Source organism: Nitrosospira sp. TNL200 (assembly GCF_055386305.1).
The window spans coordinates 1,551,670-1,667,012 of sequence record NZ_AP041003.1 but is presented as its reverse complement, the minus strand read 5'-3'; the positions used below and the strand labels follow the sequence as shown (position 1 = coordinate 1,667,012).

The window sequence follows — 115,343 nt, the reverse complement described above, 5'->3', positions numbered from 1 at the left end:
AAACGATATGGATACTGGCCCTTGTCCATGCGGCTCGACAGTGGCCGCAAGTACGTGAGCAGAAGCGAATAGCCTGAATACGATTCATTTTATCAAATTTAACATAATATACATTATGAGCAAAATTGACCTGTGTTATTCCGGCTATCCGGGTGCGGCAAGCATATGCCCCAGCCATGCAAGACGGGCCTGTGCATGCGTTATGTTAGCCGCCGTACAGAAGTCAGATCCATCTCATGGAAAAATGTACCCAGGTATCCACTTTTTCTCCCTCTTGTAGTGGATATCACTGACCCGGCAAAGGCCAACTACTCCTTGCCGGGTCTTTTTACATGGCGGCATTCCCTTTAAGGAATTTCATGAATGCGCATAACACCTCCCGCCTTGCCGCCCAATAATAATCCTTGAGACGTATTGCGGCGGAAAACGTGATTGCTTATCATACCAAGTGGCAATACAGGGCTAGTGAATACCTCCTGGTCCAGGATAGCGGATAGCCGGCTTCCCGAAGATGATCGACATGGCGCCCGCTACGAGATCTCTTTCCGAGACTGACTTGATTAAAAAGGAGAAGACGTGAACGTCATTGCGGCTATCTTCATGACACTGATTGCAGCCACCGCGCAAGCCAATTCCATCTACGACACCCCTGATGCCGAAACCCGATTCAAGGAAGCGCAGCGACATGTAAAAGAGCTGATGGATGCGGGAAGATTTCAGGAAGCCTCAAAATACATGAGCGTCTACAAGACCCTGGCATGCGAGGCTGCGGAACAAAAGGCAGGAAAGAGTGCTGAGGAAGGCGCGGCGGCCTGTGCGAGTAGAAGCACTCCAATTGGCCTCGCCTCAGGCGCCACCGCCCATCCTGTCGACTCAGGCGCGAACTCGCTGCTGGGTCCCGGCTTCACCGTTCGCCAGCGCCCCATGCCAGGCTCCTCCACCATGCTGGACGGTTCCACGCCATCCTTGTTTGTTTTTGACCCCCGAACCGTGCCCGGCTCGGACTCAGGTTCCAGCTCCAACCCCAGCCCCGGCAAGAAAATGGACGCATGGACGAGTTCCCCTTAGGGAAGCGCTGAACAAATCTCCGCTGGCGCAGCGACGCCCGGTTCTAGATCATTTTTCGGTTGGAACTCCCGGTGATTGGGGTGTATGATGCTGCCCTGCTCATAACAACCGGGCAATCCCGACCAGACTGGAGGCAGTTTTGAGAATAGCGAGAATAGTGTATTTCGCGTTGGCTGTTTCTCTCGGTATCGCGTATCTAGGCCCATTGCAGGCAACCGCTGCAGATAATGCCGGTTCCGGTGCTGCGAGCGCTGCGGGAGGAATGCCCAGTAATGAGGGCAAGGTGCTCTCCACGCTGGATGCGCCAGGATACACCTATATGGAACTGGCGAATACGGAAAAACGTTTCTGGATCGCTGCTCCCACCACCAGGGTAAAAGCCGGAGACCGTGTCAGGTTCGAGCAAAGCCTGGTGATGAAGAATTTCAACAGTAAAACCCTCAACCGGACCTTCGACCAGATCATCTTCGTCAACTCCGCGACGGTAATCAACTGAATTTCATAGGTTTGGTTAAATTCCAACAAAGGTACGTAAACTCTCATAGGTTTTTTCATAATCGCCGGATCGATATGCGATTCTTGGCATTTTGCAGCTCCTAATTGGAAGGCCTATTTAATCGGTAAATTTTGGGGGCTGGATTCCATCGGAATCCAGCTGCCTTCGTCCGACAAATCATACCGCTCTAGATAAGGTAGTCACGAGATTTTGAGCCAGAGGGCAATGCATCTGATCTGGATGGCAGCAAGGAATGAGGCACTGTTTTTAGCGTATCGGGTGATCGGGTGGCGATGCCTCGCCAGCGTTTCAGGTGGAGAAAGGCGTTTTCCACCAGATGGCGGATTTTGTAGAGATGCTCATCATACGGCCTTTGTTTTTCCCCGTTTTTCCTGAGTGGAATAACAGGTTTCATGCCCCGCTTCATAGCCTGCTCGATGATCGTATTGCTGTCGTAGCCGCGATCTGCAATCAGGCATTCGGCAACGATCCCCTCCATCAGGTAGCCAGCCTGTGTGCAATCCGCTGTGGGACCTTGTGTAACAAGGACTCTGACCGGCATACCATGCGCATCCACGGCCAGATGTACCTTGGTATTGAGCCCCCTTTTCAAGTTAATTGCCGCTTTGCAAAGCTTACTTGTAAGTGGTAATCCAAGGCGGATTATTAAGTGAGGTAAACCCCCGGCTTTGCCGGGGGACTCCGAAAGGTTTGACCTTTGCGTCGGTCGGAGATGGTTTTGAATCGGTGCATGGAACTGGAGAGGCCCTATGATCGAAGTAATGTTTGCAAGAGAGATCAACTTTGGAGCTGTACGCCTCACTGCGCCGCGAAGCGGCTCACGGTTTTGAGACCCCTTTGAGGGGTTCACCCAATAAACCACCGGCTTTGCCGGTGGTAATTTAATTTGTCCATATCCTGTTTCAAGCGCTTTTTTTGTGGCGTTATCTGTAGCCAGATAGACTTCTTCGCATATTGCGAGATAGACATTGACAATCATTTCAAGGAGTTCTAAATTGCTGAGGTTGAGCATAGGTAGCATGGCATAACACTATTCCATCGTGTCCCGTAAAATCAGAAGAACTTCGCGATCTGATTGAACAACACCCCCCATCTAAATAAACATAACGGAAATTTTATGACGTGCAATTTGCGCTGGATTAGCATAATCGTCGCGAGCCTCTTGTGGGCTAACGCCCCTGCTCATGCGAGCGGTTATATTTTTTCATTTCTGAACGATTTTCTCGGCCACGGTATGAACAATTCAGGCCAGGTAGCAGGGTACGCATTTAATATTCCTTCAGGAGGAGTCTGGAGTGAAGGAAGTATTAAGTTGATCTCTGACTTAGAGCCCACTGATATTAACGACAGCGGACAGTTGGTGGGGAGAAGCAATTTTCTTACCAGTATTCAACCACATGCTATTTTGTGGAATGGGACTGCAGCAATTGATCTTGGGACCTTCGGTGGCGCTTATAGCGCTGCAAATGGCATAAATAATTTTGGCAAGGTGGTCGGTGAAGCGAGTACGGCAGATGGGGAAACTCATGCAGCACTGTGGAATGGGTCTAAAATTACAGACTTGGGGCTTCCAAACGGGGTGTCCAGTGCGGGCGGTTACAGTTCTGCCAAAGCTATCAATGACAGCGGGAAAGCGGTGGGTTTATGGACCGATGTTCTTTCAGAAACCCATGCTGTGTGGTGGGATGGCAAAAATGTAACGGAACTAAAATCACTGGGCGGGATATACCGTAGCGCTCATTCCATCAATAATTTTGACCAGATTGTAGGAAGCTCGCAAACATCCAGCGGGGAATATCATGCCGTTCTATGGGAGGGTACGAAGGTAATTGATCTTGGTACATCTGGCACCGTGAGCGCTGCCAACGCGATTAACAATCTAGGTCAAGTGGTCGGTAACGTAGGCATTAGTGGTGAGCAACCCCATGCTACTTTATGGAACGGTACTGTTGCAACCGACCTCAACAGTTTTTTGGATCCGCTCAATAGGGCTAATGGCTGGGTATTGGCTTCCGGTTCTGACATCAATGACAAGGGGTGGATAATTGGGTCTGCAGAAAATAGGCAGGCGGGGATAATTCAAAGCTTTCTGCTGATTCCAAACCCCGGTGCCAGTCCCGCCAATCCCATCATGCCCATGGTAGAGCTGACGGATGGTTGGGCGTTCGTATTTACGTATGAGGGTGGCACTATCTGGATTGATCCACTTGTAGCCACCGGTTATGACTACTTGCTGGATTCCGGCCCGAACTTTACTTCTGTATTGCTTCCGAACGTTGGTGATAACCAATTCAGCCTGTATTTATGGAACGGCACTGAATGGACCTTTGATTCAACATTGCATGCTGGCATAGAGCACGCATTTACCGGAGCAGGAGTAGACAGGTTCCGAATCACAGGCATCGAGACCAGTGCGGGCCTGGACCCGAACTCCCCTACGGCATTCGTCACCGGCCTGACTTTTGCCGGTACTGGCCATGCCAGTATGCACATGAACCCCTTGGTTCAGGCCGTACCGGAACCTGAAACCTACGCCATGCTGATAGCCGGTTTAGGTCTCCTGGGATGGAGAGTGCGTAAAGCAAGGAGCTGAGCTACTCATCTGATAAAATTCTGCTTCAGGTTCGATGATTACAATGAGTATCAGCTTATTCGCTTCCCTGATGATCGTGTCAGGTTTGCTTTCTCTAACCGGCTGCACCACTCCTATTCCACGGCATCCATTTCAGGCTCAAGCGCAAGCCCAAGCATACTATCAACAGGGTTTTAAATATGAGGCTGGGATGGGTGTTCCCAAAAATATTGAAGAAGCTCGAAAGTGGTATCAGCTATCCGCCCAGCTCGGAAATCCTGCGGCACAAATTGGTCTGGCTCGGCTTAATCAGACGTCTGCTCAAAATGGGGCGACACAGAATACGTCGGCTGCCCGCCCCTCGTTGCAAAACGTAAACCCTGCTCCTGTCCCAGCAACAGGGTTTTTGCAAAAGCCGGAAGTACCCGGGGTGGAAAAATCATTCTCATTTACATCGCAAGCAGATCCTGTCTCGGATTTAGTAGAAAAGAAAATGTTGGAGTACCGTTCCAGGAACGACGTGGTGATGGTTATATTTGAAGCTAAAAAGGACGTAAATTCCGCTCTTGCCAATATCAAGACAGCTATGAGAACCCGTGACCCTGAGGGACTGTTCAACCCCTATTGGATCATTGGTTTTGGTGACGAAAAGACAAACATGGGAACCAATTGCGGCGTGATTATTGGTCAATGGTATGCCTCAGGATTTCCCTCTCGTGTTCAATGGGAAGAAATAATGCGTCGATCTTTGTGGGATGAGACAAAATCAGGTGCTTATTTATATAGTCAATCTGGAGAATTTAGAATAAATGAAAAAAAGGAATCCCAGTTTGAGATGGATGCCCTTAAAAAGAGTTGCTTCAAAGGCAGTAAACTTGCCCAGAGTAATTTTAACAGCCTAGCTGTAGGCAGTCCTTATTTTGGGCGAAACGATGCCGCTAATTTAAATGCAATTGGCGCGATTCTATTTTATGGTCAATTTGAAGATGAAGATGACAGGATCGCAAGAAATAAGGCAGAAAAAGAACGGGTGGAGCAACAGAGGAGACATCTGGAGATAGACCAGAATAGGAGGGAGATGAGATAAATATATGCTGTAGTAATAGGCAGGTTATCATTCTCCTCCCGTACTCACCTTTAAATTCCCACCTTCGTGAGAGATGACCCAGGTATTCATCCAGCGTATTTCCGGTTCAGGCTGGAAATAACTCCAACGATATCCAGTTGACTGTTTTACCATCACTTTCCATCACTTTCCCGCCCTCCTCCGGCGTTGAGGTTTTTTCGCTTTCTCCTCATTTTCCTCAGAAACAGGATCAATAAATCCTACGAAGAGTTTGTTTTTAATCTTTTTTAGCTCGTCGCGATACCCCGCTGCTTTTTCGAATTCCAGATTTTTCGCTGCCGCCAGCATCTGCTTCTCCAGCGCCTTGATTTCCCTGGCAAGCTGAGTCTCGCTCATCGCGTCATACCGGGCCTGCACCTGTGCGGCCTTGAGTTGCTGCTGTGCCGTTTCCATGCTGTAGACGCCGTCGATCAGATCCTTTACGCGCTTGTGCACCCCGCGCGGGGTGATCTGGTGAACCTTGTTGAACAGGATCTGTTTGTTGCGCCGCCGCTCGGTTTCATCCATTGCGCGGCGCATGGAATCGGTAATCCTGTCGGCATAGAGCAGCGCAGTACCATTGATATGGCGGGCCGCGCGGCCGATCGTCTGTATCAATGAACGTTCCGAACGCAGGAAACCCTCCTTGTCGGCGTCGAGTATGGCCACCAGCGACACTTCGGGGATATCCAGCCCCTCCCGCAGCAGGTTTATCCCCACCAGCACATCGAATTTTCCCAGCCGCAAGTCGCGGATGATTTCCACGCGCTCCACCGTATCGATATCGGAATGAAGATAGCGCACCTTGATACCATGATCCGAAAAATAGTCGGTCAGGTCCTCGGCCATGCGTTTTGTCAACGTGGTGACGAGCACGCGTTCGCTTTTCGCCACGCGCAGGCCGACTTCCGACATCAGGTCATCCACCTGGGTGACCGCGGGCCTTACTTCGACCTGGGGATCCACCAGACCGGTAGGCCGCACCACCTGTTCCACCACCTGCCCGCTGTTGACGCGCTCGAATTCCGCCGGCGTGGCGGAAACGAAGACGGTTTGCGGCATCATTTTCCTGAATTCGTCGAACCGCAGCGGACGGTTGTCCAGCGCCGACGGAAGGCGAAATCCATACTCGACCAGGTTTTCCTTGCGGGAACGATCGCCCTTGTACATGCCGCCCACCTGCGGAACCGTCACGTGGCTTTCGTCGATGACCATCAGCGTGTCCGGCCGCAGATAATCGATTAGTGTGGGTGGCGGCTGCCCCGGTTTTTTCCCCGACAAGTGGCGTGAATAATTTTCGATGCCCTTGCAGAAGCCCAGCTCGTTGAGCATCTCCAGGTCGAAGCGCGTTCGCTGCTCGATTCGCTGCAACTCCACCAGCTTGTGGTTCTGCTGGAAAAAATCGATGCGCTCCCGCAATTCCGCCTTGATGGTCTCGATCGCCCGCAGCGTGGTGCTTCGCGGGGTGACATAATGGCTGGAGGGATAAACGGTATAGCGCGAGACTTTTTTCTGGGTATGCCCGGTGAGCGGATCGAATAGCACCATGCTTTCCACTTCGTCGTCGAACAGCGATACCCGCACCGCGGTTTCCGAATTTTCCGCGGGAAAAATATCGAGCACATCTCCCCTCACCCTGAAGGTTCCGCGCGCGAACTCGAACTCGTTACGCTGATACTGCATTTCAGCCAGACGCTGAATGGCTTCCCGCTGGGTCATCTTGTCGTTTTCGCGCAGATGCAGGATCATGCCGTGATAGTCCACGGGATCGCCGATGCCGTAGATGCAGGACACTGTGGCGACAATGATGGCGTCGTCCCGCTCGAGCAGCGCCTTGGTCGCGGACAGGCGCATCTGTTCGATGTGCTCGTTGATGCTGGAATCCTTCTCGATGAAGAGATCGCGTGAAGGCACGTAGGCTTCCGGCTGGTAGTAGTCGTAATAGGATACGAAATACTCCACGGCGTTTTCAGGAAAGAATTCGCGCATTTCGGCGTAGAGCTGCGCTGCCAGAGTCTTGTTCGGCGCCATGATGATCGCGGGACGGGCAAGCCGCGCAATCACGTGCGCCATGGTGAAGGTCTTGCCCGAACCGGTCACGCCGAGCAGCGTTTGAAACGCCAGGCCGTCATTTATGCCCTCGACCAGCTTGCCGATAGCCTCGGGCTGGTCGCCGGCGGGGTTAAAGGATTGATGCAACTTGTATAAACTATTGGGGTAGGTAATGATCACGGGTATAATGCGCGGCTTGATTATTTTCCGGTACACTGAAATCCATACTCCGGCTTATCTTATCACGCAGCAAAGCCGGCATCAGTGCAAGACACCAAGGACATCATCGTGGAACTTTCATCGCGCGTTCGGGCTATCAAGCCCTCCCCCACTCTTGCGGTAACCGCCCGGGCTGCCCGGCTCAAGGCCGAAGGCAAGGATATTATCGGGCTGGGTGCGGGCGAACCGGATTTCGACACGCCGCAGTACATCAAGGATGCCGCGGTTGCCGCGATCAACAAGGGATTGACCAAATACACGGCGGTGGGAGGCACGCCCGGACTGAAAAGCGCGGTTATCGCGAAATTCATTCGCGATAACGGCTTCGACTATACACCCGCACAGATCCTGGTTTCATGCGGCGGCAAGCAAAGTTTTTTCAATCTGGTGCTTGCGACCATCAATGCGGGCGACGAAGTCATCATTCCGGCTCCCTACTGGGTGTCATATCCGGATATCGTCCTGATCGCGGAAGGGAAACCCGTCATTGTCGGGGCCGGCATCGAACAAGGCTTCAAGATAACGGCGGCGCAACTGGAAGCAGCCATCACGCCGAGAACGCGAATGTTCGTCATCAACAGCCCCAGCAATCCCTCGGGCAGTGTTTATTCCATGGATGAGCTCAAGGCCCTGGGCGAAGTCCTGAGACGGCATCCCGGCATTCTCATTGCCACGGATGACATGTATGAGCATATCCTGCTGTCGGGCGGAAGGTTCGTCAATATCCTCAATGCCTGCCCCGACCTTTATCCCCGCACCATCGTGCTCAACGGCGTATCCAAGGCTTACGCCATGACTGGCTGGCGAATAGGTTATTGCGGCGGCCCCGAGCGCATCATCACCGCCATGGAAAACATCCAGTCCCAGAGTACCTCCAACCCTTCTTCGATCTCGCAGGCCGCTGCGGAAGCGGCGCTCAATGGCGATCAATCCTGCATGCTGCCCATGGTGGAGGCATTCAGGAAACGCAACCGGTTTGTGGCCGATGCGCTGAATGCCATTCCCGGCGTCAGGTGCCTGTTGTCGGAAGGCGCATTTTATGCGTTTGCCGACACGCGCGAGGCAATTTCGCGGCTGCATGCAAGAGGTTTGCTGAGCGATCTCAGCGATATCGCTCTCAGCGAATACCTGCTGGAGCACGGCGGGGTCGCGGTCGTACCCGGCTCGGCTTTCGGGGGAGATGGTTATATCCGTCTTTCGTTCGCTACTGCCATGGCCAACCTGGAAAATGCGCTGTGGCGCATCGAGAAGGCGTTGAGTTAGTGGATAAACCATTCTTGATGGATCGTGAAATCATGTCCAGATTCAGCAAGCGTTATGCGTGCCAAAAACAGGAATGAATGGCGATCAACATCAAACCAACCATGGCAATGCGGACCGGCTCGCGTAGATTCCGCCTATGGATGCCGTGGTGCAGATTGCCGTGAGGCCCATGCCCACCAGAATGGATGAGGGTAAGCATCAGCGATATATCTCCGCGCGATGCCCGACTGCTATCACCAGCACGCAAAGCTTGCTATCCTGCACCTGGCAAATGACGCGGTAATCCCCTACCCTGTAGCGCCACAATTCGCCGTGGCTGCTTTTCAGGGGCTCACCGATACTGCGGGGTTTGTCCAGCGCGGCTACTCGCTTTCGTAAAAAAGCCGTGATGCGCTTGGCTACCTGCTTGTCCAACCTCGCCAGATCATCCTGGGCGCCCTCGCTCATTTCAATCGTCCAGGCCAAGGGCACGCTCCACTTCATCCAATGTCAGCGTGCCACTGCGCCCTGCCCTGATATCCTCCAACCGCTGCTCCGCGATATAAATATCCTCTATATCTTCAAGCTGTCGAAGTACCGCCTCCTTGACGTAGAACGCCTTGCTGCGTCCTGTTTTCCGCGATACGGTTTCCAGCCGTGCAAGAATCTCGTCAGGAATGCGGATCGAAAGAGTTGCCATATAGCCTCCATATGTAGTACATGTAGTACACGTACTACACTATAACATCAAACCTCCTTGCTTTTTCATGTAAGCGCAGATTACGAAAAACGTGGTTCCGCTTGTCTTTGCAGGAGCGACCGTGGGTCGCGAACCTGCCGTTGCGAAAGCTCATGCTATCGACAAGATTGTCTTACCTGCGGGTACCGCAACAATGGACGATTGCTGCCGTATTACCGAGTTGCTTTATGGCGGAGTTCCTACCTCGCCCATGCCTCTCACCGTCGGCTTCCGTGAGATTATCAGTGATCAGGAGTTGCACGTAACAGCCGGCTATACAACCTCTGACCCGAAGGGTAACGGTCTCAATCTTAATGTGAAGACCATCCCCTCCAGATTGATTTAACCTCACATTGACCCCAATGTTGTGGCACGCGGCGCCTTGGACATGTCGCCGCGTAGCGTGCCGATAATGACATCCAGCTTCTCACCGACCAAAGGCGGGGGGTTGCCCGCGCTGCCAAGCGGGCGGAGAGTGTAATCATTGGATCGGAGGGGTCGCGGGCAATCTCACTGGCTATGCGTACTTCGCCGGTCGGTGTGCCTTCCACTGCCAGCCTTCCGAGTTCGCCCAGATCGAGATCGCGGAACACATGCCACCGGCTTTGCCGGTGGTATTTGACTTTAGATTATAGTCAGTGCGGATAGGCTGCCTGGATACACTGGAAAACACGGCCTTTCGCACAAGCCCTTTTGGAGGGATCTTTGATCAGGGGGTAAGACGTTCCAGGTTGACCTCTACGCACGGGTCTCCACCCAGAACCAGCAGACGCCGCCCATGCAGCTCGCCGCCATGCACGACTAAGCCAAGCGCCTGAGGTGGGCCGTGGCCACCGAATCCAAAGAGGTAAGATCGGGCGCCAAGATGCAGCCGTTCCGGGAGGAACTCCAGCAAGCAGGAGATTGCCAAACGACTGAAGATTGCTCGCACACCTGTTCGAAGACTGCTGGAAGCATCCCGAACGCGCCATGGACTGGTGCTCGCTCGTCCCCAGAAGGCTCTTGAAGGCACCCGACGTCTCAAATCGTGTGGGACTTTACGTACCTTTGTTGGAAATTAACCAAGTATTTACTTCAGGAGTTGCAAATCATCCGTGAGTTCATCCCGTCGCCGGCGAATAATTGCTTATAGTTCGACTGCCTGAGGGAGCTTGAACTTTTCAGGAGAAAAGCCGGAAGGAACCTGTCAACGTGGCAGAGTTGCGCGCTCAGGAAAATCGCAAACGCAGCCGGAGGCGCGTACTTGCTAAAAGTTTATTTTCCCGGCGCATCAATGGGAGTGCCGGGAAGATGGGCAAGTTCCGGGTATTTCTCCAGCGCCCGCGGACGGTCATAATCAACCAGTTTTTGCGCGGCGGCGGTAAAAGCCTGCTGGCTATCCGTCTGCACCCGGGTATCGGTGGCGGGCTTAAGTTCCACGGAACTGGTGATGGCGTCGGCAGGCGGCTGCGGCACATCGGTGCGCGGTTGCGCAAGCGCCTGGGCCAGCACTTGCGATACGCTTTGAATGCCCGCTTCCCTTCTCCGCTTGACCTCTTCGTTATAATCCGGGGTGCCGGCAAACTTTTCCGATAGCAGTTGCAGGATGGAGGTGTGGTCCATCGCACCCTTGAACACAGTGCCGGATGCGATCCACGGCGATACCACCAGCGCCGGGACCCGAGGGCCGGTACTCGTGAATTCCTCCGAAAACAACGCGCCCGGCGCCAGGGCGGCGGAAATCGGCAAAGGCGGCACATGATCGAAAAACCCTCCATGCTCATCATGGGTGACGATCAGGACGGTGCGGCTCCATTTTTCGGAATCCTTGCTCAGCAGGTCGTATATGTTGCGCAGGAAATGCTCCCCCGGACCGATGGACGTGGGCGGATGGTTATCGTTCGGGATCCAGCCGAAATGCACTGGAGAATCGGTATATTCGGGCTCTATGAATATCACCTGCGGCATCTCGGAAGGCGATTCGGAGGCGAAATCCCCCGGAAACTGCCTGAAGCTGCGGAAGTTCGGGCCCAGCACCTCGTAAAACCGGTCGAACAGAGCGAAGAATGAGATACCGCAGTGGTACACGCGCCAGCTGACGTTGCGCGCATTAAGCCACTCGAAGATGAAGCTATCCGCGACCGTGGGTATGGGGCGCGCCTTGGTATCGTCGATCAGCGAATAGCCGCTGTAGGCTATCGAGCGGTTGGGCTGGGTGTCCGTCGGCAGAGGCGCGAACCAGTTATCGCATACCGCGTAGTTCATCGCCAGGAAATTCGACATTGAAACGTCCCCTGGAGAAAGAAAGCCCATCGATGGCGGATCGGCCACCTTGCTTCCGGTCGCGTCGAAATACGCCTCGACGAAGCCGCTCATGGTAAAGGCGGCGCCAGCCTGGCCCAACTGGGTGCTCACCATGGGCCGGCTGTGAGGCAAGTCATGCAGCAACGGACCATCCTTCAATTCGAAAGGCTGGTATCCCTGCCCATCCAGGAAGTTCGTGTAGGCTGGATTCTGCTCCGGGTCGATCAATCCCGCCACATCCTGGCGGTTGTTGAAGCGCTTCATGCTCAGATGACCCAGTACATGATCAAACGAGCGGTTTTCCATCATGACGATGACGATGGTCTGGATCTGGTCGAGCATTGCCATGGCCTGTTCTCCTTGTTCTCTTTAGTTTTTTTGCTCTGCGCAGCTCATCTGCATATTGACGGTCAGGCGGCGTGCAACTGCCGCAAGGGCGCTCTCGCACGTTTCTTCAGGGGCGACAGGGCTGGCTATTGTCCATGTTCCCATTGCAGGGACGTTTTTGAAACGGTCTGTCCCGTCTTTTGGCGGAATCTCCACTTCCACATCATCCTTGCGGACTATCAGCGGCCGGGGATAGCTGTTGGTGACCAGTTCGGCATGAATGCCCGGGGAAGTGTCCTGTTGCTGGATGGTGAAGGAAACCGATATCGATTGCGGCTGGCCGCTGCACTCTGCAATGCCGCCCCAGGTCCTGGCGCTTTCTCCTGGGACCACCTGCACGTCCCATTCACGCTGCACGCTCTTCAACACCCCAGGCACCTTGAGGATAAAGCGCGTGCTTTCCACTGGAGTCACCATCCTTGAACCTTCCGCGGGCACTTCCCCAATGCCCGTGAGCGGCGGAACCGCATCCAGCATGACGCTGGCATTGTTGCCGGAAGCGGCCCAGTCGATTTTCACCGTCTCGCCAGGGCAAATGGTGCTGGGGGCCACGTTGAAGGTTTTTATCTGGGCGCAACCGGCGAGAAACGGCACTGCCAGCAGCGCGGCCAATATGAGCGGACGGTCAGGCAGACTGGATGCCGTTTTCGCCGGACTTATTCCTGGCATCGCGGAAGCCCGTTGTTTCATATAAAGAACGGAGGTTCGCATGGCGGATTACCAATAGCCGGGCGGCACCATATACAGGCCCGTGTCCCATTTCCATTCCCGGATCGGGTTTTCTGTCATGGCATCCTTGTCATCCGGCTGTGCGGTCCAATGAAAATCGCACACTTTTCCATTATGGCCCACAAAAGTATGGATGCCGCCATTGGCCACCCCCACGAAAAACGGCACATTTTCCAGTTTTTGCAGCTGTGCTTCGGTTTCGCTATCAGGCGCCATTCCCCGATAACCGGTGATGACGGCATCGCAGCGCACGCCATCCGATCCCGCGATGGGAGATTTCCATACCCGGGAACCCGCCTTGGCCATGTTGAGGGCACCCAGTTTCTCGCGCTCGCCCGCTCCGGCAAGGTCGTCGGCGGTTCTCGGCGAATAGAAAATCGCGGTCCAGCCATCCTTCTGCAATTCCTCGCACAGAACCGTGCCTCGCAGGTCGGCCTCCTTGACTCTCTGGTTTATTTCATCGGAGCGCCCGCCATGATCGGCTCCCCCATACGCAGCCCTGACGTTCTGCATCACCCAGCCGATGCACGAGCTCTCCTGCAACCGAACCGACTGCCCGGAGGAATTCTCGATTTCAACCGCCCCCGGCTCCAGTGCGCCGAGTCGCCAGTTTCCCGCGCTCATGGCATCGATCTCGCCCTGGAGGGTGGAACGGTTCCCCCGAAGAATATCCTCATGGAAGCGCGAATGGTCGCCATAATAGAGGCCAACCCCAATGCGATCGATTGCTGTTTTGTGGGCAGCGGTTTTCTCCGTGATGCTCCTGTCGCCCGCCTGGGCGATCTTTCGCCAATCTCCGGCGCTTCCCGTAGCCTGGCCATTACCCGCCCGGGTGAAGAGCCAATTGGCAATGGATAAAGCCGCATCGTCCGAGAGGGTATTCACATTTCCATCATGGTCGAAGCTGTCGACGATCTCCCACAATTTTTCAAGATTCTCGGTCGTGCCGGCGATAACACCGTTTCCGGGTATGCTTCCCGTATCCAGCTCGGGGTGCGCGCTTCGTAATTCCGCGGCATTTATTGATCTCCCCTTCAATCGAGCAATGAAGGTCGCGTGATCCAGTTTTGGCATTCCTGTCACTCCCCTGTAATGGCAGTTGAACAAAACGAAGCAGATAAAACAAAACAGACAAAACGAAACGTTGCCAGTAGTCGCCGTTACGCCGCAATCCGAACTGATTCGCCATGTCTGTATTTTACTTTAGCAGTAATTCTGAAAAGTTCAATCTCGGCACAGCGGGAAATACTGCAACGGGAATATCAACCATGTTGTCATGGCAGCGTGGGATAACACACTGTTTAACGGTATTTTTATCGGACAAGCGGCTTCTGGTGTGTATATTCGGCCGGACCAGGACGGCAGGAAATGATGAATTGATATCACTACTTATCATGGGTTGAACTGGTTGACGCAAAAAAATCCGCACTATAAGATTCACGCGGATACTGAAATTCCATTTGAGAGAAGAGCTGGACATATCTCCGTCAATGTAATAGCAGCTTTACGGGATGGGATACGGGAATGATGCGACCACGGAGGACGGAGCAGTGTCTTCCGCAGGAAGATCGACCAGCAGCGGACTCTCTGCAGCGGGCTGCTGGCGCCCCAACAGCCTTTTAGCGCGGTCCGATATCCCCGCCGCTGTCCGATCCCCGCTTCGCGAAACCTCTTGGGCAACACTCCAGGAAGCCACGACTTGCGTTCACTGGCATCGTAGTCTCGGCTGTGGCCTTTGTCGGGCCTTATGATCGTCCTGATCTTACCCGCAACGCACATAGCGAGAATTTGCTCAATTTTTTCTTAAAAAACGCCTGTTGCATCGCTTGTTCACTATTCGATAGACTTTATGGGGGAACGAAGAATCATGAAAACAAAAGTTATGAACCAGGCTATAACGTCTGCTTTGCTGATGCTGTCGGTGGCGGCGCCGCTTGCCATTTCCACGGACGCAAGGAGCGCCGCGCTATCCGTCAGCTCGATCATTCATGAGACTATCATTTCACCCGACTTGGGCTGCGGGTCGTTCGTCGGGGGAATCACAACAGGCACAGGAATAAGCAGCCTGCTCGGGCAGGTGTCGATCTCGGGGAAAGATTGTGTTACGCCTTTCCCGGACGGACATCTTTCTTTTGCCGGCAAAATGACTCTCGGCACTGCAAGCGGCTCCATCTTTGCCGACTATGAGGGACTGTTCACTCCGACAATTCTCCCATTCATATTCTTATTCAACGATACCTCATTCACGATAACCGGGGGGACGGGAAGTTTTCAGAAAGCGAAAGGGAACGGGACATTCATCGGCGGCGAGAATATAGTTAGCGGGAATGGCTTGCTTCTGATTAGCGGAACCATAAGCAACTACACAAAACTGAAGCCGTCCGGCTTGCTATTGAGCTCCCTCACTAGCGCTTCGGATGGTTCATTCGATACGGCCGCCATTGCCGCCCTGGACCCGACTCCCCTATCCCCCGGGATGACCCTCGGGCAATATCTGGCAATAGACCAGAATGCAGAAGTGCTGCCTGATACTCTCGTGCCTGAACCGATGTCGCTCACCCTGCTGGGAATCGGCCTCGCGAGCTTCGCCCTGGCACGGCGGCGCAGGCCTTTCATCCAGCCGGTTATTTAACCACTCAGCGAAGTACGCTTATCCGCCGTCGTGGCGAGCAATCAAGGGGAAGGCTGAGGCAGTCTTCCCGCCGCCGCCCGGGCTATTTCCAGCATGGTGTGCATGCCTTCCGTAATCAGTTTTTCGATTACCGGCGTGAAGTGGGGAAGCGACAGCATCAGGGCGATCATTCCGACCATGAGCGTGATAGGAAAGCCGACAGCAAAAATATTCAGCTGGGGCGCCGCGCGAGTGAGGATGCCCAGCGCGAGGTTGACGATCAGCAGCGCCGTGACCACTGGCAGGGCGAGTCCCAGCCCCGCCTCGAAAATCCTGCCCCCCCAGTAGGCCAGCGTTTGCCATCCCGCCGCGGACACCGGTTCGGTGGAAATGGGAAATACGCTGAAGCTCTCGGTGAGTACCGACAGCATCAGCAGATGTCCGTTCACGGCAAGAAAGACAAGCGTCGCCAGCAGGCCAACGAACCGCGCCACGACAAGCGTACTGCCATCGCTACGCGGGCTGAAGAAGGTGGCAAAGCCCAGACCCATCTGCAGCCCGGCAATTTCTCCCGCCATTTCCACCGCGCTGAAAACGATGCGCATCGCGAAGCCCATCGCCAGGCCGATCACGATTTGCTGGACCAGTATCAGCAACCCTTCCATCGACCCCGGCTCGACCTTGGGCAACGGACCCAGCGCGGGTGAAACGATCAGGGTGAGGCATACTCCCAGGCCGACCTTCACCCGCACCGGAATGGCCGCATTGCCCAGCATGGGCGCAGCGGCCAGCAGCGCCAGGATGCGCGCCAGCGGCCATAGGAAGGACGTCAGCCACAGGTTGAAATCGGCGGAGGTAAGCGTAATCATCGGCGGGCGGTCTGACATTGTCCCGGAGCAGTAGCTATCCCACCATGGCGGGAATGCTCTCGAACACCTGCCGCATGTAGTCCGTCAACACGCCGAGCAGCCACGGACCGGCCACCACCAGGGTCGCGAACAACGCGACCAATTTCGGTATGAAAGACAATGTCATTTCATTGATCTGGGTGGCGGCCTGAAAAATGCTGATCATCAGCCCCATCGCCAGCGCTACCAGCAATAGCGGAGCGGAAACCAGGAGAGTTATTTCCATGGCTTTCTGGCCCATGGTCATTACGCTTTCGGGTGTCATCGTTTTCCTCGGTTGTGTGAAAAATAATCCCGAATCCGGCAGTTGGACAGGGAGGAGTCTGCGGCTTTTGGAGTGCAGGGCAAAGCGCATGCTAGTAAAAGCTTTCCGCCAGCGAACCGATCAGCATATGCCATCCATCCACCAGCACGAACAGCATGATCTTGAACGGCAGCGCCACCAGCGCGGGCGACACCATCATCATCCCCATGGACATGAGCACGGAGGCCACGACCATGTCGATGATCAGGAAGGGTATGAATACAGCGAAACCAATCTGGAACGCCGTTTTCAGCTCACTGGTGACGAAGGCCGGGACCAGCACCCGCAGGGGCACCTCTTCCGGCCCATTCAACTGGGGCGTGCCGGAAAGCTTGACGAAAAGCGCCAGGTCGGCCTCCCGTGTCTGTTTCATCATGAAAGCCTTGAGCGGCGCCGCGCCCTTCTCCAGCGCCTGGGCCTGGGTTATCTTGCTGGCGCTGTATGGCTCGTAGGCATCCGTATAAATCCGGTCGAAAACCGGACCCATCACAAAGAACGTGAGGAACAGCGCGAGGCCGACGAGCACCTGGTTGGGCGGCGAGGACTGCGTGCCGAGCGCCATGCGCAGCAGCGAGAGGACGATGACGATGCGGGTGAAGCCGGTCATCATCAGCAAAACTGCGGGAAGAAACGTGAGTGCGGTCAGCAGCAGCAGCGTCTGCAGGCTCAGCGAATAATTCTGCCCTCCGCCGGCGGTGGGCGTGCTGGTGAAAGCAGGCAGGCCCACCGCTTGCGATTGGGCCGCGAGGGCCAGGGATGGCAATGCCAGGAATGCGATCCCCAAAACAACACCGGCAACGCCGCATCCGCTGCGATTCGCGCGCCGCCCGGCAAGCAAAGAGGGTGAGGGATTGCTGATATCCCCGTTCATCTTACCGGCATCATTCGCCATTTCGTTTCTCCGTCATCCGTTTTAACCATCCAGGGAAATAGTCACTGGTTACCGCGCTGGCGGCCTGGGGGGCGCCGGCAGGAAAGCTTTCTCCCTTCGGCATGCTGTGCAGAGCGGTTACGTGTCCCGGCGCGACTCCCACCACCAGCCACCTGTCGTTGACTTCGATCAGCACGACGCGCTCCCGCTGGCCGACAGCAGAACTCCCGATGACCTTTAACACCCCGGCGGCGCCTCGCGGCATGCCGCCGAAGCGCCGTAACAGCCAGGCGCACCCTGCCATGACGGCAAGCACCAATCCAAGCCCAAGCATGACCTGAAGCATGCCGCCATCGGTGACGGAAGACGGCGCATGCACGGTCTGCCCGGCAGCATGAGCGGACAAGGAGCAGCAAACGGAAGAAAAGGCGGCAATGAAGCGCGTCGATGCCATTGACGCCGCAGGCGCCCTAAAACGATCAGTGTCCGGAGTACGCATTTATTTGTCCTGGGGGAGGGAATCGAGTATCGATGTCAGCGATTCAGTTTCCGGATGCGCTCGCTCGGCGTAATGATGTCGGTAAGGCGGATGCCGAACTTGTCGTTGACCACCACCACCTCGCCCTGGGCAATCAGGTACCCGTTCACCAGCACATCCATCGGCTCGCCCGCCAGCCCATCCAGTTCGACCACCGACCCCTGGGCGAGCTGTAGCAGATTTTTGATGGCGATCTTGGTGCGTCCCAACTGCACCGTCAGTTGCACCGGGATATCCATGATCAGGTCGATATCGTTATGGATTTCCGTTTTTGCCGGGCTGTTGAACTGTTCGAAAATTTGCTGTGGGGTATTGCCCGTGGCGTGGAGCGGGGAGTCACCCGCATTTTCCTGCCCCTCCATCAGCTGGGCAGCACTGGCATTGCTTGCTTGCATATTCATCTCCTTGATTTCCTGTGTAAAAGGCCGGTGGGACAGATCGCGGCGTTCCATGATCATTCTGTACTGGCCGAGCCCAGCATCCTTTCCATGCGCAGGGCGTAGCGGCCATTGGAAATGCCGTAACGGCAATCCATCACCGGCACGCCGTCGACGCTTGCGGTGACGAATTCCGGCATATCCAGCGGGACGACATCGCCAACCTGCATGTTGAGTATCTGGTCGAGCGTCACCTGGATATTGGCGAGATTAACCAGCATGGTGACTTCGGCGGCCTGTACCTGTTTCGATAACCGGCCCACCCAGCGTTTGTCCACTTCCAGCGATTCGCCCTGCATGCTGCTTGAGAGAAGGTCCCGGATCGGCTCGAGAATGGAATAAGGAATGCAGATGTGCATTTCTCCTCCCGCCGAACCAAAATTGATCTCGAATGTGGTGGCGATGACAATTTCGTTGGGAGTGGCGACATTGGCGAACTGGGTATTCGTCTCGGCCCGCACATACTCGAATTCGATGGGATAGACCGGGTTCCATGATTTTCCGTAACTGTCGAATACCAGGTTGAGCAGGCGTTGAATGATGCGCTGCTCCGTCTGGGTGAAATCGCGGCTTTCGATCTTGGGTCCGGCACGGCCCTCGCCGCCAAACAGATTATCCACTACGAGAAATACCAGGGCGGGGTCGAAGACGAATAGCGATGTGCCGCGCAATGGCTTGACATGCACCAGATTCAGATTCGTCGGAACCACCAGGTTGCGCACGAACTCGCTGAACTTGATCACCTGAACGGGGCCGACCGATACATTTCCGCTGCGCCGCATGAAATTGAACAAACTCAGGCGCAGCAGTCTCGCGAAGCGCTCGTTGATGATCTCGAGGGTCGGCATGCGGCCGCGAACGATGCGCTCCTGCGCGGCAAGGTTGTAGGGCCGGAATCTCGCGCCCGGCTTGCGCGGTTCCAGCGCCTCTTCGTCAGCAACGCCCGCGAGAAGCGCGTCGACTTCTTCCTGGGAGAGAAAATTGGTGTTCATGAGGCTGCTACTGGATAACGAACGAGGTGAAAAGCACGCTTTGAATGCGCTGTTCCGGCGCACCCTCCCCGAATGGCTGCCTGATCTCGGCAGCGAGCTCGGCAGCAAGTTTTTTCTTACCCTCGACCCCCAGGATTTCCGATGCCGCTTTGCCGGAAAGCAGCAGAACGATGCGATTGCGCACCTCCGGCATGTGAAGCTTGATCGATTCCGCCGCCGGGGCATCATTCACTTTCAAGGTCAGGTTGGTTTGCAGATGCTGTTCTTCCCCCTCGGAATGCAGGTTCACGGTAAAGGTATCCAATGTGACGAAAACGGGAGGCTGCTCTGCTGTCCTGGCGTCCAGGCCATCCTGCGGCCGGTTCATGTACCAGGCTGCGCCGCCTCCCGCCGCAGCGAACCCCAGGACTGCAGAAATTACGATCATTGCCATTTTTTTGCCGCCGGATTTTTTTTCCGTGCCGGTCTCACTGCCAATCTTTCCTCTCACCACTGATCTGGCTGCCATGATTTGCTCCATTGCAAAGTGTGTGAAACGAATTATCGAGCCACCAGCCCGTAGCCGATGCGTCAAACAGAGGGCAAAAAGCGGGTCATCTCGAAATTTTCAGGATTGGGACGACCCTCCTCCGCGAGATGATGGGCGGGGGAGGCCAAATGAAGGAAGCCGAAAAAAGAGGGAGAAAGGAAGAAGGGAGAAGCGGGGAAAGCATGGTGAAGCATGGAGAAAAATTGCCCCGGCAGCACCCAGCGGCCAGCGGTTCAGCGGCTGGCAGCGCTATGCGAAAATATCCACCAGCCTGTTTTTCCCGCCGGGGTTGCTCGCTATCATTCCATGGCCATTCCCCTGCCCTACCGGGCTCTCGCCTGGGGAATAACGCGAGTCAGGCCGATGCTGCCGCTCGAAACCCTGTTGCTGCGAACTGTCGCCGCCGCTGCTGACGGTCGCGCCCCCCAGGCTGATGCCGCTTTCCGCCATCATTTCCCTGAGGCGGGGCAGCGCCGCTTCCAGCGCCTGCCGCACATCCGCATGCTGCGACACAAACGTTGCGGTGGCCTGGTCGTTGCTGATGGAAAGCGTCACCTGCAATGGTCCGAGATCGGGCGGATTGAGGCTCAGCTCCGCGATCTGCTCCTGGCTGGAAACCATCCACAAGACTTTCTGGCCTAATGCATCGTCCCAGCCGCTGGCGCCAAGCGGCGTTTGCAGGTCCTGCATGACGGAAATGGCGGTGCTGGAACCGGTGTCCCCCATGGCGAAACCGCGTTCCGCCGGCTGCGCCATGAAGCTCGCCTGGGGCGCGGCGGACAACGATGGCGGTGGAGGCTGGGATCCCGCATCCGTTACGATTGCTCCCTGTTTTTCGGGTTTGTCCGCCACGCCCGAGCCTGGCATATCGAACTTGAAATCGTTGCGCTGCGCGACATCCGGTTTACCCGCGTCCGTCCTGTCCATCTTATCCGCCCTATCCGGCTTGTCCATCCTGCCGGCGTTCTCCTCCACGTTGGGAAGAGCGCTCTGCTTTCCTTTCGCCGGCAGCGCCGGAACAGCTTGTGCAGTTTGTGCAGCCTGTACTATCCGACTCATCTGTATGGCCGGAGCGGGGTTCCCGCCGGCAGTGATGCCGGCCGCCACACTTCTCTCGCCTGTGGCGGCATCGGCCGTACCGGCTGTACCCCTTGCAATCCCTGTGCCGCCTGCACTGTAGCCACCGATCCATGGAAAGATATCCGCTCGCCCCGTTTCTTCCTTGCCCGGCCGGGCCGAAACAGGATTGGCGTCGTCCGGCCCGCCATCCCGTGCCCCGCTTCGGGTATTGGCGATCCGCGAATCCACGGCGGCAGGAGCCGGAGCGGGAGAAAATTGCGTATTGCCAAGGCTTGCCAGAAGTCCCGCAAGGGAATCGGCATGATTCTCCTCCGGAGACTCCATGCTTTCCTTATCCGTCCGTGCGGCAGCTGCCGCGGAACCCGCCCTTGCCGCATGCTTCGCCGGGGCCGCTTCCGCCACGGCAACGGCTGGCTCGGGGGGAAGTGCCGTATTTTTCATGGAGGTATCCGAAACAGTACCGGAACTCATGGCGCCGGACGATATAGACAATACGGGTGCGCCCCCCTCCTCCTTATCGTGCATTTCACCTGCCAGTACCTTGCTGAAACTGGGTACGGAGGCGGCCTCGCTTCCTCCATTGCTGGCTGCGGCATTGCCGGCAGATGAACCGGGTGGCAAAGAGGGTACCGCTGCGGTTGAAGCGTTTTGCAACATGGAGGGATTGAGCATGGCTTTATTCCTGTTTATTTCTGTTTATTGTCGTATTTGCATTCGAATGCTACAGCGAAACTCATGGCTCAGTGCATCACGCCGGAACGCACCAATGCGCTGGCGTGTTCATCCGTTTCCTTCTGCTCATGCCGCGCAGTGCGCTGCTCCTGCGCGCGTGCCTGGCGCTGTGCCAGCGTGCCGTATGATTTCAGCGTCCGCCTGGCGGATTGCCACGCAACCTCGCTTGCCTCCACGCGTTGCCGCACCAAGGCCACCATTTCACGCTGCTGAGCAATGGCGGCATCGAGCTTGTCCAGAAAATCCTGGTAGTTGCGACAGTCCGATGCGGTTATTCCCTGCTGCATCGAAGCCTGGAAGCGCGCAAGGTATTCGCTTCGATACTGGATAAGCACGCCGAGCTTCGCTTCCATGTCCAGGCCCTGCGCATTCACCGCGCCCAGGCGCCTGGCGGCCTCATCGGTCCGCAATTGCGCAAGTTCCATCAATGTATCCAGGGCAGAGTGTTTTGTCATTTTCGGTCAAGGCTCGGTTGGAAAGTATCAAAGGATGGGTGTCTGGTCTGGTTCGATTCAGCTTCAGCTGTTCTGCTGGGCGAGCAGCGCGCTCAGCCTGGCTGCGCTTTCCGCATGTTCGGCACGCTCGAATATCCCTTGCTGAAGGAATGCCTCCAGCCTGGGGTGCAGCAGGATGGCCTTATCCAGCAGCGGATCGCTCCCCTGCGCATAGGCGCCGACACTGATCAGGTCGCGTGAACGCTGGTAGCGTGAATAGAGTTGCTTGAAAACCCGCACCTGCTCGAAATATTCGGGCGAAATCAGGCTGGTCATGGCGCGGCTGATCGAGGCTTCGATGTCAATGGCGGGATAATGGCCGCTTTCGGCAAGCTGGCGCGACAGCACCACGTGCCCATCCAGAATGGCACGCGCGGAATCGGCAATCGGGTCCTGCTGGTCATCCCCTTCTGTCAGGACTGTGTAGAACGCGGTGATCGAGCCGCCTCCCCTGGCGCCGTTGCCGGTGCGCTCCACCAGTTGCGGCAATTTGGCGAACACCGACGGCGGATAGCCTTTGGTCGCCGGGGGTTCGCCGATCGCCAGGGCTATTTCGCGTTGCGCCATGGCGTAGCGGGTGAGCGAATCCATGATCAGCAGGACATTTTTTCCCTGATCGCGAAAATACTCCGCGATGGAGGTGGCATAGGAAGCGCCCTGCAACCGCATCAACGGCCAGGTATCCGCTGGCGCCGCCACGACTACCGAACGCGCCAGCCCCTCGGGACCCAGGCTTTGCTCGATGAATTCCTTGACCTCCCGCCCTCGTTCCCCGATCAATCCCACCACGATCACATCGGCGCTGGTATAGCGCGCCATCATTCCCAGCAGCACGCTTTTTCCCACCCCGGATCCGGCAAACAGGCCCATGCGCTGTCCTCGCCCCACGGTAAGCAGCGCGTTGATGGCGCGCACGCCCACGTCCAGTACCTGGCGGATGGGTTCCCGGTCGAGCGGGTTGACGGGTTTGTTGGCAAGCGGGGCTTCCCGCGCGGCCCTGAGCGGGCCAAGGCCGTCCAGGGGGCGTCCCGCGCCATCCACTACCCGCCCCAGCAGACCTTCCCCCACCGGGAAGTGCCGCACACGGTCGGATGCGCGGCGGCGGGGAAGTTCCGGGGCGCCAGGAGCCGGAAGTATCGACGCGCTCTCCCAGGGAATCACCTTGGCGCCAGGACTCAGCCCGAAGATATCATCGGTCGGCATCAGGTACAGCCGGTCCCCGTGAAAACCGACTACCTCTGCCTCCACCTGGTTGCCGTTGGGCATCAGCACAGTGCATCCGCTACCCACCGCGAGCCGCAGGCCCACCGCTTCCATCACCAGCCCGGCAACGCGGGTCAGGCTGCCCGAACGCTGGAAAGGTTCCGTGCCCGTCACGGCATTACCGCAGTTTTTGAGAAAACTGCCCCACTGTTCCAGGTGGGATGTCAAGGGGGCGGGCACGGTCATTTCAGCCACCCACTGTTCTGTCCCAGCGTCTGCGCGATGCGCTGCCAGCGGCTCTGGAGCGTGGCATCGACATGGCTGTTGCCCGTTCTGATCCGGCAGCCGCCACGCTCCAGTTGCGGATCAATGCTGATCACACAATCGTTGAGCTCCTGGTTCAAGTGCTCGCGCACCAGCGCGGCATCGTCAGGATGCAGGGAAATCTGGGGCGGCTGTCCGAACACCGACTCCTCCCGAATGATTTCACGCACTACCGCCAGCACGATCTCTGGCTTGACCCGCAACGCTTCGCGTACCATTTGCCGGGAAAGGTCCAGCGCGAGGGCAAGCAATTCGCTGGAAATGTTCTGGTCGGCCTGCGCCAGCGCCTGGCTGAACCCGCTTAGCAGCGCCTGCAGGCTGGCCGCCGCCTCCGCCGCACGCCCGCGGCCGATCTCATAGCCCGCTTCGTGTCCGGCCTTCATGCCTGTCTCATACCCTGCGGCATAACCCTCCTGCTGCGCCTCGCGGTTGATTCTTTCAATCTGCTCCACCGTGGGCAGAACAGCCGCCGGCGGCGGAGCGCTTTGCTGATCCGGCCGCGGTCCGGGCGGGGGAGAAAAGGGATCGTCCAGCGCGTCCATCTGCCAACGCTGATACGTGGCCAGTTTTTTTCGCGGGATAATATTATTGATCATGATGGCTGTTCAACCTTTGTTACTTCGATAACGATATCGACGCGCATCGGCCTGCACGGAAGATGCTCATCAAATGTAGGTCTCCTCGCCCTTGCCACGGAAGATGATGGTGCCTTCCTCAGACAGGCGCCGCACGACCTGCAGTATGTGCTTCTGCTGCGCCTCCACAGCGCTTACCCTGACCGGCCCCATCACTTCCAGATCCTCGCGCAATATTTCCGCGGCCCGGCTCGACATATTCCTGTATATTTTTTCACGCAGATCCTCGGGCGCTCCCTTCAATGCAACAGCGAGCGTTTCGCTTGGAACTTCGCGCAACACCAGCTGGATTCCCCTGTCGTCGATATCAAGCAGGTTTTCGAATACCACCATCTGGTCCATTATCTTCTGCGCCAGTTCCGGATCGTGCTCGCGCAGGTTGTCGAGCACCGAAGTTTCAGCGGCACTACCCATGAAATTGATGATCTGGGCAGCCGTGCGGATGCCTCCGACCGGGCTTTTGTTCAGGCTTTCGCTACCCGACAGCAGATCGGTGAGCACGTCGTTGAGTTCCCGCAGCGCCGAAGGCTGTATCCCTTCCAGCGTTGCGATGCGCAGCAGCACATCGTTGCGCATCTGCTCGGGAAATTCTCCCAGGATTTCGCTTGCTTGGTCGCGATCCAGGTGCACCAGGATGGTGGCGATGATTTGCGGATGCTCCGCCCGGATGAGCTCGGCGACGGAGGGCGAATCCACCCATTTGAGACCCTCTATGCCGCTGGTGTCGCTGCCTTCGAGAATGCGGCTGATGATGTCAGTGGATTTCTCTTCCCCCAGCGTGCGATGAAGAACCGCGCGCGCATAATTCTCGGGATCCATGATCATCGTGCCAAGCTTATCCGAGGCCCGCATGCAGAAATCGGTGATGACGCTGTCCACCTGGTCCCTGCTGACGTTCTTGAGTTTCGCCATGGCGGTGCCCACCTTTTGCACCTCGCGCGGGCTGAGATGCTTGAGAACTTCCACCGCCTCATCTTCCCCCAGTGACAGGAGCAGGATGGCGCTTTTCTGTATGCCTTCTTCATTCATGGCTGGTTACCCATTGTTTGACCACGCCCGCCACGACTTTCGGATCATCTTTCGCCAGTTGGCGCGCCAGCATCAGGTTCTGTTCATTTCGGGAAAGCTGGGTCTGCCTGAATTCGTCCGTCAGTGAAACGGCTTCGTCCTCCTTCTCTCTCTCTTCCGCCAGCGCCGGCACCGGCTGGTCTGCCGGCTGGCTCATGCGCCGCAGCGCGGGGCGAAGTACGCCCAGGACCAGGTACAGGATGAGCGATCCGATCAGCAGAAGCTTTCCGCCCTGCATGGCAAGATCGATGATTTCAGGTTGCTTCCACAGCGGCAGTTCCGGCACCTCTTCCCGCTCCGGGTCGGTGAATGGGCTGTTGGCTACGCTCAGCGTATCTCCGCGCTCCTTGTTGAATCCCATGGCATCCTTCACCAGATCGGTGATCTGCGCTTTCTCCGTTTCATTCAGGGGCTGGGTGGTCACGTCCCCTTTTTCATCCGTGACGCGGCGGTAGTTGACGACCACGGCAGCCGACAGGCGCTTGATTCCCCCCACGGGCTTGCGCACGTGCTGGATCGTTTTATCCACCTCGTAGTTGGTCGTTGCATCCTTGCGCGAATTGACAGGCGCGGGGGTGCCCTGCCCGCCTGCGGGGGCGGTGCCGGCCGCGCCGGACTGGGGGCCGTTGGCGGGCGTGGCAGCCGCGGTGGTGATCGGTGCGGTTGCGGGACTCGGAGGCTGATTGGAAAGCGCGCCGGGCACGCCGCCATCAACCTGTCCCGCCACGGTCGTCGATTCGGAAGTCTGCCGGCTACGCAGGGTGGAGTTGGCCGGATCCTGATTGGGCTTGTAGAGTTCCGCCATTTGCTCAGTGTGAGCAAAATCCACGTCCGCCGTCACCTGCGCCCGCACGTTTTCCAGCCCCACTATGGGAATCAGGATCGCCTCGATGCGCTTCACGTAACTTTGCTCCAGGTCGTGCAGGTATTTCAGCTGATTCGGGTCGAGACCGGTGGATGGATTCGACTCATCCAGCTTGCTCAGGAGGGCGCCGTTCTGATCCACGACAGTGACATTTTTGATCGGCAAGTTCGGGACGCTGCTGGAAACCAGATGCATGACGGCGTTCACCTGCTGCGGATCGAGGGCGCGCCCCGGATAAAGATTCACCAGTACGGAGGCACTCGGTTTCTGTTGCTCGCGCATGAACACCGATTGCTTTGCCATGGCGAGGTGAACCCGCGCGCTGCTGACGGCAGCCAGGGACTGGACCGAGCGGGCCAGCTCGCCTTCCAGCGCGCGCTGGAAATTGACTTGTTCGAGAAACTGGCTCGTCCCGAATTTCTGGTTTTCCATCAGTTCGAACCCCACCAGTCCACCCTTGGGCAGCCCCTGCGAAGCCAGCTTGAGACGGGCATCATGCACCTCGCTGGCCGGAACCAGGATGGCGCCCCCGCCTTCCACAAACTTGTAGGGAACGTTCATTTGCTGCAGCGAAGCAATGATCGCACCGCCATCGCGGTCGGAAACATTGCTGAACAGCACTTTGTAGTCCGGGGTCCGGCTCCACATCCAGCCGCCTCCGAGCAAGGCGATAATGGCGGAAATAGCCAGCATCAATCCCAGTTTTTGCTGGCTGGACAGCCTGCCCAGCATGCCCAGCGGGCTGCTCGCAACTTGTGAAGCGCTTATCGCTACCGCTTCCGCCCCTACCGCCATGACGTTCTCCCCTTCGAAATTGACTGGATATGAATCAGAAATAAATCAATGCTGAATTCCATGCTCGGCTATTGCGATATCGCTGCGCTCGTGAATGACTGCATTATCAATATTCACGGGGATATCAAAGCAGGGAAAAGAAGCGGGTTTGCGGTGCTTTTCATTGCAAGGAACAGCCGCGGGCACTGCTATTGTGCCGCCATGCAACAACCAGCAATAGCGTGAACGACAGCGGAGGCCGCATCATGGATGTATCGAAGATGGATTCAATGCTTGCGCAGTTGAAAGCGGGAGCCGCGCTGGCAGCAGGCAGGCCTGCCCCGCTTTCCGCTTCCAGGATAGCTTCAGCAGGAGTGAATGAAGCGCAGGGAGAATCTCAGGGAGGGATAAGAGGGGCCGGGGGCGTCGGCGTGGATTTCACCAGCGTTCTGAAAAAATCGCTGGACCAGGTCAATCATACCCAGCAGCACGCTACCAGGCTTGCACGGGATTTCGAGATAGGCGCACCGGGCGCGAACCTGACCGATGCCATGATTTCCTTGCAGAAGGCGAACATTTCCCTGCAATACACCCTGCAGGTGCGCAACAAGATGGTCGCCGCATATCAGGACATCATGAACATGCCGGTATGAGGTCTCCGTCATTCCAGACGCCGCACCAGCGGAGATTTGTTCAGCGCTTCCCTAACCTTCGGCGTGAAGCGCTTTCAATTCGTCCGGCAGATCGCGCTCTATCCGGTAGGTGGCCGTCAGCCGCGCTTCCCCATCGGGAGGGATTTGCGCCACGTCCGTATCCGCGTTGGTTGTTTCGACGCATACGAAGCGCTGGTAATCGTCGTCCTCGAGATCGCCCATTTCCGCAGAAATCTTCTCCCAGGGATTCCACACGACAGCGGTGTGACTACCTCTGGAAGCAATGCATATCCTGCGATCCAGGGCAGCATCATCGATGACAAGTTCACTGCTCCCGTTACGGTAGATGCGATCCACTTCCCTGTTTATAGTGATCGGCCCGGTCTGCAGCTTGCGCGCGCCCTTGTCGGTCTTGTCGATATATTCGGTATTTTCCAGCCCCAGGACAGCTATCCGGCTGATATGCCCTACCTTGAAATAGGTATGAAGCGCCTGAGTGATCGAAAAAGGCTGGCCGCCAGCGTTGCGCGTGATCAATTCCAGGCGCAGCGACTTCCCCACCGTGATTTCCAGTTGCAGCATAAATGCGTTCGGCCAAATATCCCGCGTTTCCGCGCTATCGGCCAGCCCCAGTGTCACCTTGCTCTCCTCATTGGAAATTGCTTCAGTGTGCATCACTTCCCAGAACCGAATGCGCACAAATCCATGCGCCGGCCGGCCCTTCCCTTCCGGATCCGGACCAAACCAGGGCCAGCAAACAGGACTTCCCCCCTTGATGCTTTTGCCGGGAGCATAGTAGGCCAACTGGCTGAGGAACATCAGGTTGTGCTGCTCATTGGCTGGTTGAAACGCTAATACCTGCCCGCCATAGACCGAGATGACGGCGCTGGCACTGTCATTGCTGACCTTGATGAAAGGAAAGCCGGCGGGACCTTCGACAACCTTGATCTGGTCGTCGATGCGATGGTCGATATTCAATTGTTCGATATCCATGATTCTGCCTGGCGCCTCCAAGTCGCCTTCTTCCTTATGCGGCGGCATCTGCCGCGGATGCCGCCCGCCGGGTTGATCGGGTGATCGGGATATTCCTGTTTTAAAGCGGAAATGGAACTCGACGCCGTGAATGAATGTGCAAGTGAAGCCAGCCCCGGCAGCCACCCGTGCGGCGTGCGGGAACCGCATTGCGCGGCGTAATCCAATGCGATGATAGCACGCAAAAATTCCATTGAGGAAAGGCAGTGGAGAAGATTTTGGCAGAGGATCAACGAAGCAGGATGAGCCGAGGAATGGCGTCTTCGTCCGCCCATACCAGGGCATTCTGCCTGAATTCCCTGCCCAGCCGGATCGCTGTTTCCAGATCCAGCCCCAGCACAAGAAAACTCTTTTCTCCCGGCCATGTGCCGATGGAATCGCTGCTCTCCCCATCGATGATCTCTTCCAGCCGGGCACAATAGTGCATCAGCCTGTCCCGCAGCCGGGCACAAGCCGCAAGGTTCTCCTCATGGCCATGCGGCATGCTCAAGGGATTGCATGCCGTGATGAATGCCGCGCACCGATGGCCGGAAGCAGCGAAAAGCTGCGATAGCGCTGCGGAATACTCATCCACATGCAGGACGAATGCGCTATCGAACGCGTTATCCGGGCTTGCGGCCACTGTTCCTCCTCCCGTCGCCGCCGATGGCGCCGCTGGCATGACCCAGTAGCCAGCGGAACGGTAGGCACTGATGAGCCTCGTGGGAATGGCGGATCGCGCAGGTTGCGTAGGCCGGATTAGTGGAGCGTAATCCGACAACGGCAATTCATTCATATGGGCGCTTCACTTTTTCCGGATTCATTACATTACATATGCGGGTTCATACTATGGCGGCAAGTTTTGTGGTTTTGTAGGTCGGATTGGTAATACGTAATCTGGCAATCACAATAGCCCATCACTTCGGCTGCCGCATGCTGCAACGCCCGGGGCCAGGTCAACCCACCGAACCCGGCGTCCAGGATGACGATGCCCGAAGACTACAGGTTGCGGGAAAGACCGATGCGATGGACAAGTCCTGGCATGTGTGGTTGCGATTTGCGAACCCCGCGCGCGCCCTGCTCTGCCTTTGGCAAGAGAACTGGAGTTAGGCGATTTGTCCCTGAAGCATTGTGCAAATGCGGATTCCGCACGCCAAGGCGATGCCCGGGGCGGTTTCCGAGGGACTGCGTAACGAAAGAAACCGGCCCATTACATGGAGCCTGAATCCGGCAGTTGACCATTCATTTCCGATTTAGGGAAGCGCTGAATAAATCTCCGCTGGCGCGGCGGTAGCTTTGCGGGATGGGATGCGCGAAAAGCGACGACGCGAATGGTTGATCCCCTTCACTAGGAGCCTGACAAGGCAGACCGCTCGCAAAACCCCGCCCCATACGGGTTGCGGTAAAATCGGACGAGACCGCGCAGGGCGGAGCAGTTTCTTCCAGAGGAAAATGCGACCCCGTAGCGGGCTGCTGGCGCCCCATGTATACTTTGGCGCGCTCTCATCCCGATTTTACCAGCAACGCGCTCAGCGAGGATTTATTCAGTGCTTCCTTAGAGCTATGATGCACAAAAACTAGCCGCGGCATCTTGACATAAGTTCGAGTCCACTACAGGGCGGATTTGTATTGAATGTCAGGATTTCTTCGAATCCTTGCCCGAGTCGGATTTCCTGCCTCCGCCCGACAGTTTGTTCTCGGTCGCCCACGCACGGCGCTCCGCCTCTTTCTCGGGAACGCCTTTCTTCTCGTATCCTTCCTCGATATGTTGCGCCTGGCGCTTCTGCTTATCCGTATAAGATGATTTATCTCCTCGCGGCATGGCATTCCTCCTTTAGGAATGGGTGGACCAAACACCCGGTCTGCCAAGTGGATTCAGCCGGCTGCCCGGCTGCATAAGCCCCCTACGTGCGGAACCTTCGTCTTTAAAAATGCTGGTGCCAGTTTTCCACTGCCGCCACCTTCATTCCGTTCGCTGGCGCACATTACATTCTGTGCAATGGAATTCCCCGGCTGGCTCGCGGCGATATAGTTAAACCAACTACATAACATCGGTTAATAACTAACTGATATTACGTATTTTATATAAAGCAATGTGCCCTGCTTCTTCAGCCATGCTCAAGTATGAACCAGACCGCTGCGCGCTGGCGAATATGGCTGTCGAGGTATTTGACGAAAAATGCCCCATTATGCTCAGTCGATCCGCCAATTATCCATTTAATGGAGCTTAACTATATGTATTGGCGCATGATTCTTACCAGTATTCCCTTTGGCACAAAAAATGCTTGATAGCTCGTGGAGTATTACTGCAGCAAAGAGCCTTGGCTCCAATTGGGGTCAAAGTTAACAAAAACATTAACAAAAACAAGAGGGAAATGAATATGCGTCATTCGATTAAGAAACTGTTGCCTCTCCTGATTGGTATGAGCCTGAGCGCAGGAACACACGCCACCACGATCAGCTTTTCCGACTTTTCCAGCACCAGCGGACTCACATTGAACGGTAACGCGGCGCAGGTGGGCAACGTACTGCGCGTTACGCCAGCCAATTTCGGCCAGGCGGGCAGTGTTTTCTCCACCAACCCTATCTCGCTTGCATCGAATGCATCGTTCAGCACGGCATTCCAGTTCCGGTTCACCAATCCTGGCGGCGCCTGCGACGGCCAGGGCTGCGGAGCCGATGGACTCGTCTTCATCGTCCAGACCAACTCCAACAATGTTGGGGGCGCGGGAGGAGGCATTGGCTATGATGGCGTTCCCAACAGCGTCGGCATCGAGTTCGATACCTGGAACAACGGCAGTATCGACGGCAACAGCAGCAATCACGTCGGCATCGACGTGGGCGGGAGCGTGAATTCCCTCGCACGCGCGGAAGTCACGGTGGACGACATGAATAACGGCGCAGTCTGGTACTCGTGGATCGATTACAATGGCGCGACGAACCTGCTGGAAGTCCGCCTGGCGGAAGTGGATGTCCGGCCATCTGCAGCAATTCTTTCCCTGACCCGCGATATTGCCGCCGATCTTGGGACCACCAACGCATTCGTTGGCTTCTCTTCGGGAACAGGTGCCGCATTTGCAAATCACGATATCCTTTCGTGGACCTTCGTGGATACGTTTGCTCCCATCGACGGGGGAAATGCAGTACCGGAACCCGCATCGCTTGCCCTTCTGGGCATCGGTCTCGCCGGCCTGGGTGTCAGCCGCCGCCGGCGCGCCGCGTAGCCACTCCCGGCAGCATCCGCGATCGGCAAGCCCCGCGCCAGCGGGGCTTCGACGCCTGGTTCGCGGTCGCCAAAAATACTCCCGCTCAGTCGTCTCGCAGCCGGGGTTTCCCCGTTTCTTTCATGAGTTTATCAAAGCCGGAAAACAATCTCGCGTGGGGAATTCCATCTCCAGGCATTCCCTAAAATGGAAAAAATCGGGAAGGATGACTAGCCTCCACGTACCAATTCAACAGTCACCTCGTTCTGGCACAATCCCTCGCGCTCGAACAAACTGACATTCTGCAACGTGGTTCGCGCGATGCTGGCAAGCGCTTCAGCAGTAAAGAATCCCTGATGGCCGGTGATCACAACATTGGGAAATGTCAGCAGGCGCTCGAATACGTCATCCTGCCGCACCTGGTCGGATAAATCGCGGAAGAACAAGTCGCCTTCCTGCTCATAGACATCCAGACCAAGGTAGTCGATCCTGGATGCTTTCAGTCCCTCTATCACCGCGCGGGTATCGATGACCGCGCCGCGGCTCGTGTTGATCAGCATTACGCCGCGCTTCATGCGCGCAATCGCCGCGGCGTCGATCAGATGATGCGTTTGCGGATTGAGCGGGCAATGCAGGGTTATGATATCGCTGCCGGCATAGAGTTGTTCCAGCGGCACATACTCGACGCCCAGACTGATGCAATCGACGCTTGGCTGGGGATCGTGGGCCATCAGGCGGCAGCCGAAACCATGCAGTATCTGCGCCACCGCGCTGCCAATATGTCCGGTGCCGATGATGCCGGCAGTTTTTCCGCGCAATTCGAAGCCAAGCAACCCCTGCAGCGCGAAATTGCCGTTGCGCACCCGGTTGTAAGCCTGATGCAGATGGCGGTTGAGCGCCAGCATCAGGGCGACTGTATGTTCCGCCACGGAATACGGCGAATAGGCGGGTACGCGTACCACGCGGAGCCCAAACCTGCCCGCCGCTGAAATATCGACATTATTGAATCCCGCGCAGCGCAGCGCGATCAGGCGCGTGCCCTGCCCCGCCAGTGCTTCCAGTACCGGGGCATCCAGTGTGTCATTGACGAACGCGCACACTGCGGGAAATCCCGCCACCATTTGCCGCGTCTCCTGGCAGAGGTGCGAATCGAAGAACGCCAGTTCATGTCCGGAGTCGCGGTTGGCATCCGACAGAAACTGGCGGTCGTAGGACTGGGCGCTGCACACGGCGACTTTCATTCAGGCTCCTTTCCTGCTTTCCCCTGCATTGTCCGGCGAACAAAAAAACAGCGCCGTCCTGCGGCAAACAGAACGATTGTCATGATTGTCATATCTGCGAAAAATCAGCATGCCTGCGAAAGCAGGTATCCAATTATATATACGCAGGCCCAAAGTGGCGAAATTGCGCAAATTGCGCTACCGCCTTGTTCTCGCATCGCCTGTCATCCATCGGACACGAGCTTCAACCCAAATTGCGGACGGCGTTCCCGCCAGTGGCATTCCCTTCGCAGCAGGCGGATCGCGCCTGGACCGGAGGACATTTGACCGAACCATAGGAACAAAAAACACAGCAATCGCCGAAGCGGGGACGCAACAGCGCCTTGCAGCCGCTGCACTCATAATAGTACTGGCATGCGTTCGTCGGCATCAGTTCTTTCTTCGCGCACCCGCAGCGAGGACATGTCAGTACGGATTCCAGGATGGGGACATTCGGATGATGGCCTTGAGACATGATGCGCCACGGAGTTTTCAAGGACATGATACCGATGAACGGCAGCCGTGTATTCATTGGTTTGAATCGCATCGATATTTTCCTGTAGTCCTGTAGTCCCATGTTTTGCCGACGATCCGGGGCCTTCACTATCCTGAATTGCTTAAATCCACAAGCCTCCCCATCTCGGCTATCATGAGTAAGGGATGGACAAGTTCATCAATGAAACGATTTGCTGCAAACGGAGGAAGAGAGATGAGGATTTTCGTTCAAAGGCAGGCCGCGCCTCAACCACCCCTTCCCTCCTCCTTTTTCCGTCCTTCTCCCGCGGCGGCAAGCCCTCGCGAACCACGCGATCTCATTCTGCGCCTGCAGCGCACGATGGGCAACCAGGCGGTGCGGCGCATGTTGGGCTCGCATGCCGGATCGCCTCGCGGCAAACCGTCGGGCAGCATGAACATCACAGCGAGGCCTGGCCGGCAAGTTGTGGCCAGCGATCTGGCACAACTGGCTGAGCGAGCAGGCATTCAAGGCAGTTTTTTGGCGAAATCGCCCGCCACGGTCATGCGCCAACCTTCCGATCCCGCTAAAAAAGGCGGCGAGCCCAAGCCGGAAAGCAAACCGGTGGATCGTGAAAAGATGATCAAGGCGCTGTGCGTGAATGAACCCATAGACGATGCGCACGCACGCTGCCAGTTCACCAGCGAGCAGTTGAGCGTGGCCAGAATCATCAGGGAGCACGCCCTGCGCAGGTGCACACGGGCAATTTCCGCCATCAACATGCCCGGCAATGAAGACCGGGTGAAGCAGCTCGCCCGGGATTATTTCAACCTGAATGTCAAGCTGAGTGACAAAACAAAAAAGACATTCATCCGCAGCATCCAGGCGGTCGCAGACAAGCTGAGCCAGTCGCCCATCGAATGCGGCAACTGCCAGGACAAGCACTGCAATGATAATGCCATTGCGCACGTGGACGAAGCGCGGACATTCCTGGTCTTATGCCCCCTGTTCTTCAACAGCGACATGACCAAGCTCGCCACGGCTCCGCGCGTGCTGATACACGAAGCCGGGCATCTGGCAAACCTGGATCAGAACACCAGCCTCAACGAGGAATTCTATTGCTTCCAGGTGGCAACCAAGGATGAAAAATGCCCGCTGGTTGATGCCATCCATAACGTGGACGCCTGGTCTCACTTCATCAACGAGCTGTCGTTCACCATTTGATAAAATTCCCTGAAAAGAATGGGGACAATCCGGTATTGCCGTTATCGGCGGTGGCGACGCCGTGACGCGGGTGAAAATTGAATGAAGGAAGATTATTGGCTGGATCGCTGGAAGCGGGGCGAGACCGCGTTTCACCAGGACGAGATCAACCCGTATTTACGCCAATACTGGCCTGAACTCGGCCTTGCGCCGGGGAGCACGGTTTTCGTGCCGTTGTGCGGCAAAAGCCGGGACATGCTGTGGCTGCGAGCGCAGGGCCACCCTGTTTTGGGCATAGAACTGAGCAGCGTGGCGGCTGAGGCATTTTTCGAGGAAAACGGCCTCGCGCCGAAGCGTATTCGCAGCGAAAAATTCGACTGTTACGAAGCGGATGGCATCCGCATCCTGTGCGGCGATTTTTTCGACCTGGACAAAGCGGAACTCGCGAGCGTCCACGCCATTTATGATCGGGGAGCGCTGATCGCCCTGCCGCCCGAAACGCGCAAACGCTACGCGGCGCATCTGCTTGGCATCCTGCCCGCTCTGCCCGTGCAGCCCGCGCCACCCGCCGTGCTCACTGCCTCCGCGGTATCTTCCTCCATTCAAATGCTACTGATAACACTCGATTATCCTGCCGGGGAAATGGAAGGGCCGCCATTCGCGGTTTCCCCGGAAGAAGTGGAAGCGCTCTACAAGAACAAGAAAAGCAATGCGCGCGCGGATATCCGCCTGCTTCTGCACGAGGACGTGCTGGAAGAAAACCCGCGCTTCCAGGAACGCGGCTTGCGCCGGCTGGCGGAAAATATTTTCCTGCTGAGATTCGAGGCTGGCGGCAGGCCCGGACCATGACTCGTTGATGGCCTGACGGGATGGAGTCTATGAAATTGCGGAAATGTATGTTTCAAAACGAACGGTCACCCTCTCCGATCCAATCCCCAAAACGGACATCCGTTTCGCGTTGGCGTCACTACTCGCTCGCATCCTCCGCGAGCCGGCGGTGAAACTTCGCCATATTGCTGTTTGCCTCCGCGCCTTCCTCGTATACCCGCACCATGGCTTCGGTATGTTCCTGCAGGTCTTCCGTGCGGCGGCCATAATAGTAGCCGTGCTGCGTGTATTCATTCATCATGTTCCTCTCCACCTTCGCCTTTGCCCGCATTCTTTTCGCCGCGTTCTCGTAGTACTGGGCCAGGGCGCTGTGGTCGGCCCTGGTCCTGGCGTCGCGGATTGCACTGCTCATGTCCGTGGATTGAGGATCGGTATGCGCGCAGGAAACAAGCAGGCCAAGAGCGAACAAGGTTGCGATAAGGCGTTTCGATTTCATTATCAATCTCCAGGGACAGGCAACAGGATAACTTCATGACTGATTTCGACAATGCCGCCACGGTAAAATATAGTGAAATATAGTCGGCACTCCAAACCTTATTTCACCTTATGTGAATAACTATATATCAAATGTGGTCTTTGTATTGAGTTATAGTTTGAAAAAAGAAGATCTTCGGAGTATGGCGGGTGATGAACCAATCGATTGCCAAGCTATCCCGATATATTGGCCAGCGGCAGGAATGTCTTTTCACATAGGTAGCATTTGATGCCGATAGAAATCATTTCCTCCTCATGCGATCCGGCGATGGAGCGAAACCTGGTCCTTCCCATTTCGATTGCGGAAAGCCAGGCCAGCAGTGATTTTCCATTCCACTGACCGATCCGTGAGGTATTTTCATATCGTGGAATAGTAAAAAGGAAGGCTACCAACTGATTCCCATAACTCCAGCCGCTTTTTCCACCGACAGATAAACACGTCCGACGCGCTCCTAGCCGTTTCCCAGCTTTTTCCTTGTCCTCGGTTCCATAAACAAGGCCAATCACAAAATACCTTGTTCCAGGTATGGAATAACGTATAATAAGAATCATTCTTATTATCGTTAACAATAAGTTCACAAAAATATAACAAAAAATTAACAATATTCCGGGATGTCATTTATTCTGCAAGGGATGCGGAAAAGTTTTTCCTCCTCGCAATTAAAATCCGGCGTAAATATCCGTTGCCGCTTGGTTTCCCCTGCATTAGCGGCATTTCAGCCAGCCGATCCCCATCCGGGCAAGCCAGCCAATTTTTATCTGACTTGTCATGGGAGCAAGGGTTGTGACACCGGTTAAAAGAAGAAGAGCGCTATATGTGCCGGATTTCCTTTCCTTTCCCTGTTCGTTTCGTAGCGGAAAGCCGCGCGGTGGAGATGGAAAGAAATGAAATCCAGCAGGCTTTACATGATTTACATGATCCTGGCCGCGTTGCCCGTCATGCTGTTTTCCTCCCTCGCGAAAGCGGTCGACCCTTTTGAGTTCCAGATTTACGGATATGCCACCCAGGGGAAAGGCAATTTCAGCCCGCAGCTTCTGAATAGTTTCGTTGCCTATGGGCGCAAGGAAGGAGAAGGCGGCACTTCCCCAACCTTTGCCAGCCAGAGCATGATGCGCACCGCCATTGAATTGGAGTATGGCCTCACCAACAAAATAGATGTGGCGTACTACATCAATTTTGCGCGTCCGGCCGAGGGAGATGTGCAATACGCCGGTTCCAAGCTTCGGTTTCGCGGACGAATTGCGGAGCAAGGCGTCTTGCCGGTGGACCTGGGGTGGTATTTCGAGGTTGAGCAGTGGACGCCGAAAATCAATGACGATACGCTTGAACTGGAATTCAAGCCAACGCTGCAAAAGGATTTCGGACCTTTCATCGTTATTGCCAACTTTCCATTCGAAAAAGTGATTCGAGGCGAAAGCGCGAAAGAGCAATTGTTCGAGGTTGGCTACCTTACTGAGTTGAGTTATCAGAAAAACAAGCGGTTGCGCTATGGCATTCAGTTCATCGGCGGCCCGGGCGGAGTCAGGAATATCGACCCCTTGGGCGAGCAGCAGCATTATGTGATGCCTGTGGTCCATTTTGTCGCCCCCGGTGAAGTTCGAAGCACTGTCGGCATCGGCTTTGGCCAAACCCATGGTTCGGATCGAATAATTCTCAAGGCCAATTTTTCCTTTGGTGGAGGAAGAGGATACATATGGGATTGAAATCTCCTGCGCGTGGGGTAATTCCGGTGGAAGAAAAGCGTAGGAAGTTTCATCCTAATAGGACACTGGCCCTGCTTTAATCGATTCAATTTGGAGGCAATCATGAAAAACCTGGGAATGGGACTGTGGATACTGGCCGTGTCATGCCTTCTGCTGCCGAATACGGCCATGGCGGACAATTATGTAGAAAAAGCGGGTGAAAAATTGGCGGACGGCGCTGCCAATGCCGCCGGAGCGCTCCTGGAAATCCCGAAAAACATAAAAATAGCGAGTCATGAGAAAGGACCTCTCTATGGCATGACGGCCGGAGTGGTAGCGGGAGTCCTGCATACGATCGGGCGCACGGTGTATGGAGTCGTGGACATGGCGACCTTTATGATTCCCACCAGTTCCATGGTTGATCCGGTGTATGCCTGGACGGATTTTGACAGAATGACCACTTATAGGTCGGCCGTGCAAATGCGCTAGCGCCGGCGGCGCACCTCCTCACGACGGACATTTGCTGCGGCAGCCGGCATGCGTACGAGATGGCAATGCCACGGCGATTTATTCTTGCATTTCGCCCCAACTCAAATATAATTACGAATCATTATCATTCATTATCGCAAAGAGGCTCTATCTATCATGAATTCAATAGCGGATTCAATAATGGAAGCATCGAGCAGAAGTCTTGAAGCGGACGGCGATCAATCGCAGCACAAATTCGTGATGCTCAACCGGATAAGATCAATCAATAGCGATGCTCTTTTTTCGGATGGGGATCAGGTCTTTATTCAGCACCGCGGCGAGCAATATCTCTTGCGCCGGACCCGCAACGGCAAGCTGATCCTGACTAAATGAAGACTCCGGGGCGTTAATCGTGTATATTTGCATATGCAGAGGTGTCACCGATACCGCGATCCGCGCCGCTGTCCACAGCGGCGCGGATCGGATGCGGGATTTGAAAGCCCACCTTGGCGTGAGCGAGCAATGCGGGATATGCGCCTGCCATGCCAAGGAGGTGCTGGAACAGACGCTGATGCAAAAAGCCGTGGCGCAACGCCATCTCATACAAACCCACTCGTTGATTCGAGATTCCGCCTGAGGAGGCAAACATGAAAAGCAACGCAGATATCATACAGTGGCTGAACCGCCAGCTGCAGCACGAGTTGACGGCTATCAACCAATATTTTCTTCACGCCCGGATGTACGAAAACTGGGGGTTCGATGACCTGGGCAAGCGCGAGTATGAAGAATCCATAGAGGAAATGAAGCATGCCGATTCATTGATCAAGCGCATTCTGTTTCTTGAAGGGCTGCCTAACCTCCAGGACCTCGGCAAGCTCATGATTGGCGAAAAGGCGGAAGAATGCGTCGCATGCGACCTCAGGCTGGAGATGGCTTCGAGGGAAACGCTGCTTGCAGGCATCGCGGCCTGCGAAACCGTGAAGGATTACGTGTCCCGCGAACTTCTGAAGGAAATCCTGGAAGATACCGAAAAGCATATCGACTGGCTGGAAACCCAGCTCGATGTCATGCCGAAGGTCGGTCTCCAGAACTGGCTGCAAAGCCAGATGTAACTTATCCCGCGGGGCTTTTCCGCCCCGCAGCTAAACGCCCGCCAGCCCACCCGGCAAGCCAGCCTGTTTGAAACAGAATTTGTCGGGGATGGGCTATTTGCGCCTGGCAATCGCGCCAGGATATCGTGCGCCGTTTGCTTCGGCCCGCATGCTTCGGCCTTTTGGTCGCCAGGCGGCAAGTTCCCGTTTCCTCCCCGGCAATCCCCCTGCCCGTTTTTCTCATTTCGCGCATTGCCATGCGGACAATGAAAAAACGGGCAATGCAGGCAATGTTCTGGAATTGTTTTACAACAAAACGACGGAGGAGGAAACCATATGAATCTGATCACCAACACCAAGGGGTCAGCCCCGCTACGGGGCTGCATGCTTGCGTTTGCGCTTTCGGTTACACCTGCGCTCCATGCAGCCGGGTACACGCAAACCAATCTTGTAGCGAGCACCGACGCCTACGGCGCCGGCATCGTCGACCCGAGCCTCATCAATGCCTGGGGAATCGCGATTCGTCCCGCAGGCCTGGGCGGCCATTTCTGGGTGGAAAGCAATGGCGGGGGAACCAGCAACCAGTATATCGGGGACGTCGGAGGCACGCCGTTGTATTCGGACGATCTCAGGCTGGTGACTGTCCCCGGCTCCCCAGCGGGGCCAGCCATATCCGCCGGCACGCCTACCGGCGTGGTGTTCAACCCCGGTAACGACTTTGTGATCACCCAAGGCTCCATTACCGCTCCGGCAAAATTCCTGTTTGTCACGGATACCGGCACTATTTCAGCCTGGACAGAACGCAGGAATCCGGATGGCAGCTTCGATCGCCCTGCCTTTGCCAAGCTCATGATCGACCGGTCTTCCGCTGGCGCACACTACTTTGGCATTGCATTGGGTCCTGGCGATGACCGCATCCATGTTGCGAATTTTGGCGCCAACGCTGGCATCCAGAGCTTCGACGGCAACTTTGCCGAGGTCAGCAGGCCGGGTGCGTTCGTGAATCCTTTTTCCGCATCGGCCAATGTCCAGCCCGGCGACTATGCGCCCTTCAACATCCAGGCGCTGACCGGTCCGGAAGGGACCAGCCTGCTCGTGCCCTATGCCAAGACCCAGGAGGATCCCTCGGCGCCGGGACATATTCTTGGTGGTGAAGAAGCCAGCGGTCCAGGGCTGGGCCGGCTCGCGCAATTCGACGCATCCGGTGCGCTCATGCATACCTGGGATGATCGCGGCCTGCTGAATGCGCCGTGGGGCGTCGCCTTCGCCCCTGATGATTTCGGGATATATAGCGGAAAGCTGCTGGTAGGCAATTTTGGTGACGGCACCATCGTCGCTTTCGATCCTGCGACTCACCGGGCAATCGACTACCTGCGCGATGACCAGGGCAATATCATATCGATTGATGGATTGTGGGGGTTGCAGTTCGGCAACGGCGCCAGCCTGGGCATGTCCAATGCGCTCTATTTCGCGGCCGGGCCACAAGGCGAGACCGAGGGTCTCTTCGGGAGGCTCCAGGCAGCACCCGTTCCCGAACCGGAAAGCTGGGCGCTTTACGTCGCCGGACTAGCGCTGCTTGGCTCGATCGCGCGCCGCCGTTCGGAGCATCTGTCGAGCTATCCGTCATAGCAGATACGGCTGAGCCGCAAGGTGGCTACGGTGAACATCAGCGGAAGCGGGATCTGAACGGGATACAGCCGCCCATATGGCATGGGTGGCAAAAGGACTGACAGACGTTCAACAGCATCGATACCGTGAATATCATTTCACGCTGGTTACCACATAGTCCGAACCCTGCTGTATAAATTCGGCTTCCACCTTTTGGCCTGCCGGCAACTTATCGAGCAATGCCTTGTCCTCGACTGAAAATTTCATCGTCATGGCAGGCCAGTTCAGGGTTTTCACCGGTTCATGCGCAAGCGTTACCTTGCCGTTGACCCTGTCCACGGCTTTAACGACAGCCTTCATCCGATGAGTCGCCGCCCTGTAATCATGAGTCTGAGGCTTATCGTCCATGCCTTTCATGTCTCTGCCCTTCAAGTTCTCGGACAGCGCCAGGGCAAGGGTTGAGGCGGACAAAGCAAGAGCCAAGACGAGCGTTCGGGTATATTTCATTGCGTTTCTCCTTAGAGCAAAAAAGGGATAAATCGCCCATTGCGGCCGCAGATATCCAAGCAGCGCGGATAGCGCATAGCCCTATTGATCAGCCGCCTTATGGCCCTGTGCGCGTGCGAAGGTTCCACTCCTTGACCAGCGCATAAATGGCGGGAATCACGATCAATGTCAGTATAGTGGACGACACCATGCCGCCAATCATGGGCGCGGCAATGCGCCGCATCACTTCGGAGCCCGTGCCGCTGCCCCACATGATCGGCAGCAGCCCTGCCATGATCGCCACCACGGTCATCATTTTTGGCCGTACGCGCTCGACGGCGCCCTCCATCACTGCAGCATACAGGTCGGGCACTGTCGGCTTGCTGCCCGCGGCCGCGTGTTTTCTCCCGACCGCCTCCCAGGCGTGATCGAGATAGATCAGCATAACAACGCCCGTCTCGGCGGCGACGCCGGCGAGCGCAATGAAGCCCACGATTACCGCGACGCTGAGGTTGTAGCCAAGCAGCCAGAGCAGCCAGATTCCGCCCACCAGGGAAAACGGCACCGAAAGCATGACGATGAGGGTTTCGGTAAATCGCCTGAAATTGAGGTAAAGAAGCAGGAAAATGATCGTCAGGGTGAGAGGCACGATCACCTTCAGCTTCTGCTTGGCCCGCTCCATGTATTCGAACTGGCCGCTCCACGTGGCATAGTATCCGGGCGGGAATTTCACTTGTTCCGTCACCGCTTTTTGTGCCTCGGCGACATAGCCTCCGATGTCGCGGTTGCGGATATCGACAAAGATGTATGCCGACAACAGCGCATTCTCGGTGCGTATGGCGGGAGGGGCCCTGACCGTTTTGACGCTGGCTACCTGCCCTAGCGGGATCATGGCATCGTTCATGACCGGTATCAGGACCTGGCTGGCGATGGCCAGCGGATCCTGGCGCAGTTCGCGTGGATAGCGCAGGGTGACGGCGAAGCGCTCGCGGCCTTCCACGGTGGTCGTCAGCGTCTCGCCGCCCAGCGCCAGGGAGACCGCTTCCAGCAGGTCGCCCACTGCCAGGCCATAGCGCGCCAGCGCCAGCCGATCGGGTTCGATGTCGAGATAGTAGCCGCTGGTAAGGCGTTCCGCGTAGGCGCTGGTGGTGCCCGGCACCGTTTTTACGACAGCCTCGATATGCCTGGCGAGTTCCTCGATTTCCTCCAGGTCCTTGCCAAATACCTTGATGCCAATCGGCGTTCGGATGCCCGTGGCAAGCATGTCTATCCTGTTCTTGATCGGCATGGTCCAGGCATTGCTGACCCCGGGTATTTGCAGCGCCTGGTCCAGCTCGGCTATCAGCTTATCGACAGTCATGCCCAGCCGCCATTCACTTTCAGGCTTGAGGTTAATCACCGTCTCGGCCATTTCCAGCGGCGCGGGATCGGTTGCGGTATTGGCACGCCCCGCCTTTCCGAATACCGATTCGACCTCGGGAAACGTCTTGATGATCTTGTCCTGGGTCTGCAGCAGTTCGGCGGATTTGGTAACCGACAATGCCGGCAAGGTGATGGGCATATACAGCAGGCTCCCCTCGTTCAGTGTTGGCATGAACTCGCTGCCCAGTTTCGTTGCCGGAAGTATCGAAACGGCAAGCGTAATCGCAGCAAGCGCGATGGTGAGCTTCTTCCATCGCATCACCCAGGCGATGATGGGACGGTAAATCCATATCAGGAAGCGATTGACCGGATTTCTTTGCTCGGGCAGGATCCTGCCGCGGATAAACAGGAACATCAGCACCGGCACCAGCGTGATCGATAGCAGCGCCGCGCCCGCCATCGCGAACGTCTTGGTATAGGCCAGCGGTGCGAACATTCGCCCCTCCTGCGCTTCCAGCGTGAATACCGGCAGGAACGAAACGGTAATGATGAGCAGGCTGAAAAACAGGGCGGGGCCCACCTCGCGGCAGGCATCGATCACGATTTGCAGGCGGGATGCATCCGGCGGCGCCCGCTCCAGGTGTTTGTGGGCATTCTCGATCATCACGATGGCGGCATCCACCATGGCGCCGATGGCAATGGCGATGCCGCCCAGGCTCATGATGTTGGAATTGAGCCCCAGCATGTGCATGGCGATCATCGCGATGAGCACGCCGATGGGCAGCATGATGATAGCCACCAGCGCACTCCTCGCATGCATGAGAAACACCATGCAGACGGCAGCCACGATGAGGCTTTCTTCGACCAGGACCCGTTTCAGGTTATCGATTGCCCGGTAGATCAGGTCGGAACGATCGTAGACGGTCTGCAGCCATACTCCCTCCGGCAAACCGCTGGATATTTCTTCAATCCTCCTTTTCACGTTGTCGATGACGGTCAGTGCGTTCTGCCCGTAGCGCGCCACGGCAATGCCGGAAACCACCTCGCCCTCGCCATTCAGCTCCGCCATCCCGCGCCGTTCGTCCGGAGCCAATTCGACCCGGGCCACGTCGCGGATCAGCACCGGCGTGCCTTTTTCCGCCTTGAGAACGAGATTTTCAATGTCGGCTATGCCATGCAGGTAGCCGCGCCCGCGCACCACATATTCTGTTTCGGCCATTTCGAGCACGCGTCCCCCCACATCGCGATTGCTGGCACGGATCACGGCGGCGACCCGGTCGAGGGGAATACCATAAGCCCGCAACTTGCGTGGCTCGACCGTGACCTGGTAAGTCTGGACGAATCCGCCCACGCTCGCCACTTCGGCCACGCCGTGCGCCTTGGTAAGCTGGTAGCGCACGAACCAGTCCTGGATGGTGCGCAGTTCCGCAAGCGTATGCCGGGCTGCCAGGACGGCATACTGGTACACCCAGCCAACCCCCGTTGCGTCCGGCCCCAGGGTCGGCGTGACGCCTCGCGGCATGCGCCCCGCCGCGAAATTGAGGTATTCGAGCACCCGGCTTCGCGCCCAGTAGATATCGGTATCGTCCTCGAAGATGATGTAGATGAAGGAGGCGCCAAATACCGAAAGGCCGCGCACCACTTTGGATTTCGGCACTGCCAGCATGGCCGTGCTCAGGGGATAGGTGACCTGGTCTTCAACGACCTGCGGCGCCTGCCCCGGGTATTCAGTATAGATGATGACCTGCGCATCCGAGAGATCGGGAATCGCGTCCAATGGCGTGCGGAGCGTTGAGTAGATGCCGAGGCCGACAATGAAGGCTGTGCCCAGCAACACCAGGAATATATTGCGGGCAGACCATTCGATGATCCGGCCGAGCATCAACGTTCTCCCCAACTGCCGCCTGCGGGGCCGGCGGGGAGGCTGCCGGCAGCCGGCTGGATGCGGACAATGACATACTCTCCGGCCGGTTCCTCGACCAGGTCGAAATCGATCTTCTGCCCCGGCTTCAAGGCGCGCAGCAACGCCGGGTCCCTGACGCGGAAATCCATGGTCATCGGCGGCCAATCGAGGCTGGCAATCGGCCCGTGGCGGATCGTAGCCGTCGAGCGCGCCCAATCCACCGCCTCGATGCTTCCCTCGCCACGATGGCCCTGCGCCACGGCCGTCCCGGATGGGTGGTGGTCATCATGCGCAGCCTCATCGGTCCCCGGACGGGAAGCATCGCGAGTGAAGCCGTCGAGTGCCGCCTTGAGGTTGCTCTCGGCATCGATCAGGAAGTTTGCGCTGACCACCACCGCTTCTCCCGCCGCGAGTCCGCCCAGCACTTCAACGTAGCCATCGCCGTGCATGCCGAGCATGACCTCGCGCGGCTCGTACCGCCCTTCGCCCCGTTCCACCAGCACCAGGCGCCGCGTGCCTGTATCCAGCACCGCCGAGTCAGGCACCGCCAGCAGCTTCCGTTTGCCCTGCATGCCCTGTGGCGAAGCCAGTTCGACTCTTCCGTACATATCCGGCTTGAGCAGGCCCTCCTTGTTGGAGAGTTCGATCCGCACCTTTGCAGTCCGCGTATCCGGCGTCACCGTGGGATAGATGAACGTCACCGTTCCGCTGAACACCTTGCCCGGATAGGCAACCATTCTGATAGTGGCGCCCTGCCCCCGATCAACCAGGCCCAGATCCTGTTCGAATACTTCGGCCAGCATCCACACGCTGGACAGGTCCGCGATCTGGTACAGCATGTCTCCCGGCATGAAGCGCCTGCCTTCGATAGCAGGTTTCTCCAGTACGACGCCGCTGGCCCCGGAACGCAGGGTGACATAATGCCTGACCTGACCTTCCTGCTGCAGCGCCAGCAGGTCTGCCTCCGAGATATCCCAATTGCGCAGCCTGTTCAAGGTGCTTTCGGCCAGCCGCTGCATTGCCGCTCCACCCTCCGGACTGCCTTCCGCTGCGGCATACTGCATCCCTTTCCTTCCGATGAGATATTCGTGCTGCGCCGTGATCAGTTCCGGGCTGTATACGTCCATCAAGGCCTCGCCCTTTCTTACCGCCTGCCCGGTGGCGTTGACGTAGAGCTTATGGATCCAGCCCTCGAACTTGGGCGCCACGGTGTACAGCCGGCGCTCGTCCGGCTGAACGGTTGCCATTGCCCGCACTGTGCGGGTGAGTTCACGCGGCGCGACCACTTCCGTTCTCACCCCGAGCTTTTGTATTTTTTCATGGCTGATCTTCACCACCGAGGCGCCGGACGAGGACTCTTCGCCTTCATGGACGGGGATGTAGTCCATGCCCATCGAATCTTTCTTCGGCACCGGCGAGGTGTCGCGATGTCCCATCGGATTGCGGTAATAGAGGATTTTGCCCCTGCCGCCCCTGCCTTCCGGCGCCGCTTCCGGCGGATTCGCCGCCGGTACCGCCGTCCTGGCGCTGCCCCACCAGTATCCGGCGGCCAGCGCGCCCGATATCAGAGCGATAACAATAATTAATCGGGCGATCGGTTTCATGGGTTTCATAGGTTTGATTTGATCGGTTTCATCAGCTTCATCCGTTACGAACTGGTTCCGCTAAAGGTGATTCGGGTGGTTTACCGCGGCGGCCTGCCGGCTAGCAAATCGATTTCCGCAAGCGCCTTGTTATAGCCGGCAATGGCCGTGGCAAGGCTGATTTCATAGTTGAACACGGTCATCTGGCTATCGAGCAATGTCAGGAAATCGACACGATTGACACGATAGGCGCTCAACGAAGCCTCGACCGTGAGCCGCGCCTGCGGCAGGATCGCGGTCTGGTACAGCCGCGCGGATCTCAGGTTTTGTTCGGCCGTCTCCACCTGCTGCCGCAGTCTTGCATCCACTTCGTTGCGTTGCGCCTGATACAGGTCCAGTGCCTGGTCGCGCAGCGCCAGTGTCTCCATCACGCGCGGCTCGAGCTTGCTCTCACGCCATATGGGGAGGTTCATCGCAACGGTCAGGGTCACCATGTCGGGACGCCTGCTGCCATCCAGCATATTGTCGCGCTGGCCATATGACAAACGCACATCAAGATCGGGGTAGTAATTTTTCCGGGCCAGTTCCAGCGCCTTGTCGTTGCGGGCGGCGATGCTTTGTAGCGCCAGCAGTTGCGGGCGCTGCGCAAGAGCCGCTTCCCGCAGGGATTCCAGGCTCAGGGTCTCTTCCCCAAGTCGCGGCGGTTCCGGTATGGGCGCTGCCTCAGTTGCGCGGCGGTTGAGCGCGCGGATGAGCTCCGCCTCCATGGCAGGCTTTTCCCGCGCCAGCCGGAGCAGTTCATCTGCCATCCTGGATACCTGGGTTTGCGCCTTCAGCGCATCGGCCAGACTTCCTATGCCCACTCCATAGTGGCGCTCGGCAATGTGGAGCAGGTCTTCCAGGATCAGCTTGTTTTTCTCCACGATGTGGGTTCTTTCCAGGATAAGCCCCAGATCGAAATAAGCAAACTTGATGTCCCGCACTACGCGATTCACCGTTTCCTGGTAGCCGTGGCCAACGCTCTCCGCATCCCTGGCGGCGACCTCCTTGCGCAAATCGCGTTTGCCCGGAAAGGGCAAGCGCTGGGACAAGCCGATCATTTTCATCGTCATGTCTTCCCGGTTGAAGGGTGATGAAGCCAGGGGCGCATTGATGATTCCTGCTTCCAGCACCGGGTCATCCAGCGCTCCAGCGGGTGCGATCCTCTGGCTGGCCGCCTCGCGCTGGCGCAGCGCAGCCTGGATTTCCGGATTTCTCTCCAGCGCCTCCGCTATCAAGGCCTGCAGCGGTGTAATGGAGCCATCCGCAGCTTTTGCAAATACGCCGGTGGATGCATCCTCCTTCTGCATGACGCCGGCATGCAGATGCGCTGTTGCGCTTCCCCGGTCTGAAAGCGCATCTGTGGCGTGCGCCTGAAAAATGACGCTCGCCAATAGCGCAAGGATCCCGGCACGAAGCCGGACGGCGCGCCAGAACGGCACCAGTCTGGAACCAGCATCATCATATGAATATTTTCTGCGCAAGCGGCTCCCCGAGTCCGCTGGAGCCGTGCCTGTTTCGCATGGCCGCGCCTTCTCCGATCCGCCAGGCAGCCATGAAGGCCGGCGACGCCGCGCCCGCGTGAATCGCCAGTTCATGGCCAGCGGCAATGCCATGGAGAGTGAGAGCAAGGTCATCATCTGATTTCCCTGAAAATTGTTCGTAACCAGGAGAGAACATCGCACGAGCCGTGGCGATGCATCCCACTTGATTGCCGGATTCCGGGAGAGCGGTTGCGGGAGTATTGCCGGAATGGCTGGTGTCGCCGCATGGAGCCGGAGCAGCAAGCACACAGTCTGCACGGCAATGGCTGGCGACAGCGGCAAGAGCCGCATTCGGGCAACCGGGCAGCCGGACTGTGCCGGCCAGAAAGCGCTAGCGAACAGGTACTTCGCGCAGGCGCGAGGCTTGTTCAGTGCTTCCCGGGAAAAAGAATCAGAAGAGAGGGGGGCGTTGCGGTTGTTTCAGGATAAGCGAGGTGAAGCGGGCATTTGACACGGCAAGATAGGAAAATGCGCCGGTCGAGCTTATTTGAGGAGTAAAGGCAGGCAGGCTGCTGCCGCTTATATGGCACACGGCCCCATCGCACCCCAGCGCCATTTCATCCGGCTGATCGATGGTTTCAGGCGCGGATTCATTCGCATCGTTCATATCGTGCTGGGAACAGGGCGAGGCCAGGCTGGATGAATGGTTTTGCGCCTCGAACCCGGGGAACGGGTTGAGTACCGGGTGGGCCTGGATGGATTGGGAAACCTGGGCGCAAAGCGGCATAATGGCGGCCAACGCACCCTGCACTGGCAGCCCCAGCATGACCAGAACAACGGCAAATAAGCGGCTTCGGGACTTCATTTAACCAGTATGGGCGTTTTGCCCATGAAGAGCAAGCAGCCGCTGATAAAAAATAAGGAATGAACAAGGGAAGCGCTGAACAAATCTCTGCTGGCGCGACGGCGAATTTGTGGGATGGGATGCGCGAAAGGCGACGACGCGAATGGTGCGACCGCGCAGGGCGGAGCAGTGTCTTCCAGAGGAAGATGCGACCCCGTAGCGGGCTGTTGGCGCCCCATGTATACTTTGGCGCGCTCTGGCATCCCCGCCGCTGCCCGATCCCCGCTTCGCGGGGCCCCTCGGGCCACGCTCTGGGGAGCCACTGCGTTGCGCTCCCTGGCATCGTAGTCCCGGCTACGACCTTCGTCGCGCGCCTTGCCTTATGATCATCCCGATTTTACCAGCAACGCGCTCAGCGAGGATTTGTTCAGCGCTTCCCCAGGTGTCCGGAGTGTGTCTGGACACTGTCCGGATTTCTGTCATGACGCTTTCATGGCTGGGGAAATCTCACTGCACAAATCAAATGCATACAAGTGCTTTATCAAATCCCCAAATAACCCTATTATGTACAGAGTTTTTTTAAAGGCGGCGACAAAAAGGAATTGAACTTCGCCTTTCCGGTGCTATTTTTCTGATACGCCCGATCCGTTTCATATTCGTGAGATACCATGGAAAAAGAGCAAATCCCTTCTCCCGCAGAGAAAGCGGTTTCCCAGATCCCGCCGGGCGAATACATGTCCGCGGAGCAACTGCAATTCTTCCGTACACTGCTCGAGGATGAGCGGCGCAAATTGCTGGAAAATGCCCAGGGCACGCTTGAAAATATGCATGCGATCGTTTCAGAACCCGATCCCAATGACCGGGCAAGCACCGAGGAAAATTTCTCGCTCGAATTCCGCGTAAGAGACCGCGAACGCAAACTGCTGCGGAAAATCGCGGATGCGCTGCAGCGTATCGAAAACGGAACGTACGGGTGGTGCGAGGAAACTGGCGAACCGATCGGGATTCTCCGTCTGCTGGCGCGGCCTACCGCCACGTTGTGCATCGAAGCACAGGAGCGTCACGAGCTCCAGGAGCGATCCCGAGGAAAATAGCGGAAAATAATCTAAGATAACGGAATATAAAGGAAGATAGCACCAGGAAAGCCGGGATTGCCGCCCGGTGCGGCAATCCCTGTCCTCCTGGCTGGGAAGAAAGCCTTACGCGCAAAGGATCAAATAAAATCCTGAATGCATTCAAGCTTCCGGTTCCGATTTTTTCTTGAGTTAGCGATTTTTTAATCATTCCGAACCGTTTCGCCCGGATGCCTTTCCATTGTGGCTGTCATACCATTTCTTTCCGCAACAACAAATCCCACTCATTCGTGCAACCTTTCAACCACAAATCCTCTACGGAATCCGGCTGGGAACCCAGCGCCTATTTGCATTTGTATTTGTCCCGACAATAAACCTTCCACTTCCACTATAGCGAACATGGCCGGTCCCTGCGACTGGCGTATGCCAGATGTCCCCTGATGAGGCCGGGTGCACTGCGATCCGGCCATAGCCGATAGCTCATGCCGTCCCCCGGGCCTGTTTCTTATCATGTTGATTATATTAAAGATCACGCACAGCTTGCCTGCGACAATTTGCCGCATTGACATAAAAGTATTTGCGATAAATACTTTTTGAAAAAGTTGTTGTTCGCTGTGTCGAAATGCAATATCGATGGTGTTCTTGTGCGGTACATAACATCGAGGACGCAACATGACGAAATCGCTCGGGCTTGCCTTTCTCGCGGGTGCCGCTCCGCCGCGGCGACACGCATCGATGACTTATCCATACCCCCTAAAAACAGATCAAAAACCAGATTCGCGATGTTTGGCTTTATATGACTGTTTAAGGAAAAAAGAGCGGCTTCTTATATTTGTTATTGTTTCATCCATTCTTTCGATAATTCCATTTCAAGACGCTCTAGCCACTACAGCGTTCGCACGCCAGACAGGCGAGCCCTGTACGGCCTGCCACATGCAGGCATATGGACCCTGGTTAACCCAATATGGGCAAAAATTCAAGCTCGATGGTTATGTGGCGGGGCATGCCAATAAATTACCCGACGTGATAAATCCTTTTGCCCTGGAATTGGTGGGATCGCTGACCAGCACGCAGCAGAAAGTACCTGCCGGGCAGTATTACGATAACGCAAGCGGCCTGTCGAAACCCAACAATAACGCGGTTAACGACTGGGATGCACTGTATTATACCGGCCGAATTACGGATAGGATCGGAAGCTATCTACAACTTAACCTCAATCCCCAAGTTGCACGCACACTCAGCCTTACCATGGCCGATATACGCGTTGCGAGTCATGCAAAAATCAAGGACATCGATATTACCTATGGGCTTACGGTAAACAATGCGCCGACCATGTCCGATTCCTGGATGACGGCATATGCCTGGATGTTCCCTTATACCACGTCTTCCGTGACGGTGAAGCCAGCCGCCCAACCCTACCTGCAGTCCTTGATGGCTGGCGCAAATACGATGGGTTCGACGGCCTACATGATGATCAATAATCATCTCTATCTGGAAGCCGGCGGATACACGTCGCAGCCGCAGAATATGGCTCAGGGCCTGGGTGTGTGGACCAACGGTTCTCAAAGCGCGGCACCGCAAAGTGGACTTATCGATGGCGGCGCGCCTTATTGGCGCATGTTTCTACAACATGCCACGAGCAGGCACTGGATGATGATTGGAACTTATGGTTTTGCCGCCAAAGTGTTTCCATTCTATCAAAGGGGGAGCGGCAGGGATACTTATGTGGAATACAACGTTGACGCAAACTACTCCTATAAGCTTGACGACAATAACATGTTTATGGCGATGGCTAGATATACGCGCGACAATATGAAGATGAATACCTCTCAAGCCCTGGGTTTTGCGAGCAATTCCCATAACCATCTCAATAGCGTGATGATGATGGGGATGTGGACCCATCAGCAGACTTACAATCTGGCGATGGGCTGGAACTACATGTCGGGTAGCGCGGATACCATTGTCTATAACGGCGGCCCGAATTTTGGCGGGATTAGTCCTATCACCGGAAGCGCCAACGGTTCTCCAAACACAAACTCGTTTCTTTTTACGGTCGACTACATACCGTTTGGTAAAGGCACCTCCAGGACAGACCCTTATTTAAATTTACGTCTTTCAATCCAGTATTGGGTTTACACCAAATTCAATGGCAGACACTCCAACTACGATGGCGCAGGACGCAATTCCGATGGCAATAATACGCTGTACTTTGTCGGCAACGTAATGTTTTGATACGGTTCTCCATGATACATTCTAAAACCAGGCCCATTCTGATGGTTTCCATCCTGTTATGCCTTTTAGGTTTTTCCGGCGTATCGCATACAGTGCGTCTATCCGGGTCATGCCCCGCGGGTCACGCCATGGATACGGGCGGCAGCGAAAACAAGGCCGGCGCAAAGCGCGCCAAAGCCGAATGTAGCAGTTGCCATGGAACAGACGGCAACGGCATCAGTGAAACTGACGATATTCCGAATTTAGCGGGGCAAGAATTCATATATTTATGCGCATGGCTGGAAGCATGCCGCAAGCAAGGCGAGAAATGTGAAGGCCATGAAGACATAGCCGCTCAGCTCAGCAACCAGGACATTGCCGATTTGGCCATGTTTTACGCACATTTACCTTCTGACAAATGGGAACCCAGGTGATGGAAAAGACGATTTTACGCACCCTGATTGTCAGTGGGCTCAGCGTATTCGTTCTCTGTCTGCCTGGGTGTTCAATTCTTGAAAAGAAACCCGCAGCCAGAACTCTGGCCGAGGCAGCGCAAACGGCATACTACACATGCGACGGATGCCATGGGCCCAAAAATATCCGGGTTGAATTCATGTCACCCAAGATCATAGGCCAGAAGAGAGCCTATCTCGCTGCAAAATTGCGTGACTTCCGAGACATGAAACGGATTAATCCCTACATGAATGGCGTTGTGTCAAGGTTGACGGATCAAGACATCGACAATCTGGCTGCTTATTATTCCAACTACGGGCAAGATAAAAAGTAACCCCCTACCGCTTTGTTCCGCCAACCCGATCGCCTTTGTTTTCATATTATTGAACGTATATGCATCACGTTCCTGATCAGCTTGGTTATCGCGTTGCCTGCCTGGGCCGAGCAGCCGCAGGATTTTCTCCTCACCTTTGCCGCACAGGCAAAAGTGGATGACATGGTCTTTTCCAACTTTGACGCCAGCCGTGGCGAGCAGTTCTTCAAGTCGCGCCATGGTGGCGACTGGAGCTGCTCTATCTGCCATACAGATAATCCCACTGCGATGGGAAAACATACCGTAACTAAAAAAATCATAGAACCACTGGCCCCATCCGCCAATCCGGCGCGCTTTACGAATGCCACGAAGGTGGAAAAATGGTTCAAGCGCAATTGCAAGGATGTGCTGAAGCGTGAATGCACCGCACAGGAGAAAGGTGACGTGCTTGCATACCTGTTGTCATTAAGCCCATAAAAAGGCGGGGTCATTCCATGACACGGCGCATACTCGTATGGGATTTGCCGACCCGTATATTTCACTGGATGCTGGCACTGAGTTTCACTGGCGCCTTTCTCACGGCTGAAAGCGAGCGCTGGCGGGACATTCACGTACTGTTCGGTTACACAGTGCTCGGTCTGATCACGTTTCGGTTGGTCTGGGGCCTTGTCGGCACGCGCTATGTGCGATTCGCCGTGCTTGTGCGCTGTTCTACCTATATCACCCGCTATTTTGCCCAACTGGTCAAGGGATATGCATGGCATCCTGTCGGGCATAATCCGGCAAACGCGATCGCCATTCTGTTGCTGTTGTTGCTCGGAATCTCCAGTGGTATTTCCGGCTGGGCGGTTTATGAGGAAATCGGCGGCGACTGGCTGGAAGAACTGCACGAGTTCGTCTCCAACGCTATGTTGGCAGTGGTCTTCGTGCATATTGCCGGCGTGCTGGCGGCCAGCTTCCTGCAAGGAGAAAACCTCATTGCTGCGATGATCACCGGCAGAAAGCGCAGAGCCGCCAATCAAGCCATCTCCAGCAGCTATCCACTGATAGCCATGCTTCTGTTAATGATACTCGTCGGATTTTGGATTTGGGCTTGGCCGATTCATGGAACTTGAGGTGAATGTTTGTATTGGCGGAATGTCATGAGGCACCAACGGGATGATTTGACAACGGCAATAGCGAACTCACCACGCAGGAGGAATGGCAAGCATCGGTCCTGCAGAAAATAGCGGAAAATAACCTAAGATAACGGAATATAAAGGAAGATAACAGCAGGAAAACCGGGATTGCCGCCCGGTGCGGCAATCCCGGCCTCATCGATTCATCAGTTTCCGATCCTGCGCGTTCTCCACCCCAGAAGACCTAGTCCAGTCAACAGCATGGCATAGGTTGCCGGTTCGGGGATAGCAGCAACCGTATCCACCTGAAGGCCAAAACTCAGACCGTCAGCCGGCCTGTACCCGCTGCTATCGTTGAATGCCGTGTGGGTCAGGTATAGTGGACCCCAGATACTGGACAGTGATTTAAGATGGTAGCCTGCTATAAAAAGGAGTAGGCAGTGAGTGAGAAGAAACGCAAGAATTTCAGTGGTGAGTTCAAGGCCAAGGTGGCGCTTGAAGCGATCCGGGGAGTCAAGACGGTAAACGAGATTGCCCGGGAGTTTGGGGTGCATCCGACCCAGGTGGGGTTGTGGAAGAAGGAGTTGCAGGGGCAGGCATCCGGGATATTCGACATTAGGCGCGGCCCCAAGCCGGTTGACCCATCCGCCAGCCCGGAGCGACTCTACTCTGAGATCGGGCGGCTGAAGATGGAACTGGACTGGCTTAAAAAAAAGTCCGGGATCAGTCTATAGGAGAGCGCAAGCGCTGGGTCAGTCCCAATGATCAGTTGGCACTGACCCGGCAATGCGAGCTGGCGGGGGTCGCTCGTTCCGCCACCTATGCACCGCACCGGGCTGTTGAACCGGACGAACAGGAATTGATCCTGTTGGTGCAGATCGATGCCGAATACACAAGGCATCCTTTTTACGGTAGCCGCAAGATGACGGTGTACTTGCGCGGCATGGGGCATCGCATCAACCGCAAGCGAGTGCAGCGGCTCATGGGCAAGCTGGGACTGGCGGGCATGGCGCCGGGGCCGAATACCAGTCGCGCCACCCAGCAGCACAAGGTCTATCCGTACCTGCTGCGCGGGGTAGAGGTGACACGGCCCAACCAGGTGTGGAGCAGCGATATTACTTATCTTCGCCTGGCGCGGGGATTTGTGTACCTGGTAGTGGTGATCGACTGGTACAGCCGCAAAGTTCTGACGTGGCGCGTGTCGAACACGTTGGATAGCGGGTTCTGTGTAGACTGCCTGGAGCAGGCATTGCAGACCTGTGGCCCCCCCGAGATATTCAATACCGATCAGGGCTGCCAGTTTACCTCAGAGGCATTCATCAGAGTGCTCAAGGCGCATGGTATTGCCATCAGCATGGACGGACGCGGACGGGCATTGGATAACATCTTCGTGGAACGGCTCTGGCGCAGCGTCAAGCACGAGGACGTGTATTTGAAAGGGTATGCCACCGTGCCTGAACTGCTGCTGGGATTGACAGAATACTTTGTGTTTTACAACACGGAAAGATCACACCAGTCGCTGGACTATCGCACGCCCAACGAGGTCTACCAGACAGCAAGGGGCGGCGGGGCAAGAATTGTGGATAAATTCAGTGAGCGAGAAACATCTCACTCAGAAACCGAATCGGAGCAGCGCCGTTCCGCTGCATGTGATCAGCTACCCTCTTAAACTCAACCTGATATTGTCTTGACTGAGGGGTCCACTTTAAGGGGCGCGGGCGCGCCGACAGGCATTACACCGATAAATCCGCCGTTGAATGGATCCTGGCCTTCGATCGCGATCCAGTAGGTGCCCAGCCCAACCGACCAATCGAGATGGGCGGCGCCATTCCACCCGGCATGCGTAAACGTCGCGGAAACGCTGTTCAACAAGTTTTCAGGCAGGTGCTTGACATTGTCGTCCGCATATAGCGCCAGGGTGAAGGTCCCGGTGCCATTGCCAATATCGTCCAGGTACACATTGATCGCATCGATCTGAACGGAGCTGGTAAAAGTCACCTGGCCAGCCAGCCAATCATTGGAATCGAGCAATAGCGGAAAACCACTGCCATCGGGTGCGCCTGTATCGACCGTCAGCGCTGCGTTCACCGGCGCGGCAAACGCCGCGGCCAGAGCCGCAAGACACAAAATTTTTGTACTCTGCATTTGTATTCGCCCTATCTTGAAATTATTGAGCCAGGATGATTGTCTTGATCAACTGCGTGGGACCGTAGGCATCATCGAACCCATACGCATCGAGCTGCACCTTGCCACTCTGGAATACACGAACGTTGGCCCAGGCATACATGCGGTCGGTCGCGGCGTTATGGCTATCGACGATGGCAGCCTCGAACGGGGAACCGCCGGAGCCCACGATCACCTGCCACGCATTGCCGCCTGTGGTTTTGGTGGGTTGCTGAGCGTTGAAGATATGCTCGTGGCCGCAGAAGTAGGTAGCGCCATAGGTTTCGATCAGGTTCCAGAATAGGTCCCGATTCTTCGTGTCGGAATCAAACCCGGCCGTCTTGGTGATCGGCTTGTCTTTTGGCGGGGTTCCGGAAGCATCGTTGTAGAAATAGGTGTAAGCGGGCTTATGGCCGAAGACAAAGAAATGCCTTGCACCCCGCGCGCGGGCGGCCGCGAGATCAGCCGCGAGCCAGTTCACCGGAGCATGGCTGTCGTTCCCGGTCGGATCCGTGTTGATAATAACGAAGTGCGATCCCTTGAAATCGAAACTATAGGATAACTGGCGCTGGCTGGTTGTGATCAGGTCGGTGCCGCTGGAACCATTGATATCCGCCGCGTTGCCGGGAGCTCCACCGATTTGAGGATGGTTGTCCACATCGAAATGATCGACAGGCGCGCCTAGCAGGGTTTTGAAACGAGTGGGATCAAGGATCAGATCACCCATGTTCTCGCGCCAGGCATTCTCATTGACTTCCAGCGCAATCTTGCCGCCCGCTTTCCATTGCACCTCGTGATTCCCTGGAACCGGCACAACATAGGTGCCGGTTTCCATGAGGGGCGCAACCATGCCGCGCCAGAACGCATATTGGCGATACGTTTGCACCAGGTCTGAATCGACGATGGCCGCTACGGTCGACGTGTCGGCTGGCACGTCAGCCTTGCCATAGCCCATGATCATGTCGCCGTTGAAGAACAGGAAATTCGATTTCTGAGATTGAATCGAACGCATGATGCGCGACCAGGCCTTTGTATTCTGAAGCCAGATCTGGTCCTGGCCGGACAAAGGAAGCGTGGTTGCATCGGGTGAGACCGGATCCTGGCGGGAATCCCCCACCGTGGAAAAGGACAGGATTACGGCATCCGCTCGGGCAGCGGCGGGGAACAATGCAGCAAGGGCCAGGCATGCCGCGAGAACCAGAGCAAGGCCATCGCGACTGCGCGGTGCGGACGACAGGGTAATCATGGATACTCCAATCAGAAATAGGTGAATTGAAGACCCGCATATTGCATCCGCAATATTTCACTTACATGTTTTCAGTTTTCCTTCGCGATAATCCGCCAGGCTTACGCATGAGCTTCACCCGCCATGATCCACCGGTCTTGGTGGCTCACCAGGTGTGGTTTCCCACCATTCTGCCACCGCTCGATAACCATTACTTTAATGTGATTAATCGAAGAATACTGACGTTTCCCAGTCATAAAAAATGTTATAAGTATGCCGGGCCCCAGCATCGGCTTACTGTTGCAGCAGCATATGAAATACGCGCGCTGTTCAGGAATGCCGCCAGATGGCTTGCTGGGGTCTCGATCGGGTTTTCCGTCTGGTGCCGCAAGCGGAAAGCGGGCGAGAATGAGCATCGCCAGCGACCAGCCTGGCGGCGCCGAGGTCGAAACTGACAAACTCTTCTTGCATGGATTGGAGAATACCAGGGATGAAACAATCGCTCCGCTCGCCGGGTCTTTCCAGTTTTTCGGATTTTTTGGGTTTTTCGAAGAAAATCATGCTTGCCGCGGGCCTGGCAATGGGATCCGCATCCCCTGCCTCGGCCCAATCTCCGGGAGCGCATGTTCACGGACAGGCAGCCCTGGAGGTGGCAGTGGATGGCGGTACGGTGCAGCTCAACCTGTACACTCCGCTGGACAATCTGGTGGGATTCGAGCATGCGCCGCGAACCGCGGAGGAGCGCCGGGCTATCCGGGCGATGGCGGCGAAATTGCATCAGGGCGACACTCTGTTCCTCTTCACGCCATCGGCGGGATGCCGGCTGGAATCAACCCATCTGCAATCCGCCGCGCTTTCCCCGGAACTGCTGGCGGCTGTTCCGTCATCCGGCAAAAACCGCCGCCCTACGGCGGACCGTCGCGAGGGTGAGACATCAAAGCCTGCGTCCTCTCCGCCCGCTCCTTCTCCCCATGCAGACGAAGCTCACAGCGCTCATGAAGACCATGAGTCTCACGGGGAACTGGAAGCGGCCTGGGTCTTCCATTGTTCCACGCCACAGGCATTGCAGGAATTCGACGTGGGACTGTTCCGGGCGTTTTCCAGCCTGCGGCGACTCGATGTCGCCGTCGCGGGACCGCGGAAGCAGTCGAGTGTGCGGCTCACGCCCCAGTCCACCGGTGTGCGGTGGTGATGAGACCGTGAGGGTATGAGTCCATTCATGAACCCTTTATGAATCCCTCATGACCCCATTTGTAATCGAGATTCAGAATCTTATTTATCAATGGCCGGGCAGGCATGGCTTTCGTCTCTCGATTCCGCAGTTTCTGGTGCGGCGCGGGGAGCGCATCTTTCTCCAGGGCGCAAGCGGCAGCGGCAAGAGTACCTTGCTTGGCTTGCTGGGTGGAGTGCTGCTGCCCCGGCCTTGCCATCTGCGCGTTCTCGATACTGACCTTACCGCATTGTCATCCAGTGCGCGCGACCGGTTTCGCGTCGATCATATCGGCTTTCTGTTCCAGCAATTCAATCTGGTGCCCTACCTTTCGGTGCGCGAGAATGTGCTCCTGCCCTGCCGTTTCTCCCGGCGACGGCATGACAGCGCGCTGGAAAACGCTGGCTCGCTGGGACAATCGGTGAACCGGCTGCTCGATCAACTGGGCCTGGACACGACACTGGCGCGCCAGCCCGTGACCTCCCTTTCCGTGGGGCAGCAGCAGCGCGTGGCCGCCGCACGCGCATTGATCGGCCATCCTGAATTGATCATCGCCGACGAGCCCACCTCCGCACTGGATGCGGCCCGGCAGGGGGAATTTCTCGATCTGCTGCTCGAGCGTTGCGAGGATGAGCATGTCACGCTGATTTTTGTCAGCCATGACGAGCGCCTGGGGTCGCATTTCAGCCGGACAGTGGATCTGGCCGAGCTTTGCGAAAATCAGCCGTAGACCGTGGCTGGACCACGATGCCAGCTTGCGCAGGATGGATGCAGCAAAGCATAGCTTATCATTTTCCTGGTGCTTTTGGATTCCGGCTCACCGCTGGCGCGGCGTCCGGAATGACGGAGGTTTTTATGAAATGAATTTACGATTCACCACACTAGATAGTAGATAGATGTCTTTAGTGGGTTGCGTTTCACTCCACCCACTCTACAGTCTACAGTCGCGATTTGTTCAGCGTTACCCTGGCCCTGACATCCCCTCCTCTCCTGATTTTCATCGTTTTGCAGGCTGAAAGAGCTTCTTTCGCAACTATGCGTAAGCATAACCGCTGGCACGCAGTCCGGCTTTGTAATTTATCGGAGTCGGCCTCGCCAACGCGCTCATGCATGGACGGGACGGAACCAGCGGGGTTGATTGGGGCCAGGCAAGCAAGGTTGGATATTCCCTGCTGCTTTCGCCGGTGATTGGATTTTGCTGTGCCGCGCTGCTCTTGTGGGCGATGCGGGCGTTGGTAAAGAACCAGGCTTTATACCGGGAACCCGAGGGGAAACACGCCGCCACCATTCTGGATTCGCGGCCTGCTGATACTGACCTGCACAGGCGTTTCTTTTGCACATGGCTCCAATGACGGCCAGAAAGGCATGGGACTGATCATGCTGATCCTGATCGGCACGGTGCCCATGGCGTATGCCTTGAATCGGGCCATGCCGGCCGATCAGATGACCCAGTTTGCAGCGGTTTCTCACGTCACCCACGAATCCCTGCTCAAGACCGTTACGACCGCTGTTCCTGAAGAGCCTCGCGCAGTGCTTTCCGAGTATGTGCGTACCAAGGAGTACAACCCCGAAGTGCTGTCCGCGCTGGCTGGCATGGTCAAGGATATCGGCAATCAGATCGAGCAGCACGGGAGCCTCAAGCGCATACCGATGGAGGCGGTCGGGAATGTCCGCAACGATATGTATTTGACCTCGGAGACCATCCGTTTCCTGGAAAAGAATGACGCCGTTAAATTCAGTGACAATACCCGAAAAAATCTCAAGGCTTTCAAAAAGAATATCGATGAGGCAACCAAATTCATTCCACTTTGGGTGAAGGTGGCGGTGGCCATATTCCTGGGTCTGGGCACGATGGTGGGATGGAAGCGCATCGTGGTGACCGTCGGCGAAAAGATCGGGAAATCCCACCTGACTTATGCGCAGGGAGCATCTGCGGAATTGGTCGCCATGACCACTATCGGGGTTGCTGATCTCTATGGCTTGCCGGTTTCCACCACTCAGGTCCTGTCATCGGGCGTGGCAGGCACCATGGCCGCCAATAAATCCGGCCTGCAATGGGGTACCGTACGCAATCTGGCCATGGCCTGGGTGCTGACGCTTCCTGCCTCCATGATTCTTTCCGGATCCTTATATTGGCTGTTTGCCAGAATATTTTAAATCGATGCCAGAAGTTGAATGAGCCTGGATTACGACGACAAATCCCCGGAACTGGAGCGCCATGTCCATGCAGACATGATGGATAGCCTTGACGAGGAGCTGGAAATGGAAATCGATGATTTCCGCATGGATGAACTGGTCGCCGACGCTACGAGGCCGGTGGATGAAATGCAGGTGGAAAGGCAATTCTATTTCAAGGAGCTTTTTCGCCTTCAGGGAGAATTGGTCAAGCTGCAGGACTGGGTCGTGCACAAAAAATTGAAGGTGGTTGTCTTATTCGAAGGCCGCGATGCCGCAGGAAAGGGTGGAGTGATAAAACGTTTCTCCCAGCGTCTCAATCCCCGGATATGCCGGGTAGCCGCCCTTCCCGCTCCGAGCGAAAGGGAGCACACCCAGTGGTATTTTCAACGCTACGTGGCGCATTTGCCATCCGGCGGGGAAATCGTTCTTTTTGACCGGAGCTGGTATAACCGGGCTGGCGTGGAAAAAGTCATGGGTTTTTGCAGCGAAGAGGAATATGAAGAGTTCTTCCGTAGCGTTCCCGAGTTTGAAAAGATGCTGGTTCGTTCCGGCATCATCCTGATCAAATATTGGTTTTCCATTACCGATGACGAACAGTTCGTGCGTTTCCTGATGCGAATCCGCGATCCCCTGAAGCAATGGAAGCTGAGCCCCATGGATCTGGAGTCCCGCCGTCTTTGGGAGCAATATACCAAGGCCAAGGAAACCATGCTGGAACGCACTCATATTCATGAGGCTCCCTGGTGGGTAGTCGAGGCCGTGGACAAGAAAAAAGCGCGGCTCAACTGTATTCATCATTTCCTGGCGCAGATTCCCTACGGCGAAATAGAGCATGACTCCGTCATACTTCCGGATCGGGTTCATAATCCTGACTACCTGCGGCATCCGGTGCCCAGAGAAATGTTTGTACCCAGCGTCTATTGATCCATGATGCGACGCTGGCAGCTCCGATGTCGGATTACGCTGCGCTAATCCGACCTGCGGCTACTGCGCGGCGTGCCAATGCGACAAACCAGGCGTGAGGGGGTATTCCGTACTCCAGAAGCACAGCAAGATCAAGAGCAATTGATCAAACTGTTCCAACGGAATATCTCCATTCCCGTAGGTCGGGTTAGCGCAGTGTAACCCGACAAATGACTGCATTCATGGAAGCGTGGAGTGATAAATCGTAAATTTATTGCATAAAAAATCTTCGTCATTCCGGACATCGCGCCAGCAATGAGCCGGAATCCAAGGGCTGTTTCAAGCTATTGAATTTCGGCCTTCGCGGGAATGAGCCAAGTGTTTATTCAGGCCGCGCCGCCGCATCATAGTAATTCTGCGTGTTGCACCCCCGATACAATCCCCGAGCATCGATTTTCCTTTCTCTTCCCGCGATTCCGGTAGCATACCGGATGCATGGAGATGCGTTGCCGGATCTTTTACCCCCCGGCAGTTGGACAGGGTGGAGTGTGCGGTTTCCGGAGTGCAGGCGGAGTGCAGGGTAAAGTGCTGCGACGCGCAATGGCCATTCCATTCCAGGGAGTTGCAAAGCAGGCATGTGCCGAAAAATCGCGCAACTTGCCCTGTAGCGAACTCACCATACCGATTAACGTCGAGCACTGCGGAAAGTCTTTGTGGATCATGGTCCCAAACCGGAAAATGAGCGGTCAACTGCCGGATTCAGGTTTAATACGGCATATGCAATATGAGAACAGATTCGATGACATCGGAAAATGGGTGCATATTCCCGCCGGAGATGTTCATCCTGGGTGCAATAGTTCATACTTAAGGACGCGTATCTCCGCTGGTGCGATGGGGCTCGGCGGATTGGGGTACGCGAAAGGCGATGATGCAAACGACTGCTTCCTTCGCGAACAATCTGACAAGAACGGTCGCAAAGCGTGTCTCACAGTGATTACGGCAAAATTGGGCTATTTTTTCATCTGCCGGATTCAATAGCCTGTTTAGGAAAAGGAGGAAAAAATGTTTAAATCCCGCATCCTTGAAGTAGTTGTTCTCATTGCTGCGCTTGTCCCGTTGGTCATGGTTCCCAACGTCGCGGGCGCCAATGCGGAGATAAGGATCGATGGCTCCAGCACGATGTATCCCATTACCAACAATGTAGCGAAGAGTTTCAAGGAAACAAAAAAGGACAAAATCGGCATAAAAATTGGCATATCCGGAACAGGCGGGGGCTTTGCAAAATTCTGCCGCCAGGAAATAGATATCGTCAACGCTTCCCGTCCCATCCTGGGAAAGGAAATGAGAGCCTGCAGCAAGGCTGGCGTGCGATACGTGGAATTGCCGGTGGCCTTTGATGCGCTGACCGTGGTGGTCAACTCCGACAATAACTGGAGTAGAACCATGACCGTCGACGAGTTGAGGAAAATCTGGCAACCCGACGCCACGAACAAAATCACCAGGTGGAGCCAGGTAAATCCCGCATGGCCTGACCAGAAGCTCAAGCTTTACGCCGCAGGACCGGGATCGGGCACCTTCGATTATTTCACCACGGCGATCATGGGCGAGCCAAAAGCCAGCCGCAGCGATTTCACTGCATCCAGGGAAGATGATGTCAACGTCGTGCTTCAGGGCGTGGCGGGTGACAAAAATGCGCTCGGTTTTCTTGGTTTTGGATATTATGCGGAAAACCAGGACAAGGTCACGGCGGTTGCCATCGATAACGATACTGGCGAGGCGATTACGCCATCGACTGAAACCGTCGAAAATGGAACCTATCAGCCTTTATCCCGTCCCATCTTCATCTATGTGAACATGAAGGCGGCGGAGAGGCCGGAGGTCAGGGAATTCGTCGAGTTCTATATGAAAAATGCGTCTGCGGCGGCGCGGGGGACCCACTATTTTCCGCTGCCTCCCCGTGCTTACCGGGCTAACCTGGAATTTCTGAAAACCAAACGCTTGGGAACCGTATTCGACGGGTTCGTGCCCGAAGGGCTGACCATCGACGACCTGCTCAAGCGGGAAGCCCGTTTTTACGAAAATTGACGACAAACGCAGCGGCAAGGACGAGCAAAGAAGATGAGCTCGCCGGGAGAGTGGGCTGAAGCCGCTGCTCTCCCTCGCGCTTGCCAGCGCATGGAACCGGCGCGCCACCCTCGGCTTGATGGCGGTCAGCATCGCGCTTTCCGTCATATTGCTGCTGGGCGTGGAACAATTGCGGACACAGGCGCGGGAGAGCTTCGCTCAATCAATATCGGGGACCGATCTGGTTGTCGGGGCGCGAACGAGCCCGATCCAGCTCATGCTTTATGCCGTGTTTCGCCTCGGCGATGCGACGCACAATATCCGCTGGTCGAGCTTCCAGGCGGTCGTCACCCATCCTGCAGTCGCGTGGGCGGTTCCCATTTCGCTGGGAGACTCCCACCGCGGTTTCGCAGTGGTGGGGACCAACCTGGATTATTTCGAACACTTTCGTTATGGAGATGGCAGATCGCTGGCTTTTACCGCCGGGCATCCCTTTGCCGATATTTTCGATGCGGTGATCGGTGCCGAGGTTGCGAGCCAGCTGGATTACCATGTCGGAGATCGCATCGTGCTCAATCATGGAACCGGCGACCTGGGCCTGGCGGAACATTCCGACAAGCCATTCAAGGTTGCGGGCATACTCGCGCGCACGGGATTGCCCGTCGATCGCAGCGTTCATGTCAGCCTCCAGGCCATCCAGGCAATTCATCTGGACTGGCAGGGCGGCGCCCCCCTGCCCGGACTGTCCATACCTGCGGAATATGTGCGCAAATTCGATCTTGCGCCCAAGGAAATAACAGCCGCCCTGGTAGGGCTGAAAAACCGCGCCGGCGTGTTCCAGGTGCAGCGGTTCATCAATCACTATAAAGGTGAGCCGTTGCTGGCCGTATTGCCGGGCGTCGCGCTGGATGAACTTTGGTCCATCGTCAGCATCGTGGAAAAATCCCTCCTGGGGATCTCCGTATTGGTGGTCGCCGTCGGCTTGAGCGGACTGGTGGCGGTAGTGCTTGCGGGCCTGGGCGAGCGCCGGCGCGAACTGGCCATCCTGCGTTCCGTGGGAGCAGGCCCGCTCGTGGTGCTGATTCTGCTGGCAATCGAGGGGGCGATGGTGGTACTCACGGGCTCGCTGCTGGGCTTGTCGGGCTTGTTTGCCGCCAGTTTCTTCGCCGCGTCCATGCTCGAAGCGCATCTGGGCATTACGCTGCATGCTGGATTATCCCCCGAGACGCTTCAATTGTTGCTGCTTGTCATGGCGACTGGATTCCTGGCCAGTCTGATACCGGGCTACCGCGCTTACCGGCTATCCCTCGCCGATGGATTGACGCCCAGACTATAGGAGAATGCGCCGCATGGCGAAATTTCATTCAACTCATTCAATTCAATTAGCTGTTTTCCGGCTGCCTGGTTTCTTCCTCCTTCTTGCTTTCTTCCTGCTGGCATCGCCGGTATTTTCCGCCGGCTCTGCCGGTTCCCCCGCGCCTTCCGGAAACCGGGACTACAAGGTCGGGGACCAGCTGGCGCCGGACCCCGGCAAAGCAAAAGCCAGATCCGCTAGTCCAGCTAGCCCAGGCAGCTCTGCACCCGGCTCTGCCGCTGCATACAAGGAGAAGAACTGGGATGACCTGATGCCCAGGAACTGGGATCCCATGGCTTCGCTGAAGGGGTTAAAGCTGGAAAATCTGAAGGACAGCGATCCACGCGCCATGGAGGCGCTGGAAAAAATGCGCGAGGCATGGAGCAATGCGCCAGTGGAACCGGCGCTGAATGGCGAACGCATCCGCATTCCCGGTTTCGTTATTCCCCTGGAGAAATCCGGCAGCAAGGTGAAGGAATTTTTACTGGTCCCCTATTTCGGCGCCTGTATTCACACACCCCCTCCCCCACCCAACCAGATCATCCATGTCAGGGCGGCCAGGCCGGTGGCGGGCATGCGAACCATGGATACCATGTGGGTCAGCGGTATCATGCAGGTCCGAAGCGTGGAGTCCGAATTCGGCCAGGCGGGCTACCAGCTGAAAGCTGAACAAGTTACCCCCTACCCCTGAATCCCAACATCATCATCCTGAATGCGGCAGATTGGGGAGAGTGGAGCAGGGCAAGGCACAGCCAGGTGCCGTAAAAATCGCGTAATCCGTCGGATATGCGCCGCCTGAACGACGCGTCCTGGTCAGATTCCATTTTGAAATCATCGGCAGCAACTGCAGCAACTATAACAACGGCAGGATGGATGAAGTGAAACGCAATCCATCAAAAAGCATCTATCCAGCGCTAGGGAAGCGCTGAATAAATCTCCGCTGGCGCGGCGGTGGCTTTGCGGGATGGGATGCGCGAAAGGCGACGACGCGAATGGTTGATCCCCTTCGCTAGGAGCCTGACAAGGCAGACTGCTCGTAAAGCCCTGCCCCATAAGGGTTGCAGCAAAATCGGGCGAGACCGCGCAGGGCGGAGCAGTGTCTTCCGAAGGAAGATGCGACCCCGTAGCGGGCTGCTGGCGCCCCATGTATACTTTGGCGCGCTCTGGCATCCCCGCCGCTGCCCGATCCCCGCTCGCGGGGCCCCTCGGGCCACGCTCTGGGGAACCATAGCGTTGCGCTCCTTGGCATCGTAGTCCCAGCTACGACCTTCGTCGCGCGCCTTATGATCATCCCGATTTTACCAGCAACGCGCTCAGTGAGGATTTGTTCAGCGCTTTCCTAGGAAAACGATGGGTTACACCACCTATCCTGCGCAAGCTGAAAAGCCGGATGGGTCCCGGGAAGACCCGTCAGGGAAGCGCTGAATAAGTTCTCGCTGACCCGACGGCGAGTAACGGCGGCTTTGCGAGATGGGATGCGCGGTTGCCGCATCCATCTGTACATCTGTACATCTGTACGCGCAAATCACTCGAAGCATTGCCATCGACTCCTGCCGGTTGCATCAACCCGGCATTGATATTGCCTGCTTCAGGCCATGATCGGCCATGACTCCACCCTCACCTCTTCCCGTGGCGACGCCGGTTTTCTTTCCCGCTTCGATCGCTCCCCGGAGCGAAACGAGGGGGAGAGCACGAGTGAGGAGATATATTTTTAGCAGCCGGTTTTTCTGAATCCTGTGCCAGGGGAACCGGCGGCCTGCCCCGTATCGTCGATATCTCGAGCCACGCTGCAACACCGCCTGAAGTGCCAGGATCTCTCGCGCGCATCCTCGAAATATATGCCAGACACATGAATATTCCCGGCGGGAAAAGACAGACCATCCTGCATCTTCTCCAGAGCAAAAACCTGCATCTCGGCCAGCATATTCCCCTTTCATATTTTCTGCGGCCGCCAGCGCGGCTTTGGTCATTCCGGACGCAGTATTCACAAAATGACCACTAATACATGATATTCCCTTGACATCATTCACAAAATAACCACCGATATATCATGTTCCCCTGACAAAAGGTGTGATAACTTGAACTCACCCTGGCAGCACACTCCCGGGTGTGCAAACCACATATTCATTTTGGAAGGAAAACTTGCAAGCTCATGGCCCTGCAACTCACCATCCATACGATTGACGTCGAGCGGGAAGAAAGCGCGCTCGTTGTCGCGGCAGACGTGGCAGCCGGGCGGCATCGAACGATATTGATTGATGGCGGAGTACTCGGCTATGCGGAGACAGTGCAAAATTTTATCGATCCCATCCTCACAGATCACGATTACCCTCTCCTGGTCAGCCACTACGACAAGGACCACTCGGGGGGAGTCATAGGACTCCTGAATGCGGATAACATGCGAGTCGTAAGCGAAGCCATCTCGAGCGCGGTAGCCAATGCGGCACAGTGGGCCGCAACAGGCACTCGCCCCCAGCAAATCGCCTGCGGAGCCGTGGCCGCATCGGCAACGATCCTCGGGGCCTGGGGCCTCAACGTGAACCAGATCCTTGCAATGTGCCAGGCTGTTTTCCCCCGCGCTATCGGAAAGACAGACGACGAGGCTGCCGAGATTGGATTCAACTATGCCCTGAAGCATACCAGCAAGCTTCAGAGCTTTCCCACCCTCCAGGTTAGCGAAACGGGGAGACGCATCGCAAAAATATCCTCGGTGGCCGCGGCGATCGCCATCGCATCGGGAAATAATCCGGCTACCGCGGCCTTCGGCGCCATCTTCCTTTTGATTGCCAGAACGCTTCCTAATCAGACACTTCCGAATCAGCTGCGCTTCGATACCGGGGGCCGGTACTGCAACGTCCATCTTATCGATATCGGGCAGCCAATCTGGCCATCACAACCTGCTGAGCCATCCAGCGACGCAGCGATCGAGCACATGGCGAAGGCGAACCGGATACCTGCAATATTCTGCCTGGCGATCAACTCCTGGGTCTGGCAGGGAATCGGCAATAACCCTGTTCAGACCGTCTGGAGGCGCAAGGCTGGAAGCTGCATGTCCAAACTTGAAAGAATTGCCTCATCCCTGCGGGCAATATTGTAAGCAAATGAATTTTCTACTGAAGGTAAAAGAGGAAACATAGTATGAACCAGATAGTACTTATCGCGTTGCGCAGACCTTATACCTTCGTGGTTCTTTCGATCCTGATCGTCATATTCGGAGTCAGGGCGATACGGCACGCGCCAACCGACGTCTTTCCCACCATCAAGATTCCCGTGATCTCCGTGGTCTGGGCTTACGCCGGCATGTTGCCGCTGGATGTGTCGGGCCGTATCACTTTTTACTTTGAACGCTTCCTGACCTCGACGGTGGAAGGCATCGCGGACATCGTCAGCCAGGCGTATTATGGCATCAGCATCACGAATATTTTTCTTCAGCCCCACACCAATCTCCCTGGCGCGGAAGCGGAAGTTACCGCTATAGCCCAGACGATCGTCAAGCAGTTGCCGCCGGATATTTCCCCGCCCATGATCATGCGTCTGGAAGCCTCTCAGGTAGCGGTAGCCAGCCTGCAGGTCACCTCGGACGAAATGACGCCGGCAGATCTCTATAACCTTTCCTATAACCAGCTCAGGCCCCTGATTGTCGTGATCCCCGGGGCGATTGTTCCGCATCCTTACGGTGGAAAACCCAAGCAGCTCCTCGTATCCCTCGATCAGAACAAGATGCTGGCTCGCAATATATCGCCAACCGATGTCCATGCGGCTTTCGATCGTCAGAATCTCGTGCTGCCTGCGGGCGACATGAAGATCAAGCAGACCGACTGGATGGTCCAGACAAACGCGATGCCGCCGGAAATTCCGGAATTCAACGATATTCCAATAAAGCGGGTAGGAAATTCATTCGTCTTTTTGCGCGATGTCGCCGATGTCCAGCTCGCGGGTCCGCCGCAAACAAACTCCGTCATGGTGGACGGGAAGCAGGCCGTCATTATCGTCGTCATGAAAAGCGGCGAGGCATCGACCCTGGACGTGGTCGACGGCATCAGGGCGACCATTCCGCGTATCAAGGAGATCGTGCCGTCCCATGTGGACGTGAGAATCATCACCGATGCGTCGGTCTTCGTGCGGGAATCCATCGACGAGGTGATGCATGAAATGCTGATCGCGGGCCTGCTTGTCGGTTTGATCGTCATGCTCATGCTCGGCTCGTGGCGTCCCATGATCGTCGTGACCACTTCCATTCCGTTGTGCATTCTCACCTCCCTCATCTTCCTGCACGCGCTGGGCGAGTCGATGAACGTCATGACGCTGGGAGGACTGGCGCTGGCGGTGGGGATTCTGGTCGATGACGCGACAGTGATGATCGAGAACATCGATACTCACCTGGAAATGGGCAAGGAACTCGATGAGGCAATCATCGATGCGGCAAACCAGATCGTCATTCCGACGCTGCTCGCCACATTATGCATATGCATTGTCTGGCTGCCGCTGTTTACGCTTTCCGGCGTATCGGGCTATCTGTTCAAGCCCATGGCGCTGGCGGTGATATTCGCCATGCTGGCGTCCTTCATCCTGTCGCGTACGCTCGTACCGACCATGGCGAAATATCTCATCAAGCATCCTCACGCGGAAGGACACGGAGAAGGACATGCGGAAGGACACGGAAAGGAAGGCCACCACGGCGAGCATGGCGACGGAAAGCCAGCGGGGCAGGCTCTCAGTTTCAAGGAGAAGCTACAACATCACATGGGGGTTTTTTCCCGTTTTCAAGAGGGATTCGAAGCCCGTTTTCTTCGATTCTGCGGCTGGTATGGCGGGCTGCTCGAACAAACGATTGCAAACCGCCGCCGGTTCGCCACGATCATGCTGGCTTTCGCGCTCCTCTCCCTTATCCTGTTCTACTTCAACGGCCGCGATTTTTTCCCGGAGGTCAGATCGGGAACCGTCCAGATGCACATGCGGGGGCCTCTGGGAACGCGGATGGAATCCATAAACCGCATCACCACGCTCGTTTCGAACGATATCCACCGGCTGCTTCCCGGGCAGGTCGAAGCCATCATCAGCAATTGCGGCCTGCCCGTCGGCCCGCATAACCTGGCGTTTATTCCAACGCCCACCATCGGAACACAGGACTGCGACCTGACGATCACCCTGTTCAATGATAAATCGGCGGTGTGGGATATCCGGAAAATTCTGCATGACGGCCTGAAGGAGCGCTATCCGGGAAGTGAATTCACCTTTCAGCCGGCCGACCTGATAGCGAAAATTCTGAATTTTGGCGCCCCTTCTCCGATTACTGTCCAGATTAACGGGATGGATATATACGGAAACTACGAATACGCGCGCAAATTGCAAGGCAAGCTGCGCAAGATCGCCGGCTCCTCCGATGTGGTGATCCAGCAAACCATGCGCACGCCCACCATGTTCATTGAAGGCCAGAGGACATATGGGCTCGGTGTTGACAGGAGCGAAGCGGATATCGCCCTGAATATGCTGATCACGACCAACGGAACCCAGCAGATCGACCAGAAATACTGGTTGGATCTGAAGACTGGCATGTCGTACCAGATCAACATATACCAGCCTCAACCTCAAGTCACAAGCATCAATGAGTTGAACAGGATTCCTGTCAAGCCGATAGGAGAAGGCGGCCTGGATCAGAATTATCAGCTCCTGGGCAACCTGACGCAGAAATCGCCGGTAGGCACGCCCGGCCTGGTCACCCACAGGGGCATCATGCCGTTGATCGAAGTGTACGTATCTGCCGAAGGACGGGGACTTGGCGGCGTGCTGGCGGAAGTCGAGAAAATTGTCGAGGAGATGGACGAGGAAGTTCCCCGCGGTTCCGAGGTCAAAATCGCCGGCCAGGCCGCGAATATGGTCGTCACCTACGGAGAACTGCTTGTCGGCCTCCTGGCGGCCGTGGTGCTGATCTACCTCTTCCTTGTCGTCAACTTTCAATCATGGCTGGTTCCCTTCATCATCATCACCGCCCTGCCCGGCGCTCTGGCAGGTATTGCCTGGGCCCTGTTCCTGACCCAGACGAATATCTCCGTCCCGGCCCTGACAGGCGCCATCATGGCCATGGGAACGGCCACGGCAAATTCCATACTGGTCGTGTCCTATGCGCTGGAGCGCATCGAAATACATGGCGACCCGCTGCTAGCCGCCATCGAGGCCGGCAAAGCCCGGATTCGCCCTGTGCTCATGACTGCGGCGGCCATGATCATGGGCATGCTCCCGATGGCGATGGGAGGATCCACCAATGCGCCGCTGGGCCGTGCAGTCATTGGCGGCCTGACGTTTGCAACGATATATACCCTGTTCTTTGTCCCGGCTGTATATGCCATCATGTATTACGCACGCAGCGTTCCTAAAGACCAGGAACCCATTCCTGGCCACAAGGAAATCGCTTCACAACATGGAAATGCCTGATATGGAAAAATCACGTAAAAAAAGTACGGTAATCATTGCGATCGTTCTGCTTGTTTCTGTTATCTACCTGGGTTACAGGGTTGTTGAATCCAGGAAGGATATGGCTTCCTTAAAAAATCAGGCGATGGAAAATGACGTTCCCACAGTGGCTATCGTCCATGCCGAACCATTGCCTGCCCAGGAAACCATCCAGCTTCCAGGTACCATCGAGGCATGGTTCCAGGCGCCGATCTATGCCCAGGTATCCGGTTACGTCAAGATGTGGCATAAGGATTGGGGAGCGAGAGTCAAAAAAGGAGATGTCCTTGCCGAAATCAACGCGCCGGCGCTCGATGCCCAATACCGGCAAGCCAAGGCGGATCTGGCGTCGGAAGTGGCCCTCAACGAGCTCGCCATACTTACTGCGGACCGGTGGATAGCTTTGCGCAAAAACCAGGCGGTATCCGAGCAGGCGATTTCGGTGAAGGTGGCCGAAGCAAAGGCCCAGCAGGCAAAGGTCAATGCCGCCATGCAGAATGTCCGCAACTTCGAGGCATTGATCGGGTTTAAAACGATTATTGCACCGTATGACGGCGTAGTCATCAACCGCGCCATCAACGTAGGGGATTTCATCAACAAGGAAGGCACGATCAGCACGCCCCAGGGTGAAGTCCGCAATCTTTATACTGTCGCGGACATCAGCCGGCTGCGTTTGTTCGTCAGCGTGCCCGAGCGCTTCGGCGCGCTGATGCATGATGGCCTGAAAGCCCACCTGACAGTGCCGCAATTTACCAATCGGGAATTTACTGCCGAGTTTCTGACCACCGCTCGTGGCTTCGATGTGAGCACGCGTACGGTGGTTACCCAGTTTGTGATTGATAATGAAGAGAAGGATCTGTGGCCCGGCTCCTATGCATCGGTCACCCTGACCGTGGATGTGCAGAACAAACACCTTTCCATTCCATCCAGCTCCCTGGTATTCGATGAGATGGGAACGCGGGTGGCTGTGGTGGATGACAACAACATTGTTCACTTCAAGCCGATCAAGATAACCAGAATCCTGGACGCCACGGTCGAATTAAGCGAGGGCGTCACAACAGAGGACCGGATCATCAACAATCCCAGCGCTGCCATACTCGACGGCGACAAGGTGACCATCGTGACGCCCGCGCCCGGATATGACCTGATCAACAAACCAAGGGAAGCAGCTCCGGAGTCATCCAAACCAGCCTCTCATTCGGAAACGTCCGATCCGAAGTTGAAGCAAGCGTTGAACGGATCACATGCACCATGACACCGACCATGACCAACTTGCGGCGTAAAAAAGAAACCCCTATATCAAGCTTCTGCCGTTCCAGCGCCAGATATGGTGGTTTCCTGCTTGTGGCGGCAGGCTTGACGGGTTGCGCCAATCTCCCTTTTCCTGCATTCGATCTGTCGCCCACTTATAAACCGACCGAATTTGTTGTTCCGGATACCTGGGAGGGAACGAGTGATTTCGTCAAGGCTACTCCGTCGGATGATGCGGTCCGGCCCGACTGGTGGAAACTCTATGACGATCCCGTTCTGAACAACCTCGTAGAGCAGGCGATTGCAGCCAACCCGGACTTGCAGGCAGCGGCTGAACGCTTCATTCAGGCGCGCAATTCAATGATGAAGGCACGGTCCCAATATTTTCCCCAGCTCGGCTTTGGGTTCGGTGGCAGTAATAACAGGCAATCCGACCATACCCTCTTCCGCGCTCCCGGAGAACCTGACAGCGACACCCAGGTTCTGATGAATGGGATTGCATCCTGGGAACCGGATTTCTGGTCGAAACTGCGAAATGCGGCACAAGCCAAAATCTATCGCGCGGAAGAACGCGCGGCCGATTATGGGCTCGCGCGCCTTATTCTGCAGGCGGAAGTTGCAACGAATTATTTCACGCTGCGCGGATTGGATGCGCAAATCGCGATCTATAAACAGTCGATCAGCCTTTATAACTACTCATTGGATGTCGTAATGACCCAGTTCGAAGGCAAGATCGCCTCCAATCTCGACGTAGCACGGGCCCAGTCGCTGCTGTTCGCTACCGAGTCGAAGCTGGCCCTGATGAATGCCGATCGCAAGGTGGCGGAGCAGTCCATAGCCATTCTGCTCAATCTTGCTCCAGCCAGCTTCAGGATCGAACCGGTAGATATCCTCCTTTCCGCGAGGTTCAGCCTGCCGCAGACCGTTCCCTCCACGCTACTTGAGCGCCGGCCCGATATTGCCGCAATGGAACGCCAGATGGCGCAGGCCAACCGCGGCATTGGAATAGCACGCGCCGCTTTTTTCCCGGATGTGGCCATCCGGCTCGGAGGAGGAATGGAAGATTCCGGGCTCAATCTGCTCGCACTGGCTAACAGTTTCTGGGCCTATGGGTCTTCTTTTTCCATTCCGCTTTTCCAGGGCGGCTATCGCCGGGCTCAACTGCAACAATCGTGGGCGGTCTATCGCGAGACAGAAAATTTATACCGCTCGACGGTGCTGAATGCCTTTCGTGAGGTTGAGAACAATCTGACCAAGACGCACTGGATGACTATTGCCGCCGAACGGCAGGACGCCGCCGTCGGAGCCGCACGCACGACGCAAAATCTTACCATGGATCTCTACAAGGGCGGTCTGGCTACCAGCCTTGAACTCATTTATGCCCAGCTCGGCACACTGACGGCAAGCATCGATTCCGTACAGATCAAGACCGATTTGCTGAGATCATCGGTGGCGCTTATCCGTGCGCTGGGAGGAGGCTGGAACCGCGATCAATTACCCGCTGACAGTGAAATTCAACCTTTTGGCATATTGCAATATACAAATCTTGACAAGCCTGTACCAGCCGGGGGAATTGATGTCAATGCGGATCCCGTCGATAGAAACATCAAAAACAATAATTTGATGAAACCCCTGATTCCGCTTGAACCTGACAGGGATCAGAATGCCAGAGGCAACAAAAACACTAATTTGATGAAACCACTCGCTCCATATCGGGATCTCAGCGATAGAAACTACAAAAATGACAATTTGTCACAGGTTCTGGTTCCATAACTGACTGATCGCGCTGCGCTGAAATATCGGGATTGTTGAATTCGGCGCAGCGGCTTTCAGCACTAGCGTATCAATGCCAGATTGCCTTCGCTGGCTTCCTGAGCCCGATACTCAACAACCACCAGCTAAAGCTGTCCGGCTGAAGCCGGTGGTTTCAACCTTGGGATGAAAACAAGCGATCTGTTGGTGTCTCCGCCTTTCACGCATCCCATCCCGCAAGGCCACCGGCACGCCAGTGAGCCATTCCGGCCATTCTGATCATTCCAGGTTGGAGCCGGAATACACCCCAAGCCAGCAAACAGCATGTTTCGAACGCCACTGGATACCGGCTCCCGCCGGGATGACGTTCGTACTGTTGTACTGTTTAGTCGCCGAATCAGGGCCTGCACCTGGCCTGCCTGGATTGTGAACCAAAGCTCCTAATTATCCAACGGTCCGAATTCCGGGGCCATTTCGATGTCTAAATCGGGGGGAGTCCTGAATAACCTCACCGGGCGCGTTGGCGGCAGAATCGGGATGAGCATGAGGCGCGCGAGGCAGGTCGTAGCCGGGGCAACGATGCCCCGCTGCGGGGTCGTATCTTCCTCTGGAAGAGATCCATTCGCATCGCCGCTTTTTGCGTATCCCATCCCGCAAACCACCGTCGCGCCAGCGGTGACTTTCTCGGGACTTCCCTTGATCGTCGATAAAGGTCTGTAAAAGAATCAGAATCGCCTCCTCTTGCGTGCAGTATTGCAGGTAATGAATTTTTTTACCTAAAGTATCAAGGTATAAGGGGAAACATGATATGAACCAGCTCGTGCTTATCGCGTTGCGCAGGCCTTATACCTTCGTGGTTCTTTCGATTCTGATCGTCATATTCGGAATCCGGGCGATACGAGATTCGCCGACGGACATTTTTCCCTCCATCAAAATCCCCGTCATTTCCGTGGTCTGGGCATATGCCGGCATGCTGCCGCTGGATGTATCCGGCCGTATCACCTTTTATTTCGAGCGCGCATTGACGTCAACGGTGGAAGGCATCGCGGACATCGTCAGCCAGGCGTACTACGGCATCAGCATCACCAATATTTTTCTTCAGCCCGACACCAGTCTCCCTGGCGCCGAAGCGGAAGTTACAGCGATAAGCCAGACGATCGTCAAGGCGTTGCCGCCGGATATTTCCCCGCCCATGATCATGCGCCTGGAAGCCTCTTCGGTACCGGTTGTCATGCTGAAACTTACCTCGGAAAGCATGACGCCGGCAGACCTCTACAATCTTGCCTTCGCTCGAATCAGACCCCTGATTATCGTGATCCCGGGGGCGATCGTTCCGCATCCTTACGGTGGAAAGCCCATACAGCTTCTGGTATCCCTCGATAGGGAAAAATTGCTGGATCACAACCTGTCGCCAACCGATATCCATGCGGTCTTCGATCGCCAGAATATCGTGCTGCCCGCGGGCGACATGAAGATCAAGCAGACCGACTGGATGGTCCAGACAAACGCGATGCCGCCGGATATCGAGAGATTCAACCGTATTCCGATAAAGCGGGAGGGAAATTCGTTCATCTTTCTGCGCGATGTCGCCGATGTCCAGCTCGCGGGTCCGCCGCAAACAAACTCCATCATTGCGAAGGGTAAACAGGCTGTCACTATTGTCGTCATGAAAAGCGGCGATGTGTCGACCCTGGACGTGGTTGCCGGCGTCAAGGAAGCCCTTCCGCTCATCAAGGAGATCGTGCCGCCTGACGTGAAGGTTGAAGTCCTCAACGACGCATCGGTTTTCGTGCGGGAATCCATCAGGGAGGTGACGCATGAAATGCTGATCGCCGGCCTGCTTGTCGGTTTGATCGCAATGCTTTTGCTCGGCTCGTGGCGTCCCATGATCGTCATTACGACTTCCATCCCGTTGTGCATTCTCACCTCCGTCATCTGTCTGCAGGCGCTGGGCGAGTCGTTGAATGTCATGACGCTGGGGGGACTGGCGCTGGCGGTGGGGATTCTTGTCGACAACGCGACGGTGATGACCGAGAACATCGATACTCACCTGAAAATGGGCAAGAAACTCGATGAGGCAATCATCGATGCGGCAAACCAGATCGTCATTCCGACGCTGCTCGCCACATTATGCATATCCATAGTCTGGCTGCCGCTGTTCACGCTTTCCGGCGTATCGGGCTTTCTGTTCAAGCCGATGGCGCTGTCAGTGATATTTGCCATGCTGGCGTCCTTCATCCTGTCGTTTACGCTCGTGCCGACCCTGGCGAAATATATTCTGGTGCATCCTGGCACAGAAAAACGTAAAAAGGATGGCGATCGGAACGAGGAAAAACCGGAGGGGAAATTTGCAACATTTCAGCGAAATCACGCAGAAAAGCACAAAAAAGAGAGTGGCCAGAGCAAGGAAAAGCCAACGGGAAAGTTTGCAGGTTTTCTACAGAGGCTAAAATATCATCTGGGGGTTTTCTCTCGTTTCCAGGAGGGATTCGAGGTTCGCTTTCTCCGGTTCTGCGGCTGGTATGGCGGGCTGCTCGAACAAACAATTGCAAACCGCCGCCGGTTCGCCACGATCATGCTGGCTTTCGCGCTTCTCTCCCTTATCCTCTTCTACTTCAACGGCCGCGATTTTTTCCCGGAGGTCAGGTCGGGAACCGTCCAGATGCACATGCGGGGACCTCTGGGAACGCGGATGGAATCCATAAACCGCATCACCACGCTCGTTTCGAACGATATCCACCGGCTGCTTCCCGGGCAGGTCGAAGCCATCATCAGCAATTGCGGCCTGCCCGTCGGGCCGCATAACCTGGCGTTTATTCCGACACCCACCATCGGAACGCAGGACTGCGACCTGACGATCACCCTGTTCAATGATAAATCAGCGGTGTGGGATATCCGGAAAATTCTCCATGACGGCCTGAAGGAGCGCTATCCGGGGAGCGAGTTCACCTTTCAGCCAGCTGATCTGATAGCGAAAATCCTGAATTTCGGTTCCCCTTCTCCGATCGATGTTCAGATCAAGGGGATGGATATGTACAGCAACTACGAATACGCCCGCAAATTGCAAGGCAAGCTGCGCAAGATCGCCGGCTCCTCCGATGTGGTGATCCAGCAAACCATGCGCACGCCCACCCTGCTTGTTGAAGGCCAGAGGACATATGGGCTCGGTGTTGACAGGAGCGAAGCGGATATCGCCCTGAATATGCTGATAACGACCAACGGAACCCAACAGATCGATCAGAAATACTGGCTGGATCTGAAGACTGGCATTTCATACCAGATCAATATCTATAATCCTCAACATCAGGTCGCAAGCACCAATGACTTGAACTTGATTCCCGTCAAGACGGTCGGGGATGCCGGCCTGGATCAGGGTTATCAGCTCCTGGGCAATCTCACGGAGCAATCGCCGGTAGGCACGCCTGGCCTGGTGACCCACAGGGGTGTCATGCCGCTGATTGAAGTATATGTGTCCGCCGAAGGACGGGGGCTTGGCGGCGTGCTGGACGACGTCAGGAAAATCGTCGACGAGATGAAGGATGAGCTTCCCCGCGGCTCCACCGTCAAAATCAGCGGCCAGGCCGAAATCATGATCGCCACCTATGGAGAACTGCTTGTCGGCCTTCTGGCGGCTGTGGTGCTGATCTACCTCTTCCTTGTCATCAATTTTCAATCATGGCTGGTTCCCTTCATCATCATCACCGCCCTGCCCGGCGCTCTGGCAGGCATCGCCTGGGCCCTGTTCCTGACCCAGACGAATATTTCCGTCCCGGCCCTGACAGGCGCCATCATGGCCATGGGGACGGCCACGGCAAATTCCATACTGGTCGTGGCCTATGCGCTGGAGCGCATCGAAGCGCATGGCGACCTGCTGCGGGCCGCCATCGAGGCCGGCAAAGCCCGGATTCGCCCTGTGCTCATGACCGCGGCGGCCATGATCATGGGCATGCTCCCGATGGCGCTGGGAGGGTCCACCAATGCGCCGCTGGGCCGTGCAGTCATTGGCGGCCTGACGTTTGCAACGATATATACGCTATTTTTTGTTCCCTGCATGTATGCCATCATGTATCGCGCACGTAGCGCTCCTGAAGACCAGGAAAAAATGCCTCAACATGGAAAAAGTTCCTCGACATGGAAAGCGTTCCTGCGACAAGGAAGGCGCTCCCGGCGTGCATAAGCGGGGTTCGGCAGGGACGCGGATGCGTTGCGGAAGAAGTGTATGATGCAGCATGGGCCTCCGCGAGGAACAGGCATCTCTGCATGAAGACCAGGGCGGCGGACAATACAGGAGCGGATATGCCATGAGCAAAAGTAAAAAGACAAAAAAGAACGGAATGGACTTCGAGATGGAAGTGCCAAAAATCTCGAAAAAGGAATATAAGGAGACGCTTTATCGCCTTCAGGTCGAGCTCGTCAAGCTGCAGCGCCATTTCATACAGTGTAACGACAAGATACTGGTTATCTTCGAAGGCCGGGATGCCGCGGGAAAGGATGGAACCATCAAGCGCATCACCGAGCACCTCAGTCCCCGCGAAACACGGGTGGTCGCCCTTGGCAAACCCTCCGACCGCGACAACAACTCGTGGTATTTTCAGCGCTATGTGCGGCATTTGCCGGCATCGCAGGAACTCGTGCTGTTCAATCGCAGCTGGTACAACCGGGCGGGGGTGGAACGGGTCATGGGATTTTGCACCGACGAAGAATACGAAGAATTCATGACCTCTGTGCCGGAATTCGAGCATATGCTGATCCGGTCCGGCGTCAAACTCCTGAAATACTACCTTGACATCAGCAAACCGGAACAGGCGGAACGTCTGGAAGACCGGAAGAAAGATCCGCTTACCCAGTGGAAGATCAGCGGACTGGATGAGCTCGCGCTAAAAAAATGGAAACAATATACACAGGCGCGAAACAAGATGCTGGCGCGCACCCATAATCTCATTACCCCCTGGACGGTGGTGCGCGCCGATGACAAGCCGCTTACCCGGCTCAATGTCATCAAGGATATGCTGAGCCGGCTTGACTATGCCGGTAAGGATGGGTCGCTGATCTCACCCGATTCGCGCATCATCATGCCGTTCGATATCGCCTATCTCGAGAAAGGATTGCTGGCGCAGTAGCCGGAGGACATGGGCAAACAAGGACGCGACCATACTCTGAAATATTGGCAGGCCCTGGACAGCGAAGGCAAGGCAGCTCGTTCCAACTCGTGCCATCTGTAAATTTTGATTGCATTGGCCATGAATTTAATATACTTTCATTGTGCAAGCGTTGGCAGGATTAAACGGCGTTTTTATCTTGCCCGCTGGATGGAATCGACTGTTGCCCGCTGGATGGAATCGACTGGAACAGTTTCGCCGGCCCGGGCAGGAGTATTGCGGGAATGAAAATGGGGCGGCCGTCCGTGGCGAACAACATGGCAAGCAATAGTGAAAAAGAGGATATAAATGGTGATAAAGCGAGTGATGCAAGCTTGCATCTCGGTGCTGGCATTGGCGGCGGCGCTATACTGCGGCGCAGCCGGAGCGCATGGAAAAGTAACCATGGAAGAAGATACCTGCATGAGGCGGATGGGCGACAATAGCATGGTGCATTTGAGTGCCTATCAACCACAATACGAGCCGGGAGACCAATACTGTACAGAAATTCCGAAGGAAGGCGAAACATTCCTCGTTGTGGATTTGGTGGATCAGGCGCTACGGGACATACCCGTGGGGATGCGCATCGTACGGGGCACCAGCGAGGCCGAAGATGAGACCGTGACATATGTCCGGCCCAGCTACCATCCGGACGGCGTAATCAAGGGCGAAACGACCCTGGACAAGGGCCTCTATACCGTCTTCATCACGGGAGACGCGGTACCCCCCGTGCATTACCAGTATCCCTTGAGAGTACGCATGATCAATTACACGAACATCTTTCGTTCCGCGATCGGGCCGCTGATCGTGATGATGCTGCTGAGCCTGTTCGCGTACAAAATCGTGAAGTCCAGACGGATGCGGAACTGGATGGATTCCCGCCGGCGTTAGGCGCTATCCTGTTCCAGACAGCGGCTTTGCAGCCTTGCCTGGAGCAAAAGCGGATGCTATCGGAGGATGAACCTCGTATCCGATAGGGATGCGGATTTTGATCAAGGCCATGGCAGAATATGGCCTGAAGTTCTCTAGGGCCTGTTAACACATATTACATATATCATTGTTTGAAAAAGTTTTATTTAGATGTGAGGATCTGGGTAATGCTTCGAGTTCAATGAGTTACTTTGAAGTGTTAACAGGCCCTAGTAAAAGCCCTTGCCGCCGCTGGGCGCGCCATTGGTTCTGTCTGGCTTGCCCGCGGCGTGGCTGATGCGCACGCCATCGCCATCCGCGATGCCATCCGGGGGGCTTTCGATAACGCGATCGCCAGGAACCAGGCCCGAGGCAAGCTCGATAGTCTTGCCCAGGTCGCGCATGATAGTCACCGTTTTTAGCACAATCCTGTTGTTCGCATCCACCGTCGCAACACGCAATCCCGCCTTGTCGAACATCAGCGTGCTCGCAGGCACGCTCATCACTGTCTCGTCTCCGGGTAACTGGAAATTGATATTTGCGAATGCCCCGGGCAGCAACTCGCCATCGGCATTGTCGACGTGAATCTGCATGAGCGTCGTTCCCGCAGTACTGTCAACCGCCTGCGCCGATGCCGCGACTGTCGCGGGGTAGGCCTTGCCCGGCCGTTCCGGTACGGTGATGGCAACGGGGCTGCCAGGCGGAATACGGGGTACGTAAACCTGCGGTACGCTGACATATACCCGCATTGTCCGGGTATTAGATATTTCGAAGAGCTGCTGGCCCACGCCGCTGCCCGCATTGATCAGTGCCCCGATGTCAGTCAGACGGGCAGTGACGATACCGTCAAAGGGAGCAACGATGCGGGTAAACTTCTTCAATGCCACCAGACGCTCGACATTCGCCTGAGCCGATTTGACCAGAGCCTCCTTGGTCTTGAAGTCGCCTGTTTTTTCAGCGGCAGCCTGTTTTGAAGCATACCCCGAATCCACAAGCTGCTCCCAGCGTTCAGCAGTCGTTCTGGCAAGCGCAGCGGTCGCCTGTGTACTGGCCAGGTCGGCTTTTGCCTGCAATAACTGCTGATCAAGATCGGGTGTCTCGATTTCGGCGAGCAACTCTCCAGCCTTGACCGGTGCGCCTATATCGGTTTTCCAGCTTTTCAGATACCCGTCGACGCGCGCATAGAGCAGCGCGCGCGAATAGGCCTGCAGACGGCCAGGCAGATCGAATCGCACCGCCCCCCCGCTGGAGACCGGTTCAAGAACCGTAACAGTCGGGATAATCCGCTCGTCGGTCCAATCGCGCAAACGCTTGTCATCGGACGCCCGCATGGCCAGGCCACTGCCGACGATAATCAGGACGCCGAGCATGGCAGCCATGCCGGCAAGGCGAAGTTTGCGGGCAGAGGCCGGGGGGGCAGCCGAATCAGGTGGCATGAGGTTTTTCCGTTGCAAGCTCCGACCCAGGCGCCTTGCCGTGCCTTCCATGCACGATGCTGAAAACGACCGGGACGAAAATGAGCGTGGCCAGGGTGGCAAAGATCAATCCGCCGATAACGGCGCGGCCAAGCGGGGCATTCTGCTCCCCGCCCTCGCCCAGGCCCAGGGCCATCGGCACCATGCCGATAATCATCGCCAGGGCTGTCATGATAACCGGGCGGGAACGCACGAATCCGGCGTCAAGCGCAGCGGCAGCCGCATTCCCGATCTCATCTAGCCGTTCGCGCGCAAAACTGATCATGAGCACGCTGTTGGCGGTCGCCACGCCCATGCACATGATCGCGCCAGTCAGCACCGGCACGGATATCGGCGTGCGGGTGATGAACAGCATCCAGATGATGCCGGCGAGCGCTGCCGGCAATGCTGTGATGATGACGAAAGGATCTGTCCAGGATTGGAAATTCACGACGATCAGCAGGTAAATAAGCACAATGGCGCCTAACAGGCCGAACAGCAGGCCCGAAAATGCGCTTTCCATCGTGCTGACTTGCCCGAGCAGCGAAACGGATGACCCTCTGGGCGCTTTACTCGCGTTATCGTCGAGAACCCGGCGCAATTCCGCTGCGACTGCGCCCAGGTCGCGTCCGTGCGTGGCTGCATGGATCTGCACCATCGGCTGGATATCATACTGGCTTACCAGCGCGTTGCCGCTTGTGCGCGTGAATTCGGCAACCGCGCCAAGCACCTGCGGGATATCGCCGCTCGCGCCAACCGGCAGATTGGCAAGTGCGGCGAGCGAATCCAGACGGTACTGCGGTGTTTGTATCACGATCGGATACTGGACGCCATTTTTCGGGTTCAACCAGAAGGTCGGAGCGACCTGGCTGCTGCCGGCAAGGCTGGCGACCAGATTGTTGGTCACGTCGCGCATGGTGATGCCCAGCTGCTGGGCACGCGTGCGGTCGACATCGATATCGAAGACGGGCCTTCTTCGAGACTGCTGTATGCGAACATCCGCAATCCCGGAAATACGACGTATTTCCGGCAAAAGGGAATTGGCATAATCGAAGTTTGCTGCGAGATCGCTGCCGCGCACCTGTATTTCAATGGGCGCCGGCGAACCAAAGTTCAATATCTGGCTGACGATATCCGCCGGCGGAAACGAAAATGTCACGCCGGGAAAGGCTGGAGGGAGCTGTTCCCGCAGCTCGCGCACATAGCCCTCGGTGGGCTGATGACCCTTCTTCAACGCGATCTGGATGTCCCCGTCCTGCGTTCCCATTACCCCGGTATTGTTGTAGGTGAGATTGATGCTGCTGGGCGGCAGGCCGATATTATCGATCATTACCTCGATTTCTTCTGGCGGAATGATTTTCCGGATCGCCTTCTGGATGTCGGCGAACTGGTTTGCGCTTTCCTCCACGCGCGTCCCGACCTGCGTACGCGCGTGCATCAGGATCTGGCCGCTATCGACCGACGGAAAAAAATTCATGCCCAGAAACGGCAATAACAAAAACGTGGCCAGCACACACGCCAGAAAGCTCATCACAAATATACGCCGGTGCGCCAGCGCCAGTTGCAGATAAACATGATAGCGGGAGCGAAGGTGCTCGAACCGTACTTCGAAGCCGCGCTGGAAACGCTCCGGAAAATTGCGCGGCGGCGCTTTGACGGCTTCCTGCACATGGGGGCGCAGCAGATATTTGGACATGGTCGGCACGAGCGTGCGCGAAAGGAGGAATGACCAGGCAATCGAAAACATGACAGCCATTGCCATGGGTACGAATAGATAGCGCGCCACGCCTTCGAGAAAGAACATCGGGATAAACACGATGCAGATGCATAGCAGCGATACGAACGCCGGGGTCGCGATCTGGGTAGCGCCATCCATGATGGCGGCTTCAACATCCTTGCCTTGCTCGAGATGGAGATTGATGCTCTCGATGGTAACCGTGGCATCGTCAACAAGTATGCCGACGGCAAGCGCAAGGCCGCCAAGCGTCATGATGTTCAATGTCTCACCCAGCGCCGCCAGGCAGATGATCGCACCGAGTATGGAAAGAGGAATCGATACGGCAACGATTACCGTCGAGCGCCAGCTCCCGAGGAACAGCAGTATCATGACGCTTGTCAATAAAGCCGCGATCGCGCCTTCCAGCGCAACCCCCTTGATGGCCGCGCGCACAAAGAACGACTGGTCGTTGATCGGCACGATTTCAAGATTTTCCGGCAACGCAGGCGTTATCTCGGCAAGCTTTTTCCTGATTCCGGAAACGATGGCCAGCGTGGAAATCATGCCATTCTTCAGGACTGTCATGACCACCGAGCGTGTGCCGTCCACATGCACGATATTGGTTTGCGGCGCGCTGCCATCACGCACCTGGGCTACATCCCTGATGTAAATCGTTGCGCCATCGACTGCCTTGATCGGCAGGTCGCCGAGATCCTCGATAACCGAAGCGGCGTTGTTCAGCTGCAGGGTATATTCGAAGGCATCGATCTTCTGCGTGCCGATGGGCGTGATGAGATTCTGGGCGGCAAGGGCATTGCCTACATCCTGCGCGGTCAAGCCCCGTGCCTGCAACGCCGCCGCATCGAGGTCAATCTGGATCTGGCGCGTCTTTCCCCCGTAGGGAAACGGAAGCGCGGCGCCGGGCACGGTAACCAGGCGCAGGCGAACAGTATTCAGGGCAAGATCGGCAAGCGATTGCTCGGACATCCCCTTGCCGGATAAGGCGAGCTGGATGATCGGCACGGTCGAGGCGTTATAGTTGAGAATCAGGGGGGGGCGTCGTGCCCAGCGGCATTTGCCTGACGACTGTCTGCGAGATTGCCGTGACCTGAGCATTGGCCGTAGCGATATCCACGCCGGGCTGAAAGAATATCTTGACGACGCCCGAGCCGGCGTACGAATTTGCCTCGATATGCTCGATGTCGTTGACTGTTGTCGTCAACGAACGCTGGAATAGCGTCATGATGCGCCCTGCCATCTCATCGGGAGGCAGGCCGGTGTACTGCCATACGACCGCGACCACCGGGATGCGTATCTCAGGGAAGATATCGACTGGCGTGCGCAAAATCGTCAGCGGCCCGATAAGCAGGATGAGCAGCGCCAGCACAGCAAATGTATAAGGACGTCGCAGGGCAACGCGGACGATCTCGATCATGCAGAATCCGGAAATAAAAAATCAGGCATCGTCCCGAAAGGAAAACACAAATCAAGGACTGATTTGCCTGACTGCGCCCTCCCCTCCATCAGGGCCTGTCAGCAGGTCCCAGTCCAGTAGCGGATGGAAGCGCATTACCTGATGCAGTCGCAGGCATGACAATCTTATCATCGTAATACGAAGACGAATGGAAATGGCTGCCTTGGAATCATCCTGACCGGAATGCATTGCTTGCACATTCATTTTCTTCATGTCAACGACACATTTTAAGTGGGATAAAAATGATATGGCATATCCGGATGTCCGCCAATACGGGATCTCCCGCAATATCCGACCCACTTTATACATATAAAAGTTGACAAAGTACCCGGCAGCCGGTAAACTGCAGCCATACATGATGCTTCGCATATTCTTCAAATGGCTATAGCAGACACAGACGGAATCGCGAAGGTACGGGATGAAACCGGGAAGATTTTTGTTATGCATGATTTTTCCTTGCCTGCTTGCCTCTTGCGCGCCCATGAGCCGTTACGAAGCCGTGGATAATCCCACATTGCGCCAGGCCTCAAAAGATGCCAGAACTCTGGGCGATCATCTGGCTCTGACGGAACACTATGAAAATCTCGCCAGGGAAATGCAGACAAACGCTCGGGAACAGCAGAAGCTGCTCGACCATTACCAGGAAAAAAGCTATTTCTATGGCCGGCAAGCACAGGACAAACAATCCCACACCTGGGCTCTGATGGTCAAGTACGAACAGGCGGCAAAGACGAGTTTGAACAAGGCTGCCTTTCATCGGCAGACCGCCGCAAAACTGCGCCATCGCGACGCTCCCGCTGCCGGGCGGCGGTTGACGCACGCCGGATCCCGGTCTGCTGCGACTCCAGCCATGATGAGCGAGTCTCACGGCCAGGTCGTGGGAGAGCGATGAATTCCTATCCCTGAGAGCTTATTTCGATTCCCCTCTGGCGGGGTGATCCCCGCCATTTTTTTGCCGGCCATGCATGGGCTGTTCGGCATAACTTGATCGGCTATCATGCCAAGGAGGTTATATTGGTAAAGAGATGGCTTCCGCTGATACTTCTGGTGATATTCACCGTAATCAGCATGGCTGCATTAAGCGCAGTGGCAAAAAACATCGCCCAGAAGCGGACGATATTCGGGGATCCGCTATGCAAGATCGTATGGAAAAAAACGTATCAGGTCGGACGTAGCGCGTCACCGGCGAAGAAGCTGAAAAACAGCGGCTTTTCCGCGATACCTGAATAACTGCAAATCCGGCACTGATCGCTCGATTCCAGTTTAGAGCCGTGATCCATAAAAATTTTTTGTGGAACTCGACAGTTAAGTCACCTCCGGCAAAGCCGGAGGCTTAGTTCTATTAGCCCCTCAAAGGGGCAAAAAGCTGGCGCCGCCTGAAGGCGGCATCACATGCCAAGCTTGAGCTGATCATAATGTTCGTCCTCTTTCTCTTGGTGCCGGATGTATTCTCTGACCATCTCTTCATCCAGTCCTACGGTCGATACAAAATAACCACGCGCCCAGAAGTGCTCGCCCGTAAAGTTTCTTGCCTTGCCCATAAACTTCCTCGCAATCGATATCACACTCTTGCCCTTGATATATCCCACTACATGCGATACCGCGTACTTGGGTGGAATACTGATGCACATGTGTACATGGTCCAACTGCAAGTGCCCTTCCACGATCTGGCAACCCTTCTGCTGCGCCAACTCGTGCAGCACTCTTCCAAGGTGCTTGCGTATCGCCCCAAATATCGCCTTCTTCCGCCTCTTCGGTATAAACACGACATGGTACTTACAGTCCCATGTCGTGTGCGTCAGACTCTGGTAATCTCTCATTCGATTCTCCTAGCTTTTGGTCGAGCTAAAAGAATCGGGGCGACCGCTTCACACGGTCAAACCTTACTTAGTCCCCCGGCATAGCCGGGGGATTACCTTGTTTATTTAAGGGCCGGGTTAATAAGTCAGGTGTCAAAGATTCCCGGCAAATCCCGGCCGCCATAGAGCACACGCTCAATCCGCACACTAGCGCCGGTTACGCGGAAGAGAACGGCATAGTTGCCCAGAGTCGTCATACGCGCACCCTCCCCTATTTCAGGCCGGAGCTGATACAGCAGTGGGTTATGGCGTATCTCGTGGAATTTGGCCCGGATTTCCTGAATAAGGTAATGGCCCGGCGGGGATTGTCCTGGGCGATATAGTCAGCGATATCATCCAGATTGCTTTCGACGAAGCGGGACAGCTCCAGCCGCATTATTTCCCCATGCTGGCTGCATCGGCGATGGCCTGGTATTTACGTTCAAGGCGGTCGAGCACGTCCTCGGCAGCGATTCCCGGCGTCTTGTCGCTTAAGGCTTCCTGCCACAGCTGGCGCAATTCCGCGACCCCCTGCTGGCGCAAGCTGCGTTTACAAGTCCAGTCCCGCAACGCATCCCGGATGACCTCGCTGCTGGAGGCGTATTCGCCGGTGGCCACCGCGCTGCGGACAAGGGACACCATTTCCGGCGGCAGAGCGATGCTGATTTTTTCGGTTGTGGTCATTTAAGCCCCTTGGTAGGAATAATTCATACCAAGATAGCAAAAGGAGGAGACGATGGCAATTGATAAAGGGAATTAAATCACCTCCGGCAAAGCCGGAGGCTTATTTCTGTTAGCCCCTCAAAGGGGGAAAAAACTGGCGCCGCCTAAAGGCGGCATTACATGCCGAGCTTGAGCTGATCATAATGCTCGTCTTCTTCCTCTTGGTGTCGGATGTATTCTCTAACCATCTCTTCATCCAGTCCTACCGTCGACACAAAATAACCGCGTGCCCAGAAGTTCTCGCCCGTAAAGTTTTTTGCCTTGCCCATGAATCTCCTCGCAATCGATTTCGCGCTCTTGACCTTGATATATCCCACTACGTACGATACCGAGTGCATCGGCGCCGCAGAGCGGATTACGCGATTTTTGGGACATATGGCTGCGTTGCAGCTCCCCGGAATGAAATAGCCATTGCGCGTCGCAGCGCCTTGCCCTGCACTCCGGAAATTGCATACCCCACCCTTTCCAACTGCCGGATTTGGGATAACCACCCCTGCCGCCCATTCCTCTCCCGATTCGGCATCGGATCGATTGATGTGAAGCAGCGGCTGACCTGGGTTATCATGGCAGCTCGTTATTTCGACGGCGCCCATGCCCGATATCGATTCTTTTTTCTCCGCCCAGGGCCCGCTTGCGCGCGCTGTCCCCGGCTACAGCGCACGCGCCCAGCAACTGGAGATGGCGCGGGCGATAGCCGATACCATAGCGGAAAATCGCATCCTCGTGGCCGAAGCCGGCACCGGTACCGGGAAAACGTTTGCCTACCTGGTGCCGGCATTGCTGGCTGGCGGCAAGGTCATCATCTCCACCGGCACCAAGACCTTGCAGGACCAGCTTTTCAATCGCGACATACCTACCGTGCGGGCGGCGCTCAAGGCGCCTGTGACCGTCTCGCTATTGAAAGGCCGCGCCAACTACGTATGCCATTATCATCTGGAACGAACGCTTCAGGATGAGCGGCTGAGCTTTGCCAGCCGCCAGGAAACCAGATACCTGAAGCTGATCGAGCGCTATGCCGCCGTGAGCAGGAGCGGCGACAAAAGCGGCCTGAGCGAAGTACCGGAGAATGCCGCGGTCTGGCAACAGGTCACTTCCACGCGGGACAGTTGCCTCGGCTCGGATTGCCCGCACCATAAAAAATGCTTTGTCATGGAGGCGCGCAAGCAGGCGCTGCTCTCGGATGTGGTCGTGGTCAACCACCATCTCTTTTTTGCCGATGTCATGCTGCGGGACGAGGGCGTGTCGGAATTGCTGCCTGCCTGCAATACGGTAATATTCGACGAAGCCCACCAGCTCCCTGAAACCGCCAGTCTTTTTTTCGGGGAATCCGTCAGCACCAGCCAGTTGCTGGAGCTGGGGCGCGACGCGGAGGCGGAGGCGTTGCGCGGCGCCAGGGATTTTGCCGCCCTGCCCCCGGCAATCGCTGCCATGGAAAAAGCGGCCCGCGATTTCCGCCTGGCCGTCGAAGGCGAGAATCTCCGGCTGCCGCTGGCCGCCGTGAAGCAGAATCCCCGGTTTGGCGCCGCGCTCGACACACTGCTCGGCGCTCTCGATTCACTGGGCGAACTCCTGGAAAGCCAGGCGGAACGCTCGGAAGGTCTGGAAAGCTGCTGGCAGCGCGCCAGGGAAATAACCGGGAGCGTCAGGCGCTGGCGCGACCAGGCGGAAGCCGAAGGATTCGTGCGCTGGGTCGAAGTATTCAGCCATGCGCTGCAGCTCAACGCCACCCCTCTGTCCATCGCGGAAATATTCGGCAGACAGCTCGCCGGATCTCCACGCGCCTGGATTTTTACTTCCGCAACCTTGTCAGTGAAGGGCGATTTCTCGCACTATCATGGAGAGATGGGCTTGAGCGCGCCGCCGCATGCGGCCCAGTCCGCCTGCTGGGAGAGCCCGTTCGACTTCGCCAACCAGGCCCTGCTCTACGTGCCGGCAGGCATGTCCGACCCGAATAACCTGCGCTACGCCGAGGACGTGGTGAAAGCCGCGCTCCCCGTGCTGAAAGCCAGCCGCGGGCGTGCCTTCTTCCTGTGCACCAGCCTGCGCGCCATGCAGCGCACCCATGACTTGCTGGCAAAGGCGTTCGAGCAGGAGAAGCTGGAATATCCTTTGCTGCTGCAAGGCCAGGGCTCGCGCACCCATATGCTGGAGCGTTTCCGCAACATGGGCAATGCCGTGCTGGTCGGCAGCCAATCCTTCTGGGAGGGAGTGGACGTGCGCGGCGAGGCATTATCGCTGGTGGTGATCGACAAATTGCCTTTCGCCCCGCCCGACGACCCGGTGCTCGCGGCACGCATCGACAAGATCAACAAGGAGGGACGCAACGCCTTTCTGGAATACCAGTTGCCGCGCGCAGTCATCAACCTCAAGCAGGGGGCGGGACGGCTGATCCGCGACGAGAAGGATCACGGCGTGCTGATGATCTGCGATCCACGGCTCATCACCAAGCCCTACGGCAGAAAAATCTGGCAGAGCCTGCCACCCATGAAGCGCACCCGCGAACTGGAGGAAGTGGAGAAATTCTTCCGGGAGAAAGCAAGTTCATCGAAGCGGATGTGATGGGTGGAGCACAGCACAACCCATCCTGCGGTTAAAAAAGCTCGCTACACACTCCCGTCAGCCTCAGGTTTTCACAAGCGGCAGGCGTATAAGCACGTTCAGCCCCCCGCCCTGCTCATTCCTGGCGGCGATACTGCCGCCATACAAGCGAACCGCGCGATCGGCGATGGCAAGGCCAAGCCCGTGCCCGCCGCTCGAACGGTCCCGGGCTGCTTCCACCCGGACGAATGGTTCAAAAAGATGGGGCAGCATTTCCTCCGGGACACCGGGCCCATGATCGCGCACCTGAATGATGATGCCGCCCGGTTTTCCCGCCTCTTTCCGCATACTGATCTCCACCGCCGTGCCCGGCTTCGTGTATCTGGCGGCATTGCGAACGACGTTCTCGATGGCGCTGCGCAGCAGCATGGCATTGCCATTGATGACCGCCTCGAAGGATACACCCAGGCTGACTTTGCAGCCCCTTGATTCCGCCTCGAATTGTGCGTCCGCCATGATTCCTTCCAGCAACTCCTGCATTTCGACCCGCTGGATATGCGCGGCATCCACTCCCGCTTCCAGGCGGGAAAACTCCAGAAGCTGGCCTATCAGCCCATTCAGGCGTTCTATTTCGAGCTCGATGCGGCCAAGCTCTTCTTCCGCATCGCCGCGGAACCGTTGCCGCGCAAGCTCCAGCGCAACCTGAAGCCGCGCGAGAGGCGAGCGCAATTCATGGGATGCATCGCTCAGCAGCTGCCGCTGGGCGTTGAATGCTCTTTCCAGCCGTTCAGCCATCCTGTCGAACGCTCCCGCCAGGTCTGCGATTTCGTCCTGGCGGCGGCCCATGGAAGGGGCCACGCGCTGGGCAAGATCGCCCGCCGCGATATGCTGGGCGGCCCTCCGCAGCCGCTCGAGCGGAAGCGTCAGGTAGCGGCTGAGCAGCATGCAAGCCAATATGCTTATCAGCGCTGCGATCGTGACGGGAAGCGCGATGACCCTGGGCCGCTGCAAGATCCGCAGCAACGTGGCGCTCTGGAAATCGGGTACCATACGGTAAGCGCTTCCATCGGCCAGCAGAATGGGCTCTGCATGCCGGTGCCGCTTCCGTTCCATGCGTCCAGCATACTCGCGCCTGCGCTCCATTCTTGCGATGATATCCGGCGGTACGTCCCGCCCAAGCAGATCCTGTCCCTTTTTATCGATCAGAAAGATCGGTATGGCTTCGCTGCGGTCCAGGTGTTCCAGCCATTCCCTCAGCCCTTGCACGCCTGTTCGCTGGGTGATCGCCCGTGCCTGCTCCAGATAGTCCGACAGGCGGGAGCGGACACTGCCGATATCCTGCTGCGTCCGTATATGTTCCAGATAGCTGGAAGCGGCGAACATCAGCACGCCGGTGAAGATGATCAACGTAAGCCAGAACGAGAGAAATATTTTCCAGAAGAGCTTATGCACCGCGAGGACCATCATGCCCGGGAATAAATATAACCAATGCCCCGGACAGTCTTGATCCGTTCCTGGCCATCGGGCAGCGGTCCCAGCTTCTTGCGCAGATTACTTACGTGCATGTCGAGGCTGCGATCATAACGGCTCAATTTGCGGCCGAGCGCCCGCTCGGACAAAACCGCTTTCGAAACGACGTTGCCGGCTTCATCGAGCAGCACATGCAGGAGACTGAATTCGGTGCTGGTCATGGAGAGGGGCTTGCCCGCGCATTCCACGGCACGCGAACCGGAATGGATGACAATATCATTCAGCGCGATCCTGCCCGGAGTTCCATCCCCACCGGACTCGGCTTGCGCTTCGACTCTTCTCAGAATCGCGCGAATCCTCGCCGCCAGTACTCTTGGATTGGACGGCTTGGCAAGGTAATCATCGGCTCCGAGTTCGAGCCCCACGATGCTGTCGACGTCATCCCCGCGCGCTGTCAGTATCAACACGGGAAGCATGGAATGCGTGCGCAATTCGCGCAGCACGTCGAAGCCGTTGCGGCCCGGCATCATGATGTCGAGTATCAGGAGATCGTATTCAGCGGCCAGCGCCCTGGCCAGCGCGGCGCTGCCGTCATGCGCCAACTCGACCTCGAAGCCTTCCCTGCCGAGATAGGCGGCCAGCATATCGCCTAATTCACTGTCATCATCGGCCAGGAGTATGCGCGCCATCGTCTTGTAGGTTCCATGGATTGTTCCGGGTTGCTGTAGAAGGATATTGCCAAACCATCTCGGTCAAATAAAGCGCCTTTCCGTTTCTTTACACAACTTTACGCTTCCCTCACCCACATTGACATGCCCCGGTTCTATTATTTGCTCACACCGTGGGCACTGCGCGACTATCACGCTATCACGGTGGAATCTGGCAAATGACCTTTAGGAGACATCAGCTCATGAAATCCATCGCGAAAATCGTATTGATCAGCGGCCTGCTGGCAAGCAGTATGGCCCTGGCCGCTCCCGGCCCGGACAACAGTAATTCAGGGAAAACCTGGCATGACTGCCACCATGGCAGGCATTCCGGAATGAAAGGAGAAGGCATGTCCGGAGGAGAAAAATTTCTGGACCGGATGACGGATCGCCTCAAACTGACAGCAGAACAGCGCTCATCGGTTCAGGCGGTTTTGCAAAAATCGCAACCCCAGCGAGCCAACCTGAGGGAAAAGATGCAGGCCAACCGCAAGGCGCTAAAGGAATTGGCCCGAAGCGCCAAGAGCGATAGCAGCCAGGTGGCAACATTGGCGCAGGAACGCGGCCAGCTGGTGGCGGACCTGATCGTTCAGCGCAGCAAGGTACGGGGGGAGATCCGGGATATTCTGACTGACGCGCAGCGGGAGCAGATGAATCAAATGCGTGAAAAATCAGGGCATCGCAACAAAGGCTGAGGTGCTATATCGTACACGGCCCGGCTCAGGCCGGGCTGCCGCCGCGCCAGCGGAGACTTGTTCAGCGCTTCCCTAGAACTTCACCGTCCAGCCCGGGTTGCCTGCCTGCGCGCCGGTATAGGCCACACCGTCCACACGCAACCCGCGATCATTCAGAAGCGTGATGATCCCGCCCTTGTTGGGAAGAAAAACAGGCGGCAGCAGCTGTATCCGCAGGGTCTCTCCAGCCGCGATGGAACCGGCAAGGCTCATCCTGTTCTTGTCCCGGTCCGCGATCTGCCATCCCTCCAGCGGGATGGTTTCGGGGGTAGTATTCAGAAGCGTGACGAACTCGATTTCGGGCGACTGCGTGCTGTTGACCAGCGCAGCGACGATGCGGACCGCTCCATCCGGCATTTCCGGGCCTGGCTGCCCACCAGGGATGAACGGATTGGATACGATATTCCGGTCCGAAGGCGGGCCGCTGGTTGCCACCCGGGTTTGGTGCCCGGTTCTGTCATCGGTGTGCCAGGTCTGGGACTGAAATTTCAGGAATACGGCGACCCACTGGCTGGTCCTGGGGAAATGAAACATCAGCGCGCCATCCTGGTACACGCCATCATCCCCTACGAAACGCCCCGCATTACCCTGGTTCATATGAATGTCGTGAACGCCATTGCCAGGAACAAAACCGAATATCTTGTCTGTCACATTGTTCTCCGGTCCCCAGCGTTCGCCGAACGCATACATCTGCGCATCTTCATCGGCCATCGCGCGCTGAACAAACTGGTCGATTTTTTCGTTCAAATCGTTGTCGGGACCCGGAACATTGAACGGGAGCACGCGCATATCGCGCGGGTCGAGCAGATTTCCCCGGATAAAATCCAGCGCAAGACCGCCAGGCCGCGGTGGAAGCGCAAGCCACCCCAGCGGTATGTTGGCGAGCTCGGCCAGGATCGGATGATCGAAGCGCGAGTCCACCAGAAATTCAAGCTCGGAGGGAGCCATTTGCGAGGCCACATTCACTGCAATGCGATAGTGCGTAGTGTCATCGACGATATGGATCTGGTAGTGCGGATTAGCGCCTGAGCCGAGTTGGCGGCCCACGGGGCGGCCCTTCAGTACTCCATAGGATTTAAGTGGCATTTTTTTGATTTCCCGATTATTGGAATTGGAGGCGCCGCCGGAGTTGTATCGGCGCCGGTGCCTACATTTATAAAGAGCTGTTATTGTATTTATAGCCGTAAAATCGAAAAAAGCAAGTCATCCGTTGCCCCGGCTGAAGAATGGCGGCCAGAAGATGACGGCCCGCAGCTCAAGCACCTGCTTCGATTCACTACTGCCAGGCGAGGAATATGTTGATGGCATTCGTCGCCCGAATGGCGCGTGCCAATCGGGTTTCATTTTGAAACCATCGGTGGCAACGGCAGGATGGGTGGAGTGAAACGCAACCCATCAAAAACACATCTGCAGCACCAGGTAAATGCCGGTCAACTGGTGCCCGGTTGCATGGCGACCAGCCCGCGCCGCTGCCCCCGCTCAGGAATCTCGGGCGAAGCATCAACCCTGCTCTTCTGGGTGGCTGGAAATGAGATATCCCTCAAGCCCTGCAGGCTTTCTCCCAGGGGATCGGCTTCGTGAAGCGAGTCGAGCAGTTGCTCTATCGCCTGCCGCTTCCTGAAACGGAATTGGCTCGCCAGCTCTGCCTGGCCGCGCAAATCGTGAAATTTCTCGGCTGCGCCATAAACGCGCCAGGCGGCCAGCGGGATATCGGCATCGGCCACGATCTCGAGCGCCTCGGCGAGCCGGATATCCGCCTCATCCAATGATCCCTCCATTAGATCGATAGCGGCAAGCAGGACAAGACTGATGGCAAGATAGCTGCGTTCGGGAGCGGCAGCCGAGAATTCATGCAGGCGCAGGGCATAATGGCGAGCCTTTCCAGACTCGCCCAGGGATAGCCAGGCTTCGCACACTCCCTGGCACGCCGGAAAAAAATAATTGCGGGCTATGGGCAGCGATTCGTCCTGCTCGGCCTGGAAAAAAACTTCGAAACAACGGATCGCTCCTTTCTGATCCCCAAGCCCAAGCAGCGCGCGGCCATGTATAGCCGCAAAATGGATGCGGATAAAGAGTGCCCAGCGACCGGCATCCTGAGGCAGTGCCTCTTCGCACAAGACCCTCGCGCTTTCAAAATCCCCTGCCTCCACATGGAGCCAGGCTGTCAAAATCTGGGAATGCAGGCGCAGGGGCAGGCTCGCGTCGTCGCAGTTGCGTTCGAACGCGCGCCGGCTTTCCTCGGATATTTCCCGCAACCTTCCCCAGTCGCCGGAATGCAGCAAAGCCAGGCCATAATAATAGTGCCCGATCATGAACATATAGCCATCGCCCAGGGTACGCGACAGGGCCAGGGCCTCTTCAGCCGTCAGGCAGGCATGCCGGTAGCGCGAGGCCAGCGTTTCGATATAAATATGCTGCGTCAGCCGGGAGTGCAGGATGAGAGGGTTTGCGGTAGCCCGCGCCAACTCCATGGCGTGGTAGCATGCACGCGCATGCTCGGGGCGCCATGGGCCAAATAGAAGATTCATCCCGCCCCATATGCCTTCCGCTATGGATTGAAGAATCGGGTCTCCCAGGACCTTGGCACGCATCAGCGCCTGTTCGGCCCGTTCGCGGCATTTGCGGCTGTCCATCCAGGCCAGGATGCGGCTCAGTTCGAGAAACGCCGTGACCTCGTTTCTCAGGTCTCCCGAGGCGATGGCGCAGGCAAGCAGATTCTCGAGATCCGCCTTGGCTCCCGCCATCTCCCCCATCGAGCGCTTGATTGCCGATGACTGCTTCAGCAGGCTCATGCGGGTTTCAGTCTGGCCTTCCGCCGGCAAACGCTCGACCATTGCCAGTGCGCGCACAAGATAGTCATGGGCCTGCCGATTGGCAAAACGCTGCGATGATCTGGCAGCCGCCTGCGCCAGATAGCTGATCGCCCGGCTCCAGTCCCATCCTCTTTCGAAATGCAGGGCGGCCTGCGCCGCATGCGTCAGATCCTGCTTGTCGCCTTCCCGCTCGATCGCCTCGCCTATGCGGAAATGCAGCCGGATCGCCTGTCCGGGAGCAAGCCGCTGATAGAGCACCTCGACATATAGCGCATGGCGGAACGCATAACTGCCGGCAACGCTGCCGTCGGGGCGCTGCTCCATGCCTTCCCGAAGCAATACCTGGCCGCGCCGAGCCAGCCCATCGCAGCAGCGATCCACCTCGGCCAGTTCCATGCCGAGCACGGAGCTCAGCAATATCGCGGAAAAATGAGCGCCGATAGCGCTGGCGGCATCCAGCAACTGCTGTTCATCCGGGCTCAACCGTCCGATCTCGCTTTCGATCATGCGGTGGCTGCCTTGCGGCAGTCCTTTCTCGGCCATAGGCTCGTGAGAAACGGGCCAGTTCGGGTGCTGCGCCACCAGATATTCGACCAGATCGGAAACGAACAGAGGGAGCCCGCTGGTACGGCGGAAAAGAGCTTCACCAATTGAACTGGGAACGCGAATGCCAGGAAAGCGCCGGGAGAGGTAACCGTTCACCTCGTCCAGGGAAAATGGCTCCAGGATGATTTCCGAGCCTATGCGGCGCGACATCAGTTCCTCGTGAATCGAAACAAGCGGATGAGCCTGCTGGCTGGCATCGGCCGGCCGGTAGCTGGCTATCGCAAAAAGCTGCGCCGGTTCGTCTCTCTGGGCCAGGAGGTTCAGCAAATCCAGGGTAGCGTGGTCGCTCCAGTGGAGATCCTCGAAGACGAGAATCAAAGGCGCCTCCCGGGCGATGGCTTCCAGCAGCTCGCACCCTTCCCGTATCATCCGTTCGCGGCTGGCGCCGAAAATTTCGCGCTGGAGAACTTCTCTCTCCGCCGGCGGCAGCACTGATGGCAATTGCGCGAGCCAGATGGGCGCATGGCGACGCAATAGCCCGATCAATCCGGCGTCTTCCGCTGCGCGGCAACGCTTTTCGATGGCCTCGATCACCGGAAGCAGCGCTTCGCCCTGGCCCAGGTGCCTGACGCAGCGCATGCGCAGGATCATGGGAGCATGATGGCGAATCTCCTCCAGAAACATCTCGATAAGCGTGGTCTTGCCGATTCCAGGTTCACCTGCCAGGAACAGGATCTGGCGGGAGTGTTCCAGGGAGCGTTGCCAGGCAGCCGTCAATTGCGCCCTGGGCATGTCCCGGAGAATCCGGCAACCGGATCTGATGAATGGGTCGCCCCGGCCACCATTTCCGGGCAGGATGCGCGCGGCGTATTCCTCTCTTTCCGGCCGTAATGCAGGTACGGTAACGGGAGCAATAAATCGATAGCCACGGCGCGCCACTGTCACGAGGTAGGCCGGAGTGCGAGCGTCGTCCCCTAATGCCTGCCGCAGCTCATTGATGCATACTTTCAGCACCGAATCCCCTACGCAGCGGCCCTGCCATACTTCATCCAGCAACTCATCCTTGGTCACCAGCTGCCCATGCCGTTCGACCAGATAGCACAGCGCAGAAAAATTCTTGGGGCGTAACGGGACCACCTGGTCAACATGCCATAAGGTGGCATTTTTCTTATCCAACCTGAATGAATGAAACTGCCAGCAGTTTTCTCCCGGTTCACTCACCTGATTCATGCCATCCCCTTTTTCCTGACCGCCCAATTCTATCCTCACATCCTCGTTCCTGCACGTTTATGGGCAGGTCGAGCCGCCGCATTTCCAGGCAGCGTTCCTGCATGAATACTGGATATCCGGTCTGCCGCACCGGCAAGTCTGGAGTTCAAGCACATTCCCCATCCAGATTATTCTCCCAATGATGGGAATGAGCAATCGGTCCTGGCGGGAATTGCTCCCGCCCTCGAAATTTAACCGATATTTGACCGTTTCTTTACGACTTCCCAGTCCGGCTTCGCTATCGTTCAATCGCTGCGCTTCCGGATCATCATGCCTGGCTGGCCTGGCACGATTAGCACAACCCGGATAATGGAAACGTGCAAGGAAGCAGAAGATATGCGAGGGCACGTATTTGTTGATTAATTGCACGCAATAACGTTAGGGAGAGGAGAGACTGTGGAAAAACCCAAACTTTTAGACTTATTCGGCCTGAGCGGAGATCCGACGGAAAATGCCCGGCTGGACGATCTGTTTCTTCGCCTTGAATCCGATACCTCTTTCGCACCCGAAGGAATTTCAATTCTGATTGAAGAAGGAGGAAACCACTGCAGTCACGAATTCCTCCCCCACCGGGATTTGCAGCGGCGCACAGCCTGATCCATCAAATCCTGCCGGACGACCGGCCCACTGGCATTTCCGTGTTCGCAGATGACCCCGCTGCGGCTTGCAGTGCTTTGCCGAATACTTCTCCGCCGCCTCGGATCTGTTTCTTTTCGCATCCTCTGTTTCAAATCATCGAGCAAAAAGCAGTTGACAAATCAAGACAACCGGTCGTATTATCATCTCATGCCTCGATCTGCGAAAAAGGAATCGAACCGGGACAATCTGTTGAACCAGGGTGTGAGCATGCTCATGCGGCAAGGCTACCACGGCACCGGGCTCCAGGAGATTCTGGATGCGGTACATATTCCCAAAGGCTCTTTTTATAATTATTTTGAGAGCAAGGAAGATTTTGGCGCCAAGGTCATCCAGCATTATGTGGATCCCTTTATCATCCAACTGACCACTCATTTACAACAATCCGGGACGGACGCGCTAGGCGCGATACAGCGTTACTTCGATGAACTTATCGCGGAACTGGAAAAAAACGATTTCAAGGGGGGTTGCCTGCTTGGCAATCTAATGGGCGAGATCGGGGATACCAGCCCGCTTTGCCAGCAATCCCTCCAGATGGCTGTTAACCGCTATCGGGATTTGCTGCAATCCGGTTTGGCCAAAGCGCAGCAGCAAGGCACGGTTAGAACAGACAAACCAGCGGCGGGCATGGCCGATTTATTAGTCAATACCTGGCAGGGAGCCTTGCTGAGAGCGAAGATCGAAAAATCATCCGGGCCCGTCAGGCAATGCTGCCAGGATCTGCTCGGCGACTTTTTCAGGCCCCTTCAGGCCCCCTGAATCTCGCTAATTTTTTCCATTTCATTAAAACGACCGGTCATATTTAACAAGGAACAAGAGGTACGAATGCCCAAATTCATCATTGAACGTGAGATCCCCGAAGCAGGCTCGTTTAACGCGCAGGATCTGCAAGCCATTTCGCAGAAATCATGCGGTGTGCTCGCCAGCATGGGATCTCCAGTCCAATGGGTGGAGAGCTATGTGACCGGCGACAGGATCTATTGCGTCTACATTGCGCCCGACGAAACGGCCATAAGAGCTCACGCCGAGCAAGGCAATTTTCCCGCAAATCGTGTTTCCCGCATCCTGTCCGTAATCGATCCCACCACGGCGGAGAGTTGCCAGAACGCGGAATCTGGACAATAGACAAAGATACCCTTTTGATTGCAAAAATACTTTCAAGGAGACGTAATGGAATCCCGTACTTTTAATTCCCAGATAATGGGACTGGTACTGGTTGGGGCAAGTGTTTTCAGTACGTCCTCGGAAGCGCGCGACGCGGTTCCGGGCGAACAACGTCAGGCCCCTGCGGCGCAAGGCCCGACCCACAAGCATTATGAAGCTCCCCCCATGGCGAATCAGCCGGGACCGGATGGACAAATGGCGCCCAGGCTGCAGAACCTCGGGACTCATGCATTCCCGGTCAGCACGCGAAATAAAAGAGCGCAGCTCTTCATCAACCAGGGCATCAACCTGGCCTACGGGTTCAACCATGCCGAAGCGCGGCGCGCATTCCGCGAAGCCGCACGGCTCGATCCCGCGCTGGCGATGGCATACTGGGGCCAGGCGCTGGTGCTGGGCCCCAACATAAACGCGCCAATGGATCCCAAGGATGAACCCGATGCCGCGGAGTTGGTGCAAAAGGCGAAATCGCTGATGGGGCCGGCGTCGCAAAGGGAGCAGGCGCTGATCGCCGCGCTGGAGAAACGCTATTCGGGCAATTCCGCAGAGCGCGCGGCCAATGACAGGACTTATGCGCAGGCAATGCGGACGGTGCATCGGCGTTTTCCCGCTGACCCCGATATCGCGATGCTCTATGTGGAATCGGTGATGGACCTTCGCCCCTGGGGATACTGGATGCGCGATGGAGCCCCCTATGAGGGAACGGCCGAGATCGTGGCGCTGACCGGGGACGTGCTGCGTCGCCATCCCGCGCATCCGGCCGCATTGCACATGCAGATTCACCTGCTGGAACCGACCGCCACGCCGGAGCGCGCGGAGAAAGCCGCGGACGTCCTGCTTCCGCTGATGCCCGCGGCGGGACACATGATACACATGTCGTCGCACATTTATCAGCGGGTGGGGCGATATGCGGACGCGATAAAAAGCAACCAGCTGGCAATAGCAGCCGACGAGGACTACATCGCCCAATGCCAGGCGCAGGGACTGTACCCGATGGGCTACTATCCGCATAACATTCACTTTCTTACGTTTTCCGCCACGGCAAGCGGCCGCAGCGGAATGGCGATCGAAGCCGCCCGCAAGATCGCCAGCAAGGTGGACGATACCACGTTGAAGGAGATGCCTCTGACTGCCGTGTTCCGCATGGCGCCCTACTGGGCTCTGGCGAGGTTCGGGCACTGGCGGGAGATACTCGATGAGCCCTCGCCTCCCGCTACGAATGCATTCCTCAAGGGGAGCTGGCATTATGTCCGGGGCCTCGCATTCGTGGCAACGGGGGATCTCGCCAGGGCTGAGCAGGAACTGGGAACCTTGCGCGAGATCATGAAAGACCCAAGCCTGGACGGTGCGCTCCTCTCCAAGAATACGCCGCGTACAATCCTCAGGATCGCTCCCGAAGCGCTGGCCGGTGAAATCGATGCCGCGCGCGGCAAATTCGACTCGGCCATAGCGCATCTTGAACGCGCCGTCCGCTATGAAGACGCGCTGGTTTATACGGAACCCGCGGAATGGCATTATCCGCCACGGCTTGCGCTAGGCGCCATCCTCCTCGAAGCGGGATACCCGGATGAAGCGGAGACCGTCTACTGGAACGACCTGCAGCGCAACCGCGACAGTGGCTGGGCCCTTTTCGGGCTGATGCAGGCCCTGCACGCCCAGAAAAAGGAAGCCGAGGCGGAAGTCATCGAGGCACGCTTCAAAAAGGCCTGGAAGGATGCTGATATAGAACTGACGGCCTCACGCATGGGGAGATAGCGAATAACGCCTTGATGGCAGCCAGTTCTATCGTGAACCATGGATCGCACGCCTGCCCGTGATCCCGGTCAGCCGGATGCGCGGGCAGCAATTTTAAAAGACATTATCCGATCTTGCGGTCTTGCGGTCTTGGTTACGAAAGAACTCAACAACCTCCAGCTAAAGCTGGAGGGTTGGGGTTGCGGACTGAAAGTCAGGATACGCGTTGGCTGAACAATGCGTCCTGAGCGCGTCACATCAGGTTCAAGGGTATTTTCAGATACGAGACTCCGTTCTCTTCGGCTGGAGGCATTTCTCCCGCCCGCACGTTCACCTGAACCGATGGAAACATCAGGATAGGCATGTCGAGTGTCGCATCCCGCGCTTCCCGCATGGCTATAAACTCCTTTTCCGATATGCCGTCGCGCACATGTATATTGTGGGCACGCTGCTCGGCAACCGTTGTCTCCCAGCGCGGCTGGCGGCTGGGGGGCGGGTAGTCATGACACAGGAACAGTCTGGTCTCCGCAGGCTGCCCAAGCAGTTTGCGAATTGACTGGAATAACAACCGGGCGTCCCCTCCCGGAAAATCGGCGCGTGCCGTGCCAAGGTCCGGCATGAAGAGCGTATCTCCGACAAAAATGGCGTCCCCAAACTGATACGATAAATCTGCTGGCGTATGGCCGGGAGTCGAAATCGCTTTTGCAGTCAGTTTGCCGACACCGAAAGCCTCGTCATCCCCCAGGAGCGAGTCGAAATGTCTCCCGTCTGCAATGAAATCAGGTCCGAGATTGAATATTTCCTTGAAGATCTGCTGTACTAGGGGAATGTCGCGCCCAGCGCCTGTTTTTCCACCCACGCTGCTTTTGAGATAGTGCGCGGAACTCAAATGGTCGGCATGTATATGTGTCTCCAGTATCCATTCCACCGTCAGGCGCCGGCTTTTAACAAATGCCAGGAGTTTCTCGATGGACTGCGCGCTTGTTCTGCCGGACCTGTAATTGTAATCGAGGACCGGATCGATAATTGCACAGGCCCCGCCAGGCTCATCAAAAACAATATAGCTGATGGTCGAGGTAGCCGGATCGAAGAATGCTTCGATTTGAGGCTGCATTTGCCTTCTCCCGTTCATAGTTGAACTATTGTCTCGCCATGGGCACGTTATACATTAAAATTATATAGGTATAATTTTTATATATAACAGTACTGTGGACTAGCTCTGCGCACCAACCTGCACTGGTGCTCCTATGGCTTCGAGATTTCCTGTTGGAACGGGCAAGCAGTGCGAATTATCTTTGCCCTGGATTGCTGTGCCCGTGAAATCATCAGCCATGTTGCCACTACCAGCGGCACTACTGGCAAGATGGTGCGGGATCTAATGATCGAATCGTTGAGGCTCGCTTCGGGTCGGTTGCCAGACTTCCTCATGCCGTGAAATGGATCAGTGACAATGGCAACTGCCCTTGCGGATCACGAGCATCAGCTCGGCGGCACCGACATCAATCCCGGCAGCGGCCGCAGCAGAAAGCTTTGCAGGTACCATCGTCGTGGGTACAGCCATTTGAGTTGTCATGATGAGTCCTTGGAGCAAAGCGTAACCCATCATTTTCCTGGTGCTGGGTAGATGTTTTTTGATGGGTTGCGTTTCACTCCACCCATCCTACCGTTGCTACCGTTGCTACCGTTGCTTTGCCATGAAGAAATTAATATTGATTCAGAAAAAGAAACAGGACTTGACGCTACCCCCTCCCGGCGAGGGGCCGCGCCTCGTTGCCCCGATCAGGCCTGCAATTCCGTCAGATCGGAAAGGGTGTCGTACTCGTAATACCGCTTGTAATCCGTCATATCCCCCGGCGTCACATTGTCCTGGTAGATGCTGTAAAGCGCATCGCCGATCCGGTGAAACTGGAGCGTGTCCGGCGCCGTCATGTCCGGGAGGTAGGGGGCGCCGGCATGGCGTTCCTGCCACGCGGCCCAGATTCGATCCACGTTGCAGTGATGCAGGAAGAAAACTGGGTCATTGGGCGATGATGACAAGGACATATCTCCGCCCACCCAGACGTGCACGCTGTTATGGATGCGCTCGTTGCCGATCCAGCCTTCCACCAGGTTGCGCAGGCCGCCGGGCGACGACGAGTTGAACGGCGAGGTGTCATAGGACGCCTGGTCGCGTATGACCATGCGCACGCCGGTGCGGGAAGGAAGGCTGCCGTCGTTCCCCAGCGCGCGCTGGAGCGTGCGGTTTGTCCGCCGCATATCTCCGGTTCTTAGATTCATTTCGAGGCGGATCCGCCAGCTCGAACCGGAGAACTGGCCCAGGTTGGCATTGCTCCATATCGGGGAAGTCGCCGGCTCGGCCAGCTCGGCATCCGCGGTCCAGTCCCAGTAGGGTATGCGAAAATTGTCATCACCGAGGGCACGCCGCAGGAGATTTTCCAGGGTGATCAGGAAATACCGGTGCCAGGGCAGGAAAGCGGGACCGGAATGCGCGGCATTGCGGTCGCTCTGGGTTGGCGGAGTCATCAGCATCATGGACTGGTGATGCCAGAAAACGAACGAATCATAGACGGACAGTCCCTGCTGCCCAGTCCACGGAAACCGGGCCGGATCTTTCAGCCGGGATACGCCGTCGATGAATTGCTGGGCGACGGTGACATCGGTCAGAAAATTGCGCCGGATCATGATTGCTCTCCTTCGCCGGCCTGGCCATGGGCATGGCCCGGGTCATGCCCGCTTTGCGCCTCATCCCCGGCATCATCGGAGAATGCGCCGGGATAAGCGTCCATGACTTGCTTCATCAAATCGACGGCGGACGCATAGGTGACAAAGGGCGTGGCATGGGTATAGACCTGCCCGTCCTCGTCGACCGACAGATGCATGCCTACGGGCTCTCCATCAACCTCCACCCGGTAGGTGGTAATGATCCGGACCTGATGGCCGTTATGCGTGAGTTCGCGCACGCTGGTCGCGTCATGCATGCCGTGCGGCGCGATATAGGCGGGAAATTTCTTCTTTATCCAGTCCGGCTGGGATTGCGCGCCTTCCGTGGGGGAGTAGCGTGCCAGGACGGAAGTATCGGGCGTATCGACTGTAGCGGCCGTATTGGTGGTATTGGCTGTGCTGGCGCTTCCTCCCTTCGAGACCGGACTTCCACCACTGCTTCTCCCTTTGGCGTCCGGGCCACCGCCACCTCCGGTGCCCTTTTCATCGGGAGCACTCGCTTTTTTCATCATATCCTCCATAACCATAACGTTGCATAAAACCGGCGAGGAACAGCGCAAGGCCACATCCAGCCATATCCAGCCAGTCCCACGCCCGGCACCTTCTTTTTATAGTAAAGAAAGCAAAAAAAACCAATGCATCCGCAGCAAATTTACCTCTTTCCCGCATCCATGCATTCGAGACAGGAATAGCCTATGCTCAGGACCGCCCGGGCTCGAACGAGAATCGGGCCACGCGCTGCATCCATGGGGCAAATACGGAAAGCGGCGTATCGGCCGCGATAGGTGTGCGAGCTGCGCCAAGCCGGTTATCCAGCCAGTCACGCATGCGGCGCCAACTGCCGCTATCCCTCAGTGCATCACTCTGGATCATCGCATTCATTCGTTTTATCATCCACGCGATATTCGCCGGAGCCTCATCCCGGGGAGCAGCATGCAAGCCCTCTTCCATGATCGAAAAAAATTCGTGGGCGAGCAAGGGCATTCCGGTATCCACCGCGAGCAGGAAAAGCACGGCCTGGTAATCTGCCAGGATATCGTTAGGCTGCAGGAAAGACCGTGCCTCATGCACGGTGAGACCGGCTTTGATCAACCGGTAAACATTGACGAACCGCTTGAGCGCCCGTGGCGAGCGGCCGAGTATCGGCGCAAGCCTGCTCATAAAATCCAGCTCTTCCTGTATCGTTTCGAGGCTCTTGAAGGCTGGGTAGACGGCCGGCAAAACCACCGCGCTGCCGGCGCCTTCCCCCGTTGATGCGGAAGCGATATACGGCGACACGGATGGCGCGGCCTGCTGCTGCGCTTGTGCCGACGGCGCCGGAGCACCGGAAGACTTCTCCAATGAAATGTCCTGGCCCGGAGAGCCTTCCCGGATCGATGTAGCTTCTTCTTTCCCTGCCGCATCTGCGGCGGGCGCCAGCTCGGCGGATGGCTCTCCCTGCGCAGATTCCTTGACGGATTGAACAGTCTGCGTGGCTTGTTTCAGGTTTTCATCCGGTCGCTTGATGCTGGTCTGCAGCAAGCCGCGAATCATCCGGTCGCTGGCGGCTGCATCCATCGGCCTCAGCCAGAATGGTATCTGGAAAATTTTTTCCAGATAATCGTTGGGCGTGGCCGAGCCCAGCAGCAAACCGGCGTTGTCCTCGCCATCCGGCGATTTGCCGCTGACGTGGAGCAACTGGTGGTAGCGCGCCTGCAGCGAGCGCTTGATCCATCGCGCGTCCACCCCCACCACCACGACGAACAGCGGGAACGCGAGGAGCAAATGCACCGCCTGGAGCACTTCGACCACCTTGTTGGGCGGACAGCGGTCCAGGTCGTCGATATAGAGCACGATGCGATTGATGCGCCTGTCCTTGTCCTTTTCCTCTTCGGCCAGGCTTGCATACCTCTGCTGTCCCTGTGCACGCGGCGATTCCAGCGGGTCTTCAGGCGACAGCGCCCAGTTGTCTTCCTCGATGAGACCGGAAAGTTTTTCGAAGTCGTCGCGCACCAGCGCGAGCACGCCCAGGTGCTTGCGGTAGTCACTGCTCGCGGCCCGGTCGGTGATGAAATTGGCCAGCAGCCGCCCGGCTGTCGCCGCTTTGAGTTCGGCGGCCGCCGCGGCTTCCCGCGCTTTTGCTTCTGCATGCTTCTGCTGGGCAGCATCGAGCGCGGCCGTCAATTCACGCAGCTTCTGCTCGGCCTGCGTCACTTTTCGCACATGCTCGGCAGTCTGCGTCGCCATTTCTTCATCGAATTTCTTTTGCGCCGCTTCCGCTTCGCCCAGCCTTCTGGATATCCACTCCGCCTGTTGTTTGAGCCAGGGCACGCCCGAGCCGATCAATGTCGCCAGGCCGGCGGCATAGGCGTAGATGTCGGCAACGCTCGACCCCAGCACTTGCAGCACGAAGCGTACCAATATCGTCATCACTGGCACACCCAGAAGGCTGAAGAACAGCCAGGCGAACCGCCGGTTGCGGTCCTTCGCATGCATGAGCGGAGCGAGGAAGCGCTGTCCCCTTCCGAGCACGCCATGGATCTGGCGCAAGGCTCCTTCGAGTTCCACTGCTTTGCTGCCGACCGCGGTGAGATTGAGTTGCGTGAGCGCATCGAGAACCGGCTGATGGGCACCGGTAAGCAGAAAATCCTTCCCGACGTGCTCGGCGTTCAGCTTTGCGAGCTCCCTGGTTTTTTCATCGAGATTCCTCTGCGCGTCATCGAGATCGCCCTTGGCGACAGTTGCCGCGGCCTTTGCGCTGTCCACCGCATTGCTCGCCGCCCGTGAAAGGGCTTTCTCCTCCGCCAGTTTGTTGATCAGTTCCTTCTGCAGGGTTTGACTGACAGAGGTCTCCTTACCCGGATAAAGATTGTCGAGGATATGCTCGACCAGGCTTGCCCAGAGGTTACCCTCGACATAATGCCAGGCATTGAATTCGATCTGGACGATATTCTTGTATATCGGCAGGTCCCGCTGCATGCGGTTGGCTGCGCGCGCTTCCTTCGCCAGTTCATCGATGGCGTTGCGCAACTGCCGCATGAAAAAGGTTTTGCCGGAACCCCACTCGCCGAACAGGCCAATAGATAGCGGCGGCACGACAGTGCGGGCCGCGATCAGCACGGCGAGCGCGCGCACCTCGTCCTGGATGCCCAGCAGATCTTCGCCTCCTGCCCGATCGGTGCTGAAGCCACTTAAGCGACGCGACGCGATTTCCGATGATTCGCCAATGAGCAATGCTTCCCAGGCCTGGTCGAGGTCCCCCTGGCCGCGCACCCATTCGTGCAATGCTTCGCGCACGAATACCGGATCGAGACCCATCTCGGCAAGACGCTTGAGCGCACCAGAGCGCTCCGCTCTTTCATCGTCAGCCAGCAACGCCGCAAGCAGGTGGCGTCCATGAATTTCTTCCTTGTTCGTCGTGCGCTGCGCGATATCGCGGGAACGCTCTAGTGCTGAGAAGAGATAAGACGTCATGCCGATAGGACCCGCAAATCCTCCACCTTTTACTATGGGTTTCAGCCCTAGCGAACCCCGCCTGCTAAAGTAGTGATCTCGAACTGCGCCGTATTCTTTTGCATAACTATCGATCAGATTACGCAGGAAATGCGCCGTCCAGGGACCTTCCGTATCCGTGGCTTCGGCAATGGTAAATAACAGGAAACTAGTAGTCACAACACCTAGAGTTGTATTACTCGAAGCCATCCTCACGGCACGCTCCATTAGAAGCGAAATCGAAGGGGCGGTCCTGAATTCGGCGAGCTGTGCCAGCGGAACCACGCCCGGGTCGGAAGTCGATGGCGATGGCGGCTGTTCGCCGGATGCTTGAGATGATGGCTCGGTAGGTTGCCGATCCGGCTGCTGAGCCGCTTCCCTCTCTGGTTGCTCAGTTGCAACTCCGGGGGATGGCTGTGAAGATTGTTGAGCTCCTTCCTGCTTTTCTTTGATATTCCCGTAAAACGGCGCTTCATCCGGCCCATAAAAAGATGAATGCTCATCCGGTCCGTAAAAAGATGACTGTTGGGCTGCCGATTGTTTTTCGCTGTTATCGTCACGGTTGTCAGCGGCCGGATTATCTGGGCTTTGGGTCGAGGCAACGTTCATTGCAGCCACAGTGCGCGCGATCACCGCATCGGCTATCCGGTCGAGCTCGCTGTCGCATTGCTCTCGGGGAAGCTCGGCAAGCGCGGGAGATTCAGGACCGAGAAGCATCGCGGATTCGAGCCAATCCAGGGAAAAAACCAGGGGCCGCAAGTGGATGCGAAGCATGCGAAACGTCGAAGCCTCACCCAGAGAAAGCCGGAGCATTCCAGCAAGATCGCGAAAATAGGAAGATTTCAGCAAGTCATCGGAGACGAGGAAGAGCATATACACGGCATCGCGCACCTGCTCGTGTAGTTGTTCCGGACTGCGAATCAGCTCGCCGAGCTTCTCGTTATTCCAGGATTCGACTGCCAGACCGGCTGGAAAGAGTTGAAGATTACGCGTTCGAGAGGCGAGCCTGTCCTGCAGCCTTTGCTCCCAGGCTTCGTCCTCCTTCGCATAAAACAGGATGATTTTCTTGCTGGAAGATGGGAGCATGATTTTCTTCCCTGGTATCGGCGCCGCATTCTCATTCTGACTGAGCTAACTCATCCTGCCCCAGTGAAGAAGCCAGAAGGGCCGGCGTACCGGGTACATAAGCACTAAACAATTCATACTATACTGGAGGTGGCAGATTTTCCCTATCACGAGGATAGGCGCCGCTTAATTCCGACCCGGGATAGATATCATGAAGCCTCACGCTTTCGTTGCGATGCCCTTCGGCAGCAAACCCGGCCCCGATGGGCAGTCGATCGACTTCAATCGCGTCTATGCTGAATACATTCAGCCTGCATTGGAAATGGCAGGACTGGAAGTCTTCCGCGCAGACGAGGAGCAGCGCGCCGGCAACATCATCACTGACATGTTCCAGGAACTGCTGATAGCCGACCTCGTAGTGGCCGACCTCACCATCGACAACCCCAATGTCTGGTATGAGCTTGGCGTGCGCCATGCGCTGCGCGCCCGCGGCATCCTATTGATTTGCGGCGGCCGCATTCCTGCCGCCTTCGATCTTTACACGCAGCGCAAGTTGCGCTACGGCATCGCGGACGGCGCCGTGGATCCTGCCACGCTGCAAAACGACCGGCGCCACCTCACCGAAATGGCCGAGGCAACCATGGAGTCCTGGCACGGCCGCAAGGAAAGTCCGGTCTATCACCTGCTGCCCAACCTGCAGGAGCCGGACTGGAAGTCGCTGCGTATCGGTGAAGTGCAGGAGTTCTGGCAGCGGCATGATGCCTGGAAAGAGCGCATCCTCCTGGCAGGCAAGGCACGGTTGATCGGAAATATGCTGGTGCTTGCGGACGAGGCCCCGGTGGCGGCCTTTCGCGCGGAGGCGTGGATCGCGGCGGGTACGGCCCTGCGTAAAACCGAGCATTTCAATTTCGCGCTGGAGCAGCTCGAACGTGGCCTGGCGATCGAACCCCGGAACCTTGCAGGCTTGCAGGAAAAGGGAATCTGCCTGCAACGGCTGGCGCTTGCCGGAATACCAGCCTACTCCCTGGATAAGGCTCGCGCGCATTATCGCAATGTACTGGATGAATATCCGGACGACGCCGAAACCTGGGCGCTGCTGGGCAGGCTGGACAAGGATGCCTGGATTGCCGCATGGCACCGGCCGGGCGCCACGCCGGAGCAGATGAGGGAGGATGCCGCGTATGATGATGCGCTGCTCCGGTGCGCCATCGAGAGCTATGCCAGCGGTTACCGCCGCAACCCCGCTCATTATTATTCCGGTATCAATGCGCTGACCCTGATGCATCTGTATCGCCATCTTACCCATGAAGCACGTTATGACAACGATATCGGACTCATGGCCGGCGCAGTCCGTTTTGCGGCCGGGTGCGAACCACGCGAGTCGCTACATTTCTGGTCGCAGGCCACCCTGGGTGACCTTGAAGTGCTCATGGGCACGCCGGATACGGTCAAGGCCGCCTATAAGGAAACCATCGCGAAAAACGACAAGGATTGGTTCGCGCTCAATTCCAGCTGCGCGCAATTGCAACTGCTGAAGGACCTCGGCTTTCGTTCTCAGACTGTCGAGACCGGCATTGCCACTTTCACGCGCGCGCTGCAAAAACTGGTCAGGCCCGAGGAGTGCTGGCAGCCACGGCAGGTATTGCTGTTCAGCGGGCACATGATGGACGCGCCCGGCCGCCCTGCTCCGCGCTTTCCTCCAAGGAAGGAGGATGCGGCCAGGCGAAAGATTGCTGCCGCAATAGAGGACCTGGAGGCGGGCTCCGGGGATATCGCGCTGGCCCAGGGCGCGAGCGGCGGCGATATTCTGTTCCTTGAAGCCTGCCGCGAGCGGGGCACTCGCCTGCAAATGATGCTGCCATTGCCAGAACCCGAATTCATTCAGCGCTCCATCCTGCCTTCCGCCAACGGCGACAAGTGGCGCAAGCGCTACTATGCATTGAAGGAAAACGCCAGCAATCCGCCGCGCATCATGCCGGATGAGCTTAGCCCTTCGCCCGGGGATGTGACTTCCTTTGAACGCTGCAACCTGTGGCTGCTTTACACCGCCCTCGCCTTTGGAGTGAACAGGGTGCGCTTCATTTGCCTGTGGGACGGCAGCAAGGGCGATGGCCCCGGAGGCACCGAGCATATGTACAACGAGATCAAGAGCAGGACCGGGCGGGTAACATGGATCAATATCAGCGAACTTGGGTAAACCATGCCCAGCATCTTCCTGAGCCATTCGAGCGCGGATGAGCTTCAATCTGAATCCGGCAGTTGACCGCTCATTTCCAATGCAGAACCATGATCCACAAAGATTTTACGTCGTACTCGACATTTATCTAATATGGCGGATTCGCTACAGGGCGGCTTCAGGTTGAAGCGGTCGCGTTCAAGCAGTGACTGCTGGATAATGGCTGGACGACGCATTCATCGGCCTTGCAGACGGCATGGACAGATGGGAGGAAAATCCCGGGCAAGAGGATCAGGGGGAGAAAGGATATGATGGAAGAATTATGGTGGAATATATTGATGAACAAGATGCGGGAAAATACGGTCATCCCGATCATCGGTCCTCGGCTGCTTGTCGGACCCGACGGCCAGACTTCATTGCAGGCACAGGTTGCCACTCGCTTATTGCACGATTGCGGCAAGGATGCCGGCGGGATACAGCTGCCGCCATTCCGCGAACTGAATGAGGCGGTGTCACTGTTAAAGGGTCAGGTCCCAATGGACGACCTTTATGATTTTGTAAACAACGCCATCAACAGTGTTACCAAAGACGCTGACATACCGGAGCCTCTCCATCAGTTGGCGCAGATCACGGACTTTCGCCTCTTCGTAACACTCACCATAGACGAGCTTCTTTCACAAAGCCTGAAACAGCACCGTACCGCGGTAAATGAAATCATTCATTCGCTAACCGGCGAACTACCAAGAGAATTACCGGGCGATTGGCGTCAAAGGCGGGAAGAAGCCCAGCTCTTCTACCTTTTTGGCAAGACGCGGGCAGCGCCCATGTTTGCCATTCATGATGAAGATATGCTGGAATACGCTCACGATCTCATTGTCAACGGTGAAAAAACTCATAAAAGATTTCTGGATGAATTGCGGTCTAATAATTTACTGCTGATCGGTTGCAATTTTCCCGAATGGCTAAGCCGGTTCTTCCTTCGCGCTGCCAACCGAACACGGTTATCTGGAAGTGACAGTCTTAGAAAAGCATGGTTAATCGAGCAGCCGCAACCAGAGGAAGGTTTCACCTGCTTTCTCAATAGCTATGGCGGCGGCACAAAGATCATTTCAGATATATCGCCAGTCGAGTTTGTCGCTGAATTACACCGTCGCTGGACACAAAAATATGGCGGTAGCAAAACAACCGCCGATCTCGTCGCGAACCCGGTTATCCCCCGCAAGCCGACATTTTTTATCAGCTATTGCCGGCGTACGGATCAGTTCAGCGCCGAGAAACTATACAAGGCGCTTCTCGACATGACGGCCAGCGAGGGCGATGTGTGGTTCGATCATGATTCCATTGAGCCTGGAGATGATTTTCCAGAGCGTATTCGGGACGGCATTCTCAACTGCCACTATTTTCTGCCCCTCATCTCGCATAAGGCCGACGCTCTGGATGAGGCATATTTCTATCGGGAATGGGGAGAGGCAAGTGAAAGAAAGAAAGCAATTCGAGGCAGGCCGTTCATCATCCCGATAATCGTGGATCAGGACTTTCAACCCACAGCTTATCATCGCGTTCCGTTTGATTGGACGGACATCCAGGATTTCGCCCACGCGCCCGAAGGGCAACCAGACGACAAACTCAGGAAGAGGCTAACGGATCTGTTGCGTGATGTTCGGCGTGAAGGCAGATTGTCATGACTATGCCAGACAGGAATGACAGCGTTTCCGCATCCAGTGCTTCCGGATCTTCCGATTCGGAAGCCCTTGCATTGAATTTGCAAAATCCCTGGCCAGGTCCAGCCGCCTACGACGAAGCTTCGAAGGATTTCTTTCATGGCCGCGGCGAAGAGGCCCAGGAACTCCTCCGGCTCATTCGGCTGGCACCGCTAACGGTCGTGTATGGAAAGTCAGGCTTGGGTAAAACTTCACTCCTGCAGGCCGGGCTTTATCCCTTGCTGAGGGCCGAGCACTGTCTTCCCGTTCACCTGCGCTTGAATTTCTCCAATGAAAGTACTGCTGCGCCATTTGCACAAGCGATGCAGCGGCTCATGGAGGAGCTCGATGCTGCAAAGGCGGAATATCCCGCGCCAGCGAATGATGAAGGCCTGTGGGAATTTTTGCACCGCAAGGATATGGAGGTGTGGAGCACGGATAATTTTCCCTTAACGCCGGTACTTGTATTCGATCAGTTTGAAGAACTGTTTTCGCGTAGTGGCGGCAATGTCGAACTGATAAAGCAGGTCTTCGATGGCCTTGCCAACCTGGTCGAGAATCGCATTCCCGAAAAAATTGCGAACGACATAACCGGGATCCTCCGGCCGCGGCTGAACCTCCAATCCCAGCACTATCGCATCGTTCTGTCATTCCGCGAAGATTACTTGCCCGACATCCGGACATGGGAACAAAAGATACCCTCGTTACTGCGTAATTATTTACGGCTGGAGCCGATGTCGCGCGCATGTGCAATCGAGGCGGTGGAGCGCTCTGGTCGCGCTGTGCTCGACAAGGATGCGGCAGAGAGCATTGTCGATTTCGTGGGAAAACTCGATCACCTGCCAGAAGCTGCTGGCACATCCAGTATGGTCATCGAGCCTGTGCTCCTGAGCTTATGCTGCTCTCAGTTGAATCGGCGCCGAACAGCCGGCGGCTTGATCGATAAGGAACTCGTCCTGAATGTGGGTCAAAATATTCTCGATAATTTTTACCAGGATGCTCTCAATGATCCGGAAGTAAAAGGTCCGCCGGATGCGGCTCTTTTTATCGAAAACCACCTGATCCAGGGCGACCACTTCCGCGGCGACTATCCCAGGGATGAAGCGCTTACTGAACATAAACTGACTCCCAGACAGCTGTCCGCACTCACTGACCGGCATCGGCTGCTGCGAATCGCTCACCATATGGATACCGCACGGGTGGAATTGATACACGATCGGCTGGTATCCGTGGTCCGGAAGACGCGAGATGAACGCAGGATGAAGGAGCAACAACTGGAGCAGGAGCGCCTAGCCACAAAGGCTCAAGCCGAGCGCGACGAAGAACATGCCCGCGGCGAAGAATTGCGGCGCCAGCGAGACCTGGCCCATCGAAGCCTCAAAGTTGCCCGGCATCGGCGAAATCTTGCAGTGGGCGCGGCTGTTTTAAGTATTCTCCTTTTCGGGTGGGGATGGCAGCAAAAAAACGAAGCTGAAAGGGAGAAGCAGAGAACCGAGGAGGCGACGCAGAAGACCGAGGAAGCGATGCAGAAGGCCGAGAAGGCGCAGCAGGGTATGGCTACTGCCATCGCCACATCTCGCCTCGCCGAAGGGCGATCGAACCTGCCCGTTGGCTCGGAGCCATTTAAAGAAATCCTGTCTCAGGGACTTGCAGCCTATCGTTTGAGCGAAAAGGGAATATTGCCAATCAAAGCAGAAAGCCTGGTACTTCTTCACACCCTTTTGGATATCTACAGTTATTTACGCAAGTTCTTGAGCCTGACTGGCTCAACACCCACGCCGGCGCTTTCTTACAGCCCTGACGGCCAAATACTCGCGGTCGGTGGCGAGGATGGGATGATCCGCCTGATCGACACGAAAGATTTTAGTGAAACCGGCAAATTGGATTGTAAGCAGCCGCCTACGGAATCGGTGTGGACGCTCGCATACAATAGCGACGGCACCCGGCTGGCGGCGGGATACGCCCGCATCGATGGAGAAACAGGGCGCGGTCTCGTCTGTGTGTTCGATGTGACACAGCGCCGGATTGTGCAAAAATGGTCCAGCCAGGATCTCTGGGGCAAACCCAGTAATATCACAAGCGTGGCCTATGGCGGGAAACCTCGAGCCGAATTCGTGATCTCGGGCGGAAGCGACAGGATGCTGCGGAAACTCAACGTCTCAAGCGGCGCGATGCAATACATCTCTCATGCACAGGAGGTTGTAGCGGTGGCGGCAAGCTCCGACGGCCGTTGGGTCGCGTCGGGGGGCGAGGATGCGATTGTCAGGGTATGGAACGTAGCGGACTTCGATCAAGCCAATCCGCAGCCCAGGGAATTTAAAGGGCATGATGCATTGATCGAGCGGCTCGTATTCCCTTCTTTCAGCAACTCCATACTCTTATCGACCGGCGATGATGGACGCATCATAGGCTGGAATGTCGAGGAACGCTGCCGTATCCTGCAGACGAAAAGCCAGGATGTAAAGATAAACGATATTGCCGCTGATCGAGGCGGATTCATAGCCGCTGCGGGCGCAGATGGCAGCATACTGCTTTTTAAGGTAGGTTATCACCATCATTGCGGAGGTGGATCGCAAGCGGCTTCTTCTCCTCCCGAGTTTGATTTGATCACGGATGGGAGGTTGGGAAAGCACGGCGGCATGGCTCTCGGAGTGGTA

105 protein-coding genes and 3 pseudogenes (2 of these 108 only partly in view) are annotated in these 115,343 nt (G+C 56.5%); 55 read left to right on the top strand and 53 right to left on the bottom strand.

Annotated elements, in window-relative coordinates; all coding sequences use genetic code 11:
* The 3 genes from ACZ5CE_RS07435 to ACZ5CE_RS07425 form a co-directional block, all read left to right on the top strand.
* Positions 1–77, top strand: the final stretch of a protein-coding gene (locus ACZ5CE_RS07435; RefSeq protein ID WP_464574248.1) for a type II toxin-antitoxin system RelE/ParE family toxin. 223 nt of this gene lie to the left of the window's left edge; only the last 77 of its 300 coding nucleotides appear in the window; the start codon falls outside the window, past its left edge; it ends in the stop codon at positions 75–77.
* A 499-nt stretch (positions 78–576) separates the two neighbouring features.
* Positions 577–1,068, top strand: a complete 492-nt coding sequence (locus tag ACZ5CE_RS07430) for a hypothetical protein (RefSeq protein ID WP_464574247.1) — start codon at positions 577–579, stop codon at positions 1,066–1,068.
* 139 nt (positions 1,069–1,207) lie between these two features.
* Entirely contained in the window at positions 1,208–1,564 is a 357-nt protein-coding gene (locus tag ACZ5CE_RS07425; protein WP_464574246.1) for an NrfJ-related protein, read from the top strand.
* Positions 1,565–1,764: 200 nt separating this feature from the next.
* On the opposite strand, the pseudogene ACZ5CE_RS07420 reads toward ACZ5CE_RS07425, so the two are convergent.
* Positions 1,765–2,174: pseudogene (locus ACZ5CE_RS07420) on the bottom strand (IS5 family transposase); the annotation flags it as partial.
* A 486-nt stretch (positions 2,175–2,660) separates the two neighbouring features.
* Between ACZ5CE_RS07420 and ACZ5CE_RS07415 the strand changes: the two are divergent.
* Both ACZ5CE_RS07415 and ACZ5CE_RS07410 read left to right on the top strand, forming a co-directional pair.
* A complete protein-coding gene (locus ACZ5CE_RS07415; protein WP_464574245.1) occupies positions 2,661–4,178 on the top strand; it encodes a PEP-CTERM sorting domain-containing protein in 1,518 nt (505 codons plus the stop codon).
* 43 nt (positions 4,179–4,221) lie between these two features.
* Positions 4,222–5,244, top strand: a complete 1,023-nt coding sequence (locus ACZ5CE_RS07410; RefSeq protein WP_464574244.1) for a hypothetical protein — start codon at positions 4,222–4,224, stop codon at positions 5,242–5,244.
* A gap of 162 nt (positions 5,245–5,406) precedes the next feature.
* Here ACZ5CE_RS07410 and uvrB read toward each other — a convergent pair whose 3' ends face one another.
* On the bottom strand, positions 5,407–7,494 hold the full coding sequence (gene uvrB / locus ACZ5CE_RS07405) for an excinuclease ABC subunit UvrB (RefSeq protein WP_464577457.1): 2,088 nt from the start codon (positions 7,492–7,494) through the stop codon (positions 5,407–5,409).
* Between the two features lie 108 nt (positions 7,495–7,602).
* On the opposite strand from uvrB, the gene ACZ5CE_RS07400 reads away from it, so the two are divergent.
* Complete coding sequence (locus ACZ5CE_RS07400; RefSeq protein WP_464577455.1) at positions 7,603–8,796, top strand: pyridoxal phosphate-dependent aminotransferase; 1,194 nt, start codon at positions 7,603–7,605, stop codon at positions 8,794–8,796.
* Positions 8,797–8,994: 198 nt separating this feature from the next.
* Here ACZ5CE_RS07400 and ACZ5CE_RS07395 read toward each other — a convergent pair whose 3' ends face one another.
* Complete coding sequence (locus ACZ5CE_RS07395; RefSeq protein WP_464574243.1) at positions 8,995–9,261, bottom strand: type II toxin-antitoxin system RelE family toxin; 267 nt, start codon at positions 9,259–9,261, stop codon at positions 8,995–8,997.
* Complete coding sequence (gene relB, locus ACZ5CE_RS07390) at positions 9,245–9,475, bottom strand: type II toxin-antitoxin system RelB family antitoxin (protein ID WP_464574242.1); 231 nt, start codon at positions 9,473–9,475, stop codon at positions 9,245–9,247. The genes ACZ5CE_RS07395 and relB overlap by 17 nt, the downstream gene beginning before the upstream one ends.
* Positions 9,476–9,596: 121 nt before the next feature.
* Here relB and ACZ5CE_RS07385 point away from each other — a divergent pair, with 121 nt between their 5' ends.
* Positions 9,597–9,860, top strand: coding sequence for a hypothetical protein (locus ACZ5CE_RS07385; RefSeq protein ID WP_464574241.1), 264 nt, complete (start codon positions 9,597–9,599; stop codon positions 9,858–9,860).
* Between the two features lie 363 nt (positions 9,861–10,223).
* On the opposite strand, the gene ACZ5CE_RS07380 is transcribed toward ACZ5CE_RS07385, so the two are convergent.
* The 4 genes from ACZ5CE_RS07380 to ACZ5CE_RS07365 form a co-directional block, all read right to left on the bottom strand.
* Positions 10,224–10,424 (bottom strand): hypothetical protein, encoded by a 201-nt coding sequence (locus ACZ5CE_RS07380; protein ID WP_464574240.1) that lies wholly within the window; start codon positions 10,422–10,424, stop codon positions 10,224–10,226.
* 344 nt (positions 10,425–10,768) lie between these two features.
* Entirely contained in the window at positions 10,769–12,145 is a 1,377-nt protein-coding gene (locus ACZ5CE_RS07375) for an alkaline phosphatase family protein (RefSeq protein WP_464577363.1), read from the bottom strand.
* A gap of 21 nt (positions 12,146–12,166) precedes the next feature.
* Positions 12,167–12,853, bottom strand: a complete 687-nt coding sequence (locus ACZ5CE_RS07370; RefSeq protein WP_464577361.1) for a hypothetical protein — start codon at positions 12,851–12,853, stop codon at positions 12,167–12,169.
* 48 nt (positions 12,854–12,901) lie between these two features.
* Positions 12,902–13,987 (bottom strand): hypothetical protein, encoded by a 1,086-nt coding sequence (locus ACZ5CE_RS07365; RefSeq protein WP_464577360.1) that lies wholly within the window; start codon positions 13,985–13,987, stop codon positions 12,902–12,904.
* Positions 13,988–14,780: 793 nt separating this feature from the next.
* On the opposite strand from ACZ5CE_RS07365, the gene ACZ5CE_RS07360 reads away from it, so the two are divergent.
* Complete coding sequence (locus ACZ5CE_RS07360; protein ID WP_464577358.1) at positions 14,781–15,545, top strand: PEP-CTERM sorting domain-containing protein; 765 nt, start codon at positions 14,781–14,783, stop codon at positions 15,543–15,545.
* Positions 15,546–15,586: 41 nt separating this feature from the next.
* Here the strand turns inward: ACZ5CE_RS07360 and fliR are convergent, their stop codons facing one another.
* The 13 genes from fliR to fliF all read right to left on the bottom strand — a co-directional run bounded on the left by fliR (position 15,587) and on the right by fliF (position 27,299).
* Positions 15,587–16,393: a flagellar biosynthetic protein FliR gene (gene fliR / locus ACZ5CE_RS07355; protein WP_464577356.1), complete on the bottom strand. Its 807-nt coding sequence runs from the start codon at positions 16,391–16,393 to the stop codon at positions 15,587–15,589.
* A 34-nt stretch (positions 16,394–16,427) separates the two neighbouring features.
* Positions 16,428–16,697, bottom strand: coding sequence for a flagellar biosynthesis protein FliQ (fliQ, locus tag ACZ5CE_RS07350; RefSeq protein WP_464577354.1), 270 nt, complete (start codon positions 16,695–16,697; stop codon positions 16,428–16,430).
* 91 nt (positions 16,698–16,788) lie between these two features.
* The gene (gene fliP, locus ACZ5CE_RS07345; protein WP_464577352.1) at positions 16,789–17,628 is read right to left on the bottom strand and encodes a flagellar type III secretion system pore protein FliP; all 840 of its coding nucleotides are present in this window, start codon (positions 17,626–17,628) and stop codon (positions 16,789–16,791) included.
* On the bottom strand, positions 17,618–18,061 hold the full coding sequence (gene fliO / locus ACZ5CE_RS07340; protein ID WP_464577351.1) for a flagellar biosynthetic protein FliO: 444 nt from the start codon (positions 18,059–18,061) through the stop codon (positions 17,618–17,620). The genes fliP and fliO overlap by 11 nt, the downstream gene beginning before the upstream one ends.
* Positions 18,062–18,141: 80 nt before the next feature.
* Positions 18,142–18,540, bottom strand: a complete 399-nt coding sequence (fliN, locus tag ACZ5CE_RS07335; protein WP_464577349.1) for a flagellar motor switch protein FliN — start codon at positions 18,538–18,540, stop codon at positions 18,142–18,144.
* Between the two features lie 59 nt (positions 18,541–18,599).
* On the bottom strand, positions 18,600–19,574 hold the full coding sequence (gene fliM / locus ACZ5CE_RS07330; RefSeq protein WP_464577348.1) for a flagellar motor switch protein FliM: 975 nt from the start codon (positions 19,572–19,574) through the stop codon (positions 18,600–18,602).
* A 7-nt stretch (positions 19,575–19,581) separates the two neighbouring features.
* Positions 19,582–20,082 carry a flagellar basal body-associated protein FliL gene (fliL, locus tag ACZ5CE_RS07325; RefSeq protein ID WP_464577346.1) on the bottom strand — a complete coding sequence of 167 codons (501 nt, stop codon included), beginning with the start codon at positions 20,080–20,082 and terminating at the stop codon, positions 19,582–19,584.
* Positions 20,083–20,352: 270 nt separating this feature from the next.
* Positions 20,353–21,855: a flagellar hook-length control protein FliK gene (locus ACZ5CE_RS07320; RefSeq protein WP_464577344.1), complete on the bottom strand. Its 1,503-nt coding sequence runs from the start codon at positions 21,853–21,855 to the stop codon at positions 20,353–20,355.
* Positions 21,856–21,923: 68 nt separating this feature from the next.
* Complete coding sequence (gene fliJ / locus ACZ5CE_RS07315) at positions 21,924–22,370, bottom strand: flagellar export protein FliJ (protein ID WP_464577342.1); 447 nt, start codon at positions 22,368–22,370, stop codon at positions 21,924–21,926.
* Positions 22,371–22,433: 63 nt separating this feature from the next.
* On the bottom strand, positions 22,434–23,858 hold the full coding sequence (fliI, locus tag ACZ5CE_RS07310; RefSeq protein ID WP_464577340.1) for a flagellar protein export ATPase FliI: 1,425 nt from the start codon (positions 23,856–23,858) through the stop codon (positions 22,434–22,436).
* The gene (locus ACZ5CE_RS07305; protein ID WP_464577338.1) at positions 23,855–24,532 is read right to left on the bottom strand and encodes a flagellar assembly protein FliH; all 678 of its coding nucleotides are present in this window, start codon (positions 24,530–24,532) and stop codon (positions 23,855–23,857) included. Before ACZ5CE_RS07305 ends, fliI begins: the two co-directional genes overlap by 4 nt.
* Positions 24,533–24,601: 69 nt before the next feature.
* Complete coding sequence (gene fliG, locus ACZ5CE_RS07300) at positions 24,602–25,600, bottom strand: flagellar motor switch protein FliG (protein ID WP_464577336.1); 999 nt, start codon at positions 25,598–25,600, stop codon at positions 24,602–24,604.
* Positions 25,593–27,299, bottom strand: a complete 1,707-nt coding sequence (gene fliF / locus ACZ5CE_RS07295) for a flagellar basal-body MS-ring/collar protein FliF (RefSeq protein ID WP_464577335.1) — start codon at positions 27,297–27,299, stop codon at positions 25,593–25,595. The genes fliG and fliF overlap by 8 nt, the downstream gene beginning before the upstream one ends.
* Before the next feature lie 48 nt (positions 27,300–27,347).
* On the opposite strand from fliF, the gene ACZ5CE_RS07290 reads away from it, so the two are divergent.
* The gene (locus tag ACZ5CE_RS07290) at positions 27,348–27,524 is read left to right on the top strand and encodes a hypothetical protein (RefSeq protein ID WP_464577333.1); all 177 of its coding nucleotides are present in this window, start codon (positions 27,348–27,350) and stop codon (positions 27,522–27,524) included.
* 20 nt (positions 27,525–27,544) lie between these two features.
* Positions 27,545–27,931, top strand: a complete 387-nt coding sequence (fliE, locus tag ACZ5CE_RS07285) for a flagellar hook-basal body complex protein FliE (protein WP_464577331.1) — start codon at positions 27,545–27,547, stop codon at positions 27,929–27,931.
* Between the two features lie 51 nt (positions 27,932–27,982).
* On the opposite strand, the gene ACZ5CE_RS07280 is transcribed toward fliE, so the two are convergent.
* The 3 genes from ACZ5CE_RS07280 to ACZ5CE_RS07270 all read right to left on the bottom strand — a co-directional run bounded on the left by ACZ5CE_RS07280 (position 27,983) and on the right by ACZ5CE_RS07270 (position 30,764).
* Positions 27,983–29,113, bottom strand: coding sequence for a D-hexose-6-phosphate mutarotase (locus tag ACZ5CE_RS07280; protein WP_464577330.1), 1,131 nt, complete (start codon positions 29,111–29,113; stop codon positions 27,983–27,985).
* A gap of 79 nt (positions 29,114–29,192) precedes the next feature.
* Positions 29,193–29,738, bottom strand: a complete 546-nt coding sequence (locus ACZ5CE_RS07275; RefSeq protein WP_464577328.1) for a DUF3293 domain-containing protein — start codon at positions 29,736–29,738, stop codon at positions 29,193–29,195.
* Between the two features lie 840 nt (positions 29,739–30,578).
* Positions 30,579–30,764, bottom strand: a complete 186-nt coding sequence (locus tag ACZ5CE_RS07270) for a hypothetical protein (protein ID WP_464577327.1) — start codon at positions 30,762–30,764, stop codon at positions 30,579–30,581.
* Between the two features lie 559 nt (positions 30,765–31,323).
* Here ACZ5CE_RS07270 and ACZ5CE_RS07265 point away from each other — a divergent pair.
* A complete protein-coding gene (locus ACZ5CE_RS07265; RefSeq protein WP_464577326.1) occupies positions 31,324–32,166 on the top strand; it encodes an L-type lectin-domain containing protein in 843 nt (280 codons plus the stop codon).
* 209 nt (positions 32,167–32,375) lie between these two features.
* Here ACZ5CE_RS07265 and ACZ5CE_RS07260 read toward each other — a convergent pair whose 3' ends face one another.
* Positions 32,376–33,386, bottom strand: a complete 1,011-nt coding sequence (locus ACZ5CE_RS07260; protein WP_464577324.1) for a 2-hydroxyacid dehydrogenase — start codon at positions 33,384–33,386, stop codon at positions 32,376–32,378.
* 223 nt (positions 33,387–33,609) lie between these two features.
* A complete protein-coding gene (locus ACZ5CE_RS07255) occupies positions 33,610–33,879 on the bottom strand; it encodes a GDCCVxC domain-containing (seleno)protein (RefSeq protein ID WP_464577453.1) in 270 nt (89 codons plus the stop codon).
* 234 nt (positions 33,880–34,113) lie between these two features.
* Between ACZ5CE_RS07255 and ACZ5CE_RS07250 the strand changes: the two genes are divergently transcribed.
* Together ACZ5CE_RS07250 and ACZ5CE_RS07245 are read left to right on the top strand one after the other, a co-directional pair.
* Positions 34,114–35,082 carry a M35 family metallo-endopeptidase gene (locus tag ACZ5CE_RS07250; protein ID WP_464577322.1) on the top strand — a complete coding sequence of 323 codons (969 nt, stop codon included), beginning with the start codon at positions 34,114–34,116 and terminating at the stop codon, positions 35,080–35,082.
* 81 nt (positions 35,083–35,163) lie between these two features.
* Complete coding sequence (locus ACZ5CE_RS07245; RefSeq protein ID WP_464577320.1) at positions 35,164–35,910, top strand: thiopurine S-methyltransferase; 747 nt, start codon at positions 35,164–35,166, stop codon at positions 35,908–35,910.
* Between the two features lie 118 nt (positions 35,911–36,028).
* Here ACZ5CE_RS07245 and ACZ5CE_RS07240 read toward each other — a convergent pair whose 3' ends face one another.
* Both ACZ5CE_RS07240 and ACZ5CE_RS07235 read right to left on the bottom strand, forming a co-directional pair.
* The gene (locus tag ACZ5CE_RS07240; protein WP_464577319.1) at positions 36,029–36,385 is read right to left on the bottom strand and encodes a hypothetical protein; all 357 of its coding nucleotides are present in this window, start codon (positions 36,383–36,385) and stop codon (positions 36,029–36,031) included.
* Between the two features lie 212 nt (positions 36,386–36,597).
* Positions 36,598–36,975, bottom strand: a complete 378-nt coding sequence (locus ACZ5CE_RS07235; protein ID WP_464577317.1) for a hypothetical protein — start codon at positions 36,973–36,975, stop codon at positions 36,598–36,600.
* 354 nt (positions 36,976–37,329) lie between these two features.
* On the opposite strand from ACZ5CE_RS07235, the gene ACZ5CE_RS07230 reads away from it, so the two are divergent.
* From ACZ5CE_RS07230 to ACZ5CE_RS07200, 7 genes are all read left to right on the top strand, one after another.
* The gene (locus ACZ5CE_RS07230) at positions 37,330–38,127 is read left to right on the top strand and encodes a hypothetical protein (protein WP_464577316.1); all 798 of its coding nucleotides are present in this window, start codon (positions 37,330–37,332) and stop codon (positions 38,125–38,127) included.
* 102 nt (positions 38,128–38,229) lie between these two features.
* Positions 38,230–38,595: an exosortase system-associated protein, TIGR04073 family gene (locus ACZ5CE_RS07225; protein WP_464577315.1), complete on the top strand. Its 366-nt coding sequence runs from the start codon at positions 38,230–38,232 to the stop codon at positions 38,593–38,595.
* Between the two features lie 156 nt (positions 38,596–38,751).
* The gene (hemP, locus tag ACZ5CE_RS07220) at positions 38,752–38,967 is read left to right on the top strand and encodes a hemin uptake protein HemP (RefSeq protein ID WP_464577313.1); all 216 of its coding nucleotides are present in this window, start codon (positions 38,752–38,754) and stop codon (positions 38,965–38,967) included.
* Between the two features lie 19 nt (positions 38,968–38,986).
* Entirely contained in the window at positions 38,987–39,211 is a 225-nt protein-coding gene (locus tag ACZ5CE_RS07215; RefSeq protein WP_464577311.1) for a bacterioferritin-associated ferredoxin, read from the top strand.
* Between the two features lie 10 nt (positions 39,212–39,221).
* Entirely contained in the window at positions 39,222–39,686 is a 465-nt protein-coding gene (bfr, locus tag ACZ5CE_RS07210) for a bacterioferritin (RefSeq protein ID WP_464577309.1), read from the top strand.
* Between the two features lie 67 nt (positions 39,687–39,753).
* The gene (locus ACZ5CE_RS07205) at positions 39,754–40,005 is read left to right on the top strand and encodes a hypothetical protein (RefSeq protein WP_464577307.1); all 252 of its coding nucleotides are present in this window, start codon (positions 39,754–39,756) and stop codon (positions 40,003–40,005) included.
* Complete coding sequence (locus ACZ5CE_RS07200; protein ID WP_464577305.1) at positions 40,002–41,294, top strand: TIGR03118 family protein; 1,293 nt, start codon at positions 40,002–40,004, stop codon at positions 41,292–41,294. Before ACZ5CE_RS07205 ends, ACZ5CE_RS07200 begins: the two co-directional genes overlap by 4 nt.
* A 132-nt stretch (positions 41,295–41,426) precedes the next feature.
* Here ACZ5CE_RS07200 and ACZ5CE_RS07195 read toward each other — a convergent pair whose 3' ends face one another.
* The 5 genes from ACZ5CE_RS07195 to ACZ5CE_RS07175 form a co-directional block, all read right to left on the bottom strand.
* Positions 41,427–41,780 (bottom strand): copper-binding protein, encoded by a 354-nt coding sequence (locus ACZ5CE_RS07195; protein WP_464577304.1) that lies wholly within the window; start codon positions 41,778–41,780, stop codon positions 41,427–41,429.
* A gap of 97 nt (positions 41,781–41,877) precedes the next feature.
* A complete protein-coding gene (locus ACZ5CE_RS07190; protein WP_464577302.1) occupies positions 41,878–45,003 on the bottom strand; it encodes an efflux RND transporter permease subunit in 3,126 nt (1,041 codons plus the stop codon).
* Complete coding sequence (locus ACZ5CE_RS07185) at positions 45,003–46,628, bottom strand: efflux RND transporter periplasmic adaptor subunit (RefSeq protein ID WP_464577300.1); 1,626 nt, start codon at positions 46,626–46,628, stop codon at positions 45,003–45,005. The genes ACZ5CE_RS07190 and ACZ5CE_RS07185 overlap by 1 nt, the downstream gene beginning before the upstream one ends.
* A gap of 80 nt (positions 46,629–46,708) precedes the next feature.
* On the bottom strand, positions 46,709–48,481 hold the full coding sequence (locus ACZ5CE_RS07180) for a TolC family protein (protein WP_464577298.1): 1,773 nt from the start codon (positions 48,479–48,481) through the stop codon (positions 46,709–46,711).
* 100 nt (positions 48,482–48,581) lie between these two features.
* Positions 48,582–48,995 (bottom strand): hypothetical protein, encoded by a 414-nt coding sequence (locus ACZ5CE_RS07175; protein WP_464577296.1) that lies wholly within the window; start codon positions 48,993–48,995, stop codon positions 48,582–48,584.
* A 647-nt stretch (positions 48,996–49,642) separates the two neighbouring features.
* Here ACZ5CE_RS07175 and dksA point away from each other — a divergent pair.
* From dksA to ACZ5CE_RS07145, 6 genes are all read left to right on the top strand, one after another.
* Entirely contained in the window at positions 49,643–50,068 is a 426-nt protein-coding gene (gene dksA, locus ACZ5CE_RS07170; protein ID WP_464577294.1) for an RNA polymerase-binding protein DksA, read from the top strand.
* A 651-nt stretch (positions 50,069–50,719) separates the two neighbouring features.
* Positions 50,720–52,279, top strand: a complete 1,560-nt coding sequence (locus ACZ5CE_RS07165) for a hypothetical protein (protein ID WP_464577292.1) — start codon at positions 50,720–50,722, stop codon at positions 52,277–52,279.
* Positions 52,280–52,407: 128 nt separating this feature from the next.
* Positions 52,408–52,692, top strand: a complete 285-nt coding sequence (locus ACZ5CE_RS07160) for a c-type cytochrome (RefSeq protein WP_464577290.1) — start codon at positions 52,408–52,410, stop codon at positions 52,690–52,692.
* Positions 52,692–53,045: a c-type cytochrome gene (locus tag ACZ5CE_RS07155; RefSeq protein ID WP_464577288.1), complete on the top strand. Its 354-nt coding sequence runs from the start codon at positions 52,692–52,694 to the stop codon at positions 53,043–53,045. The genes ACZ5CE_RS07160 and ACZ5CE_RS07155 overlap by 1 nt, the downstream gene beginning before the upstream one ends.
* A gap of 12 nt (positions 53,046–53,057) precedes the next feature.
* A complete protein-coding gene (locus tag ACZ5CE_RS07150) occupies positions 53,058–53,501 on the top strand; it encodes a DUF1924 domain-containing protein (RefSeq protein WP_464577287.1) in 444 nt (147 codons plus the stop codon).
* 17 nt (positions 53,502–53,518) lie between these two features.
* The gene (locus tag ACZ5CE_RS07145; protein WP_464577285.1) at positions 53,519–54,139 is read left to right on the top strand and encodes a cytochrome b/b6 domain-containing protein; all 621 of its coding nucleotides are present in this window, start codon (positions 53,519–53,521) and stop codon (positions 54,137–54,139) included.
* Positions 54,140–54,348: 209 nt separating this feature from the next.
* On the opposite strand, the gene ACZ5CE_RS07140 is transcribed toward ACZ5CE_RS07145, so the two are convergent.
* Entirely contained in the window at positions 54,349–54,696 is a 348-nt protein-coding gene (locus ACZ5CE_RS07140; RefSeq protein WP_464577283.1) for a PEP-CTERM sorting domain-containing protein, read from the bottom strand.
* On the opposite strand from ACZ5CE_RS07140, the gene ACZ5CE_RS07135 reads away from it, so the two are divergent.
* A protein-coding gene (locus tag ACZ5CE_RS07135) for an IS3 family transposase (protein ID WP_464574421.1) occupies positions 54,583–55,811 on the top strand; the annotation gives its coding sequence in 2 pieces (ribosomal slippage) (positions 54,583–54,859 and positions 54,859–55,811; 1,230 coding nt in all). The two genes, ACZ5CE_RS07140 and ACZ5CE_RS07135, sit on opposite strands and share 114 nt — an antisense overlap.
* A gap of 2 nt (positions 55,812–55,813) precedes the next feature.
* Here the strand turns inward: ACZ5CE_RS07135 and ACZ5CE_RS07130 are convergent.
* Positions 55,814–56,287 (bottom strand): hypothetical protein, encoded by a 474-nt coding sequence (locus ACZ5CE_RS07130; RefSeq protein WP_464577282.1) that lies wholly within the window; start codon positions 56,285–56,287, stop codon positions 55,814–55,816.
* 22 nt (positions 56,288–56,309) lie between these two features.
* Complete coding sequence (locus ACZ5CE_RS07125; RefSeq protein ID WP_464577280.1) at positions 56,310–57,551, bottom strand: metallophosphoesterase; 1,242 nt, start codon at positions 57,549–57,551, stop codon at positions 56,310–56,312.
* A 469-nt stretch (positions 57,552–58,020) separates the two neighbouring features.
* On the opposite strand from ACZ5CE_RS07125, the gene ACZ5CE_RS07120 reads away from it, so the two are divergent.
* The 8 genes from ACZ5CE_RS07120 to ACZ5CE_RS07085 all read left to right on the top strand — a co-directional run bounded on the left by ACZ5CE_RS07120 (position 58,021) and on the right by ACZ5CE_RS07085 (position 65,930).
* Positions 58,021–58,722, top strand: a complete 702-nt coding sequence (locus tag ACZ5CE_RS07120; protein ID WP_464577278.1) for a DUF2796 domain-containing protein — start codon at positions 58,021–58,023, stop codon at positions 58,720–58,722.
* Positions 58,723–58,771: 49 nt separating this feature from the next.
* Positions 58,772–59,470: an ABC transporter ATP-binding protein gene (locus ACZ5CE_RS07115; protein ID WP_464577276.1), complete on the top strand. Its 699-nt coding sequence runs from the start codon at positions 58,772–58,774 to the stop codon at positions 59,468–59,470.
* 376 nt (positions 59,471–59,846) lie between these two features.
* Positions 59,847–60,092, top strand: coding sequence for a hypothetical protein (locus ACZ5CE_RS07110; protein ID WP_464577275.1), 246 nt, complete (start codon positions 59,847–59,849; stop codon positions 60,090–60,092).
* Positions 60,034–60,897 carry an inorganic phosphate transporter gene (locus ACZ5CE_RS07105; RefSeq protein WP_464577452.1) on the top strand — a complete coding sequence of 288 codons (864 nt, stop codon included), beginning with the start codon at positions 60,034–60,036 and terminating at the stop codon, positions 60,895–60,897. The genes ACZ5CE_RS07110 and ACZ5CE_RS07105 overlap by 59 nt, the downstream gene beginning before the upstream one ends.
* Positions 60,898–60,915: 18 nt before the next feature.
* A complete protein-coding gene (gene ppk2 / locus ACZ5CE_RS07100; RefSeq protein ID WP_464577273.1) occupies positions 60,916–61,842 on the top strand; it encodes a polyphosphate kinase 2 in 927 nt (308 codons plus the stop codon).
* 1,041 nt (positions 61,843–62,883) lie between these two features.
* Positions 62,884–63,906 (top strand): PstS family phosphate ABC transporter substrate-binding protein, encoded by a 1,023-nt coding sequence (locus tag ACZ5CE_RS07095; RefSeq protein ID WP_464577272.1) that lies wholly within the window; start codon positions 62,884–62,886, stop codon positions 63,904–63,906.
* A gap of 118 nt (positions 63,907–64,024) precedes the next feature.
* Positions 64,025–65,221, top strand: coding sequence for an ABC transporter permease (locus tag ACZ5CE_RS07090; RefSeq protein WP_464577270.1), 1,197 nt, complete (start codon positions 64,025–64,027; stop codon positions 65,219–65,221).
* 13 nt (positions 65,222–65,234) lie between these two features.
* On the top strand, positions 65,235–65,930 hold the full coding sequence (locus tag ACZ5CE_RS07085; RefSeq protein ID WP_464577268.1) for a DUF3299 domain-containing protein: 696 nt from the start codon (positions 65,235–65,237) through the stop codon (positions 65,928–65,930).
* Positions 65,931–66,950: 1,020 nt separating this feature from the next.
* On the opposite strand, the gene ACZ5CE_RS07080 is transcribed toward ACZ5CE_RS07085, so the two are convergent.
* Positions 66,951–67,163, bottom strand: a complete 213-nt coding sequence (locus tag ACZ5CE_RS07080; RefSeq protein ID WP_464577267.1) for a hypothetical protein — start codon at positions 67,161–67,163, stop codon at positions 66,951–66,953.
* Between the two features lie 228 nt (positions 67,164–67,391).
* On the opposite strand from ACZ5CE_RS07080, the gene ACZ5CE_RS07075 reads away from it, so the two are divergent.
* The 8 genes from ACZ5CE_RS07075 to ACZ5CE_RS07040 all read left to right on the top strand — a co-directional run bounded on the left by ACZ5CE_RS07075 (position 67,392) and on the right by ACZ5CE_RS07040 (position 80,721).
* Positions 67,392–68,336, top strand: a complete 945-nt coding sequence (locus ACZ5CE_RS07075) for a hypothetical protein (RefSeq protein ID WP_464577265.1) — start codon at positions 67,392–67,394, stop codon at positions 68,334–68,336.
* Between the two features lie 41 nt (positions 68,337–68,377).
* Positions 68,378–71,671, top strand: a complete 3,294-nt coding sequence (locus ACZ5CE_RS07070) for an efflux RND transporter permease subunit (RefSeq protein ID WP_464577263.1) — start codon at positions 68,378–68,380, stop codon at positions 71,669–71,671.
* 1 nt (position 71,672) lies between these two features.
* The gene (locus ACZ5CE_RS07065; RefSeq protein ID WP_464577261.1) at positions 71,673–72,944 is read left to right on the top strand and encodes an efflux RND transporter periplasmic adaptor subunit; all 1,272 of its coding nucleotides are present in this window, start codon (positions 71,673–71,675) and stop codon (positions 72,942–72,944) included.
* Positions 72,941–74,713 carry an efflux transporter outer membrane subunit gene (locus tag ACZ5CE_RS07060; protein ID WP_464577260.1) on the top strand — a complete coding sequence of 591 codons (1,773 nt, stop codon included), beginning with the start codon at positions 72,941–72,943 and terminating at the stop codon, positions 74,711–74,713. Before ACZ5CE_RS07065 ends, ACZ5CE_RS07060 begins: the two co-directional genes overlap by 4 nt.
* 456 nt (positions 74,714–75,169) lie before the next feature.
* Complete coding sequence (locus ACZ5CE_RS07055) at positions 75,170–75,412, top strand: hypothetical protein (protein ID WP_464577258.1); 243 nt, start codon at positions 75,170–75,172, stop codon at positions 75,410–75,412.
* A gap of 88 nt (positions 75,413–75,500) precedes the next feature.
* Positions 75,501–78,869, top strand: a complete 3,369-nt coding sequence (locus ACZ5CE_RS07050; protein ID WP_464577256.1) for an efflux RND transporter permease subunit — start codon at positions 75,501–75,503, stop codon at positions 78,867–78,869.
* 124 nt (positions 78,870–78,993) lie between these two features.
* Positions 78,994–79,812 (top strand): polyphosphate kinase 2, encoded by an 819-nt coding sequence (gene ppk2 / locus ACZ5CE_RS07045; RefSeq protein ID WP_464577255.1) that lies wholly within the window; start codon positions 78,994–78,996, stop codon positions 79,810–79,812.
* A gap of 327 nt (positions 79,813–80,139) precedes the next feature.
* Entirely contained in the window at positions 80,140–80,721 is a 582-nt protein-coding gene (locus ACZ5CE_RS07040) for a hypothetical protein (protein ID WP_464577253.1), read from the top strand.
* Between the two features lie 248 nt (positions 80,722–80,969).
* On the opposite strand, the gene ACZ5CE_RS07035 is transcribed toward ACZ5CE_RS07040, so the two are convergent.
* Genes ACZ5CE_RS07035 through ACZ5CE_RS07025 form a run of 3 tightly spaced genes read right to left on the bottom strand, consistent with a single transcriptional unit; the run spans position 80,970 to position 85,345 of the window.
* Positions 80,970–82,175, bottom strand: coding sequence for an efflux RND transporter periplasmic adaptor subunit (locus ACZ5CE_RS07035; protein WP_464577252.1), 1,206 nt, complete (start codon positions 82,173–82,175; stop codon positions 80,970–80,972).
* On the bottom strand, positions 82,165–84,933 hold the full coding sequence (locus ACZ5CE_RS07030) for an efflux RND transporter permease subunit (protein WP_464577250.1): 2,769 nt from the start codon (positions 84,931–84,933) through the stop codon (positions 82,165–82,167). Before ACZ5CE_RS07030 ends, ACZ5CE_RS07035 begins: the two co-directional genes overlap by 11 nt.
* 10 nt (positions 84,934–84,943) lie before the next feature.
* Positions 84,944–85,345 carry an efflux RND transporter permease subunit gene (locus ACZ5CE_RS07025; protein ID WP_464577249.1) on the bottom strand — a complete coding sequence of 134 codons (402 nt, stop codon included), beginning with the start codon at positions 85,343–85,345 and terminating at the stop codon, positions 84,944–84,946.
* 520 nt (positions 85,346–85,865) lie between these two features.
* On the opposite strand from ACZ5CE_RS07025, the gene ACZ5CE_RS07020 reads away from it, so the two are divergent.
* Both ACZ5CE_RS07020 and ACZ5CE_RS07015 read left to right on the top strand, forming a co-directional pair.
* The gene (locus ACZ5CE_RS07020) at positions 85,866–86,276 is read left to right on the top strand and encodes a hypothetical protein (RefSeq protein WP_464577247.1); all 411 of its coding nucleotides are present in this window, start codon (positions 85,866–85,868) and stop codon (positions 86,274–86,276) included.
* A gap of 122 nt (positions 86,277–86,398) precedes the next feature.
* Positions 86,399–86,614 carry a hypothetical protein gene (locus ACZ5CE_RS07015; protein ID WP_464577246.1) on the top strand — a complete coding sequence of 72 codons (216 nt, stop codon included), beginning with the start codon at positions 86,399–86,401 and terminating at the stop codon, positions 86,612–86,614.
* Between the two features lie 158 nt (positions 86,615–86,772).
* Here the strand turns inward: ACZ5CE_RS07015 and tnpA (ACZ5CE_RS07010) are convergent, their stop codons facing one another.
* From tnpA (ACZ5CE_RS07010) to tnpA (ACZ5CE_RS06995), 4 genes and pseudogenes are all read right to left on the bottom strand, one after another.
* Positions 86,773–87,204: an IS200/IS605 family transposase gene (gene tnpA / locus ACZ5CE_RS07010; RefSeq protein WP_464577244.1), complete on the bottom strand. Its 432-nt coding sequence runs from the start codon at positions 87,202–87,204 to the stop codon at positions 86,773–86,775.
* Between the two features lie 125 nt (positions 87,205–87,329).
* On the bottom strand, positions 87,330–87,479 hold the full coding sequence (locus ACZ5CE_RS07005; RefSeq protein ID WP_464577450.1) for a type II toxin-antitoxin system RelE/ParE family toxin: 150 nt from the start codon (positions 87,477–87,479) through the stop codon (positions 87,330–87,332).
* Between the two features lie 139 nt (positions 87,480–87,618).
* Entirely contained in the window at positions 87,619–87,906 is a 288-nt protein-coding gene (locus tag ACZ5CE_RS07000) for a ribbon-helix-helix domain-containing protein (protein WP_464577242.1), read from the bottom strand.
* A 155-nt stretch (positions 87,907–88,061) separates the two neighbouring features.
* Positions 88,062–88,295, bottom strand: a pseudogene (tnpA, locus tag ACZ5CE_RS06995) (IS200/IS605 family transposase); the annotation flags it as partial.
* A 241-nt stretch (positions 88,296–88,536) separates the two neighbouring features.
* Between tnpA (ACZ5CE_RS06995) and ACZ5CE_RS06990 the strand changes: the two are divergent.
* Positions 88,537–90,504 carry an ATP-dependent DNA helicase gene (locus tag ACZ5CE_RS06990; protein WP_464577240.1) on the top strand — a complete coding sequence of 656 codons (1,968 nt, stop codon included), beginning with the start codon at positions 88,537–88,539 and terminating at the stop codon, positions 90,502–90,504.
* Positions 90,505–90,567: 63 nt separating this feature from the next.
* Here ACZ5CE_RS06990 and ACZ5CE_RS06985 read toward each other — a convergent pair whose 3' ends face one another.
* Positions 90,568–91,935: an ATP-binding protein gene (locus ACZ5CE_RS06985; protein WP_464577238.1), complete on the bottom strand. Its 1,368-nt coding sequence runs from the start codon at positions 91,933–91,935 to the stop codon at positions 90,568–90,570.
* Between the two features lie 11 nt (positions 91,936–91,946).
* Positions 91,947–92,642 (bottom strand): response regulator, encoded by a 696-nt coding sequence (locus ACZ5CE_RS06980; protein ID WP_464577236.1) that lies wholly within the window; start codon positions 92,640–92,642, stop codon positions 91,947–91,949.
* 221 nt (positions 92,643–92,863) lie between these two features.
* Here ACZ5CE_RS06980 and ACZ5CE_RS06975 point away from each other — a divergent pair, with 221 nt between their 5' ends.
* Complete coding sequence (locus tag ACZ5CE_RS06975; RefSeq protein WP_464577235.1) at positions 92,864–93,355, top strand: Spy/CpxP family protein refolding chaperone; 492 nt, start codon at positions 92,864–92,866, stop codon at positions 93,353–93,355.
* A gap of 72 nt (positions 93,356–93,427) precedes the next feature.
* Here the strand turns inward: ACZ5CE_RS06975 and ACZ5CE_RS06970 are convergent, their stop codons facing one another.
* A complete protein-coding gene (locus ACZ5CE_RS06970; protein ID WP_464577233.1) occupies positions 93,428–94,480 on the bottom strand; it encodes a DUF2278 family protein in 1,053 nt (350 codons plus the stop codon).
* A gap of 344 nt (positions 94,481–94,824) precedes the next feature.
* Complete coding sequence (locus tag ACZ5CE_RS06965; protein ID WP_464577231.1) at positions 94,825–98,022, bottom strand: AAA family ATPase; 3,198 nt, start codon at positions 98,020–98,022, stop codon at positions 94,825–94,827.
* Positions 98,023–98,418: 396 nt separating this feature from the next.
* On the opposite strand from ACZ5CE_RS06965, the gene ACZ5CE_RS06960 reads away from it, so the two are divergent.
* The 4 genes from ACZ5CE_RS06960 (at position 98,419) to ACZ5CE_RS06945 (ending at position 101,574) form a co-directional block, all read left to right on the top strand.
* Entirely contained in the window at positions 98,419–98,619 is a 201-nt protein-coding gene (locus tag ACZ5CE_RS06960; RefSeq protein WP_464577229.1) for a hypothetical protein, read from the top strand.
* 153 nt (positions 98,620–98,772) lie between these two features.
* Positions 98,773–99,417 (top strand): TetR/AcrR family transcriptional regulator, encoded by a 645-nt coding sequence (locus ACZ5CE_RS06955; protein WP_464577228.1) that lies wholly within the window; start codon positions 98,773–98,775, stop codon positions 99,415–99,417.
* A gap of 66 nt (positions 99,418–99,483) precedes the next feature.
* Positions 99,484–99,783, top strand: a complete 300-nt coding sequence (locus tag ACZ5CE_RS06950; protein WP_464577226.1) for a DUF4242 domain-containing protein — start codon at positions 99,484–99,486, stop codon at positions 99,781–99,783.
* Between the two features lie 45 nt (positions 99,784–99,828).
* Entirely contained in the window at positions 99,829–101,574 is a 1,746-nt protein-coding gene (locus ACZ5CE_RS06945) for a tetratricopeptide repeat protein (RefSeq protein WP_464577224.1), read from the top strand.
* 232 nt (positions 101,575–101,806) lie between these two features.
* Here ACZ5CE_RS06945 and ACZ5CE_RS06940 read toward each other — a convergent pair whose 3' ends face one another.
* Complete coding sequence (locus ACZ5CE_RS06940) at positions 101,807–102,667, bottom strand: MBL fold metallo-hydrolase (protein ID WP_464577222.1); 861 nt, start codon at positions 102,665–102,667, stop codon at positions 101,807–101,809.
* A 99-nt stretch (positions 102,668–102,766) separates the two neighbouring features.
* On the opposite strand from ACZ5CE_RS06940, the pseudogene ACZ5CE_RS06935 reads away from it, so the two are divergent.
* Positions 102,767–103,038: pseudogene (locus tag ACZ5CE_RS06935) on the top strand (IS3 family transposase); the annotation flags it as partial.
* Here the strand turns inward: ACZ5CE_RS06935 and ACZ5CE_RS06930 are convergent.
* The 4 genes from ACZ5CE_RS06930 to ACZ5CE_RS06915 all read right to left on the bottom strand — a co-directional run bounded on the left by ACZ5CE_RS06930 (position 102,995) and on the right by ACZ5CE_RS06915 (position 108,831).
* Positions 102,995–103,126, bottom strand: a complete 132-nt coding sequence (locus tag ACZ5CE_RS06930; protein ID WP_464577220.1) for a hypothetical protein — start codon at positions 103,124–103,126, stop codon at positions 102,995–102,997. The pseudogene ACZ5CE_RS06935 and the gene ACZ5CE_RS06930 sit on opposite strands and share 44 nt — an antisense overlap.
* A 206-nt stretch (positions 103,127–103,332) precedes the next feature.
* A complete protein-coding gene (locus ACZ5CE_RS06925; RefSeq protein ID WP_464577218.1) occupies positions 103,333–104,235 on the bottom strand; it encodes a tyrosinase family protein in 903 nt (300 codons plus the stop codon).
* Complete coding sequence (locus tag ACZ5CE_RS06920) at positions 104,232–104,786, bottom strand: hypothetical protein (RefSeq protein ID WP_464577217.1); 555 nt, start codon at positions 104,784–104,786, stop codon at positions 104,232–104,234. Before ACZ5CE_RS06920 ends, ACZ5CE_RS06925 begins: the two co-directional genes overlap by 4 nt.
* 187 nt (positions 104,787–104,973) lie before the next feature.
* Positions 104,974–108,831 carry a P-loop NTPase fold protein gene (locus ACZ5CE_RS06915; RefSeq protein ID WP_464577215.1) on the bottom strand — a complete coding sequence of 1,286 codons (3,858 nt, stop codon included), beginning with the start codon at positions 108,829–108,831 and terminating at the stop codon, positions 104,974–104,976.
* A 190-nt stretch (positions 108,832–109,021) separates the two neighbouring features.
* Between ACZ5CE_RS06915 and ACZ5CE_RS06910 the strand changes: the two genes are divergently transcribed.
* From ACZ5CE_RS06910 to ACZ5CE_RS06900, 3 genes are all read left to right on the top strand, one after another.
* Entirely contained in the window at positions 109,022–111,007 is a 1,986-nt protein-coding gene (locus ACZ5CE_RS06910) for a tetratricopeptide repeat-containing protein (protein WP_464577214.1), read from the top strand.
* Positions 111,008–111,522: 515 nt separating this feature from the next.
* Entirely contained in the window at positions 111,523–112,671 is a 1,149-nt protein-coding gene (locus ACZ5CE_RS06905; protein WP_464577212.1) for a toll/interleukin-1 receptor domain-containing protein, read from the top strand.
* Positions 112,668–115,343, top strand: partial view of a WD40 repeat domain-containing protein gene (locus tag ACZ5CE_RS06900; protein ID WP_464577210.1) — the 5' portion only. The gene runs 1,215 nt beyond the window's last position; 2,676 of the gene's 3,891 nt are visible here — the first part of the coding sequence; its start codon is at positions 112,668–112,670; its stop codon lies beyond the right edge, outside the window. The genes ACZ5CE_RS06905 and ACZ5CE_RS06900 overlap by 4 nt, the downstream gene beginning before the upstream one ends.

Bases quoted from the DNA above. Each gene is read 5' to 3' on its own strand.
- relB (WP_464574242.1), bottom strand. From the start codon at position 9,475: ATGGCAACTCTTTCGATCCGCATTCCTGACGAGATTCTTGCACGGCTG.
- ACZ5CE_RS06940 (WP_464577222.1), bottom strand. From the start codon at position 102,667: ATGCAGCCTCAAATCGAAGCATTCTTCGATCCGGCTACCTCGACCATC.
- bfr (WP_464577309.1), top strand. From the start codon at position 39,222: ATGAAAAGCAACGCAGATATCATACAGTGGCTGAACCGCCAGCTGCAG.
- ACZ5CE_RS06975 (WP_464577235.1), top strand. From the start codon at position 92,864: ATGAAATCCATCGCGAAAATCGTATTGATCAGCGGCCTGCTGGCAAGC.
- ACZ5CE_RS07225 (WP_464577315.1), top strand. From the start codon at position 38,230: ATGAAAAACCTGGGAATGGGACTGTGGATACTGGCCGTGTCATGCCTT.
- ACZ5CE_RS07040 (WP_464577253.1), top strand. From the start codon at position 80,140: ATGGTGATAAAGCGAGTGATGCAAGCTTGCATCTCGGTGCTGGCATTG.
- ACZ5CE_RS07280 (WP_464577330.1), bottom strand. From the start codon at position 29,113: ATGCGGTTCCCGCACGCCGCACGGGTGGCTGCCGGGGCTGGCTTCACT.
- dksA (WP_464577294.1), top strand. From the start codon at position 49,643: ATGGAAAAAGAGCAAATCCCTTCTCCCGCAGAGAAAGCGGTTTCCCAG.
- fliF (WP_464577335.1), bottom strand. From the start codon at position 27,299: ATGGCGGTAGGGGCGGAAGCGGTAGCGATAAGCGCTTCACAAGTTGCG.
- ACZ5CE_RS06910 (WP_464577214.1), top strand. From the start codon at position 109,022: ATGAAGCCTCACGCTTTCGTTGCGATGCCCTTCGGCAGCAAACCCGGC.
- ACZ5CE_RS07110 (WP_464577275.1), top strand. From the start codon at position 59,847: ATGCATGGACGGGACGGAACCAGCGGGGTTGATTGGGGCCAGGCAAGC.
- ACZ5CE_RS07270 (WP_464577327.1), bottom strand. From the start codon at position 30,764: ATGCCGCGAGGAGATAAATCATCTTATACGGATAAGCAGAAGCGCCAG.
- ACZ5CE_RS07195 (WP_464577304.1), bottom strand. From the start codon at position 41,780: ATGAAATATACCCGAACGCTCGTCTTGGCTCTTGCTTTGTCCGCCTCA.
- ACZ5CE_RS07375 (WP_464577363.1), bottom strand. From the start codon at position 12,145: ATGGCAATGCTCGACCAGATCCAGACCATCGTCATCGTCATGATGGAA.
- ACZ5CE_RS07160 (WP_464577290.1), top strand. From the start codon at position 52,408: ATGGATACGGGCGGCAGCGAAAACAAGGCCGGCGCAAAGCGCGCCAAA.
- ACZ5CE_RS07185 (WP_464577300.1), bottom strand. From the start codon at position 46,628: ATGAAACCGATCGCCCGATTAATTATTGTTATCGCTCTGATATCGGGC.
- ACZ5CE_RS07320 (WP_464577344.1), bottom strand. From the start codon at position 21,855: ATGCTCAATCCCTCCATGTTGCAAAACGCTTCAACCGCAGCGGTACCC.
- ACZ5CE_RS06980 (WP_464577236.1), bottom strand. From the start codon at position 92,642: ATGGCGCGCATACTCCTGGCCGATGATGACAGTGAATTAGGCGATATG.
- ACZ5CE_RS06970 (WP_464577233.1), bottom strand. From the start codon at position 94,480: ATGCCACTTAAATCCTATGGAGTACTGAAGGGCCGCCCCGTGGGCCGC.
- ppk2 (WP_464577273.1), top strand. From the start codon at position 60,916: ATGAGCCTGGATTACGACGACAAATCCCCGGAACTGGAGCGCCATGTC.
- fliL (WP_464577346.1), bottom strand. From the start codon at position 20,082: ATGGCAGCCAGATCAGTGGTGAGAGGAAAGATTGGCAGTGAGACCGGC.
- ACZ5CE_RS07290 (WP_464577333.1), top strand. From the start codon at position 27,348: ATGCTGAATTCCATGCTCGGCTATTGCGATATCGCTGCGCTCGTGAAT.
- ACZ5CE_RS07200 (WP_464577305.1), top strand. From the start codon at position 40,002: ATGAATCTGATCACCAACACCAAGGGGTCAGCCCCGCTACGGGGCTGC.
- ACZ5CE_RS07175 (WP_464577296.1), bottom strand. From the start codon at position 48,995: ATGAAGTCCCGAAGCCGCTTATTTGCCGTTGTTCTGGTCATGCTGGGG.
- ACZ5CE_RS07000 (WP_464577242.1), bottom strand. From the start codon at position 87,906: ATGACCACAACCGAAAAAATCAGCATCGCTCTGCCGCCGGAAATGGTG.
- tnpA (WP_464577244.1), bottom strand. From the start codon at position 87,204: ATGAGAGATTACCAGAGTCTGACGCACACGACATGGGACTGTAAGTAC.
- ACZ5CE_RS07020 (WP_464577247.1), top strand. From the start codon at position 85,866: ATGAGCCGTTACGAAGCCGTGGATAATCCCACATTGCGCCAGGCCTCA.
- ACZ5CE_RS06930 (WP_464577220.1), bottom strand. From the start codon at position 103,126: ATGACAACTCAAATGGCTGTACCCACGACGATGGTACCTGCAAAGCTT.
- fliO (WP_464577351.1), bottom strand. From the start codon at position 18,061: ATGGCATCGACGCGCTTCATTGCCGCCTTTTCTTCCGTTTGCTGCTCC.
- ACZ5CE_RS07255 (WP_464577453.1), bottom strand. From the start codon at position 33,879: ATGTCTCAAGGCCATCATCCGAATGTCCCCATCCTGGAATCCGTACTG.
- fliI (WP_464577340.1), bottom strand. From the start codon at position 23,858: ATGACCGTGCCCGCCCCCTTGACATCCCACCTGGAACAGTGGGGCAGT.
- fliG (WP_464577336.1), bottom strand. From the start codon at position 25,600: ATGAATGAAGAAGGCATACAGAAAAGCGCCATCCTGCTCCTGTCACTG.
- ACZ5CE_RS07065 (WP_464577261.1), top strand. From the start codon at position 71,673: ATGGAAAAATCACGTAAAAAAAGTACGGTAATCATTGCGATCGTTCTG.
- ACZ5CE_RS07365 (WP_464577360.1), bottom strand. From the start codon at position 13,987: ATGCCAAAACTGGATCACGCGACCTTCATTGCTCGATTGAAGGGGAGA.
- ACZ5CE_RS07075 (WP_464577265.1), top strand. From the start codon at position 67,392: ATGGCCCTGCAACTCACCATCCATACGATTGACGTCGAGCGGGAAGAA.
- fliJ (WP_464577342.1), bottom strand. From the start codon at position 22,370: ATGACAAAACACTCTGCCCTGGATACATTGATGGAACTTGCGCAATTG.
- hemP (WP_464577313.1), top strand. From the start codon at position 38,752: ATGAATTCAATAGCGGATTCAATAATGGAAGCATCGAGCAGAAGTCTT.
- ACZ5CE_RS07080 (WP_464577267.1), bottom strand. From the start codon at position 67,163: ATGCTGGCCGAGATGCAGGTTTTTGCTCTGGAGAAGATGCAGGATGGT.
- fliM (WP_464577348.1), bottom strand. From the start codon at position 19,574: ATGAACACCAATTTTCTCTCCCAGGAAGAAGTCGACGCGCTTCTCGCG.
- ACZ5CE_RS07140 (WP_464577283.1), bottom strand. From the start codon at position 54,696: ATGCACCCCAAACTCCCGGGCAATCTCGTTTACCGTCTTGACTCCCCG.
- ACZ5CE_RS07090 (WP_464577270.1), top strand. From the start codon at position 64,025: ATGGCGGTCAGCATCGCGCTTTCCGTCATATTGCTGCTGGGCGTGGAA.
- ACZ5CE_RS07130 (WP_464577282.1), bottom strand. From the start codon at position 56,287: ATGCAGAGTACAAAAATTTTGTGTCTTGCGGCTCTGGCCGCGGCGTTT.
- ACZ5CE_RS07180 (WP_464577298.1), bottom strand. From the start codon at position 48,481: ATGCGGCTCTTGCCGCTGTCGCCAGCCATTGCCGTGCAGACTGTGTGC.
- ACZ5CE_RS07165 (WP_464577292.1), top strand. From the start codon at position 50,720: ATGACGAAATCGCTCGGGCTTGCCTTTCTCGCGGGTGCCGCTCCGCCG.
- ACZ5CE_RS07070 (WP_464577263.1), top strand. From the start codon at position 68,378: ATGAACCAGATAGTACTTATCGCGTTGCGCAGACCTTATACCTTCGTG.
- ACZ5CE_RS07055 (WP_464577258.1), top strand. From the start codon at position 75,170: ATGTCTAAATCGGGGGGAGTCCTGAATAACCTCACCGGGCGCGTTGGC.
- ACZ5CE_RS06945 (WP_464577224.1), top strand. From the start codon at position 99,829: ATGGAATCCCGTACTTTTAATTCCCAGATAATGGGACTGGTACTGGTT.
- ACZ5CE_RS07360 (WP_464577358.1), top strand. From the start codon at position 14,781: ATGAAAACAAAAGTTATGAACCAGGCTATAACGTCTGCTTTGCTGATG.
- ACZ5CE_RS07050 (WP_464577256.1), top strand. From the start codon at position 75,501: ATGAACCAGCTCGTGCTTATCGCGTTGCGCAGGCCTTATACCTTCGTG.
- fliR (WP_464577356.1), bottom strand. From the start codon at position 16,393: ATGATTACGCTTACCTCCGCCGATTTCAACCTGTGGCTGACGTCCTTC.
- fliN (WP_464577349.1), bottom strand. From the start codon at position 18,540: ATGCAAGCAAGCAATGCCAGTGCTGCCCAGCTGATGGAGGGGCAGGAA.
- ppk2 (WP_464577255.1), top strand. From the start codon at position 78,994: ATGAGCAAAAGTAAAAAGACAAAAAAGAACGGAATGGACTTCGAGATG.
- ACZ5CE_RS06950 (WP_464577226.1), top strand. From the start codon at position 99,484: ATGCCCAAATTCATCATTGAACGTGAGATCCCCGAAGCAGGCTCGTTT.
- ACZ5CE_RS07120 (WP_464577278.1), top strand. From the start codon at position 58,021: ATGAAACAATCGCTCCGCTCGCCGGGTCTTTCCAGTTTTTCGGATTTT.
- ACZ5CE_RS07035 (WP_464577252.1), bottom strand. From the start codon at position 82,175: ATGCCACCTGATTCGGCTGCCCCCCCGGCCTCTGCCCGCAAACTTCGC.
- ACZ5CE_RS07370 (WP_464577361.1), bottom strand. From the start codon at position 12,853: ATGCCAGGAATAAGTCCGGCGAAAACGGCATCCAGTCTGCCTGACCGT.
- ACZ5CE_RS07145 (WP_464577285.1), top strand. From the start codon at position 53,519: ATGACACGGCGCATACTCGTATGGGATTTGCCGACCCGTATATTTCAC.
- ACZ5CE_RS06915 (WP_464577215.1), bottom strand. From the start codon at position 108,831: ATGCTCCCATCTTCCAGCAAGAAAATCATCCTGTTTTATGCGAAGGAG.
- ACZ5CE_RS07260 (WP_464577324.1), bottom strand. From the start codon at position 33,386: ATGAAAGTCGCCGTGTGCAGCGCCCAGTCCTACGACCGCCAGTTTCTG.
- ACZ5CE_RS06920 (WP_464577217.1), bottom strand. From the start codon at position 104,786: ATGATGAAAAAAGCGAGTGCTCCCGATGAAAAGGGCACCGGAGGTGGC.
- ACZ5CE_RS06925 (WP_464577218.1), bottom strand. From the start codon at position 104,235: ATGATCCGGCGCAATTTTCTGACCGATGTCACCGTCGCCCAGCAATTC.
- ACZ5CE_RS07125 (WP_464577280.1), bottom strand. From the start codon at position 57,551: ATGATTACCCTGTCGTCCGCACCGCGCAGTCGCGATGGCCTTGCTCTG.
- ACZ5CE_RS07275 (WP_464577328.1), bottom strand. From the start codon at position 29,738: ATGAATGAATTGCCGTTGTCGGATTACGCTCCACTAATCCGGCCTACG.
- ACZ5CE_RS07245 (WP_464577320.1), top strand. From the start codon at position 35,164: ATGAAGGAAGATTATTGGCTGGATCGCTGGAAGCGGGGCGAGACCGCG.
- ACZ5CE_RS07240 (WP_464577319.1), bottom strand. From the start codon at position 36,385: ATGAAATCGAAACGCCTTATCGCAACCTTGTTCGCTCTTGGCCTGCTT.
- ACZ5CE_RS06990 (WP_464577240.1), top strand. From the start codon at position 88,537: ATGCCCGATATCGATTCTTTTTTCTCCGCCCAGGGCCCGCTTGCGCGC.
- ACZ5CE_RS07265 (WP_464577326.1), top strand. From the start codon at position 31,324: ATGCGTCATTCGATTAAGAAACTGTTGCCTCTCCTGATTGGTATGAGC.
- ACZ5CE_RS07025 (WP_464577249.1), bottom strand. From the start codon at position 85,345: ATGATCGAGATCGTCCGCGTTGCCCTGCGACGTCCTTATACATTTGCT.
- ACZ5CE_RS07115 (WP_464577276.1), top strand. From the start codon at position 58,772: ATGACCCCATTTGTAATCGAGATTCAGAATCTTATTTATCAATGGCCG.
- fliE (WP_464577331.1), top strand. From the start codon at position 27,545: ATGGATGTATCGAAGATGGATTCAATGCTTGCGCAGTTGAAAGCGGGA.
- fliP (WP_464577352.1), bottom strand. From the start codon at position 17,628: ATGGCGAATGATGCCGGTAAGATGAACGGGGATATCAGCAATCCCTCA.
- ACZ5CE_RS07230 (WP_464577316.1), top strand. From the start codon at position 37,330: ATGATTTACATGATCCTGGCCGCGTTGCCCGTCATGCTGTTTTCCTCC.
- ACZ5CE_RS07250 (WP_464577322.1), top strand. From the start codon at position 34,114: ATGAGGATTTTCGTTCAAAGGCAGGCCGCGCCTCAACCACCCCTTCCC.
- ACZ5CE_RS07095 (WP_464577272.1), top strand. From the start codon at position 62,884: ATGTTTAAATCCCGCATCCTTGAAGTAGTTGTTCTCATTGCTGCGCTT.
- ACZ5CE_RS07060 (WP_464577260.1), top strand. From the start codon at position 72,941: ATGACACCGACCATGACCAACTTGCGGCGTAAAAAAGAAACCCCTATA.
- ACZ5CE_RS07305 (WP_464577338.1), bottom strand. From the start codon at position 24,532: ATGATCAATAATATTATCCCGCGAAAAAAACTGGCCACGTATCAGCGT.
- ACZ5CE_RS07085 (WP_464577268.1), top strand. From the start codon at position 65,235: ATGGCGAAATTTCATTCAACTCATTCAATTCAATTAGCTGTTTTCCGG.
- ACZ5CE_RS06905 (WP_464577212.1), top strand. From the start codon at position 111,523: ATGGACGACCTTTATGATTTTGTAAACAACGCCATCAACAGTGTTACC.
- ACZ5CE_RS07190 (WP_464577302.1), bottom strand. From the start codon at position 45,003: ATGCTCGGCCGGATCATCGAATGGTCTGCCCGCAATATATTCCTGGTG.
- ACZ5CE_RS07155 (WP_464577288.1), top strand. From the start codon at position 52,692: ATGGAAAAGACGATTTTACGCACCCTGATTGTCAGTGGGCTCAGCGTA.
- fliQ (WP_464577354.1), bottom strand. From the start codon at position 16,697: ATGACACCCGAAAGCGTAATGACCATGGGCCAGAAAGCCATGGAAATA.
- ACZ5CE_RS07235 (WP_464577317.1), bottom strand. From the start codon at position 36,975: ATGATTCTTATTATACGTTATTCCATACCTGGAACAAGGTATTTTGTG.
- ACZ5CE_RS07410 (WP_464574244.1), top strand. From the start codon at position 4,222: ATGAGTATCAGCTTATTCGCTTCCCTGATGATCGTGTCAGGTTTGCTT.